Source organism: Thalassospira sp. MCCC 1A02491, assembly GCF_001613785.1.
GTDB classification, from domain to species: domain Bacteria; phylum Pseudomonadota; class Alphaproteobacteria; order Rhodospirillales; family Thalassospiraceae; genus Thalassospira; species Thalassospira povalilytica.
This window is the reverse complement of record NZ_LPVX01000031.1, coordinates 57,672-173,014: the sequence shown is the minus strand read 5'-3', so window position 1 is coordinate 173,014 and position 115,343 is coordinate 57,672. Positions and strand designations below refer to the sequence as shown.

The 115,343-nt window shown below is 55.0% G+C and carries 93 protein-coding genes and 1 other RNA gene (2 of these 94 cut by a window edge); 51 read left to right on the top strand and 43 right to left on the bottom strand.

All coding sequences use genetic code 11. From position 1 onward, the window contains the following. Positions 1-2,521, bottom strand: partial view of an AsmA family protein gene (locus AUQ42_RS13220; protein WP_068519551.1) — the 5' portion only. The gene continues 1,082 nt to the left of window position 1, outside the view; only the first 2,521 of its 3,603 coding nucleotides appear in the window; the start codon lies at positions 2,519-2,521; its stop codon lies beyond the left edge, outside the window. Positions 2,522-2,984: 463 nt separating this feature from the next. On the opposite strand from AUQ42_RS13220, the gene AUQ42_RS13215 reads away from it, so the two are divergent. Together AUQ42_RS13215 and AUQ42_RS13210 are read left to right on the top strand one after the other, a co-directional pair. After that, entirely contained in the window at positions 2,985-3,821 is an 837-nt protein-coding gene (locus AUQ42_RS13215; protein ID WP_068519550.1) for a DUF2189 domain-containing protein, read from the top strand. A gap of 294 nt (positions 3,822-4,115) precedes the next feature. Then, a complete protein-coding gene (locus tag AUQ42_RS13210) occupies positions 4,116-5,204 on the top strand; it encodes a lipid A deacylase LpxR family protein (RefSeq protein ID WP_068519549.1) in 1,089 nt (362 codons plus the stop codon). A gap of 58 nt (positions 5,205-5,262) precedes the next feature. On the opposite strand, the gene AUQ42_RS13205 is transcribed toward AUQ42_RS13210, so the two are convergent. From AUQ42_RS13205 to AUQ42_RS13195, 3 genes are all read right to left on the bottom strand, one after another. Further along, complete coding sequence (locus AUQ42_RS13205) at positions 5,263-6,666, bottom strand: FAD-linked oxidase C-terminal domain-containing protein (protein WP_068519548.1); 1,404 nt, start codon at positions 6,664-6,666, stop codon at positions 5,263-5,265. Positions 6,667-6,805: 139 nt separating this feature from the next. After that, a complete protein-coding gene (locus tag AUQ42_RS13200; RefSeq protein ID WP_082817861.1) occupies positions 6,806-7,468 on the bottom strand; it encodes a transglycosylase domain-containing protein in 663 nt (220 codons plus the stop codon). Positions 7,469-7,475: 7 nt separating this feature from the next. Then, positions 7,476-8,183 carry a TIGR00266 family protein gene (locus AUQ42_RS13195; RefSeq protein ID WP_068519724.1) on the bottom strand — a complete coding sequence of 236 codons (708 nt, stop codon included), beginning with the start codon at positions 8,181-8,183 and terminating at the stop codon, positions 7,476-7,478. Positions 8,184-8,392: 209 nt separating this feature from the next. Between AUQ42_RS13195 and AUQ42_RS13190 the strand changes: the two genes are divergently transcribed. The 4 genes from AUQ42_RS13190 (at position 8,393) to AUQ42_RS13175 (ending at position 11,982) form a co-directional block, all read left to right on the top strand. Further along, complete coding sequence (locus AUQ42_RS13190) at positions 8,393-9,805, top strand: branched-chain amino acid ABC transporter permease (RefSeq protein WP_068519547.1); 1,413 nt, start codon at positions 8,393-8,395, stop codon at positions 9,803-9,805. Between the two features lie 71 nt (positions 9,806-9,876). Beyond that, the gene (locus AUQ42_RS13185) at positions 9,877-10,878 is read left to right on the top strand and encodes a sensor domain-containing diguanylate cyclase (RefSeq protein WP_231856764.1); all 1,002 of its coding nucleotides are present in this window, start codon (positions 9,877-9,879) and stop codon (positions 10,876-10,878) included. 146 nt (positions 10,879-11,024) lie between these two features. After that, the gene (locus tag AUQ42_RS13180) at positions 11,025-11,501 is read left to right on the top strand and encodes a GNAT family N-acetyltransferase (protein WP_068519546.1); all 477 of its coding nucleotides are present in this window, start codon (positions 11,025-11,027) and stop codon (positions 11,499-11,501) included. 223 nt (positions 11,502-11,724) lie between these two features. Further along, positions 11,725-11,982, top strand: coding sequence for a YjhX family toxin (locus tag AUQ42_RS13175; protein WP_068519545.1), 258 nt, complete (start codon positions 11,725-11,727; stop codon positions 11,980-11,982). A 32-nt stretch (positions 11,983-12,014) separates the two neighbouring features. Here AUQ42_RS13175 and AUQ42_RS13170 read toward each other — a convergent pair whose 3' ends face one another. The 9 genes from AUQ42_RS13170 to AUQ42_RS13125 form a co-directional block, all read right to left on the bottom strand. Continuing rightward, the gene (locus AUQ42_RS13170; protein WP_068519544.1) at positions 12,015-12,368 is read right to left on the bottom strand and encodes a VOC family protein; all 354 of its coding nucleotides are present in this window, start codon (positions 12,366-12,368) and stop codon (positions 12,015-12,017) included. A gap of 24 nt (positions 12,369-12,392) precedes the next feature. Beyond that, a complete protein-coding gene (locus tag AUQ42_RS13165) occupies positions 12,393-14,069 on the bottom strand; it encodes an FMN-binding glutamate synthase family protein (protein ID WP_068519722.1) in 1,677 nt (558 codons plus the stop codon). 306 nt (positions 14,070-14,375) lie between these two features. Further along, complete coding sequence (locus AUQ42_RS13155) at positions 14,376-18,017, bottom strand: hydantoinase B/oxoprolinase family protein (protein ID WP_068519542.1); 3,642 nt, start codon at positions 18,015-18,017, stop codon at positions 14,376-14,378. 68 nt (positions 18,018-18,085) lie between these two features. Next, a complete protein-coding gene (locus AUQ42_RS13150; RefSeq protein ID WP_068519541.1) occupies positions 18,086-19,387 on the bottom strand; it encodes a TRAP transporter large permease in 1,302 nt (433 codons plus the stop codon). Between the two features lie 9 nt (positions 19,388-19,396). Beyond that, entirely contained in the window at positions 19,397-19,909 is a 513-nt protein-coding gene (locus tag AUQ42_RS13145) for a TRAP transporter small permease (protein WP_068519540.1), read from the bottom strand. A gap of 133 nt (positions 19,910-20,042) precedes the next feature. Beyond that, positions 20,043-21,017: a TRAP transporter substrate-binding protein gene (locus tag AUQ42_RS13140; RefSeq protein ID WP_068519539.1), complete on the bottom strand. Its 975-nt coding sequence runs from the start codon at positions 21,015-21,017 to the stop codon at positions 20,043-20,045. Between the two features lie 413 nt (positions 21,018-21,430). Continuing rightward, positions 21,431-21,940, bottom strand: a complete 510-nt coding sequence (locus AUQ42_RS13135) for a winged helix DNA-binding protein (protein WP_068519538.1) — start codon at positions 21,938-21,940, stop codon at positions 21,431-21,433. Positions 21,941-22,076: 136 nt separating this feature from the next. Continuing rightward, entirely contained in the window at positions 22,077-24,038 is a 1,962-nt protein-coding gene (locus tag AUQ42_RS13130) for a methyl-accepting chemotaxis protein (RefSeq protein ID WP_068519537.1), read from the bottom strand. A gap of 339 nt (positions 24,039-24,377) precedes the next feature. Further along, a complete protein-coding gene (locus AUQ42_RS13125; RefSeq protein ID WP_082817859.1) occupies positions 24,378-26,375 on the bottom strand; it encodes a methyl-accepting chemotaxis protein in 1,998 nt (665 codons plus the stop codon). A gap of 288 nt (positions 26,376-26,663) precedes the next feature. On the opposite strand from AUQ42_RS13125, the gene AUQ42_RS13120 reads away from it, so the two are divergent. From AUQ42_RS13120 to rnpB, 5 genes are all read left to right on the top strand, one after another. Continuing rightward, entirely contained in the window at positions 26,664-27,404 is a 741-nt protein-coding gene (locus AUQ42_RS13120) for a TerB family tellurite resistance protein (RefSeq protein WP_068519535.1), read from the top strand. A gap of 122 nt (positions 27,405-27,526) precedes the next feature. Then, positions 27,527-29,359 (top strand): ATP-binding cassette domain-containing protein, encoded by a 1,833-nt coding sequence (locus tag AUQ42_RS13115; RefSeq protein ID WP_068519721.1) that lies wholly within the window; start codon positions 27,527-27,529, stop codon positions 29,357-29,359. A gap of 220 nt (positions 29,360-29,579) precedes the next feature. Next, a complete protein-coding gene (locus AUQ42_RS13110) occupies positions 29,580-30,452 on the top strand; it encodes a DMT family transporter (protein ID WP_068519534.1) in 873 nt (290 codons plus the stop codon). A 5-nt stretch (positions 30,453-30,457) separates the two neighbouring features. Next, positions 30,458-31,210: an N-acetylmuramoyl-L-alanine amidase gene (locus tag AUQ42_RS13105; RefSeq protein WP_068519720.1), complete on the top strand. Its 753-nt coding sequence runs from the start codon at positions 30,458-30,460 to the stop codon at positions 31,208-31,210. A 71-nt stretch (positions 31,211-31,281) separates the two neighbouring features. Next, an RNA gene (gene rnpB / locus AUQ42_RS13100) (RNase P RNA component class A) lies at positions 31,282-31,678 on the top strand. Positions 31,679-31,756: 78 nt separating this feature from the next. Here the strand turns inward: rnpB and AUQ42_RS13095 are convergent. From AUQ42_RS13095 to AUQ42_RS13080, 4 genes are all read right to left on the bottom strand, one after another. Beyond that, on the bottom strand, positions 31,757-32,389 hold the full coding sequence (locus AUQ42_RS13095) for a pyridoxamine 5'-phosphate oxidase family protein (RefSeq protein ID WP_068519533.1): 633 nt from the start codon (positions 32,387-32,389) through the stop codon (positions 31,757-31,759). Between the two features lie 80 nt (positions 32,390-32,469). Continuing rightward, on the bottom strand, positions 32,470-33,018 hold the full coding sequence (locus AUQ42_RS13090; RefSeq protein WP_068519532.1) for a cysteine hydrolase family protein: 549 nt from the start codon (positions 33,016-33,018) through the stop codon (positions 32,470-32,472). Between the two features lie 100 nt (positions 33,019-33,118). Further along, complete coding sequence (gene corA, locus AUQ42_RS13085; RefSeq protein WP_068519531.1) at positions 33,119-34,231, bottom strand: magnesium/cobalt transporter CorA; 1,113 nt, start codon at positions 34,229-34,231, stop codon at positions 33,119-33,121. A 94-nt stretch (positions 34,232-34,325) separates the two neighbouring features. Beyond that, complete coding sequence (locus AUQ42_RS13080) at positions 34,326-34,925, bottom strand: hypothetical protein (protein WP_231856763.1); 600 nt, start codon at positions 34,923-34,925, stop codon at positions 34,326-34,328. On the opposite strand from AUQ42_RS13080, the gene AUQ42_RS16010 reads away from it, so the two are divergent. The 15 genes from AUQ42_RS16010 (at position 34,900) to AUQ42_RS13005 (ending at position 51,417) form a co-directional block, all read left to right on the top strand. Next, positions 34,900-35,505 carry a hypothetical protein gene (locus AUQ42_RS16010; protein WP_231856762.1) on the top strand — a complete coding sequence of 202 codons (606 nt, stop codon included), beginning with the start codon at positions 34,900-34,902 and terminating at the stop codon, positions 35,503-35,505. The two genes, AUQ42_RS13080 and AUQ42_RS16010, sit on opposite strands and share 26 nt — an antisense overlap. Positions 35,506-35,670: 165 nt before the next feature. Continuing rightward, positions 35,671-36,174: a division/cell wall cluster transcriptional repressor MraZ gene (locus AUQ42_RS13070; RefSeq protein ID WP_068519528.1), complete on the top strand. Its 504-nt coding sequence runs from the start codon at positions 35,671-35,673 to the stop codon at positions 36,172-36,174. After that, entirely contained in the window at positions 36,171-37,157 is a 987-nt protein-coding gene (gene rsmH, locus AUQ42_RS13065; protein ID WP_068519527.1) for a 16S rRNA (cytosine(1402)-N(4))-methyltransferase RsmH, read from the top strand. The genes AUQ42_RS13070 and rsmH overlap by 4 nt, the downstream gene beginning before the upstream one ends. After that, positions 37,154-37,582: a hypothetical protein gene (locus AUQ42_RS13060; protein WP_068519526.1), complete on the top strand. Its 429-nt coding sequence runs from the start codon at positions 37,154-37,156 to the stop codon at positions 37,580-37,582. The genes rsmH and AUQ42_RS13060 overlap by 4 nt, the downstream gene beginning before the upstream one ends. Then, positions 37,579-39,297 carry a penicillin-binding protein 2 gene (locus AUQ42_RS13055; protein ID WP_068519525.1) on the top strand — a complete coding sequence of 573 codons (1,719 nt, stop codon included), beginning with the start codon at positions 37,579-37,581 and terminating at the stop codon, positions 39,295-39,297. The genes AUQ42_RS13060 and AUQ42_RS13055 overlap by 4 nt, the downstream gene beginning before the upstream one ends. Then, positions 39,284-40,744 carry a UDP-N-acetylmuramoyl-L-alanyl-D-glutamate--2,6-diaminopimelate ligase gene (locus tag AUQ42_RS13050; protein WP_082817858.1) on the top strand — a complete coding sequence of 487 codons (1,461 nt, stop codon included), beginning with the start codon at positions 39,284-39,286 and terminating at the stop codon, positions 40,742-40,744. Before AUQ42_RS13055 ends, AUQ42_RS13050 begins: the two co-directional genes overlap by 14 nt. Positions 40,745-40,803: 59 nt before the next feature. After that, entirely contained in the window at positions 40,804-42,234 is a 1,431-nt protein-coding gene (murF, locus tag AUQ42_RS13045) for a UDP-N-acetylmuramoyl-tripeptide--D-alanyl-D-alanine ligase (protein ID WP_068519523.1), read from the top strand. A 24-nt stretch (positions 42,235-42,258) separates the two neighbouring features. Beyond that, the gene (gene mraY / locus AUQ42_RS13040; RefSeq protein WP_068519522.1) at positions 42,259-43,347 is read left to right on the top strand and encodes a phospho-N-acetylmuramoyl-pentapeptide-transferase; all 1,089 of its coding nucleotides are present in this window, start codon (positions 42,259-42,261) and stop codon (positions 43,345-43,347) included. A gap of 12 nt (positions 43,348-43,359) precedes the next feature. Beyond that, a complete protein-coding gene (gene murD / locus AUQ42_RS13035) occupies positions 43,360-44,766 on the top strand; it encodes a UDP-N-acetylmuramoyl-L-alanine--D-glutamate ligase (protein WP_068519521.1) in 1,407 nt (468 codons plus the stop codon). After that, on the top strand, positions 44,763-45,902 hold the full coding sequence (gene ftsW / locus AUQ42_RS13030) for a putative lipid II flippase FtsW (RefSeq protein ID WP_068519520.1): 1,140 nt from the start codon (positions 44,763-44,765) through the stop codon (positions 45,900-45,902). Before murD ends, ftsW begins: the two co-directional genes overlap by 4 nt. Positions 45,903-46,067: 165 nt before the next feature. Next, positions 46,068-47,264 carry an undecaprenyldiphospho-muramoylpentapeptide beta-N-acetylglucosaminyltransferase gene (gene murG, locus AUQ42_RS13025; protein ID WP_068519519.1) on the top strand — a complete coding sequence of 399 codons (1,197 nt, stop codon included), beginning with the start codon at positions 46,068-46,070 and terminating at the stop codon, positions 47,262-47,264. 11 nt (positions 47,265-47,275) lie between these two features. After that, entirely contained in the window at positions 47,276-48,685 is a 1,410-nt protein-coding gene (murC, locus tag AUQ42_RS13020) for a UDP-N-acetylmuramate--L-alanine ligase (RefSeq protein ID WP_068519518.1), read from the top strand. A gap of 7 nt (positions 48,686-48,692) precedes the next feature. After that, positions 48,693-49,637, top strand: a complete 945-nt coding sequence (gene murB / locus AUQ42_RS13015) for a UDP-N-acetylmuramate dehydrogenase (RefSeq protein ID WP_068519517.1) — start codon at positions 48,693-48,695, stop codon at positions 49,635-49,637. Further along, complete coding sequence (locus tag AUQ42_RS13010; RefSeq protein ID WP_068519516.1) at positions 49,634-50,548, top strand: D-alanine--D-alanine ligase; 915 nt, start codon at positions 49,634-49,636, stop codon at positions 50,546-50,548. Before murB ends, AUQ42_RS13010 begins: the two co-directional genes overlap by 4 nt. Then, complete coding sequence (locus AUQ42_RS13005) at positions 50,536-51,417, top strand: cell division protein FtsQ/DivIB (protein WP_068519515.1); 882 nt, start codon at positions 50,536-50,538, stop codon at positions 51,415-51,417. The genes AUQ42_RS13010 and AUQ42_RS13005 overlap by 13 nt, the downstream gene beginning before the upstream one ends. Before the next feature lie 22 nt (positions 51,418-51,439). Here AUQ42_RS13005 and AUQ42_RS13000 read toward each other — a convergent pair whose 3' ends face one another. The 5 genes from AUQ42_RS13000 to AUQ42_RS12980 form a co-directional block, all read right to left on the bottom strand. Then, positions 51,440-52,495, bottom strand: coding sequence for a LacI family transcriptional regulator (locus AUQ42_RS13000; protein WP_068519514.1), 1,056 nt, complete (start codon positions 52,493-52,495; stop codon positions 51,440-51,442). A 20-nt stretch (positions 52,496-52,515) separates the two neighbouring features. Then, positions 52,516-53,613, bottom strand: coding sequence for an ABC transporter ATP-binding protein (locus AUQ42_RS12995; protein ID WP_068519513.1), 1,098 nt, complete (start codon positions 53,611-53,613; stop codon positions 52,516-52,518). Between the two features lie 30 nt (positions 53,614-53,643). Continuing rightward, entirely contained in the window at positions 53,644-54,522 is an 879-nt protein-coding gene (locus tag AUQ42_RS12990; RefSeq protein WP_068519512.1) for a carbohydrate ABC transporter permease, read from the bottom strand. Continuing rightward, the gene (locus tag AUQ42_RS12985; RefSeq protein ID WP_068519511.1) at positions 54,522-55,415 is read right to left on the bottom strand and encodes a carbohydrate ABC transporter permease; all 894 of its coding nucleotides are present in this window, start codon (positions 55,413-55,415) and stop codon (positions 54,522-54,524) included. Before AUQ42_RS12985 ends, AUQ42_RS12990 begins: the two co-directional genes overlap by 1 nt. A 71-nt stretch (positions 55,416-55,486) precedes the next feature. After that, positions 55,487-56,746, bottom strand: a complete 1,260-nt coding sequence (locus AUQ42_RS12980; protein WP_101245711.1) for an ABC transporter substrate-binding protein — start codon at positions 56,744-56,746, stop codon at positions 55,487-55,489. Positions 56,747-56,995: 249 nt separating this feature from the next. On the opposite strand from AUQ42_RS12980, the gene ftsA reads away from it, so the two are divergent. The 8 genes from ftsA (at position 56,996) to AUQ42_RS12940 (ending at position 67,884) form a co-directional block, all read left to right on the top strand. After that, on the top strand, positions 56,996-58,312 hold the full coding sequence (gene ftsA, locus AUQ42_RS12975) for a cell division protein FtsA (protein WP_369813527.1): 1,317 nt from the start codon (positions 56,996-56,998) through the stop codon (positions 58,310-58,312). Positions 58,313-58,825: 513 nt separating this feature from the next. Then, complete coding sequence (gene ftsZ, locus AUQ42_RS12970; protein ID WP_068519509.1) at positions 58,826-60,484, top strand: cell division protein FtsZ; 1,659 nt, start codon at positions 58,826-58,828, stop codon at positions 60,482-60,484. A gap of 323 nt (positions 60,485-60,807) precedes the next feature. Then, positions 60,808-61,776: a UDP-3-O-acyl-N-acetylglucosamine deacetylase gene (lpxC, locus tag AUQ42_RS12965; protein WP_082817857.1), complete on the top strand. Its 969-nt coding sequence runs from the start codon at positions 60,808-60,810 to the stop codon at positions 61,774-61,776. Positions 61,777-62,008: 232 nt separating this feature from the next. Next, a complete protein-coding gene (locus AUQ42_RS12960) occupies positions 62,009-62,833 on the top strand; it encodes an outer membrane protein assembly factor BamD (RefSeq protein ID WP_082817856.1) in 825 nt (274 codons plus the stop codon). A gap of 258 nt (positions 62,834-63,091) precedes the next feature. After that, complete coding sequence (recN, locus tag AUQ42_RS12955) at positions 63,092-64,762, top strand: DNA repair protein RecN (protein ID WP_068519508.1); 1,671 nt, start codon at positions 63,092-63,094, stop codon at positions 64,760-64,762. A gap of 49 nt (positions 64,763-64,811) precedes the next feature. Beyond that, positions 64,812-66,911 carry an NAD-dependent DNA ligase LigA gene (gene ligA, locus AUQ42_RS12950; RefSeq protein WP_068519507.1) on the top strand — a complete coding sequence of 700 codons (2,100 nt, stop codon included), beginning with the start codon at positions 64,812-64,814 and terminating at the stop codon, positions 66,909-66,911. Positions 66,912-66,942: 31 nt separating this feature from the next. Further along, positions 66,943-67,335 carry a hypothetical protein gene (locus AUQ42_RS12945; protein WP_068519506.1) on the top strand — a complete coding sequence of 131 codons (393 nt, stop codon included), beginning with the start codon at positions 66,943-66,945 and terminating at the stop codon, positions 67,333-67,335. 78 nt (positions 67,336-67,413) lie between these two features. Beyond that, positions 67,414-67,884 (top strand): thermonuclease family protein, encoded by a 471-nt coding sequence (locus AUQ42_RS12940; RefSeq protein ID WP_231856761.1) that lies wholly within the window; start codon positions 67,414-67,416, stop codon positions 67,882-67,884. Between the two features lie 29 nt (positions 67,885-67,913). Here the strand turns inward: AUQ42_RS12940 and AUQ42_RS12935 are convergent, their stop codons facing one another. Then, positions 67,914-68,939, bottom strand: coding sequence for a DMT family transporter (locus tag AUQ42_RS12935; protein WP_068519504.1), 1,026 nt, complete (start codon positions 68,937-68,939; stop codon positions 67,914-67,916). Between the two features lie 138 nt (positions 68,940-69,077). On the opposite strand from AUQ42_RS12935, the gene AUQ42_RS12930 reads away from it, so the two are divergent. After that, complete coding sequence (locus AUQ42_RS12930) at positions 69,078-69,983, top strand: LysR family transcriptional regulator (RefSeq protein WP_068519503.1); 906 nt, start codon at positions 69,078-69,080, stop codon at positions 69,981-69,983. A 72-nt stretch (positions 69,984-70,055) separates the two neighbouring features. Here AUQ42_RS12930 and mgrA read toward each other — a convergent pair whose 3' ends face one another. Beyond that, positions 70,056-71,108, bottom strand: a complete 1,053-nt coding sequence (mgrA, locus tag AUQ42_RS12925) for an L-glyceraldehyde 3-phosphate reductase (protein ID WP_068519502.1) — start codon at positions 71,106-71,108, stop codon at positions 70,056-70,058. A gap of 165 nt (positions 71,109-71,273) precedes the next feature. Continuing rightward, complete coding sequence (locus tag AUQ42_RS12920; RefSeq protein ID WP_068519501.1) at positions 71,274-73,298, bottom strand: aminopeptidase P family protein; 2,025 nt, start codon at positions 73,296-73,298, stop codon at positions 71,274-71,276. Between the two features lie 256 nt (positions 73,299-73,554). Between AUQ42_RS12920 and AUQ42_RS12915 the strand changes: the two genes are divergently transcribed. Both AUQ42_RS12915 and AUQ42_RS12910 read left to right on the top strand, forming a co-directional pair. After that, entirely contained in the window at positions 73,555-73,746 is a 192-nt protein-coding gene (locus AUQ42_RS12915; protein ID WP_068519500.1) for a hypothetical protein, read from the top strand. A gap of 192 nt (positions 73,747-73,938) precedes the next feature. Continuing rightward, complete coding sequence (locus AUQ42_RS12910; RefSeq protein WP_068519499.1) at positions 73,939-74,676, top strand: SDR family oxidoreductase; 738 nt, start codon at positions 73,939-73,941, stop codon at positions 74,674-74,676. 54 nt (positions 74,677-74,730) lie between these two features. Here the strand turns inward: AUQ42_RS12910 and AUQ42_RS12905 are convergent, their stop codons facing one another. Then, positions 74,731-78,354: a PAS domain S-box protein gene (locus AUQ42_RS12905; RefSeq protein ID WP_082817855.1), complete on the bottom strand. Its 3,624-nt coding sequence runs from the start codon at positions 78,352-78,354 to the stop codon at positions 74,731-74,733. Between the two features lie 19 nt (positions 78,355-78,373). After that, entirely contained in the window at positions 78,374-79,459 is a 1,086-nt protein-coding gene (locus tag AUQ42_RS12900) for an HD domain-containing phosphohydrolase (protein WP_197460851.1), read from the bottom strand. A gap of 268 nt (positions 79,460-79,727) precedes the next feature. Between AUQ42_RS12900 and AUQ42_RS12895 the strand changes: the two genes are divergently transcribed. Then, the gene (locus AUQ42_RS12895) at positions 79,728-80,483 is read left to right on the top strand and encodes a sulfite exporter TauE/SafE family protein (RefSeq protein ID WP_068519496.1); all 756 of its coding nucleotides are present in this window, start codon (positions 79,728-79,730) and stop codon (positions 80,481-80,483) included. On the opposite strand, the gene AUQ42_RS12890 is transcribed toward AUQ42_RS12895, so the two are convergent. Then, on the bottom strand, positions 80,480-81,361 hold the full coding sequence (locus tag AUQ42_RS12890; RefSeq protein WP_068519495.1) for a 50S ribosomal protein L11 methyltransferase: 882 nt from the start codon (positions 81,359-81,361) through the stop codon (positions 80,480-80,482). The genes AUQ42_RS12895 and AUQ42_RS12890 overlap by 4 nt on opposite strands. A 77-nt stretch (positions 81,362-81,438) precedes the next feature. After that, complete coding sequence (locus AUQ42_RS12885; protein ID WP_068519716.1) at positions 81,439-83,793, bottom strand: ATP-dependent helicase; 2,355 nt, start codon at positions 83,791-83,793, stop codon at positions 81,439-81,441. A gap of 194 nt (positions 83,794-83,987) precedes the next feature. Here AUQ42_RS12885 and AUQ42_RS12880 point away from each other — a divergent pair, with 194 nt between their 5' ends. Further along, positions 83,988-84,833, top strand: coding sequence for an EF-hand domain-containing protein (locus tag AUQ42_RS12880; RefSeq protein WP_068519494.1), 846 nt, complete (start codon positions 83,988-83,990; stop codon positions 84,831-84,833). On the opposite strand, the gene wecB is transcribed toward AUQ42_RS12880, so the two are convergent. Beyond that, positions 84,823-86,043 carry a non-hydrolyzing UDP-N-acetylglucosamine 2-epimerase gene (gene wecB, locus AUQ42_RS12875; RefSeq protein WP_156480886.1) on the bottom strand — a complete coding sequence of 407 codons (1,221 nt, stop codon included), beginning with the start codon at positions 86,041-86,043 and terminating at the stop codon, positions 84,823-84,825. The genes AUQ42_RS12880 and wecB overlap by 11 nt on opposite strands. A 189-nt stretch (positions 86,044-86,232) precedes the next feature. Between wecB and AUQ42_RS12870 the strand changes: the two genes are divergently transcribed. Next, a complete protein-coding gene (locus tag AUQ42_RS12870; protein ID WP_156480885.1) occupies positions 86,233-86,832 on the top strand; it encodes a hypothetical protein in 600 nt (199 codons plus the stop codon). 79 nt (positions 86,833-86,911) lie between these two features. Here the strand turns inward: AUQ42_RS12870 and AUQ42_RS12865 are convergent, their stop codons facing one another. Beyond that, positions 86,912-88,705, bottom strand: a complete 1,794-nt coding sequence (locus AUQ42_RS12865) for a chloride channel protein (RefSeq protein WP_068519492.1) — start codon at positions 88,703-88,705, stop codon at positions 86,912-86,914. Between the two features lie 270 nt (positions 88,706-88,975). Here AUQ42_RS12865 and AUQ42_RS12860 point away from each other — a divergent pair, with 270 nt between their 5' ends. Then, positions 88,976-90,220 carry a multidrug effflux MFS transporter gene (locus AUQ42_RS12860; protein ID WP_068519491.1) on the top strand — a complete coding sequence of 415 codons (1,245 nt, stop codon included), beginning with the start codon at positions 88,976-88,978 and terminating at the stop codon, positions 90,218-90,220. 119 nt (positions 90,221-90,339) lie between these two features. Here the strand turns inward: AUQ42_RS12860 and metH are convergent, their stop codons facing one another. From metH to AUQ42_RS12845, 4 genes are all read right to left on the bottom strand, one after another. After that, entirely contained in the window at positions 90,340-92,985 is a 2,646-nt protein-coding gene (gene metH, locus AUQ42_RS12855) for a methionine synthase (RefSeq protein ID WP_082817852.1), read from the bottom strand. Positions 92,986-93,023: 38 nt separating this feature from the next. After that, entirely contained in the window at positions 93,024-94,088 is a 1,065-nt protein-coding gene (locus AUQ42_RS15670) for a homocysteine S-methyltransferase family protein (RefSeq protein ID WP_228196351.1), read from the bottom strand. Positions 94,089-94,139: 51 nt separating this feature from the next. Continuing rightward, positions 94,140-95,033, bottom strand: a complete 894-nt coding sequence (gene metF / locus AUQ42_RS12850; protein WP_369813526.1) for a methylenetetrahydrofolate reductase — start codon at positions 95,031-95,033, stop codon at positions 94,140-94,142. A gap of 61 nt (positions 95,034-95,094) precedes the next feature. Further along, complete coding sequence (locus tag AUQ42_RS12845; protein ID WP_068519490.1) at positions 95,095-96,072, bottom strand: metalloregulator ArsR/SmtB family transcription factor; 978 nt, start codon at positions 96,070-96,072, stop codon at positions 95,095-95,097. 393 nt (positions 96,073-96,465) lie between these two features. On the opposite strand from AUQ42_RS12845, the gene AUQ42_RS12840 reads away from it, so the two are divergent. Further along, positions 96,466-97,164 carry a VacJ family lipoprotein gene (locus AUQ42_RS12840; RefSeq protein WP_228196350.1) on the top strand — a complete coding sequence of 233 codons (699 nt, stop codon included), beginning with the start codon at positions 96,466-96,468 and terminating at the stop codon, positions 97,162-97,164. A 9-nt stretch (positions 97,165-97,173) separates the two neighbouring features. Next, on the top strand, positions 97,174-97,815 hold the full coding sequence (locus AUQ42_RS12835) for a phospholipid-binding protein MlaC (protein WP_068519488.1): 642 nt from the start codon (positions 97,174-97,176) through the stop codon (positions 97,813-97,815). A gap of 143 nt (positions 97,816-97,958) precedes the next feature. On the opposite strand, the gene ettA is transcribed toward AUQ42_RS12835, so the two are convergent. Beyond that, entirely contained in the window at positions 97,959-99,638 is a 1,680-nt protein-coding gene (ettA, locus tag AUQ42_RS12830; RefSeq protein WP_068519487.1) for an energy-dependent translational throttle protein EttA, read from the bottom strand. A 618-nt stretch (positions 99,639-100,256) separates the two neighbouring features. Between ettA and AUQ42_RS12820 the strand changes: the two genes are divergently transcribed. From AUQ42_RS12820 to modC, 8 genes are all read left to right on the top strand, one after another. Then, a complete protein-coding gene (locus AUQ42_RS12820; protein ID WP_068519485.1) occupies positions 100,257-100,517 on the top strand; it encodes a DUF4212 domain-containing protein in 261 nt (86 codons plus the stop codon). Between the two features lie 25 nt (positions 100,518-100,542). Continuing rightward, complete coding sequence (locus AUQ42_RS12815) at positions 100,543-102,309, top strand: sodium:solute symporter family protein (RefSeq protein ID WP_068519484.1); 1,767 nt, start codon at positions 100,543-100,545, stop codon at positions 102,307-102,309. A 190-nt stretch (positions 102,310-102,499) separates the two neighbouring features. After that, the gene (locus AUQ42_RS12810; RefSeq protein ID WP_068519483.1) at positions 102,500-104,368 is read left to right on the top strand and encodes a DUF294 nucleotidyltransferase-like domain-containing protein; all 1,869 of its coding nucleotides are present in this window, start codon (positions 102,500-102,502) and stop codon (positions 104,366-104,368) included. A 5-nt stretch (positions 104,369-104,373) separates the two neighbouring features. Further along, positions 104,374-105,063, top strand: coding sequence for an exonuclease domain-containing protein (locus AUQ42_RS12805; RefSeq protein ID WP_068519482.1), 690 nt, complete (start codon positions 104,374-104,376; stop codon positions 105,061-105,063). Positions 105,064-105,125: 62 nt separating this feature from the next. Further along, complete coding sequence (locus AUQ42_RS12800; protein WP_068519481.1) at positions 105,126-105,644, top strand: hypothetical protein; 519 nt, start codon at positions 105,126-105,128, stop codon at positions 105,642-105,644. A 184-nt stretch (positions 105,645-105,828) separates the two neighbouring features. Then, positions 105,829-106,623, top strand: coding sequence for a molybdate ABC transporter substrate-binding protein (gene modA / locus AUQ42_RS12795; protein ID WP_068519480.1), 795 nt, complete (start codon positions 105,829-105,831; stop codon positions 106,621-106,623). After that, positions 106,620-107,312, top strand: a complete 693-nt coding sequence (modB, locus tag AUQ42_RS12790) for a molybdate ABC transporter permease subunit (RefSeq protein WP_181848969.1) — start codon at positions 106,620-106,622, stop codon at positions 107,310-107,312. The genes modA and modB overlap by 4 nt, the downstream gene beginning before the upstream one ends. Then, a complete protein-coding gene (gene modC / locus AUQ42_RS12785) occupies positions 107,309-108,448 on the top strand; it encodes a molybdenum ABC transporter ATP-binding protein (protein ID WP_068519479.1) in 1,140 nt (379 codons plus the stop codon). Before modB ends, modC begins: the two co-directional genes overlap by 4 nt. A 28-nt stretch (positions 108,449-108,476) precedes the next feature. On the opposite strand, the gene AUQ42_RS12780 is transcribed toward modC, so the two are convergent. The 7 genes from AUQ42_RS12780 to AUQ42_RS12750 form a co-directional block, all read right to left on the bottom strand. Then, positions 108,477-108,842: a winged helix-turn-helix domain-containing protein gene (locus AUQ42_RS12780; protein WP_068519478.1), complete on the bottom strand. Its 366-nt coding sequence runs from the start codon at positions 108,840-108,842 to the stop codon at positions 108,477-108,479. A gap of 77 nt (positions 108,843-108,919) precedes the next feature. Then, positions 108,920-109,858: a 2-hydroxyacid dehydrogenase gene (locus AUQ42_RS12775; protein ID WP_068519477.1), complete on the bottom strand. Its 939-nt coding sequence runs from the start codon at positions 109,856-109,858 to the stop codon at positions 108,920-108,922. 131 nt (positions 109,859-109,989) lie between these two features. Beyond that, positions 109,990-111,279, bottom strand: a complete 1,290-nt coding sequence (locus AUQ42_RS12770) for a TRAP transporter large permease (RefSeq protein ID WP_068519476.1) — start codon at positions 111,277-111,279, stop codon at positions 109,990-109,992. 76 nt (positions 111,280-111,355) lie between these two features. Beyond that, the gene (gene dctP / locus AUQ42_RS12765; RefSeq protein ID WP_082817850.1) at positions 111,356-112,366 is read right to left on the bottom strand and encodes a TRAP transporter substrate-binding protein DctP; all 1,011 of its coding nucleotides are present in this window, start codon (positions 112,364-112,366) and stop codon (positions 111,356-111,358) included. Positions 112,367-112,404: 38 nt separating this feature from the next. Continuing rightward, positions 112,405-112,866, bottom strand: coding sequence for a TRAP transporter small permease (locus AUQ42_RS12760; RefSeq protein ID WP_197460850.1), 462 nt, complete (start codon positions 112,864-112,866; stop codon positions 112,405-112,407). 54 nt (positions 112,867-112,920) lie between these two features. Then, entirely contained in the window at positions 112,921-114,060 is a 1,140-nt protein-coding gene (locus AUQ42_RS12755; RefSeq protein WP_068519474.1) for a MaoC family dehydratase N-terminal domain-containing protein, read from the bottom strand. 41 nt (positions 114,061-114,101) lie between these two features. Next, positions 114,102-115,343, bottom strand: partial view of an acyl-CoA synthetase gene (locus AUQ42_RS12750; RefSeq protein ID WP_068519473.1) — the 3' portion only. It continues 315 nt past the right edge of the window; only the last 1,242 of its 1,557 coding nucleotides appear in the window; its start codon lies off the right edge, out of view — the gene reads right to left on this strand; the stop codon is at positions 114,102-114,104.

Below are 115,343 nucleotides of genomic sequence, written 5' to 3'. Positions count from 1 at the left end.
TGCCATCAAAGGTAACCTTACCCGCGGTTTCGAACGCACCAAGCACAAGCTTCAGATCATCAAGTGCAACATTTTGCGCATTGCCTTTGACCGTGCTGGAAACAGCCAGTCGGCCAAGATTACCTGATGGCGTATAGGTCGGCGCAACCAGATCAAGCGCACGGTTCAGACTGGATGCCTGCACCGCCAGTTTGCCATCCAGTCCGGGATTGGCCCCCAGCATCTGCGACACCACACCATCAAGTGCCACCTGCATAAGCGGGTTGGACACATCAAGCTTAAGGGTCGGACCGGTAATCGGACCATTCAGGCCAAGATTTGCCTGAATGCTTTTATAGCTGCTTGCCGGTGCCGGAAGCGTAATGCCCGTAAGCTTGGCAAGCGGTTCCAGTGTCTTTGCGGTTACCCGGACAGACAGATCTTCAAAAGCCGGAATATCGGCACTGCCATTAAAGGTACCCTTTGCCGATGCACTCAGCCCTGCGGCATCTGAAACGGCAAAATTGCCAAGGGTGATATCGCGCCCCTTGATGCTGCCATCAATCATGATGCCGCGCACAGCAACACCCGACGAAATGATTTCATCGGCAGCCAGCCGGTAATTTGCCGCCAGCCCATCAAGTGGCGCCAATGCGTCCTTGATGACCTTGACCATGTCTTCCTTGGCCGCGGTCGCGTTTGAAGCACCGTTCGCAGTCCCGCCCGTGGCGGACGTTCCGGTTGCGGTGCCATTGCCCGCGCTGCCCGACGTCGTTGCGGATGCATCGCCACTGGTCTGGGCGGTTGCGACATACTGATCAAGATTGATCCGGTCGAGCTTCAGGCCGATACCAAGTGCCGGCAGCCCCGAACCGCCAAGATTGGCAACAACCGCACCACGAATGGCGGTGTCATCAATCCGAAGGTCAAGATCGGAAATGTTCAACTGATCGGGCGTTCCCTTGATCCCGCCAGTCAGCGAGAACCGGCGCAGCCTGTCTGCACGAACACCGTCAACATCAACACCCAGCCAACGGATCACCGCCCGGATGTTTTCCGATGCCATTTCATAGCTCAGTGCCGCAGACAGTTTGGGCTTTTCGCCGGAAATGCTGCCGAACACCGCAAAGTCGGTCCCGCCCGGAAGGCCTGCTGAAACCTCGTTCAGGGTGATCTTGCTGTTGGCAATCGCGGCATTGACCCGCGCATTGTGAACCGGGGTCTGATTATAAATAAGGGTTTCGACTTCAAAATCGATCGCGGCTGTCAGATCAGCCGGAATGATCGGTGCATTTGCACTGTCACCTTTTTTAACCGAACTTTGCGACGGGATGGATTGCGCGCTGCCATCGGTTGCACCGTCATTGCCCGTAGTTGCCGATCCGGCCGCATCTGTCGATGAAGAACCCGATGATGCCTCGGCCCCGTCGCCCATATCGGCCAGAACCAGAATGCTATCAAGGTCGAGCTGGTTGAACCGCAATGCGACATCGGCACGCATGCTGGGTTCCTGATCAATGGCAATGGCGCCTGAACCACGGGTCTCGCCAAAGCGGATCGACAGATCATTTAACGTGACCGACTTTGCATTCGCGGTGATGTGACCACCAAGATCAAGCGGCTTTGCCGCAATATCGGGGATTTCTGCACCATCGCCGGCAATACGCAGGGCCGCCTCGCGAAGGTCCTTGAAATCACCGTCAATCTGACCATCAAAGCCGGGATTGTCGGTTGAAAGATCGACACGTCCGGCAACGGTGACACCACCGTCAACCTTGTCGATGCCGACTTTCAGGCTGATCGGGAATGGCGCAACCTGACTGATCTGACCGACATTAAAGCCAAATGTCAGCGGGATACCGCGATAGAAAACGTACCCTTCCCCTTCGAGCGGACCATTCAGACTGTCGGCCGACACACCAACCGTCAGACCCTCGATACGTTCGACCGAACCCGGGGTGCGGTAAATGATGGTGGCATTTTCGATTTCAAGACGATCGATCTTGATCGTGCTTGCGAAATCACTGCCCGATGCGGTTTCGTCAGTCGCGGTTGTGGCACTGCCGCCATTTTCCTCGTTGTCTGCCGGGGGCTGGGGTTCAGTTTGCGGAACCGTTATCGTGCCTGCATCCGGTCCGGAACGCGGCGCAGCTGCCGGATCAAAGACCAGATTGTTAGTACCGTTATCAAATGTCTCGATTGCGATGACCGGATCAATCAGGCTGACTTCGGTGACCTGGATATTGCCGGTAAGCAGCGGCATCAGGGCAACCGAAACCCGTGCCTCTTCAATCGAAACCATGTCGGCATCCTGTGCGCCGGGCAAATTGCCCAAGGTCACCTGACTTGCCGAAAGCGACGGCGACGGGATCAGCGACATTGACAGGTCGCCCGTCAGGACAAGCTCCCTGCCCGTCGCATCCCGGACGGCCTGGGTGATCTGTGCCTTGTAGCCATTCCAATCAATCAGGGACGGAATGATCAGCAATGCGGCTACAAGCACCACTACTAACGCACCGATTACGGCAAGGATCTTTTTCAACAGTCAGGCTCCGCTCGCTCGCAAGGTCACACTGCCGTTTGGCCGTGACCCTCAATGGTTTGATTTTCAGTCCAAAATCATAGGGCTCGTGACATCTGTCGCAACAGAAAATGGCGAGAGAATGTTGCATTCATTACACGACATGGTGCGCGATCTTGCGGGATGCATTTTTCCACCGCCTTATCGCCCCGGCCCATAACATGTGAGCAGCCCCCGGACACGGGTCAAGCATCGCGCAGAAATCGCACAATTTTTAACAAATAAAAACAAGCATCGAACAGGCCGTAACCAAACCATAAATTCCAGTTTCGAAACACCTTTCGAGCCAAATACATAGTTTAAAATCAACTGGATACTGGAAATCGTCGATTAAAATGATACATTTTAGAAAACAATAAATTCAATCCTGACTTTCATTCATATCGAAAGATCATCGCGCTTTTCCGCGACAGGGAGGATGAAAATGACCGATACAACAATTCAAACGCCAGAAAACACGGTCGACAACGGACTGCACGGTATTACGATCCGGACCATCACAACCGACCAGTCCGGCAAATGGCTGCAGGCTGGCTGGCGGGACTTCAAACAGACACCGGCGATTGGCCTGACCTATGGTGCGCTTTGCGTCCTGGCTGGGTGGCTCGTGATCCTGAGCATCTTTCGAACCGGACAGCCTTACCTGACATTACCGCTGGCTGCGGGCTTCATGCTTTTGGCACCGCTTGTCGCCGTGGGCCTTTACGAAACCAGCCGCCGCCTTGAGATGGGCGAAAATGTTACCATCTGGCACAGCCTGAACGGTTTTCGCCGCAACCCCGGACAGATCGGGGCGATCGGTGTTGTGCTGATGCTGTTCTTCCTGGCATGGACGCGGATTGCGATGTTGCTGTTCGCGCTGTTTTACAACGGAACCATGCCGTCACTTGATGCCCTGATTTGGGAAACATTCTTTTCGCGCGATGCGATTACATTCCTGATTACCGGTTCCATCCTTGGCGGTGCGCTGGCGATCATTGTTTTTGCCATTTCGGTGGTCTCGATCCCGCTTCTGGTTGACCGCGATGTTGATGTGATTACCGCTGTCATCATCAGTGTGAATGCGTTTCGCAAAAACTGGAAAGTTCTGATTGGCTGGGCTGCGGTGATTGCCATTCTTGCCGCCTGTGGCATGGTTGTCTTCATGTTCGGACTGGCGATCATGATGCCGTTGCTTGGCTATTCAAGCTGGCACGCCTATCGCGGGATCATTGACACCAGTCACGCCGATGTCGCGCGCCTGCGTCGACAGGTGCCGTAACCAGCCCAACAGGCCAGACCATCCTCCAAACGCCGCCACACTGGCGGCGTTTTTGTGCGCAAAGCCGAAATTGTGATAAACAGATCACATCATTGCGGGAACAATCATGGCATCGTATTGTTTCACTGTTACAATAGATTGGCCCGGTTTTCTGTAATCGGGCCCCGCATCCAGACAGCACTTACAAACCCGCCACAAATTGTCCAAATTCTGTGGTCATAGGGTCAGGACCAATTAATATCCGAACTTTCACATGTTTCCCTGCAACCATCTGCGTTCATGAGATAATTCATTATGTATCAGGCCCCGGCAGTTCGTCATCTTGTCGTACTTTCAGCGTCACTGATTGCCTTAGTCGCCGGGATGGGAACCCTGCATGCCCAGACCAATACGGCAGACGGGCCGCAATCAACGCGTACGCCGGATGAAAAATGGGGTGTGTCGCTTTCGGTTGAAAACGACCTTTTCACACCGACCAACAGTGATCAGCATTACACCAACGGTGTGCGACTGGCCTTTGTTTCGCCAGAAGACAGTGCGCCTGCGGCCTTTTTGAACGTTGCCAAACAGGTGCCTTTTTTCGCATCCGAAGGACGCATTCGCACCAGCTATTCGCTGGGCCAGACCATGTATACCCCCGACGACATAACCATCGCCGAACACCAGCCCGATGATCGCCCCTGGGCCGGGATGCTTTACGGGACGGCGGGGCTTCTGTCTGATACCGGACTGAAATCCGATGACGGCGAAAGCAACTATTCGCGCATCGACACGCTTGAACTGACACTTGGCGTTGTGGGCCCGGCATCCCTTGCCGACAAAACGCAGGATTTCGTGCATAAACTGATCGACAGCCCACGCCCGGAAGGCTGGGATAACCAGATCAAGAATGAACCGATCATTGGCCTGACCTATGAACGGAAATATCGCAGCTGGTTTGAAGCCGACGTTTCAGGCATCGAGTTTGATGCCACACCGCACGGGGCGGTGACCCTTGGTAATGCGTTCACCAATGCCGAAATCGGGACGATGTTCCGCATGGGCTTTGACCTGCCTGCCGATTACGGCCCGCCGCGCATTCGCCCAAGCCTGCCCGGTTCGGACTTCTTTGTCCCGGATACAGAAGGCTTCCCGGTCAGCGGATATCTTTTCGCGGGCTTTGCCGGCCGCTATGTCGTGCGCGACATCACCCTTGATGGCAATACCTTTGCCGACAGTGCGTCGGTCGACAAGGAACCGCTGGTCGGGGACCTTCAGATCGGTTTTGCGATGATCATCGGCCAGGCGCGCCTGACCTACACACATGTCTATCGCACCCCGGAATTCACCGCCCAAAGCGGTGCCGATCAGTTTGGATCGATTTCACTGTCATTCCGCTTCTGACGAAAAACGGGGCCCAAGGGCCCCGTTTTGCAACACTTTTCCAAATTGTATGATGATATCAAAGCCCGGGGATCAGCTTGCCCGGATTCATCAGACCTTTGGGATCAATGGCCGCTTTGATGGCGCGCATCATGGCAATCGTATCTTCGCCATGTTCGGCAACCATGAAGTCGAGCTTGCCATAACCGATGCCATGTTCCCCCGTGCAGGTCCCGCCGAGTTTCAGGGCGCGTTCCACCATGCGCTTATGCAGGCGGTTGGCTTCTTCCATCTGTGCAGGATCTTCGGGATCGAGCAGGATCAGCGTGTGGAAGTTGCCATCGCCGACATGACCGATGATGGTGCAGGTCAGCGGGCTGGCATCGCAATCAGCACGGGTTTCGGTGATCGCCTCGGCCAGTTTTGAAATCGGCACACACACATCGGTCGGCATCCCGGCCTTGCCCGGTTCCAGCTGAAGTGACGCGTAATAGGCCTTGTGGCGTGCGGCCCACAGCTTGTTGCGGTCTTCCTGGCGGGTTGCCCATTGGAATTCCTCGGCACCGTATTCTTCGGCAACGGACTGAACAAACTCGGCCTGTTCCTTCACACCGGCTTCGGTGCCATGGAATTCAAAGAACAGGGTCGGGGCTTCTTTGTGATCAAGCTTGGAATAGTTATTGACCGCGCGGACCTGCAATTCATCAAGGAACTCGATCCGGGCAACCGGAATGCCGGCCTGGATGGTCAGGATCACGGTATCAACCGCGGCCTCGACCGTCGGGAAGGCACAGACAGCAGCCGACATGGCTTCCGGGATGCCATAAAGCTTCAATCCGATTTCCGTGATCACACCAAGCGTGCCCTCGGACCCGACAAACAGACGGGTCAGGTCATAACCGGCCGATGATTTGCGCGCACGATTGGCGGTCTTGATGATCTTGCCTTCCGGGGTCACGACCGTCAGGCTCAGCACATTGTCGCGCATGGTGCCATAACGCACCGCATTGGTGCCCGATGCGCGGGTTGCAGTCATGCCGCCGATCGATGCATTCGCACCCGGATCAATCGGGAAAAACAGACCGGTATCGCGCAAGTGATCATTAAGCTGTTCGCGGGTTACACCGGCCTGAACACGGCAATCAAGGTCTTCGTTATTGACCTCAAGGATCGCGTCCATCCGCGATACATCAATGCAAATCCCGCCGCGCAATGCCGCAACATGCCCTTCAAGCGATGAGCCCGTGCCAAACGGAACGATCGGGACATTGTGGGCAACACACAGCTTGACGACTTCGGCGACTTCTTCGGTCGAGGTTGCAAAAACCACCGCATCGGGCGGCGATGCCTCGTGCCAGCTTTCATCCTTGCCATGCTGTTCAAGCACAGCCTGCGCAGTTGAAAGACGATCCCCAAGCATCTCGCGCAGGGCGCTGATCAGGCTTTCGGGTGTTTCAATGCGTTCATATTGACGATCTGACATGGGTTTCCTCTTTGGTCCTGGTGGCAGTTGGGCGTTGGTCACGTTGTGGGGCGGACCAACTGGCCAAAATTGTTCGGCACCTACCCTACGCCCAGATATCCGAAATTGGTATTACCTTTTTCACCGATCGGAACATTATTTACCCACACTCCGAAAGCCAAACGTCTTTGTTCGCCTTCGGAGAACACTCATTTCTTAGCAATTTATCAATGCGCTCGACGCGATCAATGAGTTCATCGTTTGGTTTAAGCAAATGAAGTCTGGAGGGCGCTATTAGAACAGCGACAAGCCTCAAAAACTCGTCTCGGGTTATGCTCCCAGGCGCATAACCATACAGTACTTGGGAAGCTTCAAAGAACCCAACCATCCAGCCATTTGGCCCATTGCCCATTTCAGCCGTTTTCAGGAACAGAGAAAGAATTTGTTCTTTTGTGAGCTCCTGCTCTAACCCCAAGGCATAACCTGTCTGGCGAATTTTACCTATTCCTGGCCGAAAATCATCGAATGCCAAGCGCTTGGCAAGCGACTGAGTCAGTGTTGTCTTACCTGCGCCGGCGGTAAAAACATCGATGCCATTGTGCCCATAAAAATCTGGATCTTCGATAGCTAGCAACCACTTGAGACGCTCCGAACCAAGAGCCTCGGGACCAAAGCCATCAGCAATCAAGTTGTCTGCTTGTAAGGCAAGCACCTCACTATCTGATCGAGCATCGAGCCAACCCGAACCACCATAACCAACTAGCCCAAAGAACGTGCAAATAGCGAAGACAATGGTTACACGCTTCAAAACCAGCCAAGTCATTAAAGAACTATCCCTTATTTCGATCCTGTGGCAGGGCCGCGGCAATACGATCCGCCAGACGCGAGAATGGCAGGCTTTGCAGCCATACGGTGCCGGGGCCCTCAAGGGTCGTGACAAACAGTCCCTCACCGCCAAACAGTGCATTGGTAAAGCCGCCGACAAACTTGATCGAATAATCAATCGACGGGGTCATGGCGACAAGTGCACCGGTATCAACCCGAAGCGTTTCGCCCGGCTGCAAATCCTTGCGGATGATCGTGCCCCCGGCATGCATGAAGGCCATGCCATCACCGCTGAGGCGCTGAAGAATGAAACCTTCACCACCAAACAGGCCCGCACCGATCTTTTTGGAAAAGGCGATATCAATATCGATCCCGGCCGCAGCACACAGGAACGCATCCTTCTGACAGATGATTTCACCACCAAGTTCCGCCAGATCAAGTGCCACCACCTTGCCGGGATAGGGGGCAGCAAAGGCAACATGCCCCTTGCCCGATCCTTCATGGACAAAGCTTGTGATAAAGAACCCCTCACCGGTCAGCATGCGCTTGAACCCGGAAAACAGGCCCCCGCCCGTCCCGGTCTGCATGGCAATGCCATCGCCCATATACATCATGGCACCGGCTTCGGCCCGGACGCCCTCGCCCGGATCCAGTTCGATTTCGACCAACTGCATTTCTTCGCCATGGATCGTATAGTCGATCACGTCTGCCATGCGGGCGTCTCCTTTTATGAAATCATCAATCTGTTTGGCGCAAGTCTGGAACCTGTTGATCCTGATCGCAAGAAAAAGGGGCAACAATCCGGCAATAGATGGCATCGTTTTCTTGTAAAAACCTGAAAATCAAGCAGGATATGCCATCACGAACTCTGCCGGGGAATTGCGTGCTTCATCGGTTCCGGGCTTTCAGATGCTGGCGTTTTATGCTGCTGATGCCATTTCTGGCGATCGGCCTTGGCGCTTGTCAGCCCGATGATCCCTGGCAATTCAACATCTGCCGCATTGCCCTTCCCGGTATTGAAGACGAAGCACCCAAAATCCGGCTTCTGACCCGATTTGACGAAATCACCGATCAGACGCGCATCACCCTGCACTATCAGATCATACCGGACAATGCCCGCACGGTTCCCGACAAAGGTCCGTCACCATCGGCCATATCGTCCCTGCCGGTCCATCAAATGACCTGTCTGTTTTCACGTGCGGACAAACCCAACAGTCCCGGCACTCTAATCGGGATCGAAACCAGCCGGTTCGGGCCGGTTTCCCCGACCCATCTTTCGATCCTGAACCGGTTCTGGCTTGATCGCGTTGGCAGGCAGGCGCTTGATCGGTATGAAAACCCTGATCAGCACGGCCTGACGCCAGATGTCCCCGAAGTTTCCCGCGATCTGGCCTATGGGCTTCAACTTGGTATCAATGGCCTGTCGCGCGGGGCGATTTACGGATTGCTCGCGCTGTCTTTCACGCTGATTTACGGGTTGATCGGACGGATCAATCTGGCCTTTGGCGAAATCGTCATGACGGCGGCCCTGTCAACGGTGATTGGCGGTTTGCTGTTATCATCGCTTGCCGGATGGAACCTTTTTCTGATCGTGATCGGGGCAACCGCGATGGCGGTCTTTGTCGGTTCCGGACTTAGCCATCTGACTTGGCGCAATGTCTTCGGGCCGCTCGGACGCAAGGCCGCGGGTGGCCGGGCCGTGATTGTGGCATCGCTTGGATGTGTTTTGTTCATTCAGGAGTTTGTCCGGCTTGTCATATCGGCCCGCAATTTCAATCTGCCGCCGCTGTGGCAATATTCGTTTGCGGTCCTGCGCAGCGATCAGTTCGTTGTGCGCATGCTTGGATTTGACGTTCTGTCGATCGGCATGGCCGTTGCAGTTGGTGGCGTCCTGATCTGGATGATGGCAAATACCCGGTTCGGGCGCCAATGGCGCGCAATCAGCCAGGATCGCATTGCTGCTGGTCTGTGCGGCATATCGTTGCAACGCATCGAACAGCAATCATTTGTTCTGGCTGGATTTTTATGCGGCATTGCCGGTGCTGTAATGGCGTTGCGTTATGGCGTGATTAACTTTCATTCCGGTACACTTTTCGGGTTCAAGGCACTGGTCGCGGCCATTCTTGGTGGCATCGGGCAGATGCGCGGGGCCTGGTTGGGCGGATTTGTCATCGGCCTGACAGAGGCATACTGGTCCGGATATTTCGGCGGCGCCTATCGCGATGTCGCGGTATTCGGGTTGCTTGCCGCCATTCTGGTCCTGCGGCCCGGCGGGCTTTTGGGCGTAAATGATGGAAAAGACAGCTTGTTCTCGCCGCGCGCGGGACAAATATAAAAATCAAAGGCCCGGGACAGAACCGCTTATCGGTTTCAATGGTCAGGCAGAAAGACACGAAGGCGGTTAGAATGGCGACCCACCACAAACTTGAATGGATCTCACAGGATGAGGCCATACAGGCCTCGCTTGCGAAATGGCAACGCGTTGTCGATGTGATGACACGGCTTCTTGGTGCGACATCCGGTTATGTTGTCGAATATAACAAGGACCAAGGATACCGGGCAGCTGTGACCAGCCAGAATGCGGAAAATCCGCATCGCGACATTTCCGGCAAGGCGGAGACACTTGATTCCAACATTTACTGCCGACGCGTCATTCAGGAAAAAACGCCCTTTTATGAACCCGACGCCCGCGGAAAATCGGAATGGGCCGACAATCCCGAACTGACTGATGATGGTTATGTCTCCTATTTCGGAACACCGCTTCTGTGGCCGAATGGTGAGGTTTTTGGCACCCTGTGCGTGTTTGATCGCCAACCAACCAGCTATGAGGATTCCCTTCAGACACTGCTTGATGTTTTCCGCGATCTGATCGAGGCCGACTTGCGCCTGTATGAACAGTTCGAAGTCATGCGCGAAATGTCGATGACAGATCCGCTGACCGGGCTGAACAACCGCGCCGGATTTGAAATGCTTGCCCATCAGAAAATCCGCATCGCCAAACGCTATCACCATCATATCGGGGTCATTTTCTTTGATCTCGACAATATGAAGCGCTGGAATGACGATTATGGCCACGCCGCCGGGGATGCCGCACTTCGTGCGGTTGGCAAGGCCATCACCGACAGCATCCGCGAGGTTGATATTTGCGGTCGCGTCGGCGGTGACGAATTTGCCGTGCTTGGCTATGTCCGAAACCGGGGGGATCTTACGACCATCATCACCCGTGTGCGCAACGCGCTTGCGAATATCAAACTCAACATCCCCAACGCCAAAGCACCGATCCGCGAGACACCCGAAATCAGTTCGGGGGCGTCTGTTTTCTTTGAACCAATTAACCAAAATTTCGAAGAAATGATGGCGGTTGCCGATCTTGAAATGTATCGCGACAAGAAAAACCGCCAGAAATAGGGACTTTGGCGTTTTGACCGGTGTCAGGTCGGTTAAAAAATCATTGCAACAAGCGTGATCCATTAACCACATGGTATGGATTTTGGCTCAGACTGCGTGACGGGTTGCAAACCCGAAAAATAGAATAACGCACACGAGCTTACAAAATGCAGATCCGCAAAGGCACTGCCGACGATCTTCCTTTCATTCGCGACCTGACCAAGCGCGCGACGGACTCAACCTATTTCATCGAAGGCATGGGCGATGCCGCAACCAATCTGGTTGCCCGCTATGTCGAACAGTCGACCAGTGTTTTTGAAAATGCCCTTGGCAGTGATAACCACACTGTCTATGTCGCGACCAAAGACGACATTCTTCTGGGCTATGTCATCGCCATCCACAACAGCCCGGAAATCGACTGGATCATGGTTGATCCGGCATCACATGGCAGCGGTGCGGGCAAGGCACTGATGATGGCGGCCCTTGATGCCCTGTCGGAAAAAGGTGCACGCAGCAATGTCCGGCTTAAGGTCGTAGCCCATAATGAACGCGCCAAGGCGTTTTACCGCAAGTTCGGCTTCCTCGTGACCGGCCCGGTGCCGGACCGCGAAGTCCCGACCGTGGAAATGCAGCGCGCCGCTTGACGAAACGCCGCCAGATTGGCAATTTGGCGGCGAACCTTATTCGGAGCTTTTATGTCAGAGTCCCGGCACAGCCGCTGATCGCGGTTTGACAGCCTGACCTTTCCAAACCGCTGATCAGCAGATCGGATCGCCTGCCCGCCAATAAAACGGGCGCGCGTGGCCGGTATTGTTGTGCCCGCCCCGATCGGAAACCGTTTTCCCAACTGGTTTTCGGACTCTGACAGTGAATATTTCAAAGAACGAACAGCGCGTGCTGCATGCACTTGCGCAAGGTGGCCTGATCAAGGTGATCAAGGACAACCACAATCGCATCCTCGAAGCAGACTGTATTACCCGCGACGGCTGGTTTCTGACCGCCTGCACGATCGAGGTGTTCAAGAAACTGCGCAAACGCCGCTTCATCCGGTCCCGCGCCGGTGCGCCTTATCGCATCACACGTGAAGGATTGGTCGCGGTCCGCGCCGAATTGTTTCAACGCTAACAAGAAGCCCGGCCGATTTGGCCGGGCTTTTCCTATTTATGCATAACGATATTGATCAGTTTGCCAAACGGGTCGCGGACATAAAACCGCCTGACACCCCATGGCTCATCCGTCGGGCCATATTCGATGGTAATCCCGGCATCGGTCATTTTGCCAAGGATTTCGTCAAGGTTATCGACCTCGATCGACATGTCGGGCACCGGGGTTCCCGATCCACCTTCGGTAGCGAAATTGACCTGCGCCGTCATGGTTTTCCCCGCCACGGCAAAGGTCCTGATCCAGCCATGATCCATCACGGTATCAAGGCCAAGGATATCCTCGTAAAACACGACAGCCTTACTGATGTCATCCACCGCAAAATTTGCAACGATACGTTTAACGGCCATGGTGCAGGCGGCTCCTGATATCGTCTATTGCGCGGCCTTTTCGCCGGCAATTGCCTTGGCGCGCTTATAGGGACCAAACGGAATTTCCTTGGGCGCGAAGGTATCGGCCGATGCGCGGCCCCAGCGCGAATGCCATTCATGAAGTTCCTCGATCTCCTTATCTGCCAGAAGGAAACCTTCGGGCAGGTACGGATAGGCTTCGTTGCCATCGATGAATTCATTGTCCTTCTGGCGGACCATGAAGTGATAGGGCATGAAATTGCGCGGATCGGTCAGGCCAGCTGCACCGGTGATTTCAGCCAGCGCATGCATGGTATTTTTATGGAACCGTGCGACACGTTCGCTTTTATCACCCGGTTCCAAAGCGCGTTGACGGATTTTATCCTGTGTCGCGATACCGACCGGGCAGCAGTTGGTGTGACAGCTTTGGGCCTGAATACAGCCAAGGGCAAACATGAAACCGCGCGCGGCATTGCACCAGTCCGCCCCAAGTGCCAGGGTTCGCGCAATATCAAAGGCCGAGATGATTTTGCCCGCGGCCCCGATCTTGATCTGATCACGCAGCCCCGCCCCGCGCAGCGCATTGTGAACGAAAGTAAGGCCTTCCTGCATCGGCATGCCGACACGGTTGGCAAATTCGACCGGTGCGGCACCGGTTCCGCCTTCCTTGCCATCGACCACGATGAAGTCGGGCGTAATCCCGGTTTCAAGCATTGCCTTGATGATCGACATGAATTCGCGACGATGGCCAATGCACAGCTTGAACCCGACCGGCTTGCCGCCGGAAAGATCACGCAAGCGACCAATGAATTCCATCAGGCCGATCGGCGTTGAAAAGGCACTGTGGGCCGAAGGCGATACACAATCCTGTCCCATCGGAATACCGCGGGCATCGGCAATTTCCTTGGTGATTTTGGCGGCGGGCAACATGCCGCCATGACCGGGCTTTGCGCCTTGGCTGAGTTTCAACTCGATCATTTTGACTTGCGGGTCGGCGGCGGTTTCGGCGAATTTTTCCTCGGAAAATGTGCCGTCTTCATTGCGTGCCCCGAAATAGCCTGACGCCACCTGATAAATCAGATCGCCACCACCTTCGCGGTGATAGCGCGAAATGCTGCCTTCGCCGGTATCATGGGCAAAGCCGCCCTTTTTCGCACCTTTGTTCAGCGCCAGGATCGCATTGCCCGACAGCGCGCCAAAGCTCATGGCCGAGATATTATACAGGCTGCAATCATAGGGTTGCTTGCAATGTGGCCCGCCAACCCGGACCCGGAAATTGGTATCGGTGATGTGTTTTGGCGCCACCGAATGCGTGATCCAGGAATAACCCGATTTATAGACATCCTCGATCGTGCCGAACGGGCGTTTGTCTTCGACACCCTTGGCGCGCTGATAGACAAGGCCGCGGGCCTGACGGCTGAACGGGATTTCGTCCTGATCGCTTTCCAGAAGATACTGGCGGATTTCAGGACGGAAGCTTTCAAGGATGAAGCGGATATGCGCACTGATCGGATAGTTGCGCAGGATGGAATGCTTGGTCTGATGAAGATCATGAATGCCGACCAGAAGCAACAGACCGAACACCACCGCCGGCACCCAGAACCAGCTATCGATCACGCCGGCACAAACCACGGAAATGACGGTCAGAAGCGCAACGCTTGTAATGACGAAATAGCGCTGGTTCAAAATAAAGAATTTCACGGTGCTCTCATCCTGTCTGTTCAGGTCGACCTGATGGATCGCGATTGCAGCCTGTGCGGGCAAGCTTTGGCAACCCGATCCTTGAGTGAAGCCTATGGCAATGTCGTTGATTTTTAATGAAGTGTCCCCTCATGCATGTAGGGACGATATTGCCAACATCAAGAAAAAGCCGCCCGTGAGGAAACTCAGGGGCGGCAGGAAGTTCAACAGGGAGGCCGGGGTTAAAACCCCGGACCAGAAACACCGAAGGTTTGGGGGAAAACCGGTGTTTCTGGTCAAACCGGAAGATGGGGTTGGCAAGAACCCTTAGGCCTTGCCGTAACCACCACCGCCCGGGGTTTCGATGATGAAGACATCACCCGGATGCATTTCTGCCCCGTCGGTGCCTTTCAGCTCGATCACGGTACCGTCGACACGTTCGATGGCGTTGCGACCAAGTTTGCCCGGCTCGCCACCGGCAACGGCCTGGTTGGGCACGCGCCGGTGGTTGGACAGGATCGATGCGGTCATGTCTTCGAGGAAGCGGACACGACGGGTCGTGCCATCGCCACCCTTGAATTTGCCGTTACCGCCGGACCCTTTGCGGATTTCAAAGCTTTCGAGCATGACCGGGAAACGCCATTCAAGGACTTCCGGATCGGTCAGGCGCGAGTTGGTCATATGGGTATGAACACCGCTGGTGCCGTCAAAATCAGGACCGGCACCCGAACCGCCACAGATGGTTTCATAATACTGATGTGTATCATTGCCCCAGGTGAAGTTGTTCATGGTCCCCTGTGCTCCCGACATGACGCCAAGGGCGGCATAAAGGGTATCGGTGACATGCTGGGACGTTTCAACGTTACCGGCAACAACGGCGGCCGGATAACGCGGATTGAGCATCGATCCTTCGGGCACGATCAGATTGACCGGCTTCAGGCACCCGGCATTGAGCGGAATGTCATCATCAACAAGGGTTCTGAAGACATAAAGAACCGCTGCACGGGTCACAGCCGACGGGGCGTTGAAGTTGTTATCAAGCTGATCGGACGTGCCGGTGAAATCAACCGTCGCCGAACGGGTTTCCTTATGGATGGTGACCTTGGCCTTAACGACCGCACCATTGTCCATTTCATAGGAGAACTCGCCATCCTTGAGAACATCAATCACGCGACGAACGCTTTCTTCGGCATTGTCCTGAACATGGCCCATATAGGCATGAACAACATCAAGGCCAAAGTGATCGACCATCTTGCGCAGTTCCTGCACGCCTTTTTCGTTGGCGGCGATCTGTGCGCGCAGATCGGCGATGTTCTGATACGGGTTACGGGCCGGGTATTTCGCCCCTTCCAGAAGGGCGGTCAGGCCGACTTCGTCAAACTTGCCCTGATCAACCAGTTTGAAATTGTCGATCAGAACGCCTTCTTCTTCGAGAATGCGTGAATTCGGTGCCATCGACCCCGGCGTAATCCCGCCAACATCGGCATGGTGACCACGCGACGCGACATAGAACAGGATATCTTTGCCATCATCGCCAAAGACCGGCGTGATCAGGGTGATGTCAGGCAAATGCGTCCCGCCGTTATACGGGTCGTTCAGCATATAGACATCGCCCGGCTTCATGGTGCCGACATTGTTGCGCATAACCGCCTGAACCGACTCACCCATCGATCCAAGATGGACCGGCATGTGCGGTGCGTTGGCGATCAACTGACCTTCCTGATCAAACAGGGCGCAAGAGAAGTCCAGACGTTCCTTGATATTCACCGAGTATGAGGTGTTGGCAAGGGTAACGCCCATCTGTTCGGCAATATTCATGAACAGGTTGTTGAAGACTTCCAGCATCACCGGATCGGCCTGGGTGCCGATGGCTTCAGACCGCTTCATGGCAACCACACGGGTCAGAACCAGATGGTCACGGCCATTGACCTTGGCTTCCCAGCCCGGATCAATCACGGTGGTACCAACCGGCTCGACAATCACGGCCGGACCGCGCACGGTCGCACCCGGTTTGAGGTCTTCACGTTTGTAGAACGGGGTATCTTCTGTTTTACCATCAAACACCACCGGACGGGTCGCAAGGGCTGTGATCGCGACATTGTCGTTGGTTGCTTCGGCTTCGGCATCCGGAAGGCTTTGGGTTTCACCGATGGCCTCAACCGCGACAGCTTCGACGACCAGCGGTTTCTCGTCCATGACAAAGCCATAGCGCTGTTTGTGCTGTTCTTCGAACTGGGCCTTGATGCTATCGACATCGCCGAAATCAACGATCAGCGGGGTGTCGGTGCCGTCATAGCGCAGATGCAGCTTTTTAAGCATCGTGATCTTGGCATCGCCAATACCCTGTTCATGCAGTTCGGCGCGGGCATCAACGGCCAACGCATCAAGCTGTTCATCCAGACCGGAAAGCGCATCAGAGGCAAGCTTCGCCTCGACCGCCTGTTCGCGCATCGCACGAATATCGGCAAGCCCCATACCATAAGCCGACAGAACACCGGCAAACGGATGGACAAAGACCTTGGTCATGCCAAGGGTATCGGCCACCTGGCAGGCATGCTGCCCACCGGCACCGCCAAAGCATTGCAGGATATAATCGGTTACGTCATAGCCGCGCTGAACCGAAATCTGTTTGATCGCGTTTGCCATGTTTTCAACAGCAATACGCAGGAAGCCTTCGGCGACTTCTTCGGGTGTTCTGAGCTGACCGGTGCTTTCCTTGATCTTGGCAGCCATGGCTTCGAAACCGCTGCGGACCGCATCGGCATCAAGCGGCTCGTTGCCTTCGGGGCCAAAGACATTGGGGAAGAAGTCCGGCTGAACCTTGCCCAGCATGACGTTGATATCGGTCACCGCAAGCGGACCGCCACGGCGATAGGCCGCCGGGCCCGGGTTTGCACCGGCACTGTCGGGGCCAACGCGGAAACGTGCACCATCGAAATGCAGGATCGAACCGCCACCGGCCGCAACCGTGTGGATTTTCATCATCGGCGCACGCATGCGCACACCGGCAACCTGGGTTTCGAAATCGCGTTCATATTCGCCGTCATAATGCGAAACGTCGGTCGACGTGCCGCCCATATCGAAACCGATGACCTGTTTGAAGCCATCCATTTCAGCGGTACGCACCATGCCGACAACACCGCCCGCCGGACCGGACAGGATTGCGTCCTTGCCCTGGAATTTGGCGGCATCGGTCAGGCCGCCATTGGACTGCATGAACATCAGTTTCACGCCGCCCAGTTCGGACGCCACCTGATCAACATAGCGACGCAGGATCGGCGACAGATAGGCATCCACAACCGTGGTGTCACCACGCGATACCAGCTTCATCAGCGGGCTGACTTCGTGACTGACTGAAACCTGGGTAAAGCCGACTTCACGGGCGATTTCAGCCGCCGCATTTTCATGGGCGGTGTAACGATACCCATGCATGAAGACGATGGCACAGGCACGAATGCCGGAATCAAACGCCGCCTGAAGGTCCTTGCGCAGATTGTCGCGATCAAGCGGGGTCAGTTCCGTCCCCTGCGCGTCGAAACGACCATCGGCCTCGATCACGCTTTCATAAAGAGTTTCGGGCAGTTTGATATTGCGATCAAACAAACGCGGACGGTTCTGATAGGCAAGGCGCAGCGCATCGCGGAAGCCCTTGGTGGTGACCAGAACCGTGCGGTCGCCCTTACGTTCAAGAAGCGCGTTGGTCGCAACCGTGGTGCCCATCTTGACGGCTTCGATTTTCTCGGCCGGGATTTTCTCGCCAGCGGGGACTTCAAGCAGTTCACGAATGCCCTGAATGGCGGCATCGCGATAACGTTCCGGGTTTTCCGAAAGCAGCTTGTGAGTGACAAGCGATCCGTCCGGCTTACGCGCCACGATGTCGGTAAAGGTACCGCCGCGATCGATCCAGAACTGCCATTTCGGCTGTCCCGATGTCTGCGAAGCGGGGGAATTTTGGTCGTGAGAAGCCATGATGCTTACTCCTTGGGCATCTGTAGTCATAAAATTCTGTGCGAACGATCAGATCTTCAAAGGGCCGGTCAGCCGTTCATTTGCTGGGGCAGCCATGTTGCGATTTCCGGGAATACGGTAATCAGCAAAACAGCAAGCAACAGCAGGAAGAAGAACGGCAAAGCAGCCAGCGCAATGGCAAACAGGTTCTTTCCTGTCAGGCCTTGCAAAACGAACAGGTTGAAACCCACGGGCGGGGTGATCTGCGACATTTCGACCACCAGCACCACATAGATGCCAAACCACAACAAATCGATCCCGGCGGCCTGAACCATCGGCAGGATGACCGAGGTGGTCAGAACCACCACCGAAATCCCGTCAAGGAAGCAACCAAGAACAATGAAGAACACGGTGAGTGCCGCCAAAAGCGCATAGGGCGACAGATCCATCTGCGCAATCCAGGCCGCAAGTTCACGCGGGATCCCGGTAAAGCCCATGGCCACGGTCAGAACCGCCGCACCTGCCAGGATAAAGCAGATCATGCAGGATGTGCGGGTCGCCCCCATGATCCCGTCAATCAGGCTTTCCTTGGTCAAGGAACCGCTTAGCCGCGACAGGATCAGCGCACCGACAACACCGAATGCCGCGGCTTCGGTGGGGGTGGCAACACCGCCATAGATTGAGCCGATCACAGCCGAGATCAGGGCAATCACCGGGATCAGACGACCTGATGCGCGGACTTTTTCACCAAACGGAATGCTTGGTTCTGCCGGGGGCATTTTGTCCTTGTTCACCGTGGCCCAGATGCCAACGAAGCTCATGAACAGAATGATCAGCATGACACCGGGCAAAACACCGGCAATGAACAGACGCGCAATCGACAGTTCGGCAGACACGCCATAGACAATCAGAATGATCGACGGCGGGATCAAAAGGCCCAGCGTCCCCGACCCGGCCAGCGTGCCAAGGATCAGCTTGTCGGCATAGCCCTGCTTGCGCAATTCGGGGATCGACATGCGCCCGATGGTCGCCGCGGTCGCAGCAGACGATCCCGACACCGCGGCAAAGATGCCACAGCCCAGAACATTCACATGCAACAGACGCCCCGGGAGTTTATTGAGCCAGGGTGCAAGACCGGTAAACATGTCTTCTGACAAGCGCGACCGGAACAGGATTTCCCCCATCCAGATAAACAGCGGCAGCGGGGCCAGCGACCATGTCGCCAGGCTTGACCAGGCAGTCGTTGCGATGATCGGGCCGGTCTGGGCACTGGTAAAGAAATCAAGTGCGAAAACGCCGATGGCAAACAGTGACAGGGCAACCCACAATCCTGCCCCAAGGAACAGGAACAACAACCCCATCAGGATCAGGCCAATTTCAAGTACTTCCACGACCGTCCCCTATTCGTTCAATTCGTTTGCTTCGCCAGCAGCGAAGGCAGCCTGACGACCGGCAACGGTATCAACCAGTGCTTCGATCATGCCGATGGTAAAGACGATCAGGCCAAAGGCCATTGCGGCCTGTGGGATCCAAAGCGGAAAGGCAAGAACACCGGGCGACGTATCGCCATAGGAAAAGCTTTCTTCGGCAAGAACCGCCATCCACCAGGCGAAATATCCGCCAAGGAAAGTTGCCGCCAGAAGCGTGATGCTTTCGATTACGCGACGCAGCCCGCCCTGAAGATGGGACAATATGATCATGACCCGGATATGGGTCCCGGCGCGCAGTGCCGGACCAAGTGCCAGGAACGTTCCCGCCGCCAGACAGAAGCCGGCCAGCTCGTTCGCGTCATGTACCGCAATTCCAACCAGACGGCCAAGCGATTGCGCCAGAATAAGAAGTGCGATCGCGACCATAAAAACTGCGGCCAGCCCGGCACTGAACTTGAATAAGTAATTTAGTGATCTGCGCACAGCAGTCCCCTTTCCGCCCGCGATGTCGCGATGCTGATTGATTGTTCCCTAAGAACAGTAACATCAAATTGTGGGGTTTGTCCGGGACCGGACAGAGGACGACGTCTGCCCGATCCCGAAAGACGAAAGAACCTTAGTTCTTGAAGGCGTCGATGATGGCAGCACCTTCATCGCCGGTTTTTTCAAGCCACTCGGAAACCATGGTTTCACCGGCTTTGGCCAGACCGGCCTTCAGTTCATCGCTCGGCGCAGCAACGTTCATGCCGTTGTCAGCCAGAACTTTTTTCTTCTCGTCAGCTTCGGCCATGCTCATTTCCCAACCGCGGGTCTCGGCTTTGGCAGCAGCGTCAAGAACGGCTTTCTGGGTTTCAGCCGGCAGACGGTCGAACGACTTTGCATTCACGACGACCATGTTTTTCGGAAGCCATGCCTGAACGTCATAGAAGTTCGAAACGAAGTCCCATGCCTTGGAGTTGGCACCGGTCGACGGCGAGGTGATCATTGCTTCAACAATGCCGGTTGCAAATGCAGTCGGGATTTCCGGAACTTCAACCTGGGTGGCAACCATGCCGGTCAGATCGGCAAGCTGCGAAGTGGTCGAGTTGTAAGCGCGGAATTTAACACCTTCGAGGTCTTCGACCTTGTTCACCGGGTTTGCGGTATAAAGACCCTGTGCCGGCCACGGAACAGCATAGAGAACTTTAAGGCCGTCTTTTTCCAGTGCGGCTTCGATACCGGCGCGCGAGACTTCCCAAAGCTTTTTCGCATCGTCATAGGACGTTGCAAGGAACGGGATCGCATCAACGGTGTAGATCGGGTTTTCGTTGGCCAGCAGCGAAATCAGGGTTTCGCCGATCGGAACCAGACCGCGCTGAACCGAACGCTTGATGTCTGCATGTTTGAAAAGCGAACCACCGGAATGAACGGTGATGGTCAGTTCACCACCCGACGCGTCATTCACGTCCTTGGCAAATTCGATAATATTCTGGGTGTGGAAGGTCGCGTCCGGGTACGGCGTTGCCATATCCCATTTTTCTGCCGCAGCCGCCAAACCGGCCGACATGGTGATGGCAGCAACAGCAACCGTCGAAAGTGCTTTTTTCAGCATTGATAAGTCTCCCTGTGTGTTGAGGCGTGGAGTCAGGATAGCAGAGACTCCAAATTAATCACCCGACATCTTGATCACATTTTACTGACAAATTGTCAATGTAATTTCATAACTACCATGCAAAATCTGCAAAGCCCGGCTTTTGCCCGACCCCACATCTGCGGTCAAACCGTTGAAAAACATATGATTGCGCCGAGCAACACCACATCTCCGGCCACGCGATAACCTGATCCGATCAGATCAAACAAAGACAGGCGGCGGCCCCGTGGGGACCGCCGCCTGCTGGATTCCATTGATCAAAAGCATGTTGATCAGAAACACACTGATCAGAAACGCATTGGTCAGAAAAAATTGGTCAGAAACACTTGAGCAACATGTATTCGCGCATGCACGCCCGGATGAGCGTTTCCGGATTACATCGCACTTGCTGCGCGCGATGCCTGATCATAGACACCGGAAATGGCGCGGAGCGTCTTGGCAACATCGCCGACTTCCTGGCTATTCACACCAAGGCGCTGGAACGTTTCGACAAGACAGGCTTCGCGGACTTCGCGGTATTTTTCGCACATGGCGCGCCCGTCGGCGGTCGTGCCGTAATGGACTTCCTTGCCGCGCTTCACACCTTCGACAAGGCCAAGCTTGCGAAGCTTTTTAAGCGAGTAATTCACAAGATGGCTGTCTTCGACATTGAGCACAAAGCACACTTCCGAAAGGCTTTTTTCGCGTTCGCGCGAATTGACATTGTGCAGAACAAGAATGTCGAGAACCGATACATCCGGCATCCCGGCCGCGCGCATGCATCGAACCATCCAGCGGTTGAATGCGTTGCCTGAAAGGATCAGGGCGAATTCAAGCTCCGAGAGTTCTGCGGCGCGTTCCGATACAAGATGCGACGATGAAACAATACGTGGTTTATCAGCCATCCGACATTTCCTGCTTTCGTACCTATACTGTTATTGCGGTCTATTTCTGTAAAACGCCACAAGTTTGTCGGGATTTTATCGCAATAAAAGCAGCCGGGTAAAGACCCGGCTGCTGTTTGTTATCGACATTTCGTCATTAAAGTGAGCGCATCCGTTCCAGGAAACCGTCAATCTGGGCCCGAAGGTCCCCGCTTTGACGGCCAAGATTGTCCGCTGAATGATGGACTTCGGTTGCGGCACTGTTGGTTTCACCAACAGCAGCAGACACACCTTGCATCGCCGATGAAATTTCCTCGGTTCCGGCGGCTGCCTGTTCGACATTTTGCGAAATCTCGCTGGTGGCGACGGTTTGCTGTTCCACCGCAGCGGCGACGGCGGCAGCCCGTTCGCTGATTTCGGCAATCATGGTCACGATTTCATCAATCGCACTGACAGCAATGCCGGTTGCCTGCTGGATATCATTGATCTGGATGGTGATGTCCTCGGTCGCCTTGGCGGTCTGGTTGGCAAGGTTTTTGACCTCGCTTGCGACCACGGCAAAGCCTTTGCCGGCGTCACCGGCACGGGCGGCCTCGATCGTGGCGTTAAGGGCCAACAGATTGGTCTGACCGGCAATATCACTGATCAACCCGATGACTTCGCCAATCTTGATAGCGGAATCATTCAGCCCCTGGATATTGTCATTGGTGGACCGTGCCCGTTCGGTCGCCGATTGGGCCATGGACGATGTTTCGGTCACCTGACCGGAAATCTCGTTAATGGATGCGGCAAGTTCGGTCGCAGCCGTTGCCACAAGCTGCACATTTGATGACGCCTCTTCTGCGCCGGATGAAACGGCCATCGACTGGTCGGCTGCGGTGTCTGCACTGCTGCGCAGAACGTTTGACACCTGATGAAGCTGTTTGACAGCAACAGCAACGTCGGCCATCACGGCGACAACTGCCTGATCGAATTCCTGAATATACTGTTCCTGGGTTTCCATGCGTTTGCGGCGGCGCTCGTCATCGGCTTTTTGGGCCGCTTCAAGTTTGACACGCTCGATCCCGTTTTCACGGAAAATCAGTACCGCACGGCCCATTTCACCAATTTCATCGGCACGATTGACCTCGTTGATATCAACGTCAAAGTCATTTTCAGCCAGACGGGTCATCTTGTTGGTCAATCCGCCGATCGCACGGACAATCGCGCGCGACAACAAAACAGAAAGCCCCAGAAGCGCAATCACCCCGATCACATACATCGCAACCGTGATGGTCAGGCTGGTTTTGGCGATCTGTTCAGCTTTTTGTTTTTCCAGCGCGGCGGTTTCGGCAATGGATGCGCTAAGCGCTTCAAGCACCGGTTCGGCCTGTGCGTAATAATCCGACAACAATCCCAGTTCGGCATTCCGTTGCAGGATCTTTCCTGCCAGCGCCTTGAAGTCCGCGACATAGGAATTCATCAACTTTGTGATATTGGCCTTTTCCGCAGCCGGAATGTCGGATGCCGCCAGTGCCGGTCCGAATTCGGCCAAACGCTGATCAATACGATCGACATATTTTTCATCGATACGGGCCAGGAAGTCTTTTTCATGGCGACGCATCATCAACATGATGACGGTCAGATTGTCTGCCTTGTATTTCGCAAGCGCTTCTTCGACATTGTGGACCGAACCACGCAAACGGCCCAAAAGGCCGCCTTCTTCGTCCAGACCGATTTCACGTTGCAGGGCAACGATGGTTTCGAATTCCGCAGCATAGTTTGCAAAGGCTTCCTTGATCTGCGCGATTTCAGCAGCAGATTCCGCCAGTTCCGGGTCAGCTTCAAGCGTTTCTAGCCCCGAACTTACACGTTCGACGACTTCGGCATGCTGGGTGACGTATTTTTCATCGAGCCTAAGAAGAAAGTCCTTTTCACGCCGACGGGCATGCAAGAAATCGCGCGATATTTCATCGGCAATCAACCGATCATCAAATGCTTCCTGTGCTGCCATTTGCGCTGACTGGCGCTGTTGGTCGGCAACGAACTGTACCGCTGCAACAACCACAAAGATCACAAGCGCCACCGCCCCGATCAGCGAAATCTGATACAGAAGCTTCATGCGTGAAAGGAAATTCATCTAAACCCCCAAGCCTTACCGGACCTGTCCAAAAGTGTGAGACGCGACATGACAGGCACAAGCCAACCTACAACGGCACTGCACAAACATCCGGTCGCCCCAAACCTTTTAGGTTGGGATGCGGTGGCTGGTTTATCAGAAGGGAATTGTTACAGTTTTGTGACAAGTACCCGTTTTCGACACCGATGTCAGCGCGTTGACGCGAAACAAAATTCGCATCCGTGCTCGCATGCGCGATACCGAAATACATTTGCACCGCCCACAAACAAAACAAGGGGGAAGACGAATCTTCCCCCTCCTTTCGAATAGAATTGTGACGTCAGGCAGCCCGATAACCGATCAGCTGACAGCCCGCATCCGCGCAAGAAACTGATCAATCCGTTCACTCAAACTGTCACTTTGACGACCAAGGTTGTCGGCCGAACCGCGCACGTCACTTGCGGCTTCTGTGGTGCCGGCAACCGCCGATGACACGCCTTGCATTGCCGATGAAATTTCACTGGTCGCCGAAGCGGCCTGTTCGACATTCTGCGAAATCTCGCTGGTGGCAACGGTTTGCTGTTCAACAGCAGCAGCAACAGCCGATGCACGTTCGCTGATATCGGTGATCATGCGCACGATTTCGTCAATTGCCTCAACGGCCGAAAGCGTTGCCTGCTGGATTTCATTGATCTGCAATGTGATGTCTTCGGTGGCCTTTGCCGTCTGATTGGCAAGGTTTTTGACCTCGCTTGCGACCACGGCAAATCCCTTGCCCGCTTCGCCCGCCCGGGCGGCTTCGATCGTTGCGTTCAGCGCAAGCAAATTGGTCTGTCCCGCAATATCGTTGATCAGACCGATCACCTCGCCAATGCGCACGGCGGCGGCATTAAGACCCTGGATATCCTCGTTGGTTGTCTGCGCGCGCTGGCTGGCCGATATGGCCATTTGCGATGTATCACTGACCTGCCCGGCAATTTCATGGATCGATGCCGAAAGTTCGGTTGCCGCGGTCGCAACCAGCTGGACATTTGACGATGCTTCTTCGGTTCCGGCCGAAACGGTTGTTGATTGCTCATTGGCCGTGGCCGCACTGCTGCGCAGGGTTTCCGATACCGCATGGAGCTGCTGCACGGCGGTTCCCACCTCGCTCATCATGGCGACAACATCATTGTCAAATTCGCGAATGTGCTTTTCCTGGCTTTCGATGCGTTTGCGCTGCTTTTCATCCAGTTCGCGCTGCTGGGCTTCGAGTTTCTGGCGCTCCAGTCCGTTTTCACGAAACACCACAACCGACCGCCCCATTTCACCGATCTCGTCTTTGCGATCTGCTTCTTCAAGTTTGACGTCAAAGTCATTCCTGGCCAGACGGGCCATCTTGCCTGTCAGGCCGGTAATCGCGCGCACGATCGCACGCGCCAGAATGATCGATAACAAAATCAGCACCAGCGCACCGGCGATAAAGATTGCGAAGGTAACCTGAACCCCGGTATGGGCGATTTCTTCGGCCTGCATCTGCATTCGTTCGGCGACCTCGCCGATGGAATTGCTGAGTTCCACCAGAACCGGTTCAACCGCACTGTAATAGACACTGAGTTGCGCAAGCGATTCCTCGCGGGCAAGAACGGCATCTGCCAGCGCCTTGAAGTCCGCGATATAGGATGTCATCAGCTTGGCCAGTTCGGCCTTTTTTTCGTCCTGAATGCTGCCTGCTTTTTGCAGGGCCGCGTCAAATTCCTTGGCTGTGGCATCCACATTGCTGACATAGACAGGATCAAGGGTGGCCAGGAAATCCTTTTCATCGCGACGCATCTTAAGAACCGCAATTGAAATATCCTTGGTGTTGGAAAGTCCCAGCATTGCTTCAAGCTGGGCAATCTTGCCAAGCGCGGTTTCCACTTCGGAGGCAGCTTCGCGCATTTCACCAAGCAGGCCCGAACTGGCATCAAGCCCGACCTTGCGTTGCAGTTCGACCACATTGGCAAATTCGCTGACATAATCTTCAAAGGCGGCTCTTGCCTGATCTACCTGACCAATCAGTTCACCGATTTCCTTGCGCCCGGCAAGTTCTTCAAGCCCGCTACGCACCGAAGCCGCCGCCTCGCTATGAGAGGTTATATATTCTTCGCTTTTGCGAAGAACAAAATCCTTTTCATGGCGTCGGGCATTAAGGAATTCCCGCGAAATTCCGTCCACCACAAGCTGATCGGCGGTCGCGGCCTTGGCAATTTCCTGTGCGGACTGCCGTTGCTGATCTGCGACGAACTGGGTCGTTCCGACAACAGCAAAAATGACCAGTGCGACAATACTTATCAGTGAAATCTGATAGACAAGCTTCATACGCGACAAGAAAGACATGTTTCACCCCCCCCTAAAATCCAGTCCATGTGCGTTATTGTTCTTGTTACACGGCTGTCATAGAAACACCCCACCCAAAGTAGATCAATAAACACTTAAGTATAGACCGACGGGTGAAACCGGGTGTGCGCAGTCGGAAATAAAGCCAATTCGCCATTTATTTCCGCGCTCTGCGAACTATGTTGGTTGTTCTGGAAAGATGGTAATCTTGCCGGACGAATACCACCGTGCCGCATTCGACACAGAAATCAGGACGCAATTCACCCATGAGCAAAGCATGAGTACAGCATGAGTATCTGGGGCAAAATTATTGGCGGAGCCGCAGGTTTTGCCTTGGGCGGACCACTTGGCGCAATTCTTGGCGCAACAGCCGGCCATGTCGTTGACAAGATCAAAAGTGCGGCAAATGGCGGACCGCAGCTTGGCGGGCATGACCCGAGACAGGTTGCCTTTGCCACGGGTGTAATCGTGCTGGCCGCCAAGATGGCCAAGGTTGACGGCCATGTCAGCCGTGATGAAATCAACGCATTCAAGCGCGTCTTTCATATTCCGCCGGGCGAGGAAAAGAATGTTGGGCGTATCTTTGATATGGCGCGCGCATCCTCGGATGGATTTGAAATCTATGCGCGGCAAATCGCCACCATGTTCCGCGGCGAACACGCCCTTCTGGAAGGCATTCTAGAAGCGCTTTACCAGATCGCGATGGCCGATGGCGAATTGCATCCGGCAGAACAGGCATATTTGAAAAAAGTCGCCCATATCTTCGGGTTTGCCGATGTCGACTTTGACCGCGTCCATCACGCCTATACCGCATCGAACGGTGCCGATCCTTATGAACAGCTTGGCGTGACCCGCGATGCCAGTGACGATGAACTGAAAGCAGCACATCGCAAATTGTCGCGCGAAAACCATCCCGACACCTTGATGGCCAAGGGCATGCCGCCTGAATTTATCGAACAGGCGAATGACAAAATGGCCCGCATCAATGCCGCGTGGGATCAAATTCGCAAGGAACGCGGTATCCGCTAATTGCAAAACAGCGGAACGTAACGGCTGACAGATAATTTCCCTTGCAACGGCACCCAAATTGCTGTTTGCAGGGGACCTGTCACAGTGACCTGTTTTCTGAACTCAAGCTTATCGGTTTTTCCATGGCGCCACCGCTGATCAATATTAATGACATTCGCCTGACCTTTGGCGGCAATGATCTGTTTTCCGATGTGTCATTTGCCATTGGCGAACGTGACCGGCTATGTCTGGTCGGACGTAACGGCGGCGGGAAATCCACCCTTCTGAAAATCATCGCCGGCGAAATCGAAGCCGATGGCGGAGAACGTTTTGTCCAGCCGGGCTGCAAGGTTGCCTATCTTAATCAGGAACCGAAATTTGACGGCTATGACACGGTCGAAGATTTCGTTCTTTCGGCACTGGACGAACATGAACAGGAATATGCCTATCGTTCCGACATGTTGCTGGCGTCGGTCAATATCGATCCCAAGGCCGATCCCAAAAGCCTGTCGGGTGGCGAAGGCCGCCGTGCGGCAATTGCGCGTGCCCTGATTGCCGATCCACAGGTTCTGTTGCTTGATGAGCCGACCAACCATCTTGACCTTCCGACCATTGAATGGCTTGAAGGCGAGATCAAGAATTTCCGTGGCGCCGTCGTGGTGATTTCGCATGACCGTGCATTCCTGAATGCAGTGTCGAACGGTGTCCTTTGGCTTGATCGCGGTGTCATGCATCAGGGGGCGATAAACTTTGCCAAGTTCGAAGAATGGTCTGAGGAAATCTATCGCAAGGAAGCCGAAGAACGCGCAAAGCTTGATAAGCTGATCGCACAGGAAACCGTTTGGTCCGTGCAGGGAATTTCGGCCCGCCGCAAACGCAACCAGGGCCGTCTGCGCCGTCTTTACGACATGCGCGAACAGCGTTCCAAACAGGTTGACCGCATCGGCAATGTGTCGCTTGCCGCCGAGGCAGGCGAAACATCGGGCAAGGTCGTGATCGAAGCCACCGACATCGCCAAGTCATTTGGCGACCGCCAGATCATTGCCGATTTCTCGACCCGTATCCTGCGCGGCGACAAGGTTGGCATCATCGGCCCGAACGGGGCGGGTAAAACCACCCTGCTTAAAATGCTGACCGGGCAGCTTGAACCTGACAGTGGCACGATCAAGATCGGCACCAACCTTAATCCAAGCTATTTCGATCAGAAACGTATCGCGCTTGATGATGACAAAACACTTTGGGATACCCTGTGTGATGTTGGCGGTGACCAGGTGATGGTGCGCGGCAATCCGCGCCATGTGGTCAGCTATCTGCGCGATTTCCTGTTTGATGAAAAGCAGGCCAGAAGCCCCGTTGGCGCCCTTTCGGGTGGGGAACGCAACCGTCTGCTTTTGGCGAAATTGCTGGCAAAGCCGACCAACCTTCTGATCATGGACGAGCCGACCAACGATCTGGATATGGATACGCTCGATCTGCTTCAGGAAATGCTGGATGACTATGAAGGTACGCTTCTTCTGGTCAGCCACGATCGTGACTTCCTTGACCGTGTTGTGACGTCTTCCATCGTTATGGAAGGCGACGGAACGGCTGTTGAATATGCAGGCGGCTATTCCGATTACATCACCCAGCGCAAACTTTCGCGCGCAGAACCGGCCAAAGAAGACAAATCCGCCACCAAGCAGACCAAGAAATCAACAGGCACATCGTCATCAACACCGGCAAAACCGAAATCATCTTCGAAGCTGAGCTATAAGGATCAGCGCGAATATGACAACCTGCCCGGGGCGATGGCAAAGCTGGAAGCGGAAATCAAAACGCTTGAGGATGCGCTTTCGGACAGCACCCTGTTCACCAAGGACCCGACCGGATTTCAGAAAAAGGTCGACCGCCTTGATGCCGCAAGAAGCGAACTTGAAGCATCCGAAGAACGCTGGCTGGAACTTGAAATGCTGCGCGAGGAACTCGGTCTGGGATAACCGCCCAACCGGCCCCCGAAAATTCCATCTGGCATCTTTTGCGCCCTGCTGCTTTACGTGATGTAAAGACCGGGTCACACTTGTCCTGCGCGTAATTCTGGCACGGTCAGATATTCTCGATTGAAAAGAACTCATTTGTCGTTTGGCTGCAAACAGATGACAAAGGAATGTATCGTTATTGGGCACATGCGCGTGCCGCCCCTTATTGAAAGCCTGCTCCATGCCGCTTAAAGCAATGCTTATGGCCCTGTCCGTTGCCGTCATCTGGGGCATCAACATGCTGACCGTCAAAGGTGCCGTTGCGGAAATTCCGCCCTTTATGCTTACGGCCATACGCTTTGCCGCGGTCGCGATCCTGCTGATCCCGTTTACCCGGGTGCCACGCGGGCGCATGGGCCGTCTGGCAATCATTTCCGTTACATTCGGCAGTCTTCATTTCGGGGTGCTGTTCTTTGCACTGTCGATGATTGATGCCGGGCCGGTGGCGATTATTGTGCTGCTTGGCGTGCCGTTTTCATCGATGCTTGCCACCTATTTCTTTAATGACCGGCTTGGCTGGAAAAGGCTTTCGGGCATGTCATTGGCCTTTGTTGGCGTGACGATCATGTTCTGGGATCCGACCATGACCGATCTTCAGCTTCCGCTGCTGCTTGTGGTGTTTGCCGCCTTCATGTGGGCAGTTGCCAATGTCATGATCAAGAAGCTTGGTGATATTGATACCTTCCAGCTCAATGGCTGGATGGCGCTGTTTGCGACCCCGCAATTGCTGATCCTGTCCCTGGCGTTCGAACCGGGATCGGTGCAGGCGGTATTTGACGCCAGTTGGGTGGCCTGGGCCAATCTGAGCTTCACGGTTGTGATGTCATCGATCGTTGCATATGGCTTCTGGTATCACTTGCTTAAAACACAGGATGTGAACGCGGTTGTGCCATGGTCGCTGCTTGCCCCGGTGATCAGCGTTCTGGGATCGTTTGTCGTATTTGACGAAGCCTTTTCAATGCTTAAGATCATTGGCGGGATTGTCGTGCTGTGCGGGGTGACCGTCATCATGCTGCGCAAACCCGTTCAGCGCAAAACACAGGGCATGGATTGATCCAGATGGCATCCGGGCAGTCACGAGATCACAAACCGGGGGAAATCATATCCTGCCCGTCGCCCAATTTCGGACCGCGACCGGAAGGCTGCCCGATCAACATACTGGTTCTGCACTATACCGGGATGCAGACCGGCAAAAATGCGCTTGAACGCCTGTGTGATCCGCAAAGTTCGGTTTCCAGTCATTACCTGATCGAAGAAGACGGACGCATATTCGCCCTTGTTGACGAGGACAAACGCGCATGGCATGCCGGGCGCGGATGCTGGCAGGAATGCGACGATGTGAATTCCCATTCGATCGGCATTGAAATCGTTAATCCGGGGCATGAATTTGGCTATCGTCCTTTTCCCGACATCCAGATCGCATCGGTAATCAGTCTGTGTCAGGAAATTCTGGCACGCCACAATATCCCCGCTGATCGCATCATAGCCCATTCCGACATGGCCCCGGATCGCAAGGAAGATCCGGGCGAACTGTTTCCTTGGAAACTGCTTGCCGAAAACGGCATCGGCATATGGCCCGAACCAGACCACGGAACGGCACATCCGGTTGATCAGGAAGCTTTTGACAAGCTTCTTGACCGGATCGGTTATGGTTGGCCCGCAAGCGGTCAGGACCAGACGAAAAAGAACGATGATCGCATCAAACGCACCATCGCATTTCAGCGCCGCTGGCGTCCGGAAAACATTTCGGGCGTGCTTGACGGGCAATGCATGTCAATTGCCACTGCCCTTGCCAATATGATTGGCAAATAGGCTGCTTGGTACGTTCTCCACCCCATCGCTTTTGCTTGACGTTCAGATCGATGTGACCTACATCCGCACCACCAGATGGCCGGATGGCTGCCCTTGTTGTTTACAACGGGGGAGGAAAGTCCGGGCTCCACGGAGACACGGTGCCAGATAACGTCTGGCGGGGGCGACCCTAGGGAAAGTGCCACAGAAAGCAAACCACCGACACAGCGCAAGCCTGTCGGAAAGGGTGAAAGGGTGCGGTAAGAGCGCACCGGTCCTTCAGCAATGCGGGACGCATGGTAAACCCCACCGGGAGCAAAACCTAATAGGAATGGTCGGCCGGGTGCTTCGGCATTGTCGGCAGGTGGGTTTTCGCACCACCATTCGGGTTGGTTGCAGGAGGCGTTCGGCGACGGACGTCCCAGATGAATAGCCATCCAGTGCGGTTCGCCGCATGGACAGAACCCGGCTTACAGGCCATCTGGTATTATTTCCCAAAATAAAAGGCGATGACTGGATTTGTCACCGCCTTGTGCGATCAGATGCATCTTCCGAACGCGCCGGGTTTCAGCCGCGCTCTGCGATGGATTGCGCGAAATGCTGATCTGCCTCTTCCTGGGTACCGACCGGGAAATCGGCCGCAGTCTGATCCTTGATCATTTTGCCCAATGTCGGAAGCGTCTTGCGATCGATCTGTGTGCCAGCGTCCCAAAGCTTGGAGCGCATCAGCGATTTTGCACAATGCAGGAAGGCTTCCTCCACCGTGATTTTGATCGCGGTGATCGGCGGTTTGGGCGTATCGGCAAACAGATCAAGCAACGCCGGGTCGGTGCTGATTTCAGCCCTGCCATTCACACGCAGCGTTTCATTCACGCCCGGAACAAAAAACAGCATCCCGACTTTGGGGTTGTCGACAATGTTGGCCAATGTATCGATGCGATTGTTGCCCGGACGGTCCGGCATGACGATGGTTTTGTCATCGACAACCTTGATGAAACCCGGTCCGTCGCCACGCGGGCTGACATCGGCGTCGCCATTGGCATCAGCAGAAGAAATGACCGCAAAGGGTGCCAGTGCAATGAAATGCTTGCAATGCGGATCAAGCCGCGACAGGCATTTGTCAACGGCAAGCCCCATGGGTTCACCGTAAATCGCACGAAGCTTGTCATGCGTATCGATTTTGGTTTCTGCAGACGTCATCAAAAGGCACCTTATGCGGGAATCAGGGGCCGAAGGTGCGTTACTTGCGAACGCAAGTCAATTACCGATCAGCACCCCGGTCACGAAGCTATGATCTGATCAACATTTTTGACGGTTGCGAACTCGCCATTCAGGCTTGCCAGTGCCACATCATGCACCAGTTCCGCCGGAAATTCCCGCCCGTCTGGCAGGCTTCGATCAAAGGTCGCACAGGCATCCGCGGCAATGACAACATCAAAGCCAAGATTCCCGGCCATCCGTGTACTGGTATTCACACAATGATCGGTCGTGATCCCGCACAGCACCAGTTTTGAAATCCCCTGTGCGCGCAGCTCCGCCTCAAGACTTGTTCCGATAAAGGCCGAATTGACGTTTTTGCCATAGACCGCCTCGCCCTCCATCGGTGCGAGTGCCGCCTTGAAGGCATTTCCGCGATGATCAGGATGCAACCGCGATTGTGGCTCGGTCGAGTTGTGTTTGACATGAATAACCGGCCAGGCATTTGCGCGCCAATGGGTCAATAACCGCACTGCATTGGTTTCGGCATCGGGGTTATTGCGGCTCCCCCAATAGGAAAGATCATCAAATCCTAGCTGCCAATCAATCAGGATCAGGGCGGTTCGGGTCATGGGTGGGGCTCCGATAACAATACGGGAAGATCAGGGCGCAGACTTTAGCAGCAATTTGTCTGGCGCAAATGACAAACACCCCACCAATATTGCCAAATGATCAGAGCCAGCCTTTGCGCTTGAAATACCAAAGCGGCAAAACCGCCGACAGGATCATCAAGCCGATGGCGACCGGATAGCCGAATTCCCATCCCAGTTCCGGCATGAATTCGAAGTTCATGCCATAAATGCTGGCGATCAGGGTTGGCGGCAGGAACGCCGCGGCTGCGACCGAGAAAATCTTGATGATATTGTTTTGTTCAAGACTGATCATGCCAAGGGTCGCATCCAGCAGGAAGGTAACCTTGTTTGCGATGAAGTTGGCGTGTTCGGTGATCGACACGATATCGCGCGAAATCACCTTGAGCCGCGCCTTCGCATCCTTTTTCAGGCGCGTCTGGGTCGACAGGAACAAGCCAAGACGATGCAGGTTAAGCAAGCTGTCCTTGGCCTTGCCAGACAGGTTGCCGGTACGCCCGATCTGACGAAGGGTTTCACGATGATCCTGATCCGAGGCAATGTCTTCGGGGCTTGCAAACACCTGATTGGACAGGTTTTCAAGATCGGTTGCTGTCTGTTCCATCAAATCGGCCAGACGGTCGACAATCTGTTCAAGCAAACCAAACAGCACCGCCTCGGCACTGTTGGCAAGTGACGGGCTGCGTTTGACCCGGCGGATAAATGTCTTGAAGGGAACCGGATCGGCATAGCGCAGGGTAATCAGCGTTTTCTTGACAAGGATAAAGGTCACGGCCGTTGTTTGCGGCGCATCCGTCGTCGCCCGGGTCAGAACCGAAACCGTCATGAAAAGTGCGCCCTCTTCGTCATACAGACGCGATGACAGCTCGATCTCCTGCATTTCTTCGCGGGTCGGCACCTCGATCCCGAAGCGTTCCTCGATATCGTGGATTTCGTCAGGCGTTGGCGACAACAGGTCAATCCAGACAGGCGTCCGATCAGCCTTGCCACCATCCTGTTTGGTCACGGTCGCGTTTGAGGTCGCGGTCGATGTTGTCTTGCCAAGCGCATTGGCCGTGATTTTTGCTGGTGCTTGCGCGGTGGTTGCCGCCGGTTCACCGTTTTCGACACCAACATTGTCGGCAGCTGCGGCATCCGCGCTGTTGCCGTCATCCGCCGTTGCCCGGAGAGGGGCGAAAAATTCGTTGGTATCCATTAGCTTCTCCATCCTGACCGGCTTGCCGCGTGATACGGATGCCAGATTATTGCTTTGCTGTCATATGGTGTTTCCATTGCAATTCTGTCACCAGTCAGAATGGCAGAACCGTCTGGAATGAAAACGGATCAATATCGGGATTGGTTCCGCGTTTTTCGTCATAGGCAACACGCACCAGATCAAGGAACTCATCCTTGCTGATCATCTGGTCGTTATTTGCATCATATGTCGGAAACAACAATTCCAGTCGCCGGCTTTCGGTGCGTAGCCGCTGGCGATTGGCATCGGCCGTTCCGGGCAATTGTTCAACTGCGGCAAATTCGCGTACTACCAGAACACTGTCGCCATTGATATCACGCCGCCTGAACATCCAGCTTGAATAGGATGCAGCTTCATCAGCACTGATACGGCCATCCTGATCAATATCGACCGGATGATATTGTTCGCGGTAAAGCTTGACCTGTTCAGGAATGCCTGCGGGCACGCCACCCGTCGCACCATTTTTTTGGGCAAGGGCCTTGGCAATTGCGTCATTGAGCCCCGGGATATTGGCAGTCCCGGTTCCAGCATCGCCCGACAAACCCGCAGCACCATCAAGCGCCCCCAGCCCCGAAAGCCCGCCCAGTCCAAATTGCGACATCAGTTCCGGGTTATTTTGAAGCTGTTTCATGATCAGCGGCAAAAGTTCGCGCATTTGCGGTGACGTCACCTCGGGCGAGGAACTGCTGCCGCCGGCCTTGTCCATGGTCAATCCTTGCGCATGGGCACCCCCGACAATACCGGGCCATGTGAAAAAGGTCCCTGATATTCCGGCACAAACCATGCAACCCATTAACACAATGGCAGCTTTTATCCGCAACAATCGCATCCTTCATTTCACTGACGCAGCCCCGCGCCAGTATCTGACCAAATATCTGATCGGCCTTGCTACTGCATATCCGGAAATCATCCGGGCATCACAAGACGTAAAACGCCCCGGGTTTCCGGAAATATCGCCCCGACATTTTGCAGGAGTTCGCCCGCGCATCAAACCCGATTGGGAGCCAAATCGCAAATTGTCTTCGAACAGCCCATCATATTCCAATTTTCGATCTGACCATCATAACCCATGGACCGGGTCTTTTTATGGTCGCCCCATGGGTTCCCGTGGAACCGAATTGGGATTTTATGGGCAGAAGATGGATAACACCGTGATTCAATGTGTTTTTGAGGGAATTCAGGCTTTTCGCATGTACCGCAGAATCCGCAGAAACACACCAAATCGTCACATTTGAGCCCATCAAATCCCATTGACCCCCATCATTTCCCATGATACCCCATAAGCAGGCACAAATTCTGTGCCATGCGGGGCATATCCATTTCAAACATCGACCGGCCGTTGAGGCGGACCTGTTCACGTCGAACTTTGAAATCGGACTTTTGATCAGGGGAATGGCGAAGTGCTGTTCACAGGGACGCACATTCACAAGCTGGACCGGAAGGGACGCGTATCCGTCCCCAAACGGTTCCGTGCGGCCCTTGAGATGGAAGAATTCGCCGGTATCTACCTGTATCAATCCCACAAGGAATGCGCGCTCGAAGGCTGCAGCCACAGCCACATGGAGCGCATCGCCGCGTCGCTTGATGAACTTGATATGTTCTCTGACGAGGCAGACGATCTGGCAGACACCATCCTTGGCTCCTCGCATATGCTTCCTTATGACGGCGAAGGTCGTATCATTCTGCCCGCTGAATTGATCGAATTTGCCCGTATTGAAGATCAGGTCGCCTTTGTCGGCCGTGGTCGCACCTTCCGCCTGTGGAACCCGGACATCTTCAAGCCCCTGCAAGAAGCCAGCCGGACCCGCACGCTTAATCGTGGTGCGACGCTCAAGCTCAAACCGATGAACGAACTCCCCAAAGGTGCACGTCCCGGCACCCCGAACGAGGAGGACGCATCATGAGCGACAAGGACATCCGTTTCGCCACCGAAGATCGCCCGCACAAGCCGGTCCTGCTTCGCGAGGTGCTTGACGCTCTTGCACCATGTGACGGCGAAATCATGGTCGATGGCACCTTTGGCGCAGGCGGTTACTCCCGCGCCATTCTTGATTCCGCGAAATGCGAGCTTTATGGCATTGATCGCGACCCGAGTGCGGTTGCAACCGGCCGGAAACTTGAAGCCGAATATGACGGCCGTTTCCACATGGTCGAAGGATGCTTTGGCGATATGGGTCGCCTGATCCCGGCCGCCGGCCCCGAACAGGTCGATGGTATTGTTCTCGATATCGGCGTGTCGTCAATGCAGCTTGATCAGGCCGATCGCGGCTTTTCATTCCGCGAAGACGGTCCGCTAGATATGCGCATGTCGATGTCTGGCCCCACTGCGGCCGATTTCGTCAATACCGCCGAAGAAGAAGACATTGCCAATGTCATCTATCGTTATGGCGAGGAACGGGCATCGCGTAAGGTTGCCCGCAAGATCATTGAGATGCGCGCAGATGAGCCGTTTACAACCACATCACAGCTTGCCCGTGCTGTGCGCTCGGTCGTGCGCAAATCCAAGGACGGCATTGACCCGGCCACCCGCACGTTCCAGGCATTGCGCATCTATGTGAATGACGAACTTGGCGAACTTGAACGTGCGATGGATGCGGCCGAAACACTATTAAAGCCGGGCGGACGTTTGGTGGTTGTGACGTTCCATTCGCTCGAAGACCGCCTGGTCAAAACATTCATGAAGGCGCGTTCGGGCGATCCCAAGAAAATGTCGCGCCGCCTGCCCGGTGAGCCGGAAGTCGCCACACCGACGTTTACGACCATCACCCGTAAGGCGGTGACCGGCCAAAAAGACGAAATTCGTGCCAACCCGCGCGCCCGGTCGGCAAAGCTGCGCGCTGTTGCCCGCAATGATCAGCCAGCCAACAAGCACGGAGGTCCGAAATGACCCGTGCGGTGACGATTATCGGCCTGTTCCTGACCATTTTGATTGGCGCTGGCACCTATTGGGTCAGCCACGAAGTCGAACGCCTCGAAAAGCATTATGCGGAAATCCAGTCCGACATTCTGGCCGAACAGGAAAGCATCCACGTGCTTGAAGCGGAATGGAGCTACCTGAACAATCCGGAACGGATCGAAAAGCTTTCGCGCGAATATCTTAGCCTGGCCCAGATCGAAGTGCTGCAAATGGCCAGCATCGATGATCTGCCCGAAGATTCCGACATGCATCAATACCGCATCGACAAGTTCGGCGAAGCGGTTGCCTTCATGCCTGTACCCCGTCCGCGTCCGGGCGATCACGCCTATGCCGAGGCTGCCGAAACCATGATTGTGGACGCGCCATCAGTCGGCGAGACCGGGGGTGCGCAATGAGCTTTACCCGTTTCTCATACTGGCTGCGTGGTGACCGTCCGGAACTGGGGCCGGATCAGCGTGAACGTCTTGCACTTGAAACGGCCCGCAACCGTATTTTCATCACCGGCGCGATGTTCATCATCGGTTTTTGCTGGATCACCTATGGTCTGGTAGACGCATCGGTCTTGCGCCAGGGCAACGAACCGGCTGTGGCATCGGGTACCGATGCGCGCGAACTTAAAACCGAACGCGCCGACATCATTGATCGCAACGGCCTGTTGCTTGCCACCGATCTTCCGACCAACTCGCTTTATGCCGATGCCCGCGTGGTCAAGGACCCGGTTGAGTCTGCCGATCTTTTGCTGACGGTTTTGCCCGATCTTGATCGTGACACCTTGATCCGGCATCTGAGCTCGCGCAAGGCATTCGTATGGCTGCGTCGCAACCTGACGCCTGAGCAGCAATATGAAGTCAACTCGCTTGGCATTCCCGGCCTGAATTTCCAGCGCGAGGAACGCCGGGTGTATCCGCATGGGCGGCTGTTCTCGCACGTGCTTGGCTTTACCGACATCGACAATAACGGCATTGCTGGCGCCGAACGCGAATTCGATAACGAGTTGCGCATCAATAACGGCCCGCTTCAGCTGTCGCTTGATACCCGTGTGCAATTCGCACTCGAAGAAGAAGTCGAAAACGCGATGGAGACCTATAGCGCGGTGGGCGCTGCGGGTCTTGTCATGGATGTCTATACCGGTGAAGTCATTGCGATGACATCGCTTCCGAATTTTGATCCCCATCGCCCGGGTCAGGCCCCGGCAGATGCACGGTTCAACCGGTCGACCCTTGGCGTTTACGAAATGGGGTCGGTGTTCAAACTGTTTAACACCGCCATCGCCCTTGAAACCGGCACATCCACACTCAATTCGGTTTACGATGCGACCGAACCGCTGCGGATTGCGCGTTTCTCGATCCGCGATTACCACGCTGAAAACCGCTGGCTGACGGTACCGGAAATTCTGGTCCACAGTTCCAACATCGGATCGGCGCGCATGGCGATGGCCTTCGGCGGCGAGAACCAGAAAAAATACCTGAAAAAGCTTGGCATGCTCGACAAACCGGAAATCGAGCTTCCCGAAGTCGGCGGGCCGCTTGTGCCCAATCCGTGGCGCGAAGTGAACACCATGACGATTTCGTTCGGTCATGGTTTGGCTGTCACCCCGCTTCAGGTCGTCAATGGCATTTCAACCATCGTCAATGGTGGTATCCGCCGCCCGTCCACGATCCTCAAACAGGATGGCGCACCGGCCGGCGAACGTGTGTTTTCCCAGAAAACTTCGGAACAGCTGCGTCGTCTGATGCGACTGGTTGTCACCGAAGGTTCGGGCAAAAAGGCCGAAGTTGCCGGCTACTTCCTTGGCGGGAAGACCGGCACCTCGGAAAAACTAGTGAACGGGCGCTATGTCAAGAACGCCCGCATGTCGACCTTTGTCGCCGCCTTCCCGATGCAGGACCCGAAATATGTGGTTCTGGTGACGCTGGACGAGCCCAAAGGCACCAAAGAAACTTATGGATTTGCCACAGCAGGTTGGGTGTCCGCCCCTGCGGTTGGCAAGGTTGTGACACGTATTGCTCCCCTTTTGGGCATTGAACCGGCGAATGCGAAGGCGCCGGAGATCGAGCAAGCGCTGCAGATCGAACTTCGCAAGGGGGAACGCAAACTTGCGTCTTTCTGAGCTCATGGCAGGTGATCAGGCGGCATTGAAACATGCCCAAGGACAGGACCCGAATATCACGGGCCTGACAGCAGACTCACGCACCGTGAAGGATGGCTATATGTTTGCCGCCCTGTCCGGTGCCCGCGACGACGGTTCCAAATATATTGCTGATGCGATCAAACTTGGGGCTGCCGCTATCCTGGCAAAGGACGGCACGCCAAGACCGACGGCCGCGACAGTTCCCCTTATTCCGGTTGAAAATCCGCGCAAACGCTATGCCCAGCTTGCCGCGCGCTTTTATGGCAAGCAGCCGGCAAATATTGCGGCGATCACCGGAACCAATGGCAAAACATCCACGGCGATCTTTACCGAACAGCTGTGGACGATCCTTGGCAATATGTCGGGATCCATCGGCACCCTTGGCATTCGTGCCGCCGGCGCCAAGATCCCCGGATCACTGACCACGCCCGACCCGGTTGCCCTGCACCAAAGTCTTGATGAAATGTGCGGCATCGGCGTCACCCATGTCGCGATGGAAGCAAGTTCGCACGGGCTTGACCAGTATCGTCTTGACGGGGTCAAGGTCACGGTGGCGGCCTTTACCAACCTGTCGCGTGATCATCTTGATTATCACGGCACGTTCGAAAAATACTTTGCCGCCAAGGCACGCCTGTTTTCCGACCTTCTGGTGGCGGACGGCACTGCCGTTCTGAATGCCGATGTCGAACAGTTCGCGCTGTTGAAAAAGATGTGTGAAAAGCGCGGCGTGAACATTCTGTCTTACGGGCAGAATGCCGATGACATCAAACTGGTCAAGGCAACCCCGGACAGCACTGGCACCAAAATCACGCTTCTGGCCAACAAGGGTGAATACAGCATTCATCTTCCCCTGATGGGCAGCTTCCAGGTGATGAACGCCCTTGCGGCCCTTTCGATTGTTGTGGCATCGGGTGCCGATCTTGATCAGGCTGTACTGGCCCTTGAAAAACTTGAAGGTGTCCGTGGTCGTCTGGAACTGGTGGGCAAGACAAGTTTTGGCGCACCGGTATTTGTCGATTACGCCCATACGCCTGATGCGCTTGAAACCGTGATCAAGGCTGTGCGCCCGCATTGCAAAGGCCGCATCGTTTGTGTATTTGGTGCCGGCGGAGACCGCGACACCGGCAAACGTCCGTTGATGGGTGCCGTTGCTCATGACTTTGCCGATATCGCCATCATCACCGATGACAACCCGCGCAGCGAAGATCCGGCCCTTATTCGTGCGGCAATCAAGACAAAATGCGAAGGTGCGGTGGAAATTGCCGACCGGGCAGAGGCCATCAAACGCGGCATTGGCATCCTGCAACGCAACGATGTCCTTATTATCGCCGGAAAAGGCCATGAAAGAGGCCAAATTGTCGGTGATACGGTTCTTCCGTTTGACGATGCATCTGTTGCCCGCAGCATCCTTGCAGGCGGCAATTGACCTGAATTCCCGTTACGGCGCGCAGGCCGTAACGGCCTGAGTGAAATGAAAGTGACGTTATGACAAAGGCTGTTTTATGGACGGCAAAGGATGCCGAAACCGCAACCGGTGGCAAAACGACCGGCAACTGGTCGGTTACCGGGATCTCTATAGACAGCCGAAAAGTCAGTAAAGGCGATCTTTTCATCGCACTTAAAGGCCCGAATTTCGACGGACACAAATTTGCACAGGCCGCCATTGATGCCGGTGCCAGTGCCGTCATGGTTTCTGATACCAACGGTATCACCAATAGCGACAAGGTTCTTCTGGTTGATGACACGATGGATGCGCTTGTGCGCCTTGGCCTTGCAGGTCGTGAGCGCAGTTCGGCAAAAATCGTTGCGATTACCGGCAGTGTCGGCAAGACCGGCACCAAGGAAGCCCTTAAATATGTTTTGTCCCAGCAAGGTAAAACCCACGCCAGCCCGGCAAGTTTCAACAACCACTGGGGCGTTCCGATCAGTCTGGCGACCCTTCCGGTCGATGCGCAATATGGTGTTTTTGAAATCGGCATGAACCATCCGGGTGAAATCAGCCCGCTGGTCAAGATGGTCAAACCATCGGTCGCCCTGATTACCACCGTGGTTGGCGCGCATACCGAATTCTTCAAGGACGAAGCCGAAATCGCCATGGCCAAGGCCGAGATTTTCGACGGTCTTGAATCCGATGGTGCGGTCATTCTGAACCGTGACAACATGCATTACTTTGCCCTGGCACGGCGCGCCAAGGAACTGGGCCTTGGCAATATCAAGTGCTTTGGCACCGATGCGATGGCCAATTACCGCCTGTTTGAAGCCAACATTGTCACCGATGGCAGTGCTGTGCGCGCCCGTATCGGTGGCCGGGATCTTGAATATTTCATCGGGTGCCCCGGCGAACACTGGGTTTTGAATTCGCTGGCGGTTCTTGGTTGTGTTGATGCAATCGGGGCCGATCCGCTGCGCGCAGCACAGGATCTGGCCGATGTGACCCCGCCGGCTGGGCGCGGTGAAATCTCGACCGTCAAGGTCCCGTCAGGCGAAGGCACCTTTACCCTGATTGATGATGCATACAATGCCAATCCAACATCAATGATGGCCGGGATCAAGGTTCTGTCGCAAACCAAACCGGGCGATGGTGGTCGCAAGATTGCCATTCTGGGCGATATGCGCGAACTCGGCGACGATGCTGTTCGCCTGCATGCCGATTTGCATCAGCCGCTAACCGCGCTTGAAATTGATCGGGTTTATTGTGTCGGTCCGCTGATGGCTGAACTCGACAAGACCTTGCCTGAAGACAAAAATGCCGGTCACTTTGATACCGCCGAAGACGCGATTGAACCGATAAAGGCCGATTTGCGGTCCGGAGACGTGGTTTTGGTCAAAGGATCGCTTGGTATTTACGTTTCGAAAATTGTATCGGCCCTAAAATCCTGTGGCGTGGTGGATAGCCCCGCAGAAACACAGAATTAAGTCGCAGAAGGAACGACAAGAGCAATGCTCTATAATCTGCTTTATCAACTGTCTGATCAGATGCCGGTATTGAACCTGTTTCGGTACATTACCTTCCGGACGGGCGGTGCGATCATTACGTCGCTTATCCTTGCCTTTGTAATTGGCCCCCATCTGATCAACTGGTTGCGTTCCAAACAAAGCGAAGGCCAGCCGATCCGTGAAGACGGCCCCGAAAGCCATCTTCTGACCAAAAAGGGCACGCCGACCATGGGCGGGCTTTTGCTGTTGCTGTCGACATCGATTGCGACCCTGCTGTGGGCGGATTTGAAAAACCCCTATGTCTGGGCGGTTCTTCTCGTCACCATCGGGTACGGTTTCCTCGGTTTCCTTGATGACTATCTTAAAGTTTCCAAGAAAAACACCAAAGGCCTTCCGGGCAAGCTCAAACTGCTGGGGCAGTTTTCGATCGCGGCCCTTGCTGCCTGGTGGATTTCCTACAATACCGCTGATCCGCTTTCGACCGCCCTTGCCTTCCCGTTCTTTAAGAACTTCCTGCTTGATCTTGGCTGGTTCTTTATTCCGTTTGCCATGTTTGTCATGGTCGGCGCGTCGAACTCGGTCAACCTGACGGACGGTCTTGACGGTCTTGCGATCGTTCCGGTGATGATTGCCGCTGCCAGTTTCGCGCTGATCACCTATCTGATCGGCAACGTGCAGTTTGCCGAATATCTTCAGGTTCATTATGTCGCCGGATCGGGCGAGCTTACCATCTTCCTTGGCGCCCTGGTTGGGGCCGGTCTTGGTTTCCTTTGGTACAATGCCCCGCCGGCGATGGTGTTTATGGGGGATACCGGATCGCTTGCCCTTGGCGGTGCCCTGGGTGCTGTTTCGGTTGTGACCAAACATGAACTTGTTCTGGCGATTATTGGCGGCCTGTTTGTTCTTGAGACCCTGTCTGTGATCATTCAGGTGGGATCGTTCAAACTGACCGGGAAACGCGTTTTCCGCATGGCTCCGCTTCATCACCATTTCGAGAAAAAAGGCTGGCAGGAACCGACCATCGTGATCCGGTTCTGGATCATCGCAGTCATTCTGGCGCTGGTTGGTCTTGCTACTTTGAAACTCCGGTAAGGACGTCCTATCGTGATTGATCTTTCGCATCTGCGCGGCAAAACCATTGCGGTCCTGGGGCTCGGGAAATCCGGCCTTGCCAGCGTAAAGGCATTGATCAATTCCGGTGCCGTCGTCTGGGCGTGGGATGACAATCCCGCGGGCCGCGAACAGATCGAACCACTGGGCCTTGCCCCGATCAATCTGGCGGAATGTGACTGGACCGAACCCGATATGCTGGTGATCAGCCCGGGCATCCCATCCACCTTCCCGACCCCGCATCCGGCCGCCGAAAAGGCACGTCGGGCGGGCAAGCCGATCATTTGCGATGTCGAACTTCTGTGCACCGCACAGCCCGATGTTCCGACACTGGCGATCACTGGCACCAATGGCAAGTCAACCACCACCGCCCTGACCGCCCATATCATTGCACAGGCCGGGATCAAAACCCAGGCGGGTGGCAATCTTGGCAATGCGGCCCTTGGCCTTGAACCGTCAACAGCCGATGATTGCCTTGTTCTTGAACTGTCATCCTATCAGCTTGACCTTCTTGAACATGCGGCCTTTGATGCCTGTGCGCTGTTGAACATCACCCCGGATCATCTTGACCGTCATGGCGGAATGGATGGCTATATCGGGGCGAAACGCCAGATCTTTGCGCGTAACAAGGGTCCGAAATGGGCGATCATTTCGGTTGATGATGAACCTTGTGCCAAGATGGCGGTTGAACTGGCCCGCGAAGGCGGACGTCACATTATCGAAGTATCGGTCAAATCCCCGGTCGATCACGGCATTTATGTCGATGAAAAGGGCTGGCTGATTGATGATCTTAGCGGTGCCAAAACGCCGATCCTTGATCTTGTGACCGTAACCCACATGCCGGGCAAACATAACTGGCAAAACATCGCCTTTGCCTATGGCCTGTGCCGGGCGCGCGGCGTCGATGCCACCCGCATCATTGACGGGATCATGACATTTCCGGGCCTTGCCCACCGGCAGGAACGGCTGGGTACGATTGATAATGTCATTTTCGTCAATGACAGCAAGGCCACCAATGCCGAAGCATCGGCAAAGGCGCTTTCGGCCTATCAGAACATCTACTGGATTGTTGGCGGCAAACCCAAGGAAGGCGGCATCGCCGGGCTTGAGGAATTCTATCCCCACATCAAGAAGGCCTATCTGATCGGCGAGGCAGAAGATGCCTTTGCCCGGACCCTTGGCGACGATCTGCCATGGGAGAAATGCAAAACTCTTGATGTCGCGACCAAAGCCGCCTTTGAAGATGCCAGATCGGACGGTGAGGATGCACCGGTTGTCATGTTGACCCCGGCCTGCGCATCGTTTGATCAGTTCAAAAGTTTTGAGGCACGCGGCGATGCCTTCCGCGATTTGTATTCCCGCCTGGCAAATGCCGGCACAAACGGGAAGGCACGCGCATGAAATCCTTGTTTGGCAATAACACCAATATCGCCTTTTCACGTGCCGATACGTCTGTTCTGGGCATCTGGTGGTGGACGGTCGATCGCTGGCTGCTGGCGGCAATCATTCTTCTGATGGGCATCGGTGCGCTTCTGGTCATGTCGGCAAGTCCGCCGGTGGCCGATCGCATCAATGTTGACAGCTTCCACTTTGTCACCCGTCAGTTCGTATTTCTGGGCATGGCGGCCGGATGCATGTTCGGCATATCGCTTTTGCCCGTGAAATGGGTGCGACGCCTGGCATCAATCATGTTTTTGGGCGTGATTTTCCTTTTGATCATTACCCCCTTCATCGGATCGGACATCAAGGGTGCGGTGCGCTGGATCAACGTTGCGGGCATCAACCTGCAACCATCGGAATTCCTGAAACCGGCCTTTGCGGTGGTTGTCGCATGGATGTTTGCCGAAGGTCGGCTGAACCCGAACTTCCCGGGTTATATCGTCAGTTGCCTGATGCTGGCGGTTTGCATCTTTCTTTTGATGATCCAGCCGGACTTTGGCCAGACCGTCGTTGTCACGTCCATCTGGTCGGTACAGATCTTCCTGGCCGGACTTCCGATCATTCTGGTGTTCTGTCTTGGATTGGGTGCGGTTGGCCTTGCGGTCAGTGCCTATTTGATCCTGCCCCACGTTCAGTCCCGTGTCGACCGCTTCCTTGATCCGGCATCTGGTGACAACTATCAGATCGAACGATCGATGGAAGCCTTCATGAGTGGCGGTATCATGGGTCGCGGTCCCGGCGAAGGCTGGGTCAAGAACTCCATCCCTGATGCCCATTCCGACTTTATCTTTGCCGTGGCCGGTGAAGAATTCGGATTGCTGTTCTGTGTGCTGGTGGTCGGTGTCTTTACCTTTATCATCATGCGCGGCCTTTCGCGGTTGATGGGGGAACGCAACCTGTTTGTGGTTCTGGCCGTGACCGGCATTCTGGTTCAGTTCGGTTTGCAGGCGGTCATTAACATGGCCTCCACCCTGCAACTGGTCCCGCCAAAGGGCATGACCCTGCCATTCGTTTCCTATGGCGGGTCGGCCACCATCGGCATTGCGATCGGCATGGGATTTGTTCTTGCGCTTACGCGTAAACGTCCGGGCGAATAACACCTGTTTTCAGGATGTTTTGCCTGACCTGAATTTTCTGCATCAAAACGACAAAATCCGACCTTATTCCGTACCCGGTTTGAAGGGATATTAACCTTTGTCGGGTTCTGATGGGGTAACTGTGCGGGATCATCCCGATGCGACGTCGTTTCACATGTGGACAAGATGACTGACTTCACCAAACTTGATATTTCGGCCACTGACACACCGCTTGCGGGTCAGGTGATTGCCGTCACGTCTGGCGGAACCGGCGGACATATGTTCCCTGCTGTTGCCTTGTCCAGATCACTGGTTCGACGTGGTGCCAAGGTTCTGTTTTTCACAGATGCCCGTGCGGCCCGCTATACCGAGGGTGTTGAAGGTGTCGAAACCGTCATCCTGCCAGCCGGTGGCATTGCCGGTAAAGGCATCAAGGGTCGTCTGACCGGCGCATTTCGTCTTGGCCTTGGCACGTTAAAGGCACGATCCCTGATCAAAAAGGCAAAACCGGCCGCCGTGATCGGCTTTGGCGGATATGCATCGATCCCGGCAACCATTTCGGCAAAATGGCTTGGCATTCCCTATGCCATTCATGAACAGAATGCGGTTCTGGGTCGGGCAAACCGACTGGTTGCCAGCCATGCAGAACGCATTGCCACATCCTTTGCCAAAGTCACGATGATTGCGCCGGGCGATGAAGGCAAGGTCATCTGGACCGGCAATCCGGTGCGCGCCGAAGTCGCAGCCCTTGCCGCGAGTGAGTATGAGGCACCTACGGCCGATGGCCCGATCCGCCTTTTGATCACTGGCGGTTCGCAAGGGGCACGCATTCTGTCCAAGGTGCTGCCAAATGCGTTGGTCAGCCTGCCAGAAGACATTCGCAAACGTCTTCACGTCACCCAGCAGGCCCGCGAAGAAGATATCGATGCCGTTCGCGCGACCTATGAGGGATCATTGATTGATGTGACCCTTGCGTCCTTCATCAACGATATTCCCGAAAAATTGCGCGACTGCCATTTGGTGATTGCACGATCCGGGGCATCAACAGTAGCCGAACTGACTGCGGCGGGACGTCCGGGTTTTCTGGTTCCCCTGCCCCATGCCATTGATGATCATCAACGTTTTAATGCCCAGCAGGTTGAGGATGCCGGTGGCGCATGGTTGCTGCCCCAGGATCGCTTTACCAGCGAACTGGTATCCGAACGACTGGCGAAACTTTTAACCAATCCGGCGGCCTTGACGCGCGCAGCAAAGGCCGCCAAAAGCAGCGGTCGCGCCAATGCTGCCGAACGGCTGGCCGATATGGTGCTTGATATGCTGGGGCTGAACCCGGCTGGAAGCCCGAATAACGAGAACATGAATAAAGACCCCCAGAAGGTATGAGGAGACATGCAATGAATACCCTGCCGCTCAACATCGGCACCATCCACTTTGTCGGTATTGGTGGCATCGGCATGTCCGGCATTGCCGAAATTCTCCACAACCTGGGCTATTCGGTTCAGGGATCGGATATTTCGGACAATGCCAATGTGCAGCGCCTGCGTGATCTGGGCATCACGGTTTTTGTCGGTCATCAGGCGTCCAACGTCGAAGATGCCAAGGTGGTTGTCATTTCCACCGCCGTCAAACCGAACAACCCCGAAGTCGTCGCCGCGCGCGCAGAAATGATCCCGGTTGTCCGCCGTTCCGAAATGCTGGCCGAACTGATGCGCCTTAAGGCAGCCATCGCGATTGGCGGCACGCATGGCAAAACCACCACCACTTCGCTGGTGGCGACCATGCTTGATGCTGCCGGGCTTGATCCGACCGTGATCAATGGCGGGATCATCAATTCATACGGCACCAACGCCCGCCTTGGCGAAGGCGACTGGATGGTGGTTGAAGCCGATGAGTCTGATGGTACCTTTGTCAAAGTACCGTCCACCATTTCGGTTGTGACCAATATCGATCCGGAACATCTTGATCATTGGAAAGATTTCGATCAGCTGCGCGAAGCCTTCAAGAACTTCGTTCAGAACATTCCGTTCTATGGATTTGCCGTTCTGTGCATTGACCACCCCGAAGTTCAGGCCCTGATTGGCAAGGTTACGGATCGCCGTATCTTTACCTTCGGCTTCTCGCCACAGGCTGATGTGCGCGCGGTTAATGTGCGCACCAATATCGGCGAAAGCATCTTTGACGTCGTCATTCGCGAACGTGTCGATAGCGAAGAACGCGTGATCAAGGATGTCCGTCTGCCGATGGTTGGCGATCACAACGTATCGAACTCGCTTGCGGCAATCACGGTTGCGCTTGAACTTGGCATTCCGGACGACAAAATCGTTTCCGCCTTTGACGGCTTTACCGGGGTCAAGCGCCGCTTTACCAAAACCGGTGAAGTCGATGGCGTCACCATCATTGACGATTACGGCCACCACCCGGTCGAAATCAAAGCGGTCCTTAAAGCCGCCCGCCAAGCAACGCAGAACAATGTTATTGCCGTGGTGCAACCACATCGCTATTCGCGCCTGCATGACCTGTTTGAAGATTTCTGCACCTGCTTTAACGATGCCGACAGCGTGATTGTCGCCGATGTTTACGAAGCTGGCGAAAGCCCGATCGAAGGCGCATCACGTGACGCCCTGGTCGAAGGGTTGCGCAACCGTGGCCACCGCCATGTCAGTGCCCTTGAAGGCCCAGACAAACTCGCCGAAGTCATCAGGAACGAAGCCAAGCCGGGCGATCTTGTCGTCTGTCTTGGTGCCGGTTCCATCAGTGCATGGGCCAATGCCCTGCCCGCACAACTCGAAGCCCTGAAGAACTGAGACATCCATGAGCACGCCGGGACACCACACACCGCTGATCGATCGCCTGCCCAAGGTTCGCGGCAAGTTGCGTGAAGGCGCGCAACTGGCAAAAGTCACCTGGTTTCAGGTCGGCGGCCCGGCCGATGTGATGTTCCGCCCGGCCGATGAAGCCGATCTTGCCGATTTTCTGAAAGGCAAACCCGATGACATGCCAGTTACCGTGATCGGAGTGGGATCGAACCTTTTGGTGCGCGATGGCGGTATTCGCGGTGTTGTGGTTCGCCTGGGTCGCCCGTTTACCGATGCCGTGATCAAGGATGGCGATCTGCACGTCGGTGCCGGTGCACTTGATCTGAATGTCGCGCAAGTCGCCCAGCAGGCCGGGATCGCCGGACTTGAATTCCTGTCGGGTATTCCGGGAACCATCGGCGGGGCACTTCGGATGAATGCCGGCGCTTATGGCAGCGAGATCAAGGATGTTCTGATTTCCGCCACCGCCATTGACGGCAGGGGCATCAAACACACGGTGACGCCCGATGAAATGGGGATGTCATACCGCCATTGCGATTTGCCCGAAGACTGGATTTTCACATCGGCCATCCTGCACGGCACAGCGGGCGATCCCGATGAAATTGCCAAACGTATGGACGAAATCCAGCAGGCCCGTGCCGGGTCCCAGCCGATCAAGTCGCGGACGGGCGGATCGACCTTTGCCAACCCGGTGCCCGAACGCGCATGGGAAGTCATTGATGCGGCGGGATGTCGCGGACTGACTATCGGCGGGGCGCAAATGTCCGAGCAACATTGCAATTTCATGATCAATACGGGCAATGCCACCGCCCTTGATCTTGAACAGTTGGGCGATGAAGTCCGCAAACGGGTTAAGGAACATAGCGGCGTTGAGCTGCGCTGGGAAATCCGGCGCATTGGCGAACGCCTTGGCCACTCGATCATAGGAAAAGACGCATGAGCAAACATGTCGCTGTCATTCTGGGCGGTTGGTCAGCAGAGCGCGAAGTATCCCTGTCATCCGGGCGCGAATGCGCCAAGGCCCTGCGTGAAAAGGGGTATCAGGTCACCGAAATCGATGCGACCCGGGACCTTGCCAACCAGATCGCCGCAATCGATCCCAAACCCGATGTGATTTTCAATGCCCTGCATGGCCGCTGGGGCGAAGATGGCGCGGTTCAGGGTTTGCTTGAAATTCTGAACATCCCCTACACCCATTCCGGTGTGAGGGCATCGGCCATTGCCATGGACAAAATGTCGGCCAAGGCGATGTTTGCCGAATATGAAATCCCCTGTGCGCGACATGTCTGGGTAAGCCGGGGCGACATCGCCAATGGCAAGGCACTGCCGCCGCCCTATGTTCTTAAACCCAATAACGAAGGGTCTTCTGTCGGTGTCGAAATCATTCTGACCCCCGAAGAAGAACAGAACATGCTGGCGCGCGATTGGGTTCATGGCGATGGCGTCATGCAGGAAGAATTCATTGCCGGGCGCGAAATGACGGTTGCGGTAAAGGATGGCAAGGCGATGGAAGTCATCGAAATCCTGACCGGCAACCATGCCTTTTATGATTTTGAATCAAAATACGCCCAGGGCGGGTCCGAACACATCATTCCAGCCGACATTCACGGCGATCTTCGCGACCGTCTGCAACGCCATGCCGAGCAGGCTTACCGTGCGCTGGGCTGTCGTGGTGTGGCGCGCGCAGATTTCCGCTATGACCCGGAACAGGACCGGCTGGCCATCCTCGAAATCAATACCCAGCCCGGCATGACACCGACATCACTTGTTCCCGATGCGGCCCGCCATGACGGCATGAGCTTTGCCGATATCGTCGCATGGATGGTGGAGGATGCTTCATGCGAACGCTAGGCCCCGTTGGCACGCTTGAAGAACAGGCACGCGAACGTCGCGAAAAGCTTGATAAAAAGCATGGCATCGCCTCCAACCTGAAAAAGGTAGCGCGTGTCATGTGGTGGGTGGGCTTTGTCGGGGTCATTACAATCATTCCCGCAGCCCTTTGGTATACCGGCAAGGCAGACAAATGGATTGCCATTGCCGAAGATGAAAGTGTCCGCCTGTCTGCTGAACTGGGTATGACGGTCAAGAATATCGAAGTTTCGGGCCGGGAAAAAACCGATACCAACGCCCTTCTGGCGGCAATCGGTCAAAAGCCGGGCACGCCGATCATTACCTTTGACGTTGATGCCGCGCGCGAACGGATCGAGCAGCTTTCATGGGTGCGTACCGCAACGGTTGAACGCCAGTTGCCCGATACCCTGATCGTATCGATTGTTGAACGTAAGCCGCTTGCACTGTGGCAGACCGAAGATCGCGGTCACGTCCTGATTGATGGGGACGGTGAACAGCTTCAGAACTATGAACTTGGGGATTATCTTGATCTGCCGGTTCTGGTCGGGGACGATGCCCCGCAACATGCCGCCGAAATGCTTCAGACCATTCAAAGCATCCCGGATCTTTATGCCAAGGTCACCGGCGCACAGCGCATCGGTCATCGTCGCTGGAATATTCAGTTGTCGAACGGCATGTTCATCCGTTTGCCCGAGCATGACATGGACAAGGCCTGGCAACGGCTTGAGATGCTTGATCGCGAACATGACCTTCTTGAACGCGACATCCTGATTGTCGATTTGCGTTTGCCCGATCGTACTTTTGTACGTCTGACACCGGGGGCGGCGGAAAAGCGCCGTAATCCCCCAAAGAAGGAGGGAGCGGTCTAGAACGACCGCCTGAAATCACCAATCAGGACTGATTGACGCGCCAAACCGGTTTCGGTTCGCTAAGCGTTTGCAGCGTATCGGGTTCCGCCCCGTTGATCACATCGAGAAGATGCGAAGCCAGTTGCTGACCGGCAACAATCAGGTCTTCGCGCAAACTGTCGATCCGCGGGCGTGTCAGATCAAGCAAATCCGACGTTTCCTTGGCGATGACATCGGCATGCTTGCCAACCTCAAGCCCGGACTGCGTCATGCCGTCAATCAGTGCCATGGCACATAATTCACTGCCGCAAATGATCCCGTCCGGGACATATTCCTGATGACGAAGCGCCATGCCCGCCTGGCGCAGGACTTCGATGCTGCTGTCAAGATCGACACCGGGCAGGACCCTGAACGGGATGTTGGCCGGTTCGGCGATTTCCGCAAGGCCCGCCAATGTTTCCTGATAATATGAAAATTCCGACGGCGGTGCCAAAAGCGCCAGACGGTTGCGCCCGCGTTTGATCATGCGTTCTGCCGCCATCCGGCAAAAGGCGCGGTTATCAAAATCGTGATAGGCATGATCCTGGATCGTCTGGCACCGTCCATGGGTGACAAAGGGCAACCCACTTTGTCTAAGGGCATGAACCCGTTCGTCATCAGGCCGGATATGGGTCAGGATCACCCCATCCGCGGCCCGGGTTTCAAGGATATAGCGCACCGGATCCATCGGATCATCGAGACGCGATTGCGGCGTCACCACAAGATGATATGGCGTGCCGCGAATGGCTTCTGAAATGCCGACAATCATGCGCCGGGCGAATTCCGGCACCTTGTCGGTCTGATCAAGGATCAGGCTGATGACATTTGTCTTGCCGGTGCGCAGCCTTACACCGGCGCGATCAGGGTGATAGCCAACAGCGTCGGCGACCTTGCGGACACGTTCCTTGGTTTTTGCACCGATATCGGGCGCATCCTTTAACGCACGCGATACCGTCGTGACCCCAAGCCCGGTCATCTCGGCAATGGTTTTAAGTGTGGGGCGTGACCGGGGGGATGTTACCCCCTTTCCGGTCAGATATGGATCAGACAGTTTTCCCAACCTCCGGGCTGAACGCGTAATTAACGCAACCGTTCACCGCTTTGTGGATCAAAAAACACAATCTTTTCAAGATTGAAAAGCAAATCGGCTGCTTGATTGGCCGATCCGGACCAGTCCTGATGCAGGCGGGTAACGACCTCTTTCCCGCCCAGTGTCGTGATGGCATAGATATCCGCACCCGCAGGTTCGACAACGTCGATACGGCAGGTTGCCTGAATGGATTTTTCGCCACCGCGCCCGGCCGCATCGGTTATGGCTTCGGGCCGGATGCCGACAATCACATCCTGTCCGTTGCGCGCACTGACCGTAACCGGCAGGGCGTCGAACGACAGAACAAGCGGATCATCCCCCGCACGGCTCATCTCGATTGCATGGCCCCGCACGGTCGCCGGGATCAGGTTCATGGCCGGACTACCCATGAAATCGGCAACGAACATGTTGCTGGGATCATTATAGATTTCCGCAGGTGTTCCATATTGCTGAACAATACCGTCTTTAAGAACCGCGATACGCGTGCCCAGTGTCATGGCCTCGATCTGATCATGGGTCACATAGACAATGGTGCTGCCAAAAGTCTGATGCATACGCTTGATCTCGGTCCGCATATCCACGCGCAATTTGGCATCAAGGTTTGATAACGGCTCGTCAAACAGGAACAGTTTCGGATTACGGACCAAGGCGCGCCCCATGGCAACGCGCTGGCGCTGCCCGCCGGAAAGCTGAGCGGGTTTGCGATCCAAAAGATGTTCGATCTGAAGCGTCTTGGCGACTTCAGCGACCTTGGCGTCGCGTTCGTCCTTGGGCATACCGCGCATTTCAAGCCCAAAGGAGATGTTCTGTCCGACATTCATATTCGGATAAAGCGCATAGCTTTGAAACACCATGGCGATGTTACGATCTGCGGGTGCCAGATCATCAATCACATTGCCTTCGATGCGGATTTCCCCGGTGGTCAGCTTTTCCAGTCCCGCGATGGTATTAAGCAAGGTCGACTTGCCACAGCCCGACGGGCCCACCAGCACCAGAAATCCGCCTTCCTCGACATCGATTGAAATGTCGCGCAGGACATTTATCGGGCCGAAGCTTTTGCACACCTTGTCGATCTGAAGAAATGACATGGATATTCCCCTGAATTTTCTGTTTTTGGCCTATCCCTTGACCGCGCCTGCCATCAGTCCGCGCACGAAATAGCGGCCCGAAACGACATAGACGATCAGGGTTGGCAAGGCGGCAAGCACCGCACCGGCAAAGTGAACGTTGTATTCCTTGACCCCGGTCGATGATGACACAAGGTTGTTCAGCGCAACGGTCATCGGCATGGAATCAAAGTCGGCAAAGGACGCACCAAACAGGAAGTCATTCCAGATATTGGTGAACTGCCAGATCACGGTCACGACGATGATCGGCCCAGAACTTGGCAACAGAATGCGGGTAAAGGTCCGCCAGAACCCGGCACCATCCATTTTGGCAGCCTTGATCAGTTCGTCCGGGAAAGCCGCATAATAGTTGCGGAAAAACAGCGTGGTAAATCCAAGCCCGTAAACCACATGCACCAGAACCAAACCACTTGTTGTCCCGGCCAGTCCGATGGTGCCCAACACACGCGCCATCGGGATCAGAACGATCTGGAACGGAATAAAGCAGGCAAACAGCATCAGCCCGAAAACAATCTTGTCACCGGGAAACCGCCATTTGGTCAGGACATACCCGTTCAACGCCCCAAGGAAGGTCGAAATCGTTACCGCCGGCACGACCATCAAAATGCTGTTGATGAAATATGGGCTAAGCCCGGTTGGCTCGACCCCGATCTGTGCACTGGACCAGGCTGTCAGCCACGGTTCGAACGTGAAGTTCTCGGGGAATGCCATCATGTTGCCGCCGCGAATTTCATCAAGCGTCTTGACGGAATTCACCAGCATCACAAACAGCGGCAAAAGATAATAAACCGCAAACAGGATCAGGACCGCATAAAGGCATGCGCGCAGCAAACGAGCCGATGAAAATGCAGGTTGCGAAGAATGTGCCATTACCGACGCTCCCTGAGTTCTGCATACAGATAGGGCACAATAATGGATGCGATCATTGCCAGCATGATGACCGCAGATGATGCACCAACCCCCATCTGGTTGCGGGTAAAGGTATAGGAATACATAAAGGTTGCCGGAAGTTCGGTCGCCCGTCCCGGCCCGCCATTGGTCAGCGCGATGACAAGGTCATAGGCCTTGATCGCCAGATGGGCCAACACCACGAAAGCCGACAAAAACACCGGACGCAATTGCGGGATCATGATCCTGGTATACAGGCTCCAGCGACCGGCACCGTCCATTTGCGCGGCCTTGAGGATTTCGCTGTCGATCCCGCGCAATCCGGCAAGAAACATCGCCATGACAAAGCCCGATGACTGCCAGACCGCGGCAATCACCACGGTATAGATCGCCATATTGCGATCCTTGATCCAGTCAAAGGTGAAGCTTTCCCATCCCCACAGATGCATGGTGTTTTCAAGACCAAGTCCCGGATCAAGAAACCATTTCCATGCTGTCCCGGTCACAATAAAGGACAGCGCCATCGGATAGAGATAGATCGGGCGCAAAATGCCCTCGCCCCGGATTTTCTGATCCAGAAAGATCGCAAGAACAAGCCCCAGCAAAGAGCAAATCAGAATGTAAAGAATGCCAAAAATCGCAAGATTCTGAAGGGCCGTGATCCAGTTACGTTGCCCCCACAAGCGGGCGTAGTTATCAAGCCCTTGCAGATCATAGGATGGCAACATCCGGCTGTCGGTCAGCGACAGATAACCGGTATAAAGGATGAAACCGTAAACAAATAACAGGATTAAAAACAGACTGGGGCTCAGCACCAGCCGCGGAAGGATTTCCCGCAGGGTGGCTTCTGCCTTGCCGGGCAGTGAGTGTTGCATTGATGATGCTCCGCACTTCCGCAATTCGGTTCGGCGGTCGGAAACCCGACCGCCGAGGATCATTTTTATTCTTACTGTGCAGACTCAACGGCGTTGACGAGTTCCTCGACCGCGGTCTCGGCATCGTATTCGCCATTGAAGTGGGCTGTGATCACGTCATACATGGCATTTTTGACACCGGCCGGGACCGAGTGACCATGGGCCATGGACCCGAACAGCGTTCCTTTTTTGTTGGCTGCTGCCAGTTCTGCCATGCCTTTTTTGCCACAGGCATCAAAGGCATCATTGGGAACGTCGGTACGGGCCGGAACCGATCCTTTGACCACGTTGAACGCCGACTGGAAGGTTGGCGACATCACTGCTGATGCCAGTTTCATCTGGGCGTCCTGACGGTCTTCACCGACCTTGAACATGACAAACTGGTCAGAGTTGAAGGTCACGGCATCCTGCGTTCCCGGGAAGCGGAAGCACATAAAGTCCTGATCGGGCACCTTGCCCGCATTCAGGAATTCACCCTTGGCCCAGTCACCCATGAACTGAACACCGGCTTCCTTGTTGATCACCATCGCGGTCGCAAGGTTCCAGTCACGGCCCGAGAAATTGTCATCCACATAGCTGCGCAGCTTCGCCATGCGTTCAAACACGGTTTTCATGGTGTCGGAACCAAGTGCGTCGGGATCGGTGTCGATCATCGATGCCTGATAGAAATCAGGTCCGCCTGTTGCCATGACGACCGCATCAAAGATGGTCGCGTCCTGCCAGGCCTGACCACCATGGGCAACGGCGGTGTAGCCAGCAGCCTTGATCTTGTCGAGGGCCGCAATCAGCTCATCCCAGTTGCCCGGCTGTTTCAGGCCAAGCTCGTCAAAGATCGCCTTGTTGGCCCAAACCCAGTTGGTCGAATGCACGTTGACCGGGGCAGCAATCCAGTGACCATCATATTTTGAAAAGCCCTTAAGCGCATCGGGAACAACCGCATCCCAGCCTTCCTTGCTGGCAAGTTCATCAAGATTGGCCAGAACACCTTCGCCCGCCCAGTCCTTGATATCAAAGCCCAGCATCTGAACGGCTGTCGGTGCATTGCCCGATGTCACGCGCGCGCGCAAAACAGTCATTGCCTGTTCCCCGCCACCGCCTGCAACCGGCATGTCATTCCATGAAACACCCTGACCTTCGAGATCCTTTTTCAGAACCTGAAGCGCCTTTGCCTCGCCACCGGCGGTCCACCAGTGCAGAACCTCCACGCTTTCCTGTGCGGATGCGATGCTGGTGGAAAGCCCCAGTGCCGCAATCATGCCAAGCCCGGCACGCGTCATCTTGCCAAGAAACATTTTGCTTCCTCCCTGTACGGTTATTGTTTCGGCGCTTGATTACTGCAACGTTACAGTTGAGTGTCAAGCTACACCTGTAACGTTGCAGTACAGCATGACATCAACCGCCCGAGAAACCCGTGATTGAGATAGAGGCACTATCGCATCGCAAAATCGGACATTTCCGTGAAAAGCATGGTGACATGCAGAAGACTCGGTGCTGCCTTAACCAAATTGCAACCGCTTTTGATGGAAAACGGGCTTAATAACTTGGGTCATGACCCTGGGGCAGGTTCGCCTCCCTCCAATAACTTTAGAATAATTCAGAGCATTAAATTGGCACGCAGCAAGACAAGATCAGGATTGATTGCGGCCTTGGACATTGGAACGTCCAAGGTCTGCTGTTTCATTGCGCGACGCGAAAAGGACCATCCGCCGAAAATCATCGGTATCGGACACAACATGTCCAAGGGTCTTCAAAGCGGTTCGATCGCCAATCTTGATGCTGCACAGGAAGTCGTTCTGGCCGCGGTCAATGCGGCTGAAAAAATGGCGGGTCAGACCATTGAATCGGTCATTGTGAACCTGTCGGGTGGTCGCCCGGAATCAGAAACCCACACGGTTGAACTGCCATTGGGGTCGCGCCCGATCGGCAATCTTGAGATCCGCAAACTGAATGACCAGAAAGAAGCCCTTCTGCGTCAGGCCGGTGACGAACTGATCCACACCGTTCCGCTCGGCTTCCGGCTTGACGGGGCCAGCACGATGAACGATCCGCGCGGCATGTATGGATCGACGCTTGGTCTTGATCTGCATTTCGTGCGCACCCAGACCGCGCCATTGCGCAACCTTGATACGCTTCTGGGACGCTGCCATCTGGCGATCGAGGAAACCGTCGTCACACCGCTGGCGTCCGGTCTTTCGGCACTGACCCCTGATCAGCGTGACCTTGGCGCAACCGTGATCGACATGGGTGCCGGCACAACAAGCGTTGCCGTATTCAATGGTGGCCAGGTGATCTATACCGCCTCGATCCCGGTTGGTGGCGCGCATGTCACCCGCGATATTGCCTATGGCCTTAATACGTCGCTTAATCACGCGGAACGGATGAAGACCCTGCATGGCAGTGCGCTGACATCACCGTCAGATGATCAGGAAATCCTTGCGGTCCCGATCATTGGTGACGAAGACGAAAACAACTTCAACCATGTGCCGCGCTCGATGCTGATCAACATCATCAAGCCGCGCCTTGAAGAAACCTTTGAGCTGATCCGTGATCAGCTTGAAGAACACGGCCTGACCCAAATCGGCGGACGCAGCATTGTCCTGACCGGCGGCGCAAGTCAGCTGAATGCCATTGCCGATCTCGCCAACCAGATGTTTGAACGTCCGGCATCCGTTGCCCATCCGCACGGGGTGACCGGCCTTGCAGAAGCAACCGCCGGCCCGGCATTTTCGGCCTGCGCAGGCTTGTTGCTGCGGGCGGTTGAACAAGGCAATGACCCCCTTAGCGAAGCAATGGCATCGATCCATCAATCGGGCGGTCGCTGGGGGCGTCTCGGGGCCTGGTTCAAGGAAAACTTCTAGTTTCCTGCGGCCCTTTCCCCTGACTGGCGCAGACCCCTGACTGGCGCAGAAATCTGCGCAATCGAAAAACAAGTGCATTTTTTTCTGCATTTTTTCGAAAACTTTCGCGCGCATTAACAAGCCAATAACTCTTTGCCCGCTAAAACGGACTCGGAGGTCTTTGTGCCCGATGCATTTCGGGTACGCATAAGCAAAGGGAAGGCTTGTGTGATCTTAAGGGTCAGGACCTATTAATTTGATTGGAATGGCAGTGTTTATATTTGCGAAATCCAAGGAAAAGCCCGCAGAGCGGGTTGGCACCCCGGGCAAGGGATTTGACGCCGGAGTTCGTAAATATAAACACTGCCCTTCGGGTCAATCGGATTTTCGCGGGCTACTTTGTCTCAAAACCTTGAAAGATATTCATCTTCCTTCGGTTTTGATCCGCGTCTCCGCATTAATCCGAATGACCATTCGAACCAAATTAATAGGTCCTGACCCTCAGCTCTAAAGCGCGGAGAGGAAGAGCAAACAATGAGTACAATCAATTTTTCCGTCCCTGAAACGGAAGAAAATCTAAAGCCGAAGATCACCGTTATCGGTGTCGGCGGTGCGGGCGGCAACGCCGTTAACAACATGATCGCGTCCGAACTCGAAGGATGCGATTTTGTCGTTGCCAACACAGACTCACAGGCCCTGACCCAAAGCAAAGCCACGCGCAAGATGCAGCTTGGCCGCAAGATTACCCAGGGTCTTGGTGCAGGCGCACGACCGGATGCCGGTAGTGCCGCCGCCGAAGAATCCATCGAAGACATTCAGGCCCAGCTTGAAGGCAGCCACATGGTATTCATCACCGCCGGTATGGGCGGTGGTACGGGTACCGGTGCAGCCCCGGTCATTGCACGTGCCGCCAAGGAAGCCGGCATTCTGACCGTTGGTGTCGTTACCAAACCGTTCCATTTCGAAGGTACGCGCCGTATGCGTACTGCCGAACAGGGCATCGAACAGCTTCAGCAATATGTCGACACCCTGATCATCATCCCGAACCAGAACCTGTTCCGGGTTGCAAACGAAAAAACCACTTTCGCAGATGCCTTCCAGATGGCTGACGATGTTCTGCGCAACGGTGTCCGTTCGATTACCGACCTTATGATGGTTCCGGGTCTTGTGAACCTTGACTTTGCCGACATTCGCACCGTGATGAGCGAAATGGGCAAGGCGATGATGGGCACCGGCGAAGCATCCGGCGAAAAACGTGCGCTTGAAGCAGCCGAAGCCGCCATTGCCAACCCGCTTCTGGAAGATGCATCGATGAAGGGCGCACGTGCGGTCCTGATCAACATCACCGGCGGCATGGATATGGCCCTGTATGAAGTTGACGAAGCTGCAAACCGTATTCGCGAAGAAGTTGCTTCGGAAGCCAACATCATCTTTGGTTCGACCTTTGATCCGACCATCGAAGGTGCACTGCGTGTTTCCGTTGTTGCCACAGGCATCGACGCCGAAGAAGTACGCCGTCCGCAGCCGACCACCGTCTCCGTTGCACAGCCCAAAGCAGCACAGCCGGCTGAAAAGCCGTCCATGCCGTCCTTTGGTCAGCATGGCGCTGCCAACGCAGCAGCCAGCGTTGCTGAACCCCCCCAGTCGGGCGGTGGCGATTATGCCGGTGGCGCATCCATCGATCACATTCCGGCCGAACGCTTTGCCGCGACCGGTAGCGCACAGCAGCCGGAACTGAGCCATCAGGCCGAAGCACAGGAAACCGGTTCCATTGAAATGGGCCAGACGGTTCTGAAGCCGAAACCGGTTCTGCGCGCCAACAAGCCGATGGAAAAAACCAACAGCAACGGCGACATGGCCTTTATCCCGCCGCGCGCCGTTTCGCCAAGCGAAGCCGATCAGGTCAATCACAGCCCGGACGTCTTCGAAGCTGCCGATGCGCAGAACGCAACCTCTCCGCGTTCGGTTCTGAGCAGCCTGTTTGGCAAGAACAAAACCGTCAAGGAACCGCATCAGCACGCAGAGCCGAAAGTCTCGCAACCGCAGGCACCGGCACCGCGTCAGACTGAAATGTCTCTTGGCGAAGACAGTGCTTCTGTCATGAAGAAGGAGCCCGCTTCCCGGGGCAAGGCGCAAGGCGCGTCTGATGACCTTCTTGAAATTCCGGCCTTCCTTCGTCGTCAGGCGAACTGACGGCAAAACTCCGCGCGATGAAAGGGAAGGCTTCGGCCTTCCCTTTTTTTATAGGCAGACCATTTTATCTGACGCCCAAGACCGGCACCTGTGAAATGAAATGTTTCACATCGTTTCTTTAGAACAGAGAAATATAAATTCAAGTCATTGTTTTATTTGTAATTTTCGCCATTTTCGATGATTTACAAAGCGTAACAAAGAGTGATTTGAGTGATTTTCACAACCTCTGTAGTGTCTGAAGCTAACGAAGTAAGGGTTACGGCCCTGCCAATGACTTCGACCAAGATTGATTGCAACCTGACTGACCTGATTTGGGGGTTCCTGTGAACAACATCGCCGACCTTAGTGCTGCCATCGCGCAGACAGGCGTCTCTGGTGACGATTACGTGCGTCAACGCACGCTTAAAGCGTCCATCGGCTGTGCGGGCGTCGGTCTGCATTCCGGTCACAAGATCCGCATCACACTGCACCCTGCCCCGGTTAATCATGGCATCGTATTTCGCCGCACGGATCTGGATGACCAGCCGTTGTTCCCGGCACGTTACGATGGCGTGATCGACACCCGCCTGTGCACTTGCCTGGGCGACGCATCCCGTGGCATCAAGATCGGCACCATCGAACATCTGATGGCTGCCCTGGCCGGATCGCGCATTGATAACGTTCTGATCGATATCGATGCCGACGAAGTTCCGGTTATGGATGGCAGTTCCGCACCGTTCAACTTCCTGATCGATTGTGTCGGCATCGAAGAACAAAATGCCCCGCGTCAGGTCATCGAAGTGCTCAAAGCAGTTGAAGTCGAATATAACGGCTGCACCGCACGTGTTGAGCCGGCCCACGGCTTTGAAATCGATTTCGAAATTGATTTCGCCAGCAAGGCCATTGCCAACCAGCGCATGAATGTCAAATTCGATGACGGTGTTTTTGTGGCCGACATCGCACGTGCCCGCACGTTCGGCTTCCTTCACGAAGTCGAAGCCATGCGTTCGGCCGGTCTGGCCCGTGGCGGTTCGCTTGACAATGCGGTTGTGCTGTCGGGCGACGAAGTCATGAATGAAGAAGGTCTGCGCTACGAAGACGAATTCGTTCGCCACAAGATCCTTGATGCGCTGGGCGATCTTTATACGGCCGGCTTGCAGCTTCAGGGCAAGGTAACCGCCTATAAATCCGGTCACCACGTAAATAACCTGCTGCTTCAGGCATTGCTGGCCGATGAAAGCGCCTATCAGGTTGTCCCGATGCCGAAATCAGCACTGCATGGTGCATCTGCACCGGTTCTGGCGACTGCGTAAGCCGATAACGGGTTTTGGAATCCGGCACAAAACATTCGAAATTGGCGGCCCGTCGGGTCGCCTTTTTTATTGTCTGACCGCGTTTTTCCCGCGCAGATCAAAGCACAGGCTCAAGATCGGGCATAAAAGTCACCGATTGGCGACACAACTACTTGCCCAACCACGCCCTTCACATGATATAGTCCGGCGGATTTTCCCGTGAGTGCGTCACAAAATTCAAGGATAGGTCACAGTGCTTAGTACCGTTCGCGCCAAACACATCATTGCAACATGTGGCATGGCCATTCTGCTTGCTGCCTGCTCAAGCAATGAGGCACCGGAATATGTCGAACGTCCGGTTTCCGAACTGTATAATGGTGCACAGGATCTTCTGGACGCCAAGGAATATCAAAAGGCCGCCCAGGCATTTGACGAAGTCGAACGCCAGCACCCCTATTCGGTCTGGGCGACCAAGGCGACCCTGATGTCGGCCTATTCCTATTATCAGGACAACAAATATGATGATGCCATCAACGCACTTGATCGCTTCATCTCGCTTCATCCGGCTAACCCGGATGTGCCCTATGCCTATTACCTCAAGGCATTGTCCTACTATGAACAGATTTCCGATGTCGGCCGTGACCAGCAGATGACCCAGCACGCCATGGAGGCGCTTGATGACGTTATCCGCCGTTTCCCCGACAGCAAATATTCCCGCGACGCCAAGCTGAAAAAGGACCTTACGGTCGATCACCTTGCCGGCAAGGAAATGAGCGTCGGGCGCTATTATCAGGACCGTCAGGAATATCTGGCTGCGATCAACCGGTTCAAATCGGTTATCGACAAATATCAGACCACAACCCACGTTCCCGAGGCACTTGCACGCCTGACCGAATGCTATTTGGCACTGGGTCTTGAGGGTGAGGCAAAGCGCACCGCAGCCGTCCTTGGCCACAACTTCCCGGGCAGCGAATATTACAGCGAATCCTACAGCCTTCTGGTCGGGGATGCCGGTGCCGAACGCACCGAAGAAAGCTGGTGGGATTCCGCAACCAAGTCGATCACCGACCTTTTCTAGGCCACTCGCGCAAAAGACCTGATCACCATCAGGTCTTCTTGACATCCGGGGCAAAACAACCATAGAACACAACAGGAACAAATGATAATAAGGTCCTGTTGCAAATCGCTTCTGCTCCGACCGCACAAGATCACGGTTTTTGATCACGTGCCAGATGTTGCAATACTTGCAAGCCGGGTCGGTATTGGGCACTCTGCAAGTCGCAAAGCTGTTTGACCAAACTGTCTGCTGCCCCGTTAACAACATCAGTACCCAGAAATGCTTCGACGCCTCAGCATTCGGAACGTAGTCCTTATCGACAAGCTGGATCTGGATTTCCATGACGGACTTAGCGTCCTGACAGGTGAAACCGGGGCCGGTAAATCCATCTTGCTGGATTCTCTGGGGCTTGCTTTGGGCGCACGCGCCGATAGCGGACTTGTCCGCCATGGCTGCGACAAATGCAGCGTCACCGCCACCTTCACCCTGCCACAGGGACACCCGGTCTTTAGGCTGCTTGCCGATCAGGATATCGATCTTGAAAGCGAAGAACTGGTGGTACGCCGCGTGGTAACCGCGGACGGACGGTCGCGGGCCTATGTCAATGACCAGTCGGTTTCGGTCGGGCTTTTGCGCGATGTTGGCAATTATTGCGTCGAAATTCAGGGGCAATTTGATCAGCACGGCCTGCTTGACCCGACAACCCACCGCGCCACTCTTGATGCCCATGGCAATCTTGGGGCGCTTGCCATGACGGTGCGCGACCACTGGCGTGCCTGGCGGGAAACGCAAAAAGAACTCAACGCCGCACGCGCACGCATCGACAAGGCGCGCGAAGAAGAAGAATGGCTTCGCCACGCAGTCGATGAACTTGAAAAACTGGGCCCCGAAGAAGGCGAAGAAGAACGCCTTGCCGAGGAACGCCAGTTCCTGATGCATGGTGAAAAGCTGGTTGCCGCCCTCAATGATGCCGGCACCGAGCTTTCGCGCGGCAAGGGTGCCGAAAGCGCGCTACGCAGCGCCCAGCGTTGCCTTGAACGTGAACTTGAAAAGGCCGATGGCCGATTTGAACCGATCATCGAGGCGCTGGACCGTGCTGCCATCGAACTTGAAGAAGCCAATCGCGCCATTTCTGCCACCCTTGCCGATCTGAATGTTGATACCGGCCATCAGGAAAATGTCGAGGAGCGGCTTTTTGCCCTTCGGGCGGCGGCACGCAAATACAACGTGCCCGTCGATGGCCTGAATGCCTTGATGAAAGATTTCCGGTCCCAGATTGATCAGCTTGAATTCGGGGAAAAGGAACTATCGCGTCTGACCGCTGCGGTTGGCGAACATCGCAGTGCCTATATCGAAGCCGGACAAAAGCTGCATGCTGCACGCAAGGAAGCCGCTGCGAAGCTAGACGGCGCGATCAATGCCGAATTGCCGCCGCTTCGCATGGAAAAGGCCCGCTTCGTTACCGATATCGAACTGGTTGACGAAAATGAATGGGGCATTGATGGCATCGACCGGGTGCAATTCACCGTCGCCACCAACCCGGGAAGCCCGCCGGGCGCGCTGAACAAGATCGCCTCAGGCGGCGAGCTGTCCCGGTTCCTGCTTGCGCTCAAGGTCGTTCTGGCACGCGTATCAGCCGTCCCCAGCCTTGTCTTTGACGAAGTCGACAGCGGTGTTGGCGGTGCCACTGCTGCTGCCATCGGACAGCGATTGCATCTGTTGGCAAAGGAACGCCAGATATTGGTGATTACCCACAGCCCGCAGGTCGCCGCACGCGGACGCACCCATTTCTATATTGCCAAGCGCGAAACAGACGGCACCATGGTGACCCGTGTCGATGCCCTGGTTGATGGTGCACGCCGCGAGGAAATTGCCCGCATGCTGGCCGGGCATTCCGTCACCGCCGAGGCCCGCGCAGCGGCTGACAGCCTGCTTGAACAACCTAATTAAGATCCGGCAATTCACGCCGAAACCACTTCGAATACGGAACAAAAAGAATATGAACGCCGAACATGCGTCAAACAACACAAGCCTTCCGGAAATGCCCGCCACCAGCACCGAGGCACGCAAACAGCATGCGGAAATTTCCGATCGCATTCGGTCCTATAACGAAGCCTATTACGTCAATGACGAACCGCTCGTTCCCGATGCCGAATATGACGCATTGTTCAATCGCCTGATCGAACTGGAATCCCATTACCCGACGCTTAAGAAAAACAGCCCGACGCAGGAAGTCGGTGCGGCCCCGGCCGAAGGCTTTGCCAAGGTCAAGCACGCCCGTCCGATGCTGTCGCTTGGCAATGCGTTTTCACGCGATGACATTGTCGATTTTCTTGCCCGTATCCGCCGTTTCCTGAACCTGACTGCGCACAGCCCGGTTGAAGTCGTGGGCGAGCCCAAGATTGACGGGCTTTCGCTTTCGCTACGCTATGAAGGCCGGACGCTTGTTACGGCGGCAACCCGCGGTGACGGGGCCGAAGGCGAAGATGTCACCGCCAATGTCGCCCATATTGACGACATCCCCAAAACCCTGCCCGACGATGCGCCCGATGTGGTCGAAATCCGCGGCGAGGTCTATATGGCGCGATCCGCCTTTCAAAAGCTGAACGAGACACAGGCAGAAACCGGCGGCAAAACATTTGCCAATCCGCGCAACGCTGCTGCGGGTTCCTTGCGCCAGCTTGATCCTTCCATCAGCGCGAAACGCCCGCTTCGTTTCTTTGCCTACAGCTTTGGCGAACTGTCCGAAAGTCTGGCCCAGACACAGTGGGACTTTTTGCAAAAGGTCGCTGGCTGGGGCTTTGTCATCAACCCGCTGACACGCCGACTGAACGATGCCGATGATATCATGGCGTTTTACAACGAACTGGCAAAACAGCGTCCGGACCTTGATTACGACATTGATGGCATCGTCTATAAGGTCAATGATTTTGAACTTCAGCTGCGGCTTGGCTTTGTCAGCCGTTCGCCGCGCTGGGCCATTGCCCATAAATTCCCGGCCGAGCAGGCCCGCACCCGCCTTAATGCCATCGATATCCAGGTTGGCCGCACCGGCGCACTTACCCCGGTTGCCCGTCTTGAACCGGTCACGGTCGGCGGTGTTGTTGTGTCAAACGCCACCCTGCATAACCGTGACGAGATCGAACGTCTGGGTGTGCGGGTCGGTGACATGGTGGTCATTCAGCGTGCCGGTGACGTGATCCCACAGGTGGTTGAAGTCATCCTTGATGAACGCCCCGAGGGAACCGAGGAATATCAGTTCCCCGATGAATGCCCGAAATGTCACAGCCATGCCATGCGCGAAGAAGGCGAAGCTGTCACCCGCTGCACCGGTGGTCTGATTTGCCCCGCACAGGCGGTTGAACGGCTTAAACATTTCGTATCGCGCAATGCGTTTGATATCGACGGCATGGGGGCCAAAAATATCGAGACATTCTTTGAACTGGGCTGGGTCAAATCACCGGGTGATATTTTCCGCCTTGAAACGGATCATGGCGATGCGATCAGAAAGCTTGAAGGCTGGGGCGATAAATCCGCAACCAAGCTGTTTGACGGGATCAATGAACGCAGAACCATCGGGCTTGACCGGTTCATCTATGCGCTTGGCATTCGTCAGATCGGTCAGGCAACCGCCAAACTGCTTGCCCGACACTACGGGTCACTGGGCGAATGGCGCAACGCCATGATTGCCGCCAATCAGGCCGATAGTGACGCATTGCGCGAACTGATCAATATCGATCAGATCGGCCCCGGCGTTGCCAAGGACCTGATCGAGTTCATGGCCGAAGAACACAATCTGGCGGTACTCGATGACCTGCAATCGTTGCTGACCATCACCGATGTCGAAGCGCCCACCGTTTCCGACAGCCCGGTTAGCGGCAAGACCGTTGTGTTTACCGGTAAACTTGAACTGTTTTCGCGCAACGAGGCAAAGGTCAAAGCCGAAAGTCTTGGTGCTAAAGTAGCGGGTTCGGTTTCGGCAAAAACAGATTATCTTGTTGCAGGACCCGGTGCAGGTTCCAAATTAAAGAAAGCAGAAGAATTGGGTGTGACTGTTCTTGATGAGCAAGGATGGCTTGATCTGATTGCCACGCAATAATGGCGGTCCATGACCGAAGGAATGGGTGCAGATGGAAGATCTCGGAAGTTTTTTTCGCCGCTACGTAGATGCACATCTTAAGCTCGATGAAGGCGCGCTTGACGAATTTTATCACTTTCCCTGTCTGATCAATGACCTGTCCGGTGTTCATGCGATTTCCAAGGCCGAGGATCTGCACAAATATCATCAGTCATTCTTTGACGAGTTGAAAAATGCAGATCTGGCCATGGCAAAATCCATGGTGGTCGAACAGCATTCCGCACTTCCCGGCGGGGCACGTGCGATCGTGTCCTTCCGGTTTGGCAATTCGGAAAACAACCTGATCTTTGACTGTGATTATGCCTTTGCCCTGCTGAAACAGGACGAAAAATGGAAGGTCGTTTTCGCCCAGCTTGATGAAATCCGTTACAGCGACCTGTATTGAGGTCCCTTGATGGCCGTTCCTGATCCCCGCCGGTTTCTGATTTTATGTACTGTGCTGCTGCTTGCAGGCGCACCACCTATGGCCAAAGCCGACCCTGATTTTGAAACATTGTCGGGAACGGCCCGGGCCATTGATGCCGACACATTGGAATTCGGATTTCGGCGTGTGGACCTGTGGGGCGCGGATGCCATGAACCGGTTCCAGAAATGCCTGGTGAATGGTCAAAGCACCGCCTGCGGTGCTGAGGCATGGCAAGTCACCACCAATCTTCTGGTCGCCACCCCGATCACCTGCCGGGTTCAGGGCAAGAACCGCTATCACCGCAATCTGGCCATTTGTCGCAATGCCAATGGCATGGATATCGGACAAAGTCTGATTGCCCGGGGCATGGCGGTCGCACGCCCCGATCAGATGCCCGAATATGGCGCGATCGAAGCCCGCGCCAAACAAAGCAGAACCGGCATATGGGCCGGGCAATTCATTGATCCGTTGAAATGGCGACGCGGTGAACGCCTTCCTGAACATGAAATCGAAGTCCGCCGCTGGTAAGGCGGCAAACCTGCAAGATCTCCGGCTGTTTACGGTTTTGTATTGGGGGCAAATGGCCGTGCTAATAGCCGCCCCAGCCCCGCAAGGCTGAAGCTGTTTTTCAATGATGCCACCCCCAAGGTTACAACAGCAAAACCGATCATTTGCGGAACCGTAAGAATTTCGCCCAGGAACAGCCAGGCAGCAAAAAATGTCATTGCCGGCCCTGACAGGGAAATCAGGGATGCCTGGGTCGCACCAATTCGCCGGATCCCCTCATACAAAAGGAAAAACGGGATCACGGTGCAAAAGATCGAAATGCCCGCCGTCCATGCAATTCCGGCCGGATTAAGGTTCAAAGGCTTCTGGACCACCAGTTCGTAAAGAACCATCGACAGCCCAGCCATTGTGTTGATCAGGGCCGCGAAATGCATCGACCCGATGGTTTTGATCATGCGCTGCCCGAAATACAGATAACAGGCATAGGTCAATGCCGATCCGAACGCCCAGGCCGCGCCATACCACAAACCGCCTGCCACCATGTCAAAACCGCCCGGTGCCAATACCAGCATCAGACCGATATAGGTCACAACAAAACACACCACCTGACGGAATGGCGGGAAACGCCGTTTGTGCAGAGCTTCCAGGATCATCACCACCGCAGGAAAAGTAAACAGCACGATCCGCGAGACGGTCACATCGATCAGGGATACGGCAGTAAAATCAAACAGCGATGCCAAAAAGAACAATCCGCCATACAACGCCCCCCATGCCAGATCGACCGGTTGCATCTTGCGATCACCGGGGCGCTGTTTGCCAAACAGCATAACGCCAAGCCAAAAGAACGGCATCGCAATCAGAAACCGCAACAGCAACAAACCATCAACAGTCATGCCGGTGGCATACACAAATTTGGCAAGCAGCCCCTTCATCGCAAGCGCGACGGTCGCGAGCAACACAATCGTCAAAGCGGAGCCAACCGGCTTTTCCGCATTTGCGCTTTTCTGTGTGCTGAAAGTTGATGACTGGGCAGATGCCGTCGGGGCATCTGCATCCGCGTGGGGCTGTGATGTCATGGTGGTCTCCGATCCTCTCTCGGGCTCAGTGTTACCCGCAAGGTGCCATTATTCAATTCGAATTAATTGCTATCAGATATCAGCTTTGGCTATATCTTAGGGGATCGCATCAACAAATCCGGCTTGGAACCGTCATCCATGGATATCAAACAGCTGCGAAGTTTCGTGCATATTGCCGAATTGGGAAGCCTGTCACGCGCAGCCGAACGGTTGAACCTTTCCCAACCGGCGTTAAGCCGCCAGCTTAACCTGCTTGAAGAAACGCTTGAAACCAAGCTGCTTGAACGAACCGGCCGCGGTGTAAAGCTGACCGAAGCGGGGCAAATGCTTGCCGAACGTGCACGCGTCATTCTGGCCGATCTGGCCCGCCTTGAAGCGGACCTGACAGCACGCAGCAGCCAGGTCACCGGGCATGTCCATGTCGGCGTCCCGCCAAGTGCCGGGATTGTCATTACCGGGGCACTGATTGAACGCCTTCGCGCCCACTATCCCGATCTGAATATTTCGGTTGCCGAAGACCTGACCGGTGATGTTCAGGAAGGCTTGCTGTCAGGTCGTCTTGATATCGGAATTTTGCATGACGGCATGATTTCGCGCAGTTTGCATGCCGAACCGCTTTGGCGCGAAGACCTGTTTCTGATTTCCCACCCGTCACAGGTTGGCGAACAGGAAACCGAAATCGCCTATGAAGATGTCCTGTCACTGCCGTTGATCATGCCAACCAACAAACACGGTTTGCGGGCCAAAATGCAGGAAGCCGCCTTTCGTGCCGGCCGTCCCCTGACCCCGGTGGTCGAAGCCGACGCATTACGTGTGCTGGTCGATCTGGTTCATCGCAATGTCGGGCACACGGTTTTGCCGCGCAGTTCGCTTGTGATGGAACTGTCAACCGGGCGGCTTAAGGCCCGGCGGATCGTCAGCCCGGAACTGTCACGCAAGGTAATGCTGTCCTGGCTTCATGATCGCCCGCTCAGTGCCGGGGCCAAGGCCGTGGTCGATACATTGCGCGATCTGGCCGGAACCATGCCAATGGCTGAAAAATGACCCTTTGATGCAACAAGGCCCCGAACGCAATACCGTTCGGGGCCTTGTTCATAAGCTTATCTGCAAACCGGATCAGACAGGTGCCTTGCTGTCCGATGACTTCTGCCAAAGGTTCAGGCCGCCATCGGCTGCATATTTGTCGATTTCCGCCAGTTCTTCTGCGCTGAATTCAAGATTGTTCAGCGCATCAAGGCTGTTATCAAGCTGCTGCACGTGACGGGCACCAATCAGGGCCGATGTGATTTCCGGACGCCGCAATACCCACGCAATCGCCATCTGTGCAAGGCTCTGCCCGCGGCGTTTGGCGATTTCATTAAGTGCACGGACACGATCAAGGTTTTCTTCCGACAACATGCCTTTCTGGAAGGAACCTTCCAGGGCGGCGCGTGATTCTTCGGGCACACCGTTAAGGTATTTGTTGGTCAAAAGCCCCTGTGCCAGCGGCGAAAAGGCAATGCATCCCATGCCAAGTTCGGACAGCGTATCAAGCAAGCCATCCTCGACCCAGCGGTTCATCATCGAATAGGACGGCTGGTGAATGACGCAGGGCGTACCGAGATCCTTAAGGATCGCGTGCGCCTGACGGGTCATTTCCGGGGAATAGGAAGAAATCCCGACATAAAGCGCCTTGCCCGACCGGACGATCTGATCAAGCGCACCCATGGTTTCGGCAAGCGGCGTGTTGGGGTCGACACGATGGGAATAGAAAATATCGACGTAATCAAGGCCCATCCGCTTGAGGCTCTGATCCAGACTGGAAATCAGATATTTGCGGGACCCCCATTCGCCAAACGGCCCCGGCCACATGCGATAGCCCGCCTTGGTCGAAATGATCAGTTCGTCACGATGTTTGCCAAGATCCTGGCTCAATACCTTGCCAAAGTTTTCCTCGGCAGATCCCGGGGGCGGGCCATAGTTGTTGGCCAGATCAAAATGGAACACACCGCGGTCAAAGGCGCGGCGGATCATCGCACGCTGGGTCTCATAGACATCCACGCCGCCGAAATTCTGCCAAAGCCCAAGCGTGATTTTCGGCAGCATAAGGCCACTATTGCCACAGCGGTTCCAGGTTTCGTCGTCATAGCGGTTGGGGTTTGCCATCCACTGTGTTTCGACTTCAGCCATGTCTTCCTCCAATTATCAGAAGCGGTTTTCCGCCTTCTATTGAATCGATCCAATAGATACTCTTTAAGCCATTCCCGCGCGCTTGTCAGTGCCCGAAACAACAAAAAGCCGCCCCGCGGGACGGGACGGCTCAACTTTTTCACATCATGGCATCCAATGGCCAGATCAGATGACTTTCTTCTTGATCGGAGCGGTTGCCTTTTGCAGCCATTCCCGATGATCTTCGTCCAGTTCATCGGCATACATGGCATAGACCTGGGCATGGTAATCATTAAGCCACTGCAACTCGTCAGCAGTCATCAATTCCGGATCGATCAATTTGCGTTCAATCGGCGAGAATGTCAGGGTCTCGAAACCAAGCATCTGACGGTCCGCCCCGATCGGTGCATCAATCTCGCAAACCGCAATCAGGTTTTCAATCCGGATGCCGTATTCGCCTTCCTTGTAAAAGCCCGGCTCGTTTGACAGAACCATACCCGGTTTGAGTGCGATGCTGTTCGGGGCCTTTGAAATCCGTTGCGGTCCTTCATGAACGCCAAGGTAACTTCCAACCCCGTGCCCGGTGCCATGATCAAAATCAAGACCGGCTTCCCAAAGGGGCATGCGCGCCAGCGTATCAAGCTGCTGACCGGTTGTTCCGACCGGGAAAATCGCCCGCGCCAGCGCAATATGTCCCTTGAGCACGCGGGTAAACCGGTCACGGTGTTCCTGTGTCGGTTCACCAACAATCGTGGTCCGGGTGATGTCGGTTGTGCCGTCCAGATACTGACCGCCCGAATCAATCAAAAAGATCTCGCCCGGGGTCAGGTTACGGTTGCTTTCGGGGGTGTTGCGATAATGGCAAAGCGCCCCGTTCGGACCACTGCCCGGGATGGTTTCAAAGCTTGAATCCCGAAACAGCGGATCTTCCTTACGCAGCGACAGTAATTTGTCGGCAGCCGTGCGTTCATCAATCCCGCCATCAATTGCCGTTTCATCAAGCCATTTGAAATAGCGAATGATCTTTTCGCCGTCGCGCTTGTGGGCCTTGCGCGATCCTTCGAGTTCGACGTCATTCTTGCAGGCCTTGGGCAACGCCACCGGATCACGTCCGACACGAACGGTTGCCCCGGCCTCGGCCAATTGCATCCGCAACCAGTCACCCGCTGTTGCCTCGTCAAGGCGGACGGACTGATTGCCCATAGCCTTCAACGCATCGCCAAGTTCACCGGGCGCGCGCAGGCTTGCCTCGTCACGCAGCCAGGCGACAGTTTCACCAGCCAGCTTGCGTTCATCCATGAACAATTCAACCGATGCATCACCGTTGATAATCGCATAACCAAGTGCAAGCGGCGTTTGCGGCACATCGGCCCCGCGAATATTCAAAAGCCATGCGATGCTGTCAGGTGCGGACAAAATGGCACTGTCACATGACAGGCGCGACAGCTGCCCGGCAATCATCTGACGTTTTTCGGCACTTGATTTTCCGGCATATTCCAACGGATGCGGACGCACCGGGCCAAGCGGCATGGCCGGCTGGTCACGCCAAAGCGCATCAATCGGGTTGGTATCAATCGCAACCAGTTCCGCCCCGACACCTTCGCATGCTGTGCGCAAATGATTTGCCTGCTGCACGGTATGAAGCCACGGATCATACGCCAGTTTCTGTCCGGATTTCAGATTGTCATGCAGCCAGCCGACCACCGGCTCGTCAACCAGATGACGATATTCAAACAGGTCGCGATTGACCTGCTGGCGCACCTGAATGGTGTAACGGCCATCAACAAACACCGCTGCCTTGTTCGCCAGAACCACAGCAGCCCCGGCCGACCCGGTAAAACCGGTCAACCAGGCCAGACGTTCAGCCCGGGCCGGGACATTTTCGCCCTGATGTTCGTCGGCACGCGGAACGATAAAGCCGTCCACACCCTTTGCCGCAAGATATTTCCGAAGAGCTGCGATCCGTTCGGCCGGATTGAAATCATCCTTTGCCATTTTGAACAGACCTTTGCGTTCATCGCGCAGCGCCAACAGAACGTGCACCAGTTCTTCGCTGGGATCGGCACATACAAGATCAATCCAGTCGGTCCGGCTATGTCCGTCGGCAGCCGCAAGCACGCCATCAATCAGGGCGATGACAGCGCTAACATCCTTGTTGACATTGTCGCGTTCCAGAAGGGTCGCGAGTTGGGCATCGCCGGAAATGGTCATAGACGTCCTCGTTTTGATATGTGGGGCAGTTAATCTATGTAAGAGTTACTGCCGATCCGGCGCAAGCCACAATGATATTTGTGCATATTTTATAAAATAATCACCCTGTGATCCGGCCCCCGACAGCCGTAACATGCGTCACAGGAATGAATGCGTTGCAAGCTTCGCAATGCACATTAGTCAAAGATTAACTTATTACATCTCCGTGACAAAAAGATGGCCCGTCGGGACGTCAATTTGCAGGAGACCATGAACGGTGATCCGTTTTCCTATTACTGCCCTAAGTGTCGTACAATCGCGTCGACGTCAGACGGCCTATGATGGCCTTGAGCGCCTGACCATTGGTCGCAAAGCCGCGCTCGGTCTTGATATTGGCCCTGCCCATCTGGCAGACGATGAAGCAGACCGGTCCCCAACCGGATCGGCAGACACCAAAGGCAAGGATTGAAGGATCAGTCCCGCCCGGAATGGTCGGATGCCTAATGGCGAAGCGCAGGATCACGGTTCATGATCCTTGCGGTCAGTTTTGTCTTTTCCCTCTGAGACGGCCCTGCTTCTCCACAGCAGGGCCGTTTCTTTTTGACCATCACGCACCATCCGCCCATAGTAGCCAAAACAACAAAACTGTTTCGGGGTGGTTATGGCAAAAACGGTTCTGATTACCGGCGGTTCGCGCGGGATCGGTCGCGCGGCAGCAGTGCTGTTTGCAAGTCGCGGCTGGAATGTCGCTTTCAGCTTTGTCGGAAATCAGCAAAGTGCTGACGAAACCTGTGCCTTGTGCGAACGTGCGGGCGTTACCGGCAATGCATTTGCCCGCAAATGCGATGTACGCGACGAAGACAGCGTCATCGATTTTTTCCGGACCGCCTATGAACGTTTTGGCGCAATCGACGGTGTCGTGAACAATGCCGGCATTGTCGCCCCCAAAAGCACCCTTGCCGATATGGATATCGACCGCATGAAAAATGTGTTCGATACCAATGTGCTTGGTGCGTATCTGGTGGCCCGTGAAGCGGCGCGGATGCTTCCGAACGGCGGATCAATCGTCAATGTTTCGTCCATGGCAGCCAAGCTTGGATCACCTGGCGAATATGTCGATTACGCCGGATCAAAGGGTGCAATCGATACGCTGACCATCGGTCTTTCCAAGGAACTCGGCCCCAAAGGCATTCGCGTCAATGCGGTGCGACCCGGAATTATCAATACCGACATCCATGCCAGCGCAGGACGCCCGGAACGGGTTTCCGAACTGGGGCCCGGCTGCCCGCTTGGCCGTGCGGGGAATGCCGATGAAGTCGCACAAAGCATCTATTGGCTGATTTCAGATGACGCGTCCTATGTTACCGGTGCGATCCTTGATGTTTCCGGCGGGCGATAACCCTGATCAAGGCCCTACCGCCGCCCGCAGCCCCGCCTTATCGCATATCCCCCGTCATGGCAGCGTTTCCCCCGGCAAGGCTGTTTCCGGTGCGACCGCGTCAGTTGACGATGCATCGGGTGTGGGTTTCTCGGATGACGGTGCATGCTCTGTCGCGCCCTTGCAGGCCGTGGCCAGTGCATCGTGAAGTTCAACCACATCAACCGGCTTTGCCAGAATGGTCTCAACCCCAAGATCCTTATAGGCCGCCACGATATCATCGGCGGCATATCCCGTCATGACGACAACCGGAATATCATTTCCGGACTGACGCAGCAATTCCACCAGCTTCACCCCGGTCATGTTTGGCATGGTCTGATCGGTCAAAAGACCGTCAAACTTTGCCCCCGGGGCCTTGATCGCCTCAATCGCATCAGCACCATTGGTAAAGGTTTCAACGGTATAGCCAATGCGTTCAAGCATCCGCGAACAAAGCTTGAGGTTCTTTTCCTCGTCATCGACAACCGCCAGATGACCGCTGGCATTTGAAACAAGGCCACGCGAAACACGTTCCTCACCTTCTTCCTCGCGGTCATATTCCGGCAGCAGGATCGAAAAACGCGTCCCCTGCCCCAGTCGGCTATAGACCGTGATTTCGCCCTTGTGACCGGCAATGATGCCATGCACCGTCGACAGGCCAAGCCCAGTGCCCTTGCCCGGTTCCTTGGTCGTAAAGAACGGATCAAAGATTTTCTTGGCGGTATCGGCATCCATACCCGTGCCATTATCAATCACCGAAATGCGGATATAGGGCCCCGGTGTCAAAAGCGGATGCATTTCGGCACTGTCGTCGGTCAGCTCGAACGGTGCGGCTTCGATCTTTATTTCGCCCTCTTCACCAACCGCGTGATAGGCATTGGTGATCAGGTTCATCAGACACTGGTCAAGCTGCGTGGCATTGCCAAGGATCGACATGGTGTCGGGTGCCAGGTTGCTGACCAGCGATACGGTGGATGGAATGGATCCGCGCGCGAACCTGACCGTTCCCTTGATCATGGATGCGACATCAATCGGCGACCGTTCGGTTTCGGAATTGCGTGAAAATGACAGGATCTGTTTAACAAGATCGCGCGCCCGATCTGCCCCCTGACGAATTTCCATGACATCTTCGCGCAGCGGCGAATCTTCGGGCAAATCCGTATATAGCAGTTCGGCATAACCGCTGATCGGTTGCAGAATATTGTTGAAGTCATGCGCAATCCCGCCCGCAAGCACACCAATCGTTTCCATGCGCTGCGAATGACGCAATTGCTGTTCAAGTTTTTCACGTTTGCGTTCGGCCTGAAGGCGCTGCAATTCTGCTGACGCACGGGCGGCGAACACTTCAACAATCGACCGCGCCAGTTCCGGATCGGCAATCGGTTGTTCTGAAACCGTTGCCAATATCCCGATCGGGTTGCCTTCGCTGTCCTTCAGTGCCGCTCCGACATATCCGCGGATCTTAAGGTCGGTCACCCGGCGCACGCCGCTTGTCACTTCCTTGAAATTGTCCGGGCAGACAAAGATGCCGTTATCAACAACCATTTCGGCGGCCGATCCCTTGACTTCGAACTCAAGCCCGCCGCGCGATTTGTCATGGCTGTAATGGGCAACCGGCTTTACGCGACCATTTTCGATCGACCCGACATGGCAGTAATGCATGCCCAATGCTTCGCACATCACCTTGGTCAGGTTGTCAAAGAAGTCTTCACCGACCTGATAGCGCACACCGCGATAAATGGATTCAAGCGTTTCCTGATAGCGCTGCCGGTCTGTCACATCGAGCGCAAAGCTTGCAATACAATCAAGTTGCCCATTGGTGTCACAGATCGGGCTTTCATACCATTCACACACCAGACGCTTGCCGCTGCGCGTCACATTTTCGAACCGGTTATTTACACTGGTCCGGGTTTCCATGATTTCATTGATCAGCGTTCCCAACCGGGCGCGTTCCGATGGCGGCACAATCAGTTCAAGCTTTTTGCCAACAAACTCCTCGGCGCTGAACCCGAATAACTGACAGGCGGTGTCGTTGACTTCAATGATCGTACGATCCGGGGTCCAGTAAAACACGCCGATCTTCGCGTTATTGAAGTGCGCACGCAAACGGCGCTGGTTGGCTTCAAGATCGGTTTTGGCATATTCAAGATCTCGGCGATACCGCACCCGTTCGGTGACATCCCGACATGAAATGCGAACCCCCAGATTGGTTCCGTCACTATCGGCAATCTGTTGCCAGGACATTCCGATACTGACCCGGTTGCCATTTTTATGAATGGCTGTGAATTCCCGATCACTGCCCGAAAGCCCGGACAGGCCTTCATCCAGATAATGGCGCACACGCGCCTGATCTTCGGGTGCGACAAATGGCAACGGATAGTTTTCAAGTGTCATGCATTCCGAAACCGAATAGCCCAGAATACGTTCCACAGCCGGGTTGACCCACACCAGACGCCCGTCTGACGACACCCAGCTTTCCCAGTCATAGGTGTAATTGGCAACCGCCTCGAACCGCCTGCGCGAGAAATTAAGTGCCTCGTCGGCTTCCATGATCGATTTGATCCCGGCCGCCGCGGCAAGAAGCCCGCCTGCCATATGGGCAAAGACAACCTCGTCTGATCGCCAGACGCGGGTCCTCCCGACGGTCTCGAAACAGACAACGCCCATGCGACCGGCAACCGACATCAGCGACACATCCAGCATCGCCCCGATATTCAAAGGAATCAGGTAGTTTTCGGTAAATTCCGATGTCCGCGGGTCTTCTTTGGCATTTTCGGCATCAATCGCCTGCCCGGTTTCAAGGGCGGCAAAATACCGCGGCAGATCCTTGCGGCGCAGAACCAGTCCTTCATGCGATGCATCAGGGTTATTGGCATCGTAAAGACCAAAGCATGCCACATCACCATCGTCATTCTGCAACCACAAACTGGCCCGTTCGCAATTGAGCAATTCGGCAAACCGCTGCAAGGATGGGCGAAATGATACGTCTTCAACACGTTCCAGCGACGAAAAGTAGTTGGCAACTTCCCCCGCGCTGACACGGATTTCTTCCAGAAACTTCTTGCCGGAAACCAGTTCCCGTTTGGACAACAGTTGATCAACACTCATCTGCAACAGCGCCTGGCGCATCCAGATGACCCCGACAACCACGGCCGAACTCATCCAGGCATAGCCAAACAGTGTCGCAATCCACACCGGCAACGTGTGTGCGACCATGCCCGCATCATCAATCAGAAATCCGTCAAGATCATAAACACGGATGATGCCGATGCCCGTAATGGTCAGAAAACAGAAAAGCGCATACCGGAATGTCGTAACCAGTGGATGGAATATGGCCACCGTCACTGTTGATACGATCATCAGCGCCATGCCACTGGCTGGCGAAAACATGATGATATAAAGCAACGACAACACCGTCATTGCGCCGACAATCACATGCGATTTTGTCCGTGTTTCAAGCCGACGGCGCAGCACGAGACTGGCGACCACGGCAACAAACACCAGAAGCTGGATGGTTTCGATCACCCAGAATGGCTGTTTTGTTTCACGCAGCAACGACGCAATCAGCGCCGGAAATCCGCCAATCACCATGACCAGCAACATGAAATCGGCAATACGATTTCGCGTACGGTGCAAAATCACGTCTACGTTCTGGCTCATCGTCTAAACGTCTCCGGCTTTACACCATCTGGTCTGGCATGCTGTCAAATATGGACTCAAAGCGCTGATTATGTTCAAGAAACAGCGACATCAGTTTCGGGTCAAACATGTCTGGCGTCGTGCGTCCGTCGCCCTTGGTGATGATGTCGACGGCTTCCCTGTGGCTGAATGGTGGCTTGTACCGCCGTGAACTGCGCAGGGCATCATAGACATCGGCAATGGAAACGATACGCGCAACCATCGGAATGTCTGCGCCTGAAAGCCCGTTGCAATATCCCGTGCCTTCCCACTTTTCATGGTGGTAACGCGCAATCTGTGCCGCCTGATCAAGCACCGGATTGTCCGACGCATTCAGCATCGAAAAACCGATTTCGGTATGGCGCTGCATGACTTCGAATTCGGCATCCGTCAGCGGCCCCTCTTTCAGAAGGACACTGTCGGGCACACCGACCTTGCCGATATCATGAAGAATACCGGCCAGACGAATGGAGCGCTGGGTTTGCGTATCAAGTCCGGCCATATCGGCAAGCAACTGGGAATAAAGCCCGACCCGCATGCAATGTTCGGCGGTTTCAATGTCCCTGTATTGGGAAATCAGGCTGAGCCGATCAATCATTTCCTGTTCGGCACCACCCAGCTTGCGCGTGATGTCATCAAGCGTCTTCGCCTTGCTGACATTTTCAAGTTCAAGTTTCCGGACGCGTTCATGTTCGCGATCCCGTTCAAGCAAACGTTCCTGCGCCTTCTGAACGGCGGCTTCAAGGTCTGCACGATCCACGGGTTTATCAAGGAATTCACGCACGCCAAGACGCAATGCATCGATCGCGTCTGACTTGTCACCATCCCCGGTCAGGAGGATGAATTCAAAATCACGGCGAAATTCGCCAATGGCGCGACGCACAAAATCAAGGCCGCCACAGTTGGGCATGCGCAAATCGGAAATGACCAGCCGTAAACCAGCGTCCTTTTGCAGATGCTCGATCCCGTCAAGACCATCAACGGCTTGCACAACCTCAAAGTTGGCTCGCTCCAGAACGCGGGTCAGCAATTTGCGGATTACCGGTTCATCATCAACCACAAGTATTCGATGTTCAAATTCAGCCAAGGACATCTCCCTTACTGATTTAATATATCATCGCTGTCACGCGCGATGTGGACTATACATAAGTAGTAAACTGATTACCACTTATATATAGTTATTCGAATGTAGGAATATGAGGTGGTCGATCCCGGCACATCGCCAAATTCATAAAAATGTCGCGTGGCATTAATGCATACCGGGAATGCCGGGCCGAAACCAAAATGCCATATCGCGCTTCGGGCAAGTTGCTACACTTCCGGAAAGTATCCCCGCAGCAGGAGCCTGTGGTCTTATGGATGACTATTTCTGGTGGATCGTTCTGATCGGCTTTGTCGCCCAGTTGATTGATGGCGCACTTGGCATGGCCTATGGCCTTACATCGACATCGTTGCTGATTACAATCGGATTGCCGCCGGCCCATGCCAGTGCAACTGTGCATGCCGCTGAAATTGCAACCACCGCTGTTTCAGGGACCGCGCATCATTTTGCCCGAAATGTGGACTGGCGGATGGTCCGGGTTCTGGCCATTGCCGGTGCGGTTGGCGGTTGCGTCGGGGCGGCCTTGCTGTCCTCGGGGATTGGCAAATACCTTGCCCCGGCGGTTGCGCTTTATCTGTCGGCATTGGGTGTGCTGGTAATTGCCAAAGCCATCCGCAAGGTTCAGCCACCTGCGGCAATGCGCGGTCTGACGCCGCTTGGCCTGATTGGCGGATTTCTGGATGCTGTCGGGGGTGGCGGTTGGGGACCGATTGTATCCAGCACCCTGGTTTATCGCGGCAGCGAACCCCACCGCATGCTTGGTACATCTGCGGCTGCGGAGTTTTTCGTTACTGTGGCGATTACAGTGACCTTTGCCGGATCGTTCGGGCTTGAAAGCTTCGGGATGGCGGCATTGGCCCTTGTTCTGGGCGGGGTCCCGGCCGCACCATTGGCGGCCGTACTGGTCAAAATCATCCCCAGAAAACCCTTGATGATCGCCGTAGGTGTGCTGATCGTCACATTGGGCATTCTGGGGCTGTATCGATTTGCCGGAAGCCTGATGGCTTAGCCGACCAGAAGCGTGGTCCAGTTTTCAACCTTGAACCGTTTGATCAGCGACAGACCGACTTCGCGATAGGCCGAAAGAACAAACTGTTCCTGCTCGGACAGCAGCCCCGAAAGGATCACAACGCCGTCCTGTGACAACGTCCCGACCAGATCATGGGCCATGGCGCGCAACGGACGGGCCAGAATATTGGCACAAACAATGTCGTAATAACCGCCGTCACGGATACGAGTATCTTGGAAACCGTTTGAATGGATGGCGGTGACAAGATCGGCGATCTTGTTAACCCGCGCATTTTCCTGTGCAACGCGCACCGATGCGGCATCAATATCGGCCATCATCACCGTGCTGCGCCAGGTCTTGGCGCATGCCATGCCAAGGATGCCAGACCCGCATCCCATATCAAGGGCATTATGGCGCGGACCGCGTTTTGCCACCCAGTCGATTGCCGCGAGGCACCCCTTGGTGGTTTGATGTTCACCGGAACCGAATGCCAGACCGGCATCCACCTGAAGCCCGATTTTTGCCACCGGCAGGTCTTCGTCCCAATGCGAACCATGGACAAAGAAACGCCCGACCGAAATTGGCTTGAAGCTGCGCAGGTTTTCACTGACCCAGTCTTTGGGCTCATATGTGCCAAATGTCACAACCGGCGCATCAACCCCGACCGCCGATGCCATGATCGACACTGCCGTTTCAATTGCCGGCTTGTCAAACATCTCGCCCGAGAAACCTTCGATTCTCCAAGGCGCGCTCGGATCACCGGGACGTTCGAAATGCGACAATGCATCACAATATTCGTATAGCCCTTCGGCGAAGGCCTCGGCATAGGCGCCATCAACTTCGAACTGGAAGTTATAGCAAAGAACGGGTTGGGTCATATCGCTTCTCGCTTGTCAGGGCCGCTTGCGATCGCCGCCCGGTTAGTTCGGTATTCCGTGAATATTTGAACCGGGGCTTACCCCGGCAGAATGAAGCTGTCGACCACTTTCTTTGTGCCGACCCCCTCGAAATGGATTTCAAGTTTGTTGCCATCCACCGCACGCACAGTTCCCGGTCCGAACTTTCGGTGTCGCACTGTATCGCCAACCTTGTATTTCGATGATTTCGAGCTGGTCGCATAGCTGGTTTCGCCGTCCGGCTTTACATCAATCACGTTTTTACGCACGCGATCCTGCCAGCCGCTGGATGCAAATTTGCGCTCGGATGCACCGGAAACCGGATTGCGGTTGCTTGAACCCTCGTTGGCCCAGCTTGGCATTTTCATCCAGTCATCAGCCCCCCAGGCACCGGGTGAATGATTCCCCCCATGTCCGCCAAGACCGGTATCACTGATCCGTTCAATATGCTCATCTGGCAGTTCGTCGACAAAGCGCGACGGCAGCGCCGATTGCCACTGATTATAGATGCGGCGGTTCGCGGCATATAAAATGGTTGCACGTTTGCGCGCGCGCGTGATCCCGACATAGGCAAGACGACGTTCTTCCTCAAGCCCCTTAACACCACTTTCATCCATGGCGCGCTGATGGGGGAAGACGCCCTCTTCCCAACCGGGCAGGAAGACATAGTCGAATTCCAGACCCTTGGCCGCATGCAGGGTCATGATGGTGACTTTTTCCTGCGCGTCATTCTGTTCGTTTTCCATGACCAGCGAAACATGTTCAAGGAAGCTGGTCAGGTTTTCGAACTCGCCAATTGCAGAAACAAGTTCCTTGAGGTTTTCCAACCGTCCCGGCGCATCGATTTCCTTGGAGGTCCGCCACATATCGGTATAGCCGCTTTCATCAAGGACGGTTTCGATCACCTCGACATGGGAACTGCCTGCCAGCATTTCGCGCCAGCGTTTGAAATCCCCCAAAAGCCCGCCGATGCTTTGACGCATCTTGGGTTTGAGTTCTTCGGTATCGATCAGATCACGGGCCGCCGCAGGCAATGAAATCGCCTGATCACGGGAATATTGATGCAGGGTCTGAAGCGTGGCCTTGCCAACCCCGCGCTTGGGCACATTGACAATACGTTCGAACGCAAGACTGTCGTCAGGCTGCGCGACCAGTCGGATATAGGCCAGCGCATCACGGATTTCCTGACGTTCGTAAAAACGTGGACCGCCAACAACCCGATACGGGATGCCCAGCGTGATCAGACGTTCTTCAAATTCACGGGTCTGGAAACCGGCGCGGACCAGAATGGCCATCTGGGATGCACCAATACCCTTTGATTGCAGGGCTTCGATATCTTCGCCAACCAGACGCGCCTCTGCCTCGCCATCCCAGACACCTTTGACAAAGACCTTTTCGCCGGTGTCAATTTCCGTCCAAAGCTGTTTGCCCAGACGTCCATCGTTAAAGGTGATCAGTTTCGATGCGGCGGCCAGAATATGCGGGGTGGACCGATAATTCTGTTCAAGGCGCACGACCTTGGCACCGGGGAAGTCGGACTCAAAACGTAGGATGTTGCCGACCTCGGCCCCGCGCCAGCTATAGATCGCCTGATCATCATCGCCGACACAGCAAATATTGCGATGAACCATCGCCATGGCGCGCAGCCACAAATACTGCGCAACGTTGGTATCCTGATATTCATCAACCAGAATATAGCGGAAGGTGTTCTGATACTGTTTCAGAACTTCGGGATGCTGCTGGAACAGGGTCAGGCAATGCAGCAACAAATCACCGAAATCGCATGCATTCAGGACTTTCAGCCGTTCCTGATAAATCTTGTAAAGATGTTTGGCCCCGCCATTGGCGAATTCGACACTTTCATTGACCCGTTCGGGCGTCAGGCCCTTGTCCTTCCAGCGCTGAATAATCCCCATCAACTGCTTGGCCGGCCATTTTTTCGGGTCGATCTGTTCGGCATCCATGATCTGCTTGAGCAGACGGACCTGATCGTCGCTATCAAGGATGGTGAAGTTTGATTGCAGCCCGATCAGTTCGGCATGACGGCGCAACAATCGCGCCGAGAGCGAGTGGAAGGTTCCCAGCCACCAACCTTCGACCGGACGGCCCAATGCCTGTGCCACGCGTTCCTGCATTTCCTTTGCCGCACGGTTGGTAAAGGTCACGGCAAGGATTTGCTGCGGATGCAGACGTTCGGTCTGGGCCTTGGTTTCAAGCAAATGCGCCAGCCGCGTGGTCAAGACCCGGGTTTTACCCGTGCCCGCCCCTGCAAGAACCAGCAACGGCCCGTCAAGCGTTTCCACAGCATCGCGCTGCTCGGCATTCAGATTGTCGAGATATGCCGGGGCCGGTGCATCACCAAGACGCATTTCCGGGCTGGCGGCGAATTCATCAATTTCGAAGGGATCATCCATCATGGCGGCATATATATCACGCTGTGTTCCAAGGACCAGCCTTGCATCGGATGCGGCCGGGTATTTTTTCCATTCTGCAACGAAACAGGAACATCAACCACCCCTTTCCCGATCTTCAAAAACTTTTTGCGCCAGTTTTTCCGGTCTTTCGCGTGAGTTCAGATAACAACGCAATTCTGAATGAAGGTAGAAATATGAGCGGCATCAGCAGCATGAGCGGCAGCATCGCGCAAATACTTAGCCAGAACAGCCAGTCTGCCAATTCATCAACAGGCAGCGACGGTTCTTCGGGCATTGAAGCATTTGGCGGATTTTCGCTTTATGCCTTGCAGGGCAGCCGATCGACCGGCACCGACAGCATGTCGGAAATGACATCGCAAAGCGAAGCCATCACCGGTCAGCTTTCAGACTCCATCATGTCGATGCTTATTGAGTTGCAGGAAACCAGCACCACCACTGACGGCAACAGCAGCTTTGATGCCCAGCGCCTGTTCTCTGACATGGATACCGACGGCGACGGGACGCTGACCAAGGATGAATTCATGGCATCGGCCCCCGACGGTGTCAGCGATGAAATGTCTGAAAATCTTTGGAATGTCATGGCCGGGTCCGATGCCCAAAGCATATCCGAAGATGACTATCTGGCATCCATGACACCGCCAAGCGGAGCCGTGATTTCAAGCGATGACAGCAGCGAAGATACCGTCATGAACAGCATGCTGGCTTCGATGGGGTCCGAGGGCACCTATGACCCGCTTGATACCAACGAAGACGGCGTGGTCAGCCTGTCGGAAATCATGGCTGCCGCCCCGCAGGATGCAACCCCGTCACAAAGCAGCCTTCCTGACAACAGCTCGGAAGCTGAATCCGGTACTGACGCTAGCGTGGAAACGGATGCTTTAACCGATAACGGCACATCGTCTGAAACCGTCGCGCGAAATATGGCTGAAAATAATGATGACAGCAGCCTATCCACTGGCGGCTTTGACATTCGCAACGAAGCCCTGGGCAACAAGGTGATGGCGCAGATTATTTCCTGACGCCACCGTTTCTGCGGAACCGGTCAAGTTCCGCAATGACACGCCCGGTCGTCTGACCATCCCAAAGCGGGATTTCACAATCCCGCCGTTCCGGGGCGGACTGCCCGGTCATGGCGTCGATTGCCGTGGCGGACAGACGTTCAATGCTGACAAGCCGATTTGTCCCCAAGTCAATCGTAACCGGTCGTTCGGTTGACGGGCGCAAGGTCAGACAGGGGATCGCACGCCAACTGGTTTCTTCCTGCACACCACCGGAATCGGTTACCACCAGTCCGGCATTTGCCATCACGGCCCCAAAGGAAACATATCCAAGCGGCGCCAAGACCTTCACCCCGCTTTGTTCAAGCATCGCAATGCCGTCAATCTGTTCAAGTTGATGGCGGGTTCTGGGATGCAGTGGCCAGCAAACAGGAACATGGCTGGCAATATCACCAATTGCATGACAGATCCGGCGCAGCTTTGCGCGATCATCAACATTGCCGGGACGATGAAGCGTTACGAGCACATATCCACCCCCGGCAAGCCCCAGCCTTTCTGTTGTCACATCCTTGCATATCGCATCATTCATCATGACACAGGTATCGATCATGATATTGCCGACACGCCTGATGCGGCCTGCCGTGATCCCCTCGGCCAGAAGATTTTCGTCCGCATCGGCAGACGGGGTCAGATGCAGGTTCGCCAACCGGTCGATGGTCATGCGATTGCGTTCTTCGGGAACAGACAAATCAAAGCACCGCAATCCGGCTTCAAGATGGATCAGCGGTATTTGCAGCTTCGAGGCCGTCATCGCCGCGGCAAGTGACGCATTGACATCCCCGACCACCAGGACCGCGTCCGGGCGATTTTGGCGACAAAGCTTTTCATAACCGGCCATCATCGGCGCAATCCGGTCCTGATTGGTACTGGATTGCCACTGCACAATATGGTCGGGATCCGCCATTCCCAGATCACGCCAGATCGTTGACGTCATCTCCGCATCGCGATGCTGCGCCATATGAATGAAAGCCGCCTTGATATCCGCATGGGCACGCAAGCCCTGCCATAACGGGGCGATCTTCATGAAATTCGGCCGTGCCCCTGCAATCAGATGAAGCTTCATCCCCGTCCCGTCATTGCCGCCAGACATGTTTTCAAGGTCAAACAGCCTAATGGATAAGGCGGGGTGCTCATAACCCTCTTTGGTATCGGTATATTTTGCCTGCTGCACATCTTTCGGGGGCCGCCGCGCACGCAAAATTCAATTCACCTAAATTACCGTCCACTCAAGAAGATTGTCCTGCTTCATGTGGTCCGGGAATTGCTTGTTTCCCGGAGGTTAGCATCCTCTGACGGCGGTTTGTGCAAATTTGCCGCTGTCAGGGGTGCTTTGTGCATCCCATAAGAAGGGTATCTCGGCATGAGTACTATTTTTGGATTGGGCAACGGGTTGCCAATGTCTTCCCGGGCCGGCTCTTCGGAGCGGTCAGGTGCACACGAAGGTATCGAAGGTTTTAGCGCAGGTAGCGCAGTACCTGTATTGACAACGGGCGACACCAATTCGGAAACCGGCACGTCCAAAAGCCAGCTTTCCGATGCGATGCAGTCCGTCATGCTTGAATTTCAGAATATCGGTTCGGGATCATCAAGCTTTGCGTCTGCCATGGCTGACGTTCAAGGCAATGACAATGACCCGAACAGCAATGCGGCGGGCGATGTGTTTTCGTCATCCTCACAATCTGATTCTACCGAAGCTGACATCTTGAACGCCAAGAAAGACGCCGAAGAAGAATTCAGAACCGCACTGCGTGATGCCAATTCAATTCCGATAAAGGATGATGAAAAGGCAGAAAAGGCTGAACTCGAACGACGCCAGGCACGTCAGGAACTTGATCAGATCGAACAATCCGCAACAAATCTTCCCGAAGATGTTGCCGGTCTGGACAGTCGCCTTACAGCCCAGCTTCTAAGTGGACAGCAAACCCGGAAATCAGCCGGTGACACGGCACTGGCTGCATAAAGACCAGTCTGTGATCCGACCACGCAAAAGAGCAGCATCTTTCGGTGCTGCTCTTTTTCATGCGAGGACTTTGATAACGTCAGAACAGCTTTGGCGGGGCGTCGCCGCGTTCTTCGCTTTGCAGTTCAAGAAGTGCGTTGTTGTAGGCCATCATCGCGTCCTTTTCGTGGACAAAGCCGATCATCTCGCGATCTTCACCGTTATTGAGCACCGGCAAATGTTCCTCGCCGGTTTGCTCCATCAGGCGGATGGCCTTTTCGATGCTGTCAGTACGGAACAGAACCGGCGGTTTTGACCGCGCCACTTCGCCGGCCGTCATATTCTGGGCGGCATCCGTATCAAACGCGGCATTGCGCAAATCGGTCAATGTAATGGTGCCATGCAGTTTGCCTTTGTCATCAACGACAAAAAGCTCCGCATAGGGGGCATTGAAAAGGGCTGATCGGACACTTGGCAAATCATGGGATAAAGGCACGGTGACATATTCGCGCTTCATGATGTCGGCGACCTTGATCATGCGCAGAAGATTGACCTCCCGCCCCCAATTGGTCGACAACCCGCGCATTTTAAGCTGCCAGTGGAAGAATGATCCGCCATTGGCCTGATCCATGATTACCGATGCCAGAACCGATGCCAGCATCACCGCAATGGTCAGCTGATAGTCGCCGGTAAGCTCAAACACGATCAGGGTTGTGGAAATCGGTGCCCCCAGAACAGCAGCCGCCACCGCCCCCATCCCGACCAGGGTATATGCCCCGTGCCCGGACGAGAAATCCGGCAAGGCGTGGGTGGCAACAATCCCGAACGCACCGCCCAGCATCGCACCAAGAAACAGGCTGGGGCTGAACATCCCGCCTGCAAATCCAAGCCCCATGCAGATCGCCACGACAAATGCCTTGGCAAACAGCAGACCGATCAGAAATGTCAGGCTGTATGTTTCATAAAGCGCATCATTCATCGCGCCATAACCGACACCGATGATCTGCGGAAAGCCAAGGCCGACAATTCCAACCACCAGACCGGCAATCGCCGGCCGACACCAAAGCGGCGCACGCGTGGTATCGGCAACCTTTTGAACGATGGGAATGGCACGCACCGTCAGCATTGCGGTGATCCCGGCCAGCAACCCCAAAAGCGCAAATGCGGGAAATTCCCAGAACGACTGAATGTTATGGAGTGGGATCAAAAACGCCACTTCCGATCCGTAATAAAGACGGGTAATCACCGTCCCCATCACCGACGACATCACAATCGGTGCAAAAGCGGTCCGGGCATAGTGGCCAAGAACCACTTCATGGGCAAAAAACATCCCGGCCAGCGGCGCGTTGAAGGATGCGGCAACGGCCGATGCCACCCCGCACCCCAACAAGGTGCGCGCTGCCCCGCGGCGCAAATGCAACACGCGTGCAAGCCAGGCCCCAAACGACGCCCCCATATGGACAACCGGCCCCTCGCGGCCAAGTGACGCGCCACTTCCCAGTGACACCGCGCTGGCAATCGCACTTTTGATGCCGCACCGGGTCGACATGCGCGCATCATTGAACGAAGCAGAGTCAATAACATCCGCAACCCCGTGCGGGCGCTGACCGGGTAAAAACTTGTAGATGAAAACACCGACGACCAGCCCGCCTGCGGTCGGTCCAAGAATCAGATGCCAGTTCGACAATCCCATCAGATGTTGATGAAGGGATTCTTCGCCCCACCCATAAACCAGCGCCTGCACCAGCAAAATGCCGTCCCGAAACAGGATCGTTCCACCCCCGGCCATCGCACCAACCACCAGCGCCAGAAGCGACAGGACCAGTTGCTCGCTTTTCACCAGACGGCGCAGACGGCTTAGTACCAGATTGGATTTGATCAGTTTTTCAGCCATTGCCGCAACACCGCAGAGCAAACATACGAAGGGGTCCTGTTCCGATGGGGTTGATCATAGGATCAGCGATTGCTGCGAATAAAGGGTAAACACCCGAAACATCAAGGATATTTTCCGATCTTTGCCCGCGCCCTCCCTCGTCAGCCGGTGTCCACAACCAAACAGCTTTCAAAAAACGATCATTGCCATCGACGGGGGAAATGCAGCATTCTTCGCCGTCTGTTCAGAATTTCTGACGCCACCCAAACCGTGTTGATACGGAATCCGAAAATGAATGATCCCCGACCCACGGGTAGCACTGCGGTACGACCGCTACCCGGCTTTGCTGAATTTGTCTGTCTGATGGCCATCACCATCGGGCTTGTCGCCCTGTCGATTGACAACCTGTTACCGGCCTTTGGCCCGATTGCTGCCGATTTCGGCATCGAAGACGGCAACCGCATGCAGATGCTGATTTATGTCTTCATGATTGCCTTTGGCCTGATGCAGATCGTCTATGGTCCGCTTGCCGACAGTTTTGGTCGCCGCTCGACCCTGATCGCCGGACTTGGCATCTATGCCATCGGTACGGTCATGGCGATCTTTGCCGACAGCTATGATCATTTGCTTATTGCCCGTTTCGTACAGGGACTTGGCGCTGCGGCCCCGCGCGTTCTGACCATGGCGATCACACGCGATTGTTTTGAAGGTCGCGAAATGGCGCGTGTCATGTCCTTTGTCATGATGGTATTCATCATTCTTCCGGTGTTTGCCCCGGCATCGGGCAGTTTGATTCTGGCACTGGCAAACTGGCACATGATTTTTGTCAGTACGCTTGTCCTCGCGATTGCGATTGTGTGCTGGTACCTGCTTCGGATGCCCGAAACACTGCATCCTGAATATCGGCATAAACTCTCGGTTCGCCGGATTGCCCGTGACATCAGAACCACCGTGACCAACCGCCAGACATTTGGCTATGCCACTGTCATGGGCATGATGTTTGCCTGTCTGATGGCCTATATCGGTTCGGCCCAACAAATCTTCGAGACCGAGGTCTATGGACTGGGTGTCTGGTTCCCGCTTGCCTTTGGCATGATTGCGGCCTGTATGAGTTTCTCGTCCTTCGTCAATGCCCGTCTGGTGCGGAAACTTGGCATGCACAAGATTTCCCATGTCGCCCTGTTCTTCATGACGGCAAGCAGTCTGGTCAACGTTCTGATCGCAATCGGTTTTGACGGCAAGCCGCCGCTTTGGCTGTTTGGTACCGGCCTTACCATGACGTTGTTCTGCTTTTCACTGACCATGCCGAATTTCAATTCGCTGGCCATGGAACCGGTTGGCGCCATTGCCGGAACTGCGTCGTCAATGATCGGCGTCTATAGCACCCTGATCGGCGTGATTGCCGGGGGCATTATCGGCCAGCAGTTTGACGGCACGGTGATCCCGCTTCTGGGTGGATATTTCTGTCTTGGTGTGATTGCCATTGTCATTGTCGGCATTACCGAACGCGGCAAGTTCTGTCAGGCGACACACTGACGCGGGCTCTGAAACTGACACGGCCTTTCCCCGACAGCCCTAAACGAAAAAAAGCCCCGCAGAGTGCAGTCTGCGGGGCTTTTCATTGCGACCAGTCAGATCATCATGACTTCAGATCATTATGACTGACGTGGATCGTAATTCAGGTTCGGTGCCAACCAGCGTTCTGCCTCGGCCATGGTCATGCCTTTGCGTTCGGCATAACTTTCGACCTGATCGCGTTCGATCTTGCCAAGGCCGAAATATTTGGCTTCGGGGTGGGCGAAATAGAAACCGCTGACAGACGAAGCCGGGGTCATCGCACAGCTTTCGGTCAGGGAAACGCCGACATTTTCCTCGGCATTCAAAAGCGACCAAAGGGTGCGTTTTTCGGTATGTTCCGGGCACGCAGGATAACCAGGTGCCGGACGGATACCGCGATAGTTTTCCGCAATCAGATCATCATTGCCGAGGTTCTCGTCTGCGGCATAGGCCCAAAGCTCTTTGCGGACCTTTTCGTGCATACGCTCGGCAAAGGCTTCGGCAAAGCGGTCACCAAGCGCCTTGACCAGAATGGCATTGTAATCGTCATGCTCGGCTTCAAGCTTTGAGGCAATCTGTTCGACTTCCGGTCCCGCCGTCACAACAAAGGCACCGATATAATCGGTCTTGCCGCTTTCCTTCGGCGCGATGTAATCGGCCAAAGCCCGGTTCGGACGTTTGTTATTTTCGCGGAACATCTGCTGGCGCAGGGTATGAAGCATGACCGGTTCATTCTGATCCGGGGCCGGGGTGACTTCGATATCATCACCGACCGAGTTTGCCGGCCAGATGCCAACAACCGCCCGCGGCTTGAACCATTTTTCCGCAACAATGCGTTTCAACATTTCCTGCGCATCGTCATAAAGACCGCGCGCAGTTTCGCCGACTTTTTCGTCCTTAAGGATATCGGGGAAACGACCATGCAGTTCCCAGGTTTCAAAGAACGGCTTCCAGTCAAAGCGCGCGACCAGATCTTCAAGATCAAAGTCATCAAACACGGTGATCCCCGGCTTTGCCGGAACCGGAACGTCATAGGCATCCCAGTCAAGCTGCACCTTGTTGGCGCGTGCATCAGCAAGGGCGAAGCGCTTTTTCTGCAATTGCTGGGCGGCGTGTTTTTCCGCCATCGCCAGATATTCATTGCGGATTTCAGCAGCAAATCGTTCGCGATGGGTTTCCGAAACCAGCTGGCTTGCAACCCCCACCGCACGCGATGCATCAATCACGTAAACGACCGACTTGTTATAGTTCGGTGCGATCTTGACCGCGGTATGTACCTTTGACGTGGTCGCCCCGCCGATCAGAAGAGGGATATCCAGACCTTCGCGTTCCATTTCGGCCGCAACATAGGTCATCTCTTCAAGCGACGGCGTAATCAGGCCCGAAAGACCGATCATGTCGACCTTTTCGGCCTTGGCAGTTTCAATGATCTTCTGGGTCGGAACCATCACACCAAGGTCAAGGACCTCGAAATTGTTACATTGCAGAACCACACCAACGATGTTCTTGCCGATGTCATGGACATCGCCCTTTACCGTCGCCAGAAGGATCTTGCCGTTGCTTTCGCGCACACCGTCTTTTTCTTCTTCGATGAACGGGATCAGATAGGCGACGGCCTTTTTCATTACACGGGCAGATTTCACCACCTGTGGCAAGAACATCTTGCCGGCACCAAACAGGTCACCGACGATGTTCATCCCATCCATCAGCGGCCCTTCAATGACATGAAGCGGCTTGTCGGCCTGCTGGCGGGCTTCTTCGGTGTCTTCCTCGACGAATTCGGCAATGCCGTTGACCAGCGCATGGGCCAGACGTTCATTGACCGGCTTTTTGCGCCATTCCAGATCGGCTTTCTTTTCCGGGCCGCCCGTGCCCTTGTATTTTTCGGCAACCTCAAGCAGACGGTCGGTCGCATCCGAACGACGGTTCAAAATGACGTCTTCAACGCGTTCACGCAGTTCTGCCGGAATTTCTTCATAGACGACCAGTTGCCCGGCATTGACAATCCCCATATCAAGACCGGCCTGGATGGCGTGATACAGGAAGACCGAATGCATGGCTTCGCGGACCGGGTTATTGCCACGGAACGAGAAGGACACGTTTGAAACACCGCCGGAAATCTTGGCATAAGGCAGGTGTTTTTTGATCAGCTTGCAGGCTTCGATAAAATCAACGGCATAATTGTCGTGTTCTTCGATCCCGGTTGCGACCGCAAAGATGTTCGGGTCAAAAATGATATCTTCGGGCGGGAAGCCGACTTTTTCGACCAGAACGTCATAGCTGCGTTTGCAAATTTCAAACTTGCGATCGACCGTGTCGGCTTGGCCTTTTTCATCAAAGGCCATGACAACAACTGCCGCACCGTAACGGCGCAATTGTTTGGCCTGGGCGATAAAGGGTTCTTCGCCTTCTTTCAGACTGATCGAGTTGACGATCCCCTTGCCCTGAAGACATTTAAGACCGGCCTCGATGACGTTCCATTTGGAACTGTCGACCATGATCGGCACGCGCGCAATATCGGGCTCGGCCGCAATCAGGTTGATGAACTTGACCATCGCCGTTTCGGCGTCAAGCATCGCATCATCCATGTTGATGTCGATGATCTGTGCGCCGTTTTCGACCTGCTGGCGGGCAATTTCAAGGGCCGCATCGTAATCTTCGTCAACGATCAGCTTTTTGAATTTCAGCGATCCGGCAACGTTGGTACGTTCACCAATATTGATAAATCTGGAAATGTCGGTCATGGGTCTGTTCGATCTCTTTTCAGCAATCAATATCGGGTTTACGCAGCGTCAAACGGCTCAAGGCCGGATAAACGCATTCTGGGTTCAATTTTCGGAAGCGCCCGCGGCTTGGCATTGGCCACGGCATCAGCAATCGCCTTGATGTGTGGCGGTGTTGTGCCACAGCATCCGCCCAGCAAATTGACCATGCCGGTTTCAGCCCATTCCTTGACCAGTGCTGCCATTTCCGCATCACTTTGATCATATTCACCAAATTCGTTCGGCAGGCCGGCATTGGGATAAACCGAAACGCGGCATTCGGCAATGCGCGACAGTTCCTGCACATAGGGGCGCAGCTGTGCAGCACCAAGTGCGCAGTTCAAACCGATCGAAAACGGCTTGGCGTGGCGGACCGAATTATAAAATGCTTCGGTGGTCTGCCCTGAAAGGGTACGGCCCGATGCATCGGTGATGGTGCCCGAAATAAGGACCGGAACATCTTCACCACGTTCTTCAAGAACTTCGTCGATGGCAAACAGTGCGGCCTTGGCATTGAGCGTATCGAAAATGGTTTCGACCAGAAGCGTATCCGCACCACCATCAAGCAGCCCCTTGGCCGCTTCCTTATAGGCGTCTTTAAGCTGATCAAAGGTGATCGCGCGATAACCCGGATTGTTCACATCCGGAGAGATTGAGGCCGTGCGGTTGGTCGGACCAATGGCACCGTTCACAAAACGCACATCGCCGGGATGGGCAGCTTCCCATTCGTCGCACGCCTGACGCGCGATCTTGGCACTTTCGAAATTGATCTCGTAGGCCAGATCCTCCATGCCGTAATCGGCCTGCGCGATGGTCGTCGCACTGAAGGTATTGGTCCCCTGAAGGTCTGCACCTGCCGCAATATATTGCAGATGGATGTCCTTGATGATGTCTGGCTGGGTCAGAGACAGAAGATCGTTATTGCCTTTGACATCCTGTTTCCAGTCGGCAAACCGTTCACCGCGATAATCTTCCTCGGTCAGTTTGTGTTTCTGGATCATGGTGCCCATGGCGCCATCAAGGATCAGTATCTTTTGTTCGGCCCGTTTGCGCAGCAGGGCGATGCGTTCCTTGCGATCATTCATCTTTTTCATCCAGTCTTTCAGTCAGGCTTTGCTGTTATCGGTAATCGGAACTCAGGCCGCAGCCTTGTCCGTTCCGCGGATACCCAGCGCATGACAGATGGCATAGGTCAGTTCGGCACGGTTCAGGGTATAGAAGTGGAAGTCGCTGACCCCTTCCTTCATCAACCCTTCAACCTGTGAAATGGCTTCGTGGAATGCAACCATGCGGCGCGTTTCCGGATCTTCGTCCAGACCGTCAAAACGCCAATGCAAGCGTTCCGGCACAGACGCCCCACACATATCGGCAAATTTCAAAAGCGATGCAAAATTGGTCACCGGCAGGATGCCCGGAACAATCGGGGCCGTGATGCCGGCAGCATCACATTTGTCACGGAACCGCAGATAGGTCTCGTTATCAAAGAAGAACTGCGTGATCGCACGGTTGGCCCCGGCATCGATCTTGCGTTTCAGATAATCGATCTCGAAATCGGCACTTGGTGCATCGGGATGCATTTCCGGATAGGCCGACACCGAAATATCAAAATCGGCAATTTCCTTAAGCCCGGCAACCAGATCAACCGCATAGGGATAACCGCCCGGGGTCGGTTCATAAGTATCACCGGCATCGGGCAAATCACCACGCAGGGCCACGATCGAACGAATGCCTTCGTCCCAGTATTTACGGGCGATCTGTTCGATTTCATCCTTGGTATGACCGACACAGGTCAGGTGCGCGGCCGCGGGAATGCCGGTTTCACCCTGAATGCGGGTGACACTGCCATGTGTGCGATCACGCGTGGTACCGCCCGCGCCATAGGTCACCGAAACAAAGGACGGGTTCAGCGGCGCAAGACGATGGATCGATCGCCACATGGTTTCTTCCATCTTTTCCGTTTTGGGCGGAAAGAATTCGAATGAAACCCGCAGATCGTTGCGTGCTGCCTGTTTTTCTTGAACCGTCATCATTTCAATCCTGTCTTCGCTTTCCCTTGGATCGGGCTTTATTTTTGATCTCGGGGGATACGGATTATTCCGCAGCCCTGTCGGTGTTTTTATCTGGTGTCTGTGTGGCGGCCTGGGTTGCGGCATGCGCTGTCCAAATCCGGACGGTCAGCGGCTTGCCGGGCAGGTTTATGACATTGTCGAATACAAGTTCACATGCGCGAAACCACGTACTGATCGACGAATCTTCAAAGCCAAGGCGCCGGTGCGCGTGCTCTTCACGCAATTCTTCGCGATCATGTGGAGCAAAATCGACAACCACCAGCCGGCCCCCAGGTGCCAGAACGCGGGCGGCTTCGGCGATTGCCGCATCGGGCTTTTCGGCAAAGTGAAGAACCTGATGCAGGGTCACGACATCAAACATGCCCCCCGGATACGGCAGCTGATACATGTCGGCCTGACGCACCAGACAATTGGAAAGATCGGCACGTTGCAGGCGCGCACGCGCCACGGCAAGCATTTCGCGCGACATGTCCACACCGACACCTTCTTCGGCGTTTCGGCCCAGCAGTTCCAGTATCCGGCCCGTTCCCGTACCGATATCAAGAATACGCCCGCCGCTCAGATCCCCAACCGCATCAAGCAGGGCCTGTTCAACAACAGCCTCGTCAATATGAAGGGATCTGATCTGGTCCCAGTCTTCGGCATTGGCGCGGAAATATTCGGTGGCGATTTTTTCACGCTGGGCTTTGACCTGATCAAGGCGCGCCCGATCAAGGGACAAAATTTCATCATCGGCCGGCAACAAAGCCAGAACCGGCTGCACCAGATCGGCCCCCGGGCCGGAATGCGGCGTACGATAAAACACCCAGGTCCCTTCACGGAATCGCACAAGCAACCCGGCTTCGCACAGCAATTTCAGATGACGGGAAACACGTGGCTGGCTTTGGCCGATGATCTGCGTGATCTCGCTGACCGTCAGTTCGCATTCCGCGCAAATCGCCAATAACCGAAGCCGTGTCGCTTCGGCGGCTGCGCGCAATCTTGCCAAAACCTGTTCCATAGCCGTCTCTCCCATTCACGAAAAACAGATATAAAGATATGTTTATATTTAATCAACGACTATTTTCCCACCCAAACGAGGTATGGCAAAAAGGTCACACGGTAAAACGGCTTGAACCCTTTCAACTTTTTGTATGCTGGCGTTTAATTTCGCCCTATGCTAACCACATAAATATTCGAGGCGTACGCGATACATGATCCGACTTCGAGAGCAGGAAGTTGATCGGTAACGTTTTTTGGTGTTCCCGCGCGAAAAACGTCTTGGGTCAAGGAAGTCTATGTATCGAAAATCGGTTGGCTGAAAATAATGAAGTTTCGAGCTCTACTTTCACTCTGTGCTGCTGGTTCGCTGTCCTTGCTGACGGCTTGTGCATCAACAGAGCCCGCACAGGATATGAGCGATTTCGACCCAATTGAACCGGTAAACCGTGTTGTGCACGGTGTAAACGGCGCAGTCGATTTCATGGTTCTGTACCCCGCTGCGATGTGGTACCGCGATATTGCGCCGGAACCCGTCAAGACGTCGGTTGCAAGCTTTGTGCGCAACCTGAACGAACCGCTGAACTCACTCAACGCATTGCTTCAGGGTGACCCGGATCAGGCCGCGGCCTCGTTCCAGCGTTTCATCATGAACTCGACGCTGGGCTTCCTTGGTTTCAACGACGTCGCTGCCGATTTCGGCATTCCGTACCGTCGTGAAGATTTCGGTCAGACCCTTGCGCATTATGGCGTCGGTGCCGGTCCTTATATTGTTCTGCCGCTGATTGGTCCGTCCAACTTGCGTGACAGTGTTGGCCTTGGTGTTGACTATGTTGCCAACCCGCTGACCTGGGGCGCACAGAATAGCGACACCGCCGAAGCACTTTATCTTGGCTCGATCGGTGTGAGCGCATTGCATTATCGCTATGCGACCGTCAATCAGCTTAACGAGCTGCAGAAATCGTCAATCGACTATTATGCAGCCCTGCGCAGCCTGTATCGTCAGCAGCGCAACACCCTGATTCGCAACGGCGCACCTGCACCGGCTTCTGCGGTCGAGGATGAAAGTGCTGAATTCAGCTTTGACGACGCCGTCGAAGCCGCAAGCCAGTAAGAGCGAGCCATGACCAAGACCAAGATCATCATCCCCGCAGCAGCCGCACTTTTTGGTGTTGCTGCGGTCTGGTCTGGCCCGGTTATGGCCGCGACCACCGCATCCCCGGTGATCGCAGAGGTCGCCGTTGACCAAAGTGCGGCCAATGTCATTCAGTCCCTTGCCGATCAGGCAATGGCCGAACTGACCGACCAGACGCTTGGCGATGATGTCCGCCGCCAGAAATTCGTTGCCCTGATGGATCGCTACTTCGAAATGGAAGTTGTGTCGCGCTTTGTGCTCGGCCGCTATTGGCGTTCCATTTCCAAGGAAGAAATCGACGAGTTTTCCAAGCTTCTTCAGAACTATCTCGCGCTGAACTATGCCAACCAGTTCAAAGCCTTTAACGGCGAACAGTTCGTTGTCGGCAGCGAGACCGAAAAGAACAAGGACACCTTCGTCAATTCACAGTTCGTTCGCCCTGATGGCCCGCCGGTCAATATCGTTTGGCGTATGCGTCTGTTTGATAACCATTACAAGATCATTGATGTTTCGATCGAAGGTCTGAGCATGGGCATTACCCAGCGTGACGAATTCACCTCGGTGATCCAGCAAAATAACGATGATGTCAGCGCCCTGACCAGCGCGCTTAAGGCAAAAACCGGCCTTTAGGTCACAGACCACACCATCAAAAGATCAAAGCCACCATTTCCAGATGGTGGCTTTTTCTTTGTCCGGAAATAAACCTATTGCGCCCCAAAAACAAAAGGCCACCCGAAGGTGGCCTTTCGCAATTCACAATGCCCTTTCCCGAATTAACGGGTAAGCGGCTTGTATTTGATGCGGTGCGGGCGGCTTGCCTCTTCACCATAGCGGCGTTTGTAATCCGCCTCATATTCCTGATAGTTGCCTTCGAACCATTCGACATGCGAATTGCCTTCGTAAGCCAGGATGTGAGTCGCAATACGGTCAAGGAAGAAGCGATCGTGCGAGATAACCACAGCACAACCGGCAAATTCCAGAAGACCTTCTTCAAGCGCACGCAGCGTATCAACGTCAAGATCGTTGGTCGGTTCGTCAAGCAGCAGCACGTTTGCGCCCGATTTCAACATCTTGGCAAGGTGAACGCGGTTACGTTCACCACCGGAAAGCTGACCGACTTTTTTCTGCTGGTCCGCACCTTTGAATGCAAACTGCGAAACATAGGCACGCGATGACATCGGACGTTTGCCCAGAAGGATCTCGTCCAGGCCGTCGGAAACTTCCTGCCAGACGGTCTTGTTCGGATCAAGCGAGTCACGCGACTGATCGACATAGCCAAGCTTGACGGTTTCACCGATCTTCAGCGTTCCGGAATCCGGGGCTTCGGTTCCGGTCAGCATTTTGAACAGCGTGGTTTTACCGGCACCGTTCGGGCCGATCACACCAACGATACCGCCCGGCGGCAGACGGAAATGAAGATCATCAAACAGAAGCTTGTCGCCAAATGCCTTGGTCAGACCTTCGGCAGTGATAACCTCGTTACCAAGGCGCTCGGCAATCGGAATAACGATCTTGGTCGAATCCGGCACTGCCTTGGCGGCTTCGGCGACAAGATCATCATAGGCACGGACACGGGCCTTGGATTTTGCCTGACGGCCTTTCGGGTTCTGGCGAATCCATTCCAGCTCGGTTGCCAGCTGTTTCTGGCGGCTGCCTTCCTGACGGGCTTCCTGTTCCAGACGCTTCTGCTTCTGCTCCAGCCAGGACGAATAGTTGCCTTCATACGGGATGCCCTGACCACGGTCGAGTTCAAGGATCCAGCCGGTAACGTTATCAAGGAAGTAACGATCGTGGGTAACCAGAATGACGGTGCCCTGATAGTCTTCCAGGTGACGTTCAAGCCAGGCAACCGATTCCGCATCAAGATGGTTGGTCGGTTCGTCAAGCAGCAGAATGTCCGGCTTGGCCAGCAGCAGACGACAAAGCGCAACGCGGCGGCGCTCACCACCGGAAAGCTTGGACACATCGGCATCTTTGGGCGGGCAGCGCAGCGCGTCCATGGCGATTTCAAGCGTACGCTCAAGATCCCAGCCATTGGCCGCATCGATACGTTCCTGAAGTTCACCCTGCTCAGCAAGGAGATCATTCATCTCGTCATCGGTCATCGGTTCGGCGAATTTGGCGCTGATTTCGTTAAAGCGCGCAAGATCGTCAACAACCTGGCCGCAACCTTCCATGACGTTGCCAAGAACATCCTTTGCCGGGTTCAGCTGCGGTTCCTGTTCAAGGTAACCAACGCGAACACCTTCTGCCGGCCATGCTTCACCGGCAAAATCCTTTTCGATGCCTGCCATGATCTTGAGCAGGGTCGATTTACCCGCACCGTTGTTCCCCAGAACACCGATCTTTACGCCCGGCAGGAACGACAGCGTAATGCCCTTGAAAAGTTCACGACCGCCCGGAAGGATCTTGGTCAGGTCCTTCATGACGTAAATATACTGGTAGGATGCCATTAAATTCCCCATCCAAATGTCATTGGGTCCGTCCCCATCGGGACCGGATCACGACGGCATGCACATATTCATGCCTGAAAAGCTGTGCCCGTTTGTAACCGACGTGCTTGCGCTTAACAACTTCAAACCGCACATGCCCGCATGCAAGCCGCACGCGGGGGCAGGACACCCTCTAACTTTGTCGAAATTGGTGATCGGGCAACCGCGCCGGGCAATTTTTTGTGCAAGCGACGCGCAAATTTGATCCGCAACCGATATGCAAACCACCACAGGCAATCGCCCCCAAACAGACCAAAAGCATCCGGAACACTGCCAAACGGCAATCTATGAGTGTTTTATTCACCCCGAAAACTCAACCAAAAATACCGCATTGCACAATGGAAAAACTGGCGGAAATCTTTGTGATTTTGGCCGGTTCATTCAACCAGACCGTCGCTAACGCACTGTTCTATACGACTAATGATTAGCTTCTGGGGAATCCCGAAAACTGGTATCGAGCTTAGAAGGCAATGAGTGTGTCGTTACAGTTTCATTGCCGCTTAGTACATGCGGCCGACTGACAAAAACACAACAAACGGTCGGCAGGGGAAGTTATCAATTCTAGGAAGGAGACGCGCGATGGATGAACAAAGCGCAGCCTACTGGAAGAGAAACGTGAAGCTGGTCGCAACTCTGACTGTGATCTGGTTCATCGTTTCCTACGGTTTCGGCATTCTGTTTGTCGATGCCCTTAACAGTATCGAAATAGCGGGCTTCCAGCTTGGTTTCTGGTTTGCTCAACAGGGGTCCATCTATGTCTTTGTCGCACTGATTTTCGTTTATGTGTCGAAGATGAACAAACTGGACCGCGAGTTCGACGTTCACGAAGACGACGATTGACGCTGGATCTGGGGAGACAGACAAAATGGATCTTACTACCCTTACATATATCGTCGTAGGCTTGAGCTTCGCGCTGTATATCGGCATCGCGATCTGGGCCAAGGCGAGCACCACCGGCGAATTCTATGTCGCTGGCAAAGGTGTTAACCCGGTCGTCAACGGCATGGCGACCGCAGCAGACTGGATGTCGGCTGCTTCCTTCATTTCTATGGCTGGCCTCATTGCCTTCCTTGGCTATGGCGGCTCGGTTTACCTGATGGGCTGGACCGGCGGCTACTGCCTGCTGGCCATGCTTCTGGCACCTTACTTGCGTAAATACGGCAAGTTCACCGTGCCGGAATTCATCGGCGATCGCTATTATTCCAAAGCAGCCCGTATCGTTGCTGTTATCTGCCTGATCTTTATTTCGTTCACTTATGTGGCAGGCCAGATGCGCGGCGTCGGTATCGTGTTCTCGCGCTTCCTTGAAGTCGAAATTCTTACCGGTCTGATCGTCGGTATGGGCATCGTCTTCATCTATGCCGTTCTTGGCGGCATGAAGGGCATTACCTATACCCAGGTTGCACAATATTGCGTTCTGATTGTTGCCTACACCATTCCGGCGATCTTCATTGCCTTCCAGCTGACCGGCAATCCGCTGCCGCAGCTGGCATTCGGCTCGACCGTCAATGGTACCGGCGAATATATGCTTGAACGCCTCAACAATGTCGTGACGGAACTCGGCTTCCTTGAATACACGACCACCAACAAGTCGACGATTGATGTCTTTGCCATCACCGCCGCCCTGATGGTTGGTACTGCCGGCCTTCCGCACGTTATCGTTCGCTTCTTCACCGTGCCGAAAGTGCGTGACGCACGTTCGTCGGCTGGTTGGGCGCTGGTCTTCATCGCGCTGCTTTACACCACTGCCCCGGCAGTTGGTGCGATGGCTCGTCTGAACCTGACCGAAACCATCCAGACCGGTGAAGTTGGTGCCGAAGACGGCAACCTGTCCTATGAAGAACGTCCGGACTGGATGAAGCGCTGGGAAGCAACCGGCCTTCTGAGCTTCGAGGACAAGAACGGTGACGGTCGCATCCAGTATTACAACGATGCGAACGCAGAATTCGCTGCCAAGGCTGCCGAATATGGCTGGGCTGGCAACGAGCTGAGCGTGGACCGTGACATCATGGTTCTGGCCAACCCGGAAATTGCACAGCTTCCGAACTGGGTTATTGCACTGGTTGCTGCGGGCGGTATTGCCGCTGCGCTGTCGACTGCTGCCGGCCTGCTTCTTGTGATTTCCTCTGGCGTGTCGCATGACCTTCTCAAAGGTACCTTCACACCGGACATGACAGAAGGCCAGGAACTGATGGCAGGACGTATCGCAGCAGCAGTTGCGATCCTGATTGCCGGTTATCTCGGGTACAACCCGCCGGGCTTCGTGGCACAGGTGGTCGCGTTTGCCTTCGGTCTTGCGGCATCCTCGCTGTTCCCGGTTATCATCATGGGGATCTTCTCCAAGAAGGTTAACCGCGAAGGCGCGATTGCCGGCATGTTGACGGGTCTGATCTTCACCATGGGCTATATCCTTGCCTATAAAGGTGTGTTCTTCGATCCGATCATTGCCAACACGCCGGACAACTGGCTGTTCGGTATCTCGCCGGAAGGCATTGGTACTGTGGGTATGGTTCTGAACTTCATCGTTGCTTTCGCTGTGTCGAAAGTCACCGCTGAACCGCCAGCACATATCCAGCACATGGTTGAAGACATCCGCGTTCCGAAAGGAGCCGGTGGCGCGGTTGACCATTAATCGGTCAACCGGTTTGCCAAATCTGTTGCAGGCCCCCGGATCACTGGTCCGGGGGCTTTTCTTTTCGGTTGCTATCAGGCAACAATGACGGCGGGTCCGTTTTATTTGGTTTGCATTGATTTATGTTGGCCCACCAACCGGCCACGCTGTGCAAATTAAATCAAACAGCCTCTGGCGGAGGACAAAAGGCATGAGCATCGAACTCGAAGAAATCGCGGAATTTCTCAAACAGCATCACCCGTTTGCGCTGTTGCCTGACGAAGAAATCAATGCCCTGCCCAAACGGCTGACGGCCCGGTATTTCCGCGCCGGCACCAAGGTCCTGTCCCCCGAAGAACAATGCCTTCATCTTTACATCATCCGGACTGGCGGCACCGAAACCCGCGATCCGGACGGCCAGCTTCTTGCCCGCCTGTCCGAAGGGGAATGTTTCGGTGTGCGCGCGATGTTCCGCAATGGCAAGGCTGCCAATAACATCACCACCCTTGAAGACAGCCTGTGTTACCTGTTGCCGGAAAAGGACTTTCACGAGCTGGCCGGGAAATTCCCGCAATTCAAATATTTCTTTGCCCAGATGGGGGGCGACCGGCTGCGCAGCGGCATGCAACTGATTGAAAGCCTCGATGACGATCAGCTCAAACTCATGAGCATCAAGGTCGCCGACCTGATTGCCCGCGATCTTGTCAGCATCGACAAATCGGCCACCATCCTTGAAGCCGGAAAACTGATGAGCAAGGAACGGGTTTCCTGCCTGCTGATCACCGAGGGTGCCGACGAGATTGCCGGCATCATGACCGACCGCGACCTTCGCAATCGCGTTGTTGCCCAGGGGCGCAGTTATGATGAACCGGTAACCGAAATCATGACCGCCAACCCGATCTCGGTTCATCCCGATGATTATGCCTTTGACGCGCTTCTGACCATGACGCGACACAATGTGCGCCATCTTCCGGTCATGAAAGACGGCAAGGCGGTCGGCATGATCACCACCAACAACCTGCTGGCGCGTCAATCCCTGTCCGCCGTTTATATGGCCGGACGGATCGGCAAACTGACCAATCCGGCAGACATGGCAAAGGTGATCGAACAGGTTCCCGAACTTCTCAGCCACCTGATCGAAGCGGGCGCAACATCGCAAAATGCCGGGCATATCGTCACCACCCTGTCGGATGCGGCAACCGTCCGGCTTTTGCAACTGGCCGAAGAAAAGCTTGGCCCGCCGCCCGTTCCCTATGTCTGGATGGCTGGCGGATCCCAGGGCCGACAGGAACAAACCGCCCTTTCCGATCAGGACAACTGCCTGATCATTGATGACACCTATGATCCCGAACAGCACGGGGCCTGGTTCAAGGCGCTGGCTGATTTTGTCTGTGACGGGCTGAATACGGTTGGCTATGTCTTTTGCCCGGGCGAGATGATGGCAAAAACCGACCAGTGGCGTCAGCCCGTACGGGTCTGGCAGCAATATTTCAACAAATGGATCGAACAACCCGAACCCAAGGCCCTGATGCTGTGTTCGGTCTGGTTTGACTTGCGCCCGATCCACGGCACCAAAAGCCTGTTTGACAATCTGCACCGCCTGATTGTGTCAAAGGCCCGCGACAACCGTATTTTCCAGGCCTATATGGTTGGCAATGCCCTGACCCATCATGTGCCGCTAGGCTTCTTTAAAAACTTTGTGATGATCCGCGGCGGGGAACATGACCGGACCCTTGATCTGAAACATAATGGCGTGGTCCCGATTGTTGATATTGCGCGTATCCACGCGCTGGCAAATGGGGTCGAAGCAGTCAATACCTTCGAACGTCTTCATGCCATCAAACCATTGCCATCCATCAGCACACAGGGGGCATCCGATCTGCTTGATGCGTTCGAATTCATCAGCATCACGCGCCTGAAACATCAGGTACGACAAATCCGGCGCGGAGATGCCCCGGACAACTTCCTTCATCCTGAAAGTCTGTCTGCGTTTGAGCGCAGCCACCTCAAGGATGCCTTTTCGGTGATCAAGAACCTTCAGGGTGCGCTTGAACACGCCTTTGGCAAAAGCGGGACCTGATCGGTATGGGGTTGCGCCAGAAAATCTTCGACAGTCAGCTCTATCGCGATTTCATCCAGCGCAAGGCCACCGGCCCGTTGCGCCGCTATTATGATATCCCGCCTGCCGATCCGGCCCGGTCCGTGATGGAAACCGAATTTATCGCCCTTGATCTCGAAACCACTGGCCTTGATCCCAAACGCGACGAGATCGTCAGTCTGGGCTGGGTGATTATCCGCCAGCTCGGCGTCGATTTCGCCAGCTGCGAACATATTCTGGTCCGCCCGCGCGGAGAACTTCGCGAAAGTTCGGTTGTTGTTCACCGCATCTTTGACAGCGACGTGGCCGATGCCCCCGACATTGCCACCGCACTTGAACATTTGCTGCCCCAAATGGCTGGCCGGGTTCTGATATCGCATCACGCCCCGATCGAGCTCGGCTTTTTAGGTCAGGCCTGCAAACGATGTTTTGGTGCGCCACTGCAAATCCCAACGGTTGATACCCTGGTTCTCGCATTGCGCGATCTGCATCGCAGCGGACAACCGATGAAATCAGGGGCGCTGAAACTTGATAATTTGCGACGCAGTCATAATTTGCCACCATTTCGCGCCCATAACGCATTGTCCGATGCAATTGCCGCCTCGGGGCTGTTTCTGGCACAGATTGCCAAACGTGATCCAAAAGGCGAACTTGAGCTCAACCGGATACTGCGCTAATCCGATGATAGGGCATTAAAAAAGGCCCGAACAAATATAACAGGGAACTGGGAGCCGCACGCATGTATGTCTTTATTTTCACGACGGTTGTCGTTGGGTTTGCTGCGGCCGGGGTGGTCATGTTGCTTTTTCGCCTGTGGGGGCGCAAGGCACCGAAATATGTCATCCCCTTCGTCGCGGCTGTTGCGATGTTCTGCTATATGATCTGGGATGAATATAGCTGGTTTGAACGCTATGACGCCCGCCTTCCCGATACCATCACCGTTATTCAGACCTTCACCGACGAAAACCCGTTCGCCCCCTGGACCCTGATTTCTGCGCCGATCAATCGCTTTACCGCCATTGACCGTGACAAGCTTGTCACCAATCCCGGCAATCCTGATCAGAAACGGGTCACCACATTGCTGCTGAAAAAAGGTGCCGAAACACTGGCACTAACCCATCTTGTGGACTGTGCATCGGGCAAGCGCGGCTATATCACTGCCGATAACAATCTTGATGAAAACGGCTTTCCGACCGACATGACGGAATGGTTTGACATGGATGCTGACGATCCGCTGCGCGCGGCGGTCTGCCGGTAACCACCGCCGAATTTTTCATCACCCGATCCCGACAGCCCGCTCTTTGCGGGCTGTTTGTTTTTGCGGACACGAACCCGCCATCAGGTGCCCTACGCGCATAATGGCCATCGCATCAATTGCTTGACGCATCGCTATATCCAATGAAATATAACGATATATCATAATCGGTCCGGAACCCTGCCCCATGCGCCATCTCGCCCCTTTTCTTGTTCTTCCGGTGATTCTTTTTGCGTCGCTTGCCGTTCGCGCGGACACTATTACGGTTTTTGCTGCGGCCAGCCTGACCAATGCAATGACCGCAGCAGCCCGGTCTTATGAAGACCAAACCGGCGATCATATTCAGATGTCATTTGCCAGTTCATCGACACTCGCCCGGCAAATCGCGGCGGGGGCACCGGCCGATATCTTCATTTCGGCCAATCAGAAATGGATGGACTGGCTGTCTGATCAGGACATGATCGCGCCGGGCACGCGCCACGATGTTGTCGCCAATTCGCTGGTGGTGATTACACCAACCGACAGTCCGGTTGAGACGGTTTCCCTGACCGGGGACCCTGGACTTGTGGCACTGCTGGAAACAGATGACCGGATTGCGGTTGGCGACCCGGACCATGTTCCTGCCGGTATTTATGCCAAACAGGCGCTTTCCAAACTGGGGCAGTGGGAAGATCTGTCACCCCGACTTGCACGCGCTGATAATGTGCGTGCGGCCCTTGCCCTGGTGGAACGCGGCGAGGCGCCATTCGGGATTGTGTATGGCACCGACGCGGCAATTGCACAGGATGTCAAAATTGTCGCAACCTTCCCCAAAGACAGCCATCCCCCCATCACCTATCCGGTCGCCCTGACCAGGGATGCACATACCGATCGCAACACAAAATTCCTTGCCTGGCTTTTGGGGGATGACGCGGGTCGAATTTTTGCCGATTATGGCTTTGATCCGGTTGAGACACTCAAAACAGGTACGACCCCGCAATGATCAGTTTAACGCCCGCCGAAATCGAGGCCCTTTTACTGAGCTTGCGAATTTCGGGCGTTGCTGTTTTATGTGCTCTGCCCTTTGCCATTCTTGTCGCCACAGCACTTGCACTGGGCCGGTTTCCGGGGCGCTTCATCCTTGATGCCATTGTGCATTTGCCGCTGATCCTGCCGCCGGTGGTGATGGGCTATTTGCTTTTGATCGGGTTTGGCACCCGCGCCCCGCTTGGCGCGTGGCTTTATGAAACCTTTGATATCCGTTTTGTCTTTAGCTGGACCGGGGCGGCATTGGCATCGGCCATTGTCAGTTTCCCGTTTCAGGTCCGGGCCATCCGGCTCAGCCTTGAAAACGTCAATCACGGCCTTTATCAGGCCGCTGAAACACTTGGCGCAGGGCCGGTTGATCGCTTTTTCTCGCTGACATTGCCACTTGCCCTTCCGGGGATCATTGCCGGTGCGATTACGGCCTTTGCTGCCAGTTTGGGCGAATTTGGCGCGATCATTACCTTTGTTTCCAATATTCCCGGCGAAACACGCACATTGCCGCTTGCGATCTATACCGCCATTCAGACACCGGGCGGCGAACTTGCCGCGGCACGGCTGGCTGCCCTGTCGATCGGCTTGGCCTTTGCCGGATTATTGCTGTCTGAAATTGCCATGCGCCACATCCGCAAAAGGGCACTGGCATGAGCATCACTGTTTCGATCAGCCACAAGCTTGGCAAATTTGATCTGGATGCGGACTTCCATATTCCTGATACCGGCATCACCGCCCTGTTCGGGCCATCGGGCAGCGGCAAGACCAGTCTGATCAATATTATCGCCGGGTTGGAAACTCCCCGTCAGGGCCATATCGAAATCAGTGACCGGGTTGTCTTTGACCATCGCCAACGGATCAATTTGCCCGCACGGAAACGGCGGGTCGGCTATGTATTTCAGGATGCTCGCCTGTTTCCCCATAAAACTGTCAGTGAAAATCTGTATTTCGGGGCGCGCCGCAATGCACAGAAACTGCCGCGCGAAGAACAAAGCGCCATCCTTGAAATGCTGGACATTCTGCCATTGATGGGACGCCGTCCTGCCGCACTTTCCGGCGGGGAAAAACAGCGCGTCTCTCTTGGCCGTGCGCTGTTATCCAACCCCGATATCCTGCTGCTTGATGAACCGCTATCGGCACTTGATCATGCCCGCAAACAGGAAATCCTGCCCTATTTCGAATGGCTTCGTGATCATCGCAAAATCCCGATGCTTTATGTCACCCATGCGATTGACGAAGTTGCGCGGCTTGCCGACCATATGGTGGTGATTGATCAGGGCAAAACACTGGCCAGCGGATCGGTATTTGAAATGCTGGGTCGCACCGACTTGCCCCCCCTCGCCGGCCGGTTTGATGCCGGTACCGTTCTTTCGGCCCGGATTGTCAGTCGCGATCCCAAGGCCGAAGTCAGTTTTCTTGATTGCGCCGGACAACGGCTTGTTGTGCCCTATCTCGGCCGTCCGACCAATCCGAATGTCAGGCTGCATATCCGTGCGCGCGATGTCATGATCGCGAAAACCGCACCGACCGGCATCAGTGCCAATAACGTCATTCCGGTCACCATCACCAAGATCAACCAGGAAAACCGCGATACCGTTGATATCAGCCTGTGTCTTGGCCATGATCCGGATGGCCGCCATCAACACGACACAGCAAATGGCCAACCGGTCCTGCATGCCCGCATCACCCGATGGTCCGCACACCGCCTGAAACTCGGTCTTGGTCAGAAAGTCTTCGCCGTCATCAAATCCGTCACGGTCGACGGTCAGGTCACCGACCACGCGATCTGATGATGTTAGCGCTAACAAATATTGAAATTCAATTATTTGGCATATCCGAACCAAGCAGGCCTGCAAGTTCGCAAAGCTCTTCGTCAAGGGCGGTACGGGCCTTTGTGCAGGCTGCTTCGTAAAGTTCGACCACCCGCATCCCGGTGGCGGTCAAAGTTGCCCCGCCATGACCGCGCCCGCCAATGCTTGTTTCAATCACCGGATCGGCAAAGCTGCGATTAAGCTCGTCAATCAGCAACCACGCCCGGCGATAGGACATCCCCATCGACCGCGCCGCTGCCGAGATCGAGTGATGCGCATCCACTGCCCGTAGCAGATCGACCTTGCCATAGCCAAGCCGAACACCGTCGGGCAGTTCAATTTTCAGTCGGACCGTAAGTTTTTCGCCTGTCATGGCGCTACATTATCCCGACCGGCAATTGCCCGCCAAGATCAAAGATCAGGGGGCCTGACAACAGATCACATTCGCGGTCACGCGACCGGCGTGATCAGTTCCCCGCGCGTATCCCAGGCATCAAGATTATCAACAACAAGCTGCGCCATGGCATCGCGGGTTTCAACAGTACCGCTGGCATGATGCGGATACAAAACCACGTTTTCGAACGCGGCAAAAGCCCGGTCCATGTTTGGTTCGTTGTAAAAAACATCAAGCCCGGCACCGGCAATCCGCCCGGTTTCAAGGGCCTTGATCAGGGCAGGCTCGTCAATGACCGAACCGCGCGCCACATTGATAACAAAACCGTTTTCCCCCAATGCCGCCAGCACATCGGCATTGATGATCCCCTCTGTTGCTGGCCCGCCCGGACAGGACAGCATCAGGATATCGGCCCATGTCGCCAAATCGGTCAGACGATCAAAAAATCGGTAATCGACCGGCTTTGGATTGCGTCCGAAATAACCGATTTCAAGCCCGCTTGGCGCGGCACGCGATGCAATCGCCTGACCAATCCGGCCCAAGCCGACAATGCCAAGTTTCTTGCCCCGCACCGACCGGGTCAATGCCATCGGCCCGACCGATGCCCATTTGCCACTGCGCGCCCAATCATCACCGGCAACCAGTTTGCGCAAGGTCGCATGCATCAACATGATCGCGGTATCAGCAACATCATCTGTCAGGATATCGGGGGTAATTGAAACCCGGATGCCGCGCGCCCGGCACGCTTCGAGATCAATCTGATCATAGCCGACCCCGAAACTTGTAATCACTTCAAGATTTGGCAGCCGCTCCATCAGATCGACAGACAGTCCAAACCTGGCCGAAGTCACAACAGCAGTTATCTTGTCCCCCATGCGATCAAGAAACGCCGCCTTGTCATCGATCTGATCAAAACGATGAAGGTCATATCGCTGGGCAAGCTGCGCGGTATAGGCAGGACGAATATCCGTAATCGCAAGAACAGACCGGGTCATGATCAGACTTTCATTGGGGCAAACAAAGACCAAAACTACCCAATGCCAACTTGTAAAACAAGTTGATAAGATAAATAACAATTGCCGATTTTGCCCGCATACCGACCCGCCGGGCGCGCCCGTTCAAAAGATCACTTTCCCATCAGATCCGGCAGAAACAGTGTCACTTCCGGGAACATGATCAACCCGATCAGAACAATAATCTCCATGATCAGGAAGGGTACAATTCCGCGGAAAATTGTCCCCAAAGGCACCCCGGTTTGCGCGGATGCCACATAGGCATTCAAACCAAGCGGCGGGGTCAGAAGGCCGATCTCGACTGTTTTGGTCACTATGATCCCGAACCAGATCGCATCATAACCAAGCGCCATGGCAGTCGGAAACGCCAATGGCATGGCCAGCGACAAGATCGCCAATTGATCCATGAACATCCCCATCACCAGCAAGATCAAAACGATCAGGGCCAGAATGACTTCGCGCGACATGTCTGTGGTCGAAACGAATTCCAGAATGCTTTGGGTAACACGCGTGAAGGCCAGATAATTGGAAAAGATCGCCGAACAGGCAATGATCGCCACAATCATGACGGTGGCGCGGATCGAACTGCTGATGGATGTGCCCAGCCCCTTGATCGTCAGGGTTCGTTGGGCAAGGACCACAATAAGCGACCCCATAACACCAAGGGCGGCTGCCTCGGACGGGGAAGTCAAACCACCGTAAATCGCCCCGATCACCGCCACAATCAGCAAGGCAATCGGCAAGACATTGACACTTGATCGCGCGGCCTTGCGCAATTCAAACGGATCGCCTTTTGGTGCATAGTCCGTCCGGTTGGCAATCAGCTTGATCACCGTACACAAACCCGCTGCGGTCAAAAGACCCGGCAAGATGCCAGCAATGAACAGTTTGCCAATCGATGTTTCGGTCAAAACGCCATACACGACCAGAACGATACTTGGCGGAACCACCACGGCCAATGTCCCACCAACCGAGACGACTGCGGCCGAAAGGCGATCATGATATTTGTGCCTGCGCATTTCAGGAAAGGCCGACGCGGCCATAGCCGCGGTCGAGGCCGTCGAACTGCCAACAAGGGCTGCTAGCAGAACAGATGCCGCAACCGTTGCCATGGCAAGTCCGCCCCTGAAATGCCCGACCCAGTTCTGACAGGCGATAATGGCGCGTCGTGTCACATCCCCGGCGGTCAGCAATTCCGCCATAAGGATGAATAACGGAATGGACACCAGGATAAAGGATGACGACGTATCAAAAAACGTCCGTTCAAGAACAGAAAGTGCCGGCTTCATCCCCAATTGCATGGCAAGGCCAAGGAAACCTGAAATTCCCATGGCAAATGCAATTGGCATTCGCAAAATCATCAGCACCGCAAGAACGACGAGGATCAGGAAAAACGTAAACATGAATGGAACAAATGCTCCTTGAAGCGGGTGGCTGCGAACACAACCACCCGTCAGGGTAAATATCGGATATTTATGATTATTTTTTCGAGGTCAGGGCACGATAGCTATTAAGAACCAGCTGTGCCTTTTCCCCGCCAATACGTTCCATCCAGTCTGCGGTAACCGGCTGCATCGCATCCCCCAGTTCCGTGAGTTCTGCGTCACTGAACTGGTAGACCTCAATGCCCTGTGCTTTCCATTCCGCAGCAAGGCTTCCTACTGAATCATCCTGAACCCGGGCAACATGGGTTGCAACTTCACGGCCTTTTTCCAGCATGATCTTTTGCACATCAGCCGGCAGGCTTTCGAATTTGTCACGACCGACAACCATGACAAAGCTGTAACCGCCAAACGATCCGTTGGTCGAAATGTGGCTGACGACTTCCTGCAAATTGTACCCCGGCACCGATGCCAGCGGGAACAGAACCCCGTCAAGGCGTCCGCGTTCAACTGCGGTGTAGACTTCCGGTCCCGGGATCGAAATACCAACCGAACCAAGCGCGCGTGCAGTCATCGCCTGCGTCGAACCAGACGTGCGGATATCAAGCGCCTTCCAGTCACTTACCCCGCCCAGATGCTTTTTGGCCAATACCTGATAAGGCGGCAGGACAAAGCCAAAGATCGGCATTACACCGGCATCAAGAAGCTCGTCACGCAGCGGACCTTCGGTCAGCATGCTTTGCAGGGCTTCGGTCCCCTGCACCGCCGTGCCATAGAAACCCGGCAACCCGATAACCGAGTTCAGCGGCAAGACTTCACTGTGATACAGCGTGCCAAGCAGGGCCGCATCAAGAATACCGTTATTGACCGCATCAAGCTGGGCTGCGGATTTTGCGGCCTGCTGTGCCGGAAAATGTTCGAATTTTATTGCCCCGTTGGTTGCCTGTTCGACGGCGAACATCCAGCGCGTTGTTCCTTCAAGCGACACGACATGGCTGGTCGACTGGAAATCCCCCAGCCGCAGCGTTTCCGCCTGCGCGACATTCACGCTCATCCCGATGCCAAAGACACCGGCAAGGATTGTCAGTAACTTTCCCGTATTCTTCATCTTGGTATCCTCCCAGACATTGATGAATTCAAGACACCTTAAGCCGCCGGTTTTTGGAGCGTGTCATAAAGCAGTCTCAATGAAATAACGCCGCAGCCCAGGGGGATTGCGGCATAGGCCCATCCAAGGGGCCAGTCGATGACCCCGTATTCGATCTCGCCTCTTAGAAATGCCTTAAGCGCGAATGACCCGGACATATAGGTCACCGCGCAAAAGAAGACCCCGGCAAGCAGCGTACGCCCCCTGCTGACAATCTTTCCAAACAGGCCGGAAAGATCCTTGGTCATGAAATCAAGTGCAAGATGGCCTCCGTCCCGGTACACCCGGGACAGAGAAAGCGTTGCCAGTGCCGGCATCAGATACAGTTCGGTCATTTCGAACTGGATCTGAACCGGAATGCCCGCGACAAGACGCATCACGATGTCTGCGTTGATCAGAACCGCGACGATCACAAGGGCAAGGCACCCTCCCCAATGAAGGGTGTCCTCTAGGCGTTGCAATATCTTTCCAATGCTGTCCAACCCTGCCTCCTACAGGTTGACGCGTGAAAAAGATCAGCGCTTGGGCAGTTCGACAATTGCCGAACCGATGGCCGACAATTCACCGTCCTGTTGTTCCGCACGCTGGCGAATTTCAACGAAGTAGCGCCCGTCTTTTTCGTATTTTCGCGCAACTTCGCCATGGATCAGGATGATGTCGCCTTCGGGATTGTGACGACGCACCTGACACTTTGCCTGGCTAAGGAAACCGTCATCGCCCATCCAGTTGGTTATCTGATGTTGCAACCAGGACGTACGTTCGGGTCCATAGTCATATGCACCAGGCGCGCCGACTTCCAAAGCAAACTCTTCTTCCCAATGCACACGTTCCGGGCAATCGGGAATGCCAAAGCGGTTTTTGATCCCCGCACCGGGATGCTTTTGTTGAAGCTTCCAGGCCAGTTTGTTGGCCCGAATGTAAAGACCGCCCCAACCCTGCGCATAGGCGACAAAGCCGGTAACTGTCATCGGACCTTTGACCATGGTCGGCAGTTCTTCGCCCTCGGCCACGTCATCCCAGAAACGGGTTTCAGCACCGCGGATGGTTTCCTGCTCGTAGTATTTTGTGTATTCGGCAAGTTCTTCGTCGGTATAGACGCGGACCGGCCTGGATCGGGCTTCGGTATATTTCGTGCCATTTTCACGCGCATGGTCGCGGTCGGTACGGAAACACCAGCTATCCGCTTCGGCCAGCATGTCGCCGGTTTTCGCATCATAGAAATCAACGTGGTAGATCTGCTGGATCGCACGCCCGGCAAAGCGGGTATTATGTTCGACCAGATCTTTGAGATAGGCCTCGGTACGGATTTCGGTGTTGCGGTAAATCGGCTTGTGCCAGGTCCAATCCGCCCCCGACCACATTGCATGAACGCCCGGCAAACCACCGACATATCCCGAAATGATGCGGCTGGTCGCAAACAGGAAGCTCGGCAGTGCAATCACATCGCCGTAACGGGTGTTTTTCGCATATTCAGGATCACACCACAGCGGATTGTCATCACCAATGCCATGCGCATAGTGGCGAATATTGTCCCGGGTTGCCTCATAGCACCACGGTTCGACCGTCTTTTCGATTTTAACGCCGATGCGTTTGCTCAGTTCTTCGACACCTTCGGCGGTGATTTTCGGGAACCGTCTTTGTGAAATCTCGTTCATGCTTGTTTCCTCCTTGAATTCCGTAATGGCAATTGCGGCCGTCAGGCGGCAGTTCCCTGTTGTGCTTCTTGATCTCTGAGAATTTTGCGATTGACCTTGCCCGCCGGTGTTTTCGGCAAATCGGCCACGTAATCGATATGTCGGGGATATTCGTGCCGGCTGAGATTGGTGCGAACCAGATCCTGAATTTCTTCGGTCAGGCTGTCGTCATAGCTGTCTTTGAGCACAATGAAGGCCTTGACCACCTGACCGCGCACCTTGTCAGGCACACCGATGGCGGCCGCTTCGGCGACTTTGGGATGTTTAAGAATGGCGTCTTCGATCTCGACGGCACTCATTGTCCATCCTGCCGAGATGATGACATCATCGGCACGGCCGGCATGATAGAAATAGCCGTCTTCATCAACACGGCCGAGGTCCTTGGTGTGGAACCATTCGCCCTGTTTTCTGACCATCAGTTCGCCGGTTACGCCCGGCTTGGCAGGATTGCCATCGGCATCCTGAACTTCGACTTCGACGCCGGGCACGGCTTTGCCCATCGACCCTTCGCGAACATCAAAGTCCGGGGCGCCTGGATAGTTGGCAAGGATCACACCGATTTCGGTGGTGCCATACATCGAACAGACTTTGGTCCCGAACAGATTTTCGATGTAACGCGCGCTTTCGCTGTCGATCGGCTCGCCGGTAAAGGACAGCTTTTCAATGCAGTACGAAAAGTCTTCGGCCTTTCCGGTGTTGCGCATCATGCGATAATGCGTGGCCGCGGCCGACATGTTGGTGATCTTGTAATCGCTGATCGCCTTAAGAAGGCGTACCGCATCAAACTTGCCACTGAATGTTCCGGTCGAAACACCGAGTGCCAGTGGCGCAAGCGTTCCATGCCACAATCCATGCCCCCATGCCGGGGATGACGGGCAGAAGAACCGGTCGCCCGGACGAATGCCTGTTGCGTACAATGCCGCAACCATCAATGTCACAAGCGACCGGTGCGTATGCTTAACCGCCGCCGGCAAAAGCCGTGTCGTTCCGGACGTATATTGAAGCACGGCAAGATCATCACCAGCAGAGTTGCACGCAAATTCCGTCGGTAGCGACGCGATTGAATTCAGAAACCCGTCATTGACAATAACAACATCAAGGTTCCCGGCCGCCGTCGCATCGCCTGCCTTTTCTTCATTGGTAAAAAGCACACTCGGCTGGCAGTCATCGGCGCGCAACCGGATGCCTTCCGGACCAAACAGGGTGAACATTGGCACGGCAACCGCACCGAGTTTTATGGCCCC

What these genes read in the sequence shown, in the direction of transcription:
- AUQ42_RS13200 (WP_082817861.1), bottom strand. Translation starts at nt 7,468, where the DNA reads ATGACTTGGCTGGTTTTGAAGCGTGTAACCATTGTCTTCGCTATTTGC.
- AUQ42_RS13170 (WP_068519544.1), bottom strand. Translation starts at nt 12,368, where the DNA reads ATGGCCGTTAAACGTATCGTTGCAAATTTTGCGGTGGATGACATCAGT.
- murB (WP_068519517.1), top strand. Translation starts at nt 48,693, where the DNA reads ATGAGCACGCCGGGACACCACACACCGCTGATCGATCGCCTGCCCAAG.
- AUQ42_RS12870 (WP_156480885.1), top strand. Translation starts at nt 86,233, where the DNA reads ATGAGTACTATTTTTGGATTGGGCAACGGGTTGCCAATGTCTTCCCGG.
- AUQ42_RS12815 (WP_068519484.1), top strand. Translation starts at nt 100,543, where the DNA reads ATGGATCTTACTACCCTTACATATATCGTCGTAGGCTTGAGCTTCGCG.
- AUQ42_RS13125 (WP_082817859.1), bottom strand. Translation starts at nt 26,375, where the DNA reads ATGTCTTTCTTGTCGCGTATGAAGCTTGTCTATCAGATTTCACTGATA.
- ligA (WP_068519507.1), top strand. Translation starts at nt 64,812, where the DNA reads ATGAACGCCGAACATGCGTCAAACAACACAAGCCTTCCGGAAATGCCC.
- modB (WP_181848969.1), top strand. Translation starts at nt 106,620, where the DNA reads ATGATCAGTTTAACGCCCGCCGAAATCGAGGCCCTTTTACTGAGCTTG.
- modA (WP_068519480.1), top strand. Translation starts at nt 105,829, where the DNA reads ATGCGCCATCTCGCCCCTTTTCTTGTTCTTCCGGTGATTCTTTTTGCG.
- modC (WP_068519479.1), top strand. Translation starts at nt 107,309, where the DNA reads ATGAGCATCACTGTTTCGATCAGCCACAAGCTTGGCAAATTTGATCTG.
- AUQ42_RS12935 (WP_068519504.1), bottom strand. Translation starts at nt 68,939, where the DNA reads ATGACATCACAGCCCCACGCGGATGCAGATGCCCCGACGGCATCTGCC.
- AUQ42_RS13055 (WP_068519525.1), top strand. Translation starts at nt 37,579, where the DNA reads ATGAGCTTTACCCGTTTCTCATACTGGCTGCGTGGTGACCGTCCGGAA.
- murF (WP_068519523.1), top strand. Translation starts at nt 40,804, where the DNA reads ATGACAAAGGCTGTTTTATGGACGGCAAAGGATGCCGAAACCGCAACC.
- AUQ42_RS12885 (WP_068519716.1), bottom strand. Translation starts at nt 83,793, where the DNA reads ATGGATGATCCCTTCGAAATTGATGAATTCGCCGCCAGCCCGGAAATG.
- recN (WP_068519508.1), top strand. Translation starts at nt 63,092, where the DNA reads ATGCTTCGACGCCTCAGCATTCGGAACGTAGTCCTTATCGACAAGCTG.
- AUQ42_RS13140 (WP_068519539.1), bottom strand. Translation starts at nt 21,017, where the DNA reads ATGCTGAAAAAAGCACTTTCGACGGTTGCTGTTGCTGCCATCACCATG.
- AUQ42_RS13080 (WP_231856763.1), bottom strand. Translation starts at nt 34,925, where the DNA reads ATGCGCGAACTTTTGCCGCTGATCATGAAACAGCTTCAAAATAACCCG.
- ftsZ (WP_068519509.1), top strand. Translation starts at nt 58,826, where the DNA reads ATGAGTACAATCAATTTTTCCGTCCCTGAAACGGAAGAAAATCTAAAG.
- ettA (WP_068519487.1), bottom strand. Translation starts at nt 99,638, where the DNA reads ATGGCATCCTACCAGTATATTTACGTCATGAAGGACCTGACCAAGATC.
- AUQ42_RS12860 (WP_068519491.1), top strand. Translation starts at nt 88,976, where the DNA reads ATGAATGATCCCCGACCCACGGGTAGCACTGCGGTACGACCGCTACCC.
- AUQ42_RS13115 (WP_068519721.1), top strand. Translation starts at nt 27,527, where the DNA reads ATGGCGCCACCGCTGATCAATATTAATGACATTCGCCTGACCTTTGGC.
- AUQ42_RS12755 (WP_068519474.1), bottom strand. Translation starts at nt 114,060, where the DNA reads ATGAACGAGATTTCACAAAGACGGTTCCCGAAAATCACCGCCGAAGGT.
- AUQ42_RS12810 (WP_068519483.1), top strand. Translation starts at nt 102,500, where the DNA reads ATGAGCATCGAACTCGAAGAAATCGCGGAATTTCTCAAACAGCATCAC.
- AUQ42_RS12800 (WP_068519481.1), top strand. Translation starts at nt 105,126, where the DNA reads ATGTATGTCTTTATTTTCACGACGGTTGTCGTTGGGTTTGCTGCGGCC.
- metH (WP_082817852.1), bottom strand. Translation starts at nt 92,985, where the DNA reads ATGACCGACATTTCCAGATTTATCAATATTGGTGAACGTACCAACGTT.
- AUQ42_RS12905 (WP_082817855.1), bottom strand. Translation starts at nt 78,354, where the DNA reads ATGAGCCAGAACGTAGACGTGATTTTGCACCGTACGCGAAATCGTATT.
- AUQ42_RS12865 (WP_068519492.1), bottom strand. Translation starts at nt 88,705, where the DNA reads ATGGCTGAAAAACTGATCAAATCCAATCTGGTACTAAGCCGTCTGCGC.
- corA (WP_068519531.1), bottom strand. Translation starts at nt 34,231, where the DNA reads ATGGATACCAACGAATTTTTCGCCCCTCTCCGGGCAACGGCGGATGAC.
- AUQ42_RS12980 (WP_101245711.1), bottom strand. Translation starts at nt 56,746, where the DNA reads ATGTTTCTTGGCAAGATGACGCGTGCCGGGCTTGGCATGATTGCGGCA.
- AUQ42_RS13130 (WP_068519537.1), bottom strand. Translation starts at nt 24,038, where the DNA reads ATGAATTTCCTTTCACGCATGAAGCTTCTGTATCAGATTTCGCTGATC.
- AUQ42_RS12820 (WP_068519485.1), top strand. Translation starts at nt 100,257, where the DNA reads ATGGATGAACAAAGCGCAGCCTACTGGAAGAGAAACGTGAAGCTGGTC.
- AUQ42_RS12835 (WP_068519488.1), top strand. Translation starts at nt 97,174, where the DNA reads ATGACCAAGACCAAGATCATCATCCCCGCAGCAGCCGCACTTTTTGGT.
- AUQ42_RS12920 (WP_068519501.1), bottom strand. Translation starts at nt 73,298, where the DNA reads ATGACCATTTCCGGCGATGCCCAACTCGCGACCCTTCTGGAACGCGAC.
- AUQ42_RS13210 (WP_068519549.1), top strand. Translation starts at nt 4,116, where the DNA reads ATGTATCAGGCCCCGGCAGTTCGTCATCTTGTCGTACTTTCAGCGTCA.
- metF (WP_369813526.1), bottom strand. Translation starts at nt 95,033, where the DNA reads ATGATGACGGTTCAAGAAAAACAGGCAGCACGCAACGATCTGCGGGTT.
- rsmH (WP_068519527.1), top strand. Translation starts at nt 36,171, where the DNA reads ATGAGCGACAAGGACATCCGTTTCGCCACCGAAGATCGCCCGCACAAG.
- AUQ42_RS13120 (WP_068519535.1), top strand. Translation starts at nt 26,664, where the DNA reads ATGAGTATCTGGGGCAAAATTATTGGCGGAGCCGCAGGTTTTGCCTTG.
- mgrA (WP_068519502.1), bottom strand. Translation starts at nt 71,108, where the DNA reads ATGGCTGAAGTCGAAACACAGTGGATGGCAAACCCCAACCGCTATGAC.
- murG (WP_068519519.1), top strand. Translation starts at nt 46,068, where the DNA reads ATGACTGACTTCACCAAACTTGATATTTCGGCCACTGACACACCGCTT.
- AUQ42_RS16010 (WP_231856762.1), top strand. Translation starts at nt 34,900, where the DNA reads ATGATCAGCGGCAAAAGTTCGCGCATTTGCGGTGACGTCACCTCGGGC.
- AUQ42_RS13205 (WP_068519548.1), bottom strand. Translation starts at nt 6,666, where the DNA reads ATGTCAGATCGTCAATATGAACGCATTGAAACACCCGAAAGCCTGATC.
- AUQ42_RS12990 (WP_068519512.1), bottom strand. Translation starts at nt 54,522, where the DNA reads ATGGCACATTCTTCGCAACCTGCATTTTCATCGGCTCGTTTGCTGCGC.
- AUQ42_RS13215 (WP_068519550.1), top strand. Translation starts at nt 2,985, where the DNA reads ATGACCGATACAACAATTCAAACGCCAGAAAACACGGTCGACAACGGA.
- AUQ42_RS12930 (WP_068519503.1), top strand. Translation starts at nt 69,078, where the DNA reads ATGGATATCAAACAGCTGCGAAGTTTCGTGCATATTGCCGAATTGGGA.
- AUQ42_RS12770 (WP_068519476.1), bottom strand. Translation starts at nt 111,279, where the DNA reads ATGTTTACGTTTTTCCTGATCCTCGTCGTTCTTGCGGTGCTGATGATT.
- murC (WP_068519518.1), top strand. Translation starts at nt 47,276, where the DNA reads ATGAATACCCTGCCGCTCAACATCGGCACCATCCACTTTGTCGGTATT.
- AUQ42_RS12805 (WP_068519482.1), top strand. Translation starts at nt 104,374, where the DNA reads ATGGGGTTGCGCCAGAAAATCTTCGACAGTCAGCTCTATCGCGATTTC.
- AUQ42_RS12845 (WP_068519490.1), bottom strand. Translation starts at nt 96,072, where the DNA reads ATGGAACAGGTTTTGGCAAGATTGCGCGCAGCCGCCGAAGCGACACGG.
- AUQ42_RS13060 (WP_068519526.1), top strand. Translation starts at nt 37,154, where the DNA reads ATGACCCGTGCGGTGACGATTATCGGCCTGTTCCTGACCATTTTGATT.
- AUQ42_RS13180 (WP_068519546.1), top strand. Translation starts at nt 11,025, where the DNA reads ATGCAGATCCGCAAAGGCACTGCCGACGATCTTCCTTTCATTCGCGAC.
- AUQ42_RS13155 (WP_068519542.1), bottom strand. Translation starts at nt 18,017, where the DNA reads ATGGCTTCTCACGACCAAAATTCCCCCGCTTCGCAGACATCGGGACAG.
- AUQ42_RS13185 (WP_231856764.1), top strand. Translation starts at nt 9,877, where the DNA reads ATGGCGACCCACCACAAACTTGAATGGATCTCACAGGATGAGGCCATA.
- AUQ42_RS13105 (WP_068519720.1), top strand. Translation starts at nt 30,458, where the DNA reads ATGGCATCCGGGCAGTCACGAGATCACAAACCGGGGGAAATCATATCC.
- AUQ42_RS12945 (WP_068519506.1), top strand. Translation starts at nt 66,943, where the DNA reads ATGGAAGATCTCGGAAGTTTTTTTCGCCGCTACGTAGATGCACATCTT.
- AUQ42_RS12775 (WP_068519477.1), bottom strand. Translation starts at nt 109,858, where the DNA reads ATGACCCGGTCTGTTCTTGCGATTACGGATATTCGTCCTGCCTATACC.
- AUQ42_RS15670 (WP_228196351.1), bottom strand. Translation starts at nt 94,088, where the DNA reads ATGAATGATCGCAAGGAACGCATCGCCCTGCTGCGCAAACGGGCCGAA.
- AUQ42_RS13190 (WP_068519547.1), top strand. Translation starts at nt 8,393, where the DNA reads ATGCTGCTGATGCCATTTCTGGCGATCGGCCTTGGCGCTTGTCAGCCC.
- AUQ42_RS13090 (WP_068519532.1), bottom strand. Translation starts at nt 33,018, where the DNA reads ATGACCCGAACCGCCCTGATCCTGATTGATTGGCAGCTAGGATTTGAT.
- ftsW (WP_068519520.1), top strand. Translation starts at nt 44,763, where the DNA reads ATGAAATCCTTGTTTGGCAATAACACCAATATCGCCTTTTCACGTGCC.
- AUQ42_RS12840 (WP_228196350.1), top strand. Translation starts at nt 96,466, where the DNA reads ATGAGCGATTTCGACCCAATTGAACCGGTAAACCGTGTTGTGCACGGT.
- AUQ42_RS13010 (WP_068519516.1), top strand. Translation starts at nt 49,634, where the DNA reads ATGAGCAAACATGTCGCTGTCATTCTGGGCGGTTGGTCAGCAGAGCGC.
- AUQ42_RS12940 (WP_231856761.1), top strand. Translation starts at nt 67,414, where the DNA reads ATGGCCAAAGCCGACCCTGATTTTGAAACATTGTCGGGAACGGCCCGG.
- AUQ42_RS12880 (WP_068519494.1), top strand. Translation starts at nt 83,988, where the DNA reads ATGAGCGGCATCAGCAGCATGAGCGGCAGCATCGCGCAAATACTTAGC.
- AUQ42_RS13135 (WP_068519538.1), bottom strand. Translation starts at nt 21,940, where the DNA reads ATGGCTGATAAACCACGTATTGTTTCATCGTCGCATCTTGTATCGGAA.
- AUQ42_RS12780 (WP_068519478.1), bottom strand. Translation starts at nt 108,842, where the DNA reads ATGACAGGCGAAAAACTTACGGTCCGACTGAAAATTGAACTGCCCGAC.
- AUQ42_RS13095 (WP_068519533.1), bottom strand. Translation starts at nt 32,389, where the DNA reads ATGACGTCTGCAGAAACCAAAATCGATACGCATGACAAGCTTCGTGCG.
- AUQ42_RS12895 (WP_068519496.1), top strand. Translation starts at nt 79,728, where the DNA reads ATGGATGACTATTTCTGGTGGATCGTTCTGATCGGCTTTGTCGCCCAG.
- AUQ42_RS12995 (WP_068519513.1), bottom strand. Translation starts at nt 53,613, where the DNA reads ATGTCATTTCTTCAGATCGACAAGGTGTGCAAAAGCTTCGGCCCGATA.
- AUQ42_RS12985 (WP_068519511.1), bottom strand. Translation starts at nt 55,415, where the DNA reads ATGCAACACTCACTGCCCGGCAAGGCAGAAGCCACCCTGCGGGAAATC.
- AUQ42_RS13110 (WP_068519534.1), top strand. Translation starts at nt 29,580, where the DNA reads ATGCCGCTTAAAGCAATGCTTATGGCCCTGTCCGTTGCCGTCATCTGG.
- AUQ42_RS13005 (WP_068519515.1), top strand. Translation starts at nt 50,536, where the DNA reads ATGCGAACGCTAGGCCCCGTTGGCACGCTTGAAGAACAGGCACGCGAA.
- AUQ42_RS12910 (WP_068519499.1), top strand. Translation starts at nt 73,939, where the DNA reads ATGGCAAAAACGGTTCTGATTACCGGCGGTTCGCGCGGGATCGGTCGC.
- mraY (WP_068519522.1), top strand. Translation starts at nt 42,259, where the DNA reads ATGCTCTATAATCTGCTTTATCAACTGTCTGATCAGATGCCGGTATTG.
- AUQ42_RS13195 (WP_068519724.1), bottom strand. Translation starts at nt 8,183, where the DNA reads ATGGCAGACGTGATCGACTATACGATCCATGGCGAAGAAATGCAGTTG.
- AUQ42_RS12890 (WP_068519495.1), bottom strand. Translation starts at nt 81,361, where the DNA reads ATGACCCAACCCGTTCTTTGCTATAACTTCCAGTTCGAAGTTGATGGC.
- dctP (WP_082817850.1), bottom strand. Translation starts at nt 112,366, where the DNA reads ATGAAGAATACGGGAAAGTTACTGACAATCCTTGCCGGTGTCTTTGGC.